The sequence below is a fragment of the Knoellia flava TL1 genome, from assembly GCF_000768675.1.
In the GTDB taxonomy this organism is placed as follows: Bacteria; Actinomycetota; Actinomycetes; order Actinomycetales; family Dermatophilaceae; genus Knoellia; species Knoellia flava.
In genome coordinates, this window is record NZ_AVPI01000014.1 from 1 (window position 1) to 82,576 (window position 82,576).

At 71.7% G+C, this 82,576-nt stretch carries 81 protein-coding genes, 2 pseudogenes and 1 riboswitch; of the genes and pseudogenes, 45 read left to right on the forward strand and 38 right to left on the reverse strand.

Features of this window, described 5'->3' with window-relative positions; genetic code table 11:
* Positions 1-137: 137 nt before the first annotated feature.
* Positions 138-878: a GntR family transcriptional regulator gene (locus N798_RS06765; protein ID WP_035947317.1), complete on the reverse strand. Its 741-nt coding sequence runs from the start codon at positions 876-878 to the stop codon at positions 138-140.
* Between the two features lie 89 nt (positions 879-967).
* On the opposite strand from N798_RS06765, the gene N798_RS06770 reads away from it, so the two are divergent.
* From N798_RS06770 to N798_RS18055, 9 genes are all read left to right on the forward strand, one after another.
* Positions 968-1,996, forward strand: a complete 1,029-nt coding sequence (locus N798_RS06770; RefSeq protein ID WP_035947319.1) for a Gfo/Idh/MocA family protein — start codon at positions 968-970, stop codon at positions 1,994-1,996.
* Between the two features lie 58 nt (positions 1,997-2,054).
* Positions 2,055-3,026: a TIM barrel protein gene (locus N798_RS06775; RefSeq protein ID WP_052117002.1), complete on the forward strand. Its 972-nt coding sequence runs from the start codon at positions 2,055-2,057 to the stop codon at positions 3,024-3,026.
* Positions 3,019-3,993 carry a 5-dehydro-2-deoxygluconokinase gene (iolC, locus tag N798_RS06780; RefSeq protein WP_035947320.1) on the forward strand — a complete coding sequence of 325 codons (975 nt, stop codon included), beginning with the start codon at positions 3,019-3,021 and terminating at the stop codon, positions 3,991-3,993. Before N798_RS06775 ends, iolC begins: the two co-directional genes overlap by 8 nt.
* Positions 3,993-4,871, forward strand: coding sequence for a Cgl0159 family (beta/alpha)8-fold protein (locus N798_RS06785; protein WP_035947321.1), 879 nt, complete (start codon positions 3,993-3,995; stop codon positions 4,869-4,871). Before iolC ends, N798_RS06785 begins: the two co-directional genes overlap by 1 nt.
* Positions 4,868-5,776, forward strand: a complete 909-nt coding sequence (iolB, locus tag N798_RS06790; RefSeq protein ID WP_084100201.1) for a 5-deoxy-glucuronate isomerase — start codon at positions 4,868-4,870, stop codon at positions 5,774-5,776. The genes N798_RS06785 and iolB overlap by 4 nt, the downstream gene beginning before the upstream one ends.
* On the forward strand, positions 5,769-7,712 hold the full coding sequence (iolD, locus tag N798_RS06795) for a 3D-(3,5/4)-trihydroxycyclohexane-1,2-dione acylhydrolase (decyclizing) (protein WP_052117003.1): 1,944 nt from the start codon (positions 5,769-5,771) through the stop codon (positions 7,710-7,712). Before iolB ends, iolD begins: the two co-directional genes overlap by 8 nt.
* Positions 7,709-8,800, forward strand: a complete 1,092-nt coding sequence (locus N798_RS06800; RefSeq protein ID WP_035947322.1) for a Gfo/Idh/MocA family protein — start codon at positions 7,709-7,711, stop codon at positions 8,798-8,800. The genes iolD and N798_RS06800 overlap by 4 nt, the downstream gene beginning before the upstream one ends.
* On the forward strand, positions 8,797-10,299 hold the full coding sequence (locus tag N798_RS06805; RefSeq protein WP_035947323.1) for a CoA-acylating methylmalonate-semialdehyde dehydrogenase: 1,503 nt from the start codon (positions 8,797-8,799) through the stop codon (positions 10,297-10,299). Before N798_RS06800 ends, N798_RS06805 begins: the two co-directional genes overlap by 4 nt.
* A gap of 172 nt (positions 10,300-10,471) precedes the next feature.
* A complete protein-coding gene (locus N798_RS18055) occupies positions 10,472-10,861 on the forward strand; it encodes a hypothetical protein (protein WP_156971645.1) in 390 nt (129 codons plus the stop codon).
* A gap of 135 nt (positions 10,862-10,996) precedes the next feature.
* Here N798_RS18055 and N798_RS06815 read toward each other — a convergent pair whose 3' ends face one another.
* The 9 genes from N798_RS06815 to N798_RS06855 form a co-directional block, all read right to left on the reverse strand.
* Complete coding sequence (locus N798_RS06815) at positions 10,997-11,491, reverse strand: DUF427 domain-containing protein (RefSeq protein WP_229708787.1); 495 nt, start codon at positions 11,489-11,491, stop codon at positions 10,997-10,999.
* Positions 11,488-11,814 carry a monovalent cation/H(+) antiporter subunit G gene (gene mnhG, locus N798_RS06820; protein WP_035947325.1) on the reverse strand — a complete coding sequence of 109 codons (327 nt, stop codon included), beginning with the start codon at positions 11,812-11,814 and terminating at the stop codon, positions 11,488-11,490. Before mnhG ends, N798_RS06815 begins: the two co-directional genes overlap by 4 nt.
* Complete coding sequence (locus N798_RS06825; RefSeq protein ID WP_052117004.1) at positions 11,811-12,104, reverse strand: monovalent cation/H+ antiporter complex subunit F; 294 nt, start codon at positions 12,102-12,104, stop codon at positions 11,811-11,813. Before N798_RS06825 ends, mnhG begins: the two co-directional genes overlap by 4 nt.
* Positions 12,101-12,628, reverse strand: coding sequence for a Na+/H+ antiporter subunit E (locus N798_RS06830; protein ID WP_035947326.1), 528 nt, complete (start codon positions 12,626-12,628; stop codon positions 12,101-12,103). Before N798_RS06830 ends, N798_RS06825 begins: the two co-directional genes overlap by 4 nt.
* Positions 12,625-14,229 (reverse strand): Na+/H+ antiporter subunit D, encoded by a 1,605-nt coding sequence (locus tag N798_RS06835; protein ID WP_035947327.1) that lies wholly within the window; start codon positions 14,227-14,229, stop codon positions 12,625-12,627. Before N798_RS06835 ends, N798_RS06830 begins: the two co-directional genes overlap by 4 nt.
* On the reverse strand, positions 14,226-14,816 hold the full coding sequence (locus N798_RS18660) for a Na(+)/H(+) antiporter subunit C (RefSeq protein ID WP_229708790.1): 591 nt from the start codon (positions 14,814-14,816) through the stop codon (positions 14,226-14,228). The genes N798_RS06835 and N798_RS18660 overlap by 4 nt, the downstream gene beginning before the upstream one ends.
* Complete coding sequence (locus N798_RS18665; protein WP_035947390.1) at positions 14,816-17,677, reverse strand: Na+/H+ antiporter subunit A; 2,862 nt, start codon at positions 17,675-17,677, stop codon at positions 14,816-14,818. Before N798_RS18665 ends, N798_RS18660 begins: the two co-directional genes overlap by 1 nt.
* Positions 17,678-17,921: 244 nt before the next feature.
* Positions 17,922-18,968, reverse strand: a complete 1,047-nt coding sequence (locus N798_RS06850) for a ribonucleotide-diphosphate reductase subunit beta (protein ID WP_198030719.1) — start codon at positions 18,966-18,968, stop codon at positions 17,922-17,924.
* Positions 18,965-21,385 (reverse strand): ribonucleoside-diphosphate reductase subunit alpha, encoded by a 2,421-nt coding sequence (locus tag N798_RS06855; RefSeq protein WP_035947329.1) that lies wholly within the window; start codon positions 21,383-21,385, stop codon positions 18,965-18,967. Before N798_RS06855 ends, N798_RS06850 begins: the two co-directional genes overlap by 4 nt.
* A gap of 156 nt (positions 21,386-21,541) precedes the next feature.
* Positions 21,542-21,741: riboswitch (cobalamin riboswitch) on the reverse strand.
* A gap of 196 nt (positions 21,742-21,937) precedes the next feature.
* Between N798_RS06855 and N798_RS18060 the strand changes: the two genes are divergently transcribed.
* Positions 21,938-22,912 (forward strand): type IV toxin-antitoxin system AbiEi family antitoxin domain-containing protein, encoded by a 975-nt coding sequence (locus tag N798_RS18060; RefSeq protein WP_052117006.1) that lies wholly within the window; start codon positions 21,938-21,940, stop codon positions 22,910-22,912.
* A gap of 78 nt (positions 22,913-22,990) precedes the next feature.
* Here the strand turns inward: N798_RS18060 and N798_RS06865 are convergent, their stop codons facing one another.
* Genes N798_RS06865 through N798_RS06875 form a run of 3 tightly spaced genes read right to left on the reverse strand, consistent with a single transcriptional unit; the run spans position 22,991 to position 26,374 of the window.
* Positions 22,991-24,295, reverse strand: a complete 1,305-nt coding sequence (locus N798_RS06865) for a fatty acid desaturase family protein (RefSeq protein WP_035947330.1) — start codon at positions 24,293-24,295, stop codon at positions 22,991-22,993.
* Between the two features lie 28 nt (positions 24,296-24,323).
* Entirely contained in the window at positions 24,324-25,445 is a 1,122-nt protein-coding gene (locus N798_RS06870) for a ferredoxin reductase (RefSeq protein WP_084100207.1), read from the reverse strand.
* 56 nt (positions 25,446-25,501) lie between these two features.
* Entirely contained in the window at positions 25,502-26,374 is an 873-nt protein-coding gene (locus N798_RS06875; RefSeq protein WP_035947333.1) for an alpha/beta fold hydrolase, read from the reverse strand.
* Between the two features lie 135 nt (positions 26,375-26,509).
* Here N798_RS06875 and N798_RS06880 point away from each other — a divergent pair, with 135 nt between their 5' ends.
* A complete protein-coding gene (locus N798_RS06880) occupies positions 26,510-26,839 on the forward strand; it encodes a hypothetical protein (protein ID WP_052117007.1) in 330 nt (109 codons plus the stop codon).
* A gap of 190 nt (positions 26,840-27,029) precedes the next feature.
* Here the strand turns inward: N798_RS06880 and N798_RS06885 are convergent, their stop codons facing one another.
* The 7 genes from N798_RS06885 to N798_RS06915 all read right to left on the reverse strand — a co-directional run bounded on the left by N798_RS06885 (position 27,030) and on the right by N798_RS06915 (position 34,782).
* Positions 27,030-28,586, reverse strand: coding sequence for an ABC transporter ATP-binding protein (locus tag N798_RS06885; RefSeq protein ID WP_035947334.1), 1,557 nt, complete (start codon positions 28,584-28,586; stop codon positions 27,030-27,032).
* 1 nt (position 28,587) lies between these two features.
* Complete coding sequence (locus N798_RS06890) at positions 28,588-29,565, reverse strand: ABC transporter permease (RefSeq protein ID WP_229708792.1); 978 nt, start codon at positions 29,563-29,565, stop codon at positions 28,588-28,590.
* A 13-nt stretch (positions 29,566-29,578) separates the two neighbouring features.
* Positions 29,579-30,775, reverse strand: a complete 1,197-nt coding sequence (locus tag N798_RS06895; protein WP_052117008.1) for an ABC transporter permease — start codon at positions 30,773-30,775, stop codon at positions 29,579-29,581.
* A gap of 170 nt (positions 30,776-30,945) precedes the next feature.
* Positions 30,946-31,995 (reverse strand): BMP family lipoprotein, encoded by a 1,050-nt coding sequence (locus tag N798_RS06900; RefSeq protein WP_035947336.1) that lies wholly within the window; start codon positions 31,993-31,995, stop codon positions 30,946-30,948.
* Positions 31,996-32,113: 118 nt separating this feature from the next.
* Positions 32,114-32,629 (reverse strand): cupin domain-containing protein, encoded by a 516-nt coding sequence (locus N798_RS06905; protein WP_084100209.1) that lies wholly within the window; start codon positions 32,627-32,629, stop codon positions 32,114-32,116.
* 3 nt (positions 32,630-32,632) lie between these two features.
* Positions 32,633-34,003, reverse strand: coding sequence for an amidohydrolase family protein (locus N798_RS06910; RefSeq protein WP_052117009.1), 1,371 nt, complete (start codon positions 34,001-34,003; stop codon positions 32,633-32,635).
* Positions 34,000-34,782: an S-methyl-5'-thioinosine phosphorylase gene (locus N798_RS06915; protein ID WP_035947398.1), complete on the reverse strand. Its 783-nt coding sequence runs from the start codon at positions 34,780-34,782 to the stop codon at positions 34,000-34,002. The genes N798_RS06910 and N798_RS06915 overlap by 4 nt, the downstream gene beginning before the upstream one ends.
* Before the next feature lie 83 nt (positions 34,783-34,865).
* On the opposite strand from N798_RS06915, the gene N798_RS06920 reads away from it, so the two are divergent.
* Entirely contained in the window at positions 34,866-36,398 is a 1,533-nt protein-coding gene (locus N798_RS06920) for a gamma-glutamyltransferase (RefSeq protein ID WP_035947399.1), read from the forward strand.
* Between the two features lie 16 nt (positions 36,399-36,414).
* Here N798_RS06920 and N798_RS06925 read toward each other — a convergent pair whose 3' ends face one another.
* Genes N798_RS06925 through N798_RS06935 form a run of 3 tightly spaced genes read right to left on the reverse strand, consistent with a single transcriptional unit; the run spans position 36,415 to position 38,531 of the window.
* Positions 36,415-37,791 (reverse strand): MATE family efflux transporter, encoded by a 1,377-nt coding sequence (locus tag N798_RS06925; RefSeq protein ID WP_035947337.1) that lies wholly within the window; start codon positions 37,789-37,791, stop codon positions 36,415-36,417.
* A gap of 54 nt (positions 37,792-37,845) precedes the next feature.
* Positions 37,846-38,175 (reverse strand): DUF202 domain-containing protein, encoded by a 330-nt coding sequence (locus N798_RS17240; protein WP_052117010.1) that lies wholly within the window; start codon positions 38,173-38,175, stop codon positions 37,846-37,848.
* Positions 38,176-38,183: 8 nt separating this feature from the next.
* Positions 38,184-38,531, reverse strand: a complete 348-nt coding sequence (locus N798_RS06935) for a YidH family protein (RefSeq protein ID WP_052117011.1) — start codon at positions 38,529-38,531, stop codon at positions 38,184-38,186.
* A 70-nt stretch (positions 38,532-38,601) separates the two neighbouring features.
* Here N798_RS06935 and N798_RS06940 point away from each other — a divergent pair, with 70 nt between their 5' ends.
* The 5 genes from N798_RS06940 to N798_RS06960 all read left to right on the forward strand — a co-directional run bounded on the left by N798_RS06940 (position 38,602) and on the right by N798_RS06960 (position 43,740).
* Positions 38,602-38,877: a DUF2277 domain-containing protein gene (locus tag N798_RS06940; protein ID WP_035947339.1), complete on the forward strand. Its 276-nt coding sequence runs from the start codon at positions 38,602-38,604 to the stop codon at positions 38,875-38,877.
* A 478-nt stretch (positions 38,878-39,355) separates the two neighbouring features.
* Complete coding sequence (locus N798_RS06945) at positions 39,356-42,397, forward strand: replicative DNA helicase (protein WP_035947340.1); 3,042 nt, start codon at positions 39,356-39,358, stop codon at positions 42,395-42,397.
* Positions 42,398-42,465: 68 nt separating this feature from the next.
* The gene (locus N798_RS06950; RefSeq protein ID WP_156971647.1) at positions 42,466-42,930 is read left to right on the forward strand and encodes a hypothetical protein; all 465 of its coding nucleotides are present in this window, start codon (positions 42,466-42,468) and stop codon (positions 42,928-42,930) included.
* On the forward strand, positions 42,918-43,253 hold the full coding sequence (locus N798_RS06955; protein WP_035947341.1) for a YnfA family protein: 336 nt from the start codon (positions 42,918-42,920) through the stop codon (positions 43,251-43,253). Before N798_RS06950 ends, N798_RS06955 begins: the two co-directional genes overlap by 13 nt.
* 106 nt (positions 43,254-43,359) lie before the next feature.
* A complete protein-coding gene (locus tag N798_RS06960; protein WP_035947402.1) occupies positions 43,360-43,740 on the forward strand; it encodes a RidA family protein in 381 nt (126 codons plus the stop codon).
* A gap of 36 nt (positions 43,741-43,776) precedes the next feature.
* On the opposite strand, the gene N798_RS06965 is transcribed toward N798_RS06960, so the two are convergent.
* From N798_RS06965 to N798_RS06975, 3 genes are read right to left on the reverse strand one after another with little or no spacing between them, the layout of a single operon-like run.
* A complete protein-coding gene (locus N798_RS06965; RefSeq protein WP_035947342.1) occupies positions 43,777-44,490 on the reverse strand; it encodes a 4a-hydroxytetrahydrobiopterin dehydratase in 714 nt (237 codons plus the stop codon).
* 55 nt (positions 44,491-44,545) lie between these two features.
* Positions 44,546-45,868 carry a DUF2252 domain-containing protein gene (locus N798_RS06970; protein WP_035947343.1) on the reverse strand — a complete coding sequence of 441 codons (1,323 nt, stop codon included), beginning with the start codon at positions 45,866-45,868 and terminating at the stop codon, positions 44,546-44,548.
* Positions 45,869-45,920: 52 nt separating this feature from the next.
* Positions 45,921-46,742 (reverse strand): SDR family NAD(P)-dependent oxidoreductase, encoded by an 822-nt coding sequence (locus N798_RS06975; protein ID WP_035947344.1) that lies wholly within the window; start codon positions 46,740-46,742, stop codon positions 45,921-45,923.
* Between the two features lie 121 nt (positions 46,743-46,863).
* On the opposite strand from N798_RS06975, the gene N798_RS06980 reads away from it, so the two are divergent.
* The 7 genes from N798_RS06980 (at position 46,864) to N798_RS07010 (ending at position 52,240) form a co-directional block, all read left to right on the forward strand.
* Positions 46,864-47,334 carry an META domain-containing protein gene (locus N798_RS06980; RefSeq protein ID WP_084100215.1) on the forward strand — a complete coding sequence of 157 codons (471 nt, stop codon included), beginning with the start codon at positions 46,864-46,866 and terminating at the stop codon, positions 47,332-47,334.
* 123 nt (positions 47,335-47,457) lie between these two features.
* Positions 47,458-47,679, forward strand: a complete 222-nt coding sequence (locus N798_RS06985; RefSeq protein WP_035947348.1) for a hypervirulence associated TUDOR domain-containing protein — start codon at positions 47,458-47,460, stop codon at positions 47,677-47,679.
* 3 nt (positions 47,680-47,682) lie between these two features.
* A complete protein-coding gene (locus N798_RS06990; RefSeq protein ID WP_035947350.1) occupies positions 47,683-48,522 on the forward strand; it encodes an Fpg/Nei family DNA glycosylase in 840 nt (279 codons plus the stop codon).
* 25 nt (positions 48,523-48,547) lie between these two features.
* Entirely contained in the window at positions 48,548-49,069 is a 522-nt protein-coding gene (locus N798_RS06995) for a 2'-5' RNA ligase family protein (protein ID WP_035947351.1), read from the forward strand.
* Positions 49,066-50,574, forward strand: coding sequence for a fused MFS/spermidine synthase (locus tag N798_RS07000; protein WP_035947352.1), 1,509 nt, complete (start codon positions 49,066-49,068; stop codon positions 50,572-50,574). The genes N798_RS06995 and N798_RS07000 overlap by 4 nt, the downstream gene beginning before the upstream one ends.
* Before the next feature lie 71 nt (positions 50,575-50,645).
* Positions 50,646-51,914: an AAA family ATPase gene (locus N798_RS07005; RefSeq protein ID WP_035947354.1), complete on the forward strand. Its 1,269-nt coding sequence runs from the start codon at positions 50,646-50,648 to the stop codon at positions 51,912-51,914.
* A gap of 17 nt (positions 51,915-51,931) precedes the next feature.
* On the forward strand, positions 51,932-52,240 hold the full coding sequence (locus tag N798_RS07010) for a DUF1905 domain-containing protein (protein WP_035947404.1): 309 nt from the start codon (positions 51,932-51,934) through the stop codon (positions 52,238-52,240).
* A 108-nt stretch (positions 52,241-52,348) separates the two neighbouring features.
* Here N798_RS07010 and N798_RS07015 read toward each other — a convergent pair whose 3' ends face one another.
* From N798_RS07015 to gntA, 5 genes are all read right to left on the reverse strand, one after another.
* Complete coding sequence (locus N798_RS07015; protein WP_035947356.1) at positions 52,349-52,777, reverse strand: hypothetical protein; 429 nt, start codon at positions 52,775-52,777, stop codon at positions 52,349-52,351.
* Positions 52,778-52,922: 145 nt separating this feature from the next.
* Positions 52,923-53,411: a DUF421 domain-containing protein gene (locus N798_RS07020; protein ID WP_198030720.1), complete on the reverse strand. Its 489-nt coding sequence runs from the start codon at positions 53,409-53,411 to the stop codon at positions 52,923-52,925.
* Positions 53,396-53,917 carry a hypothetical protein gene (locus N798_RS07025; protein ID WP_035947357.1) on the reverse strand — a complete coding sequence of 174 codons (522 nt, stop codon included), beginning with the start codon at positions 53,915-53,917 and terminating at the stop codon, positions 53,396-53,398. The genes N798_RS07020 and N798_RS07025 overlap by 16 nt, the downstream gene beginning before the upstream one ends.
* 9 nt (positions 53,918-53,926) lie before the next feature.
* Positions 53,927-54,568, reverse strand: coding sequence for a DUF1989 domain-containing protein (locus N798_RS07030; protein ID WP_035947358.1), 642 nt, complete (start codon positions 54,566-54,568; stop codon positions 53,927-53,929).
* Positions 54,565-55,245 carry a guanitoxin biosynthesis heme-dependent pre-guanitoxin N-hydroxylase GntA gene (gntA, locus tag N798_RS07035; protein WP_035947359.1) on the reverse strand — a complete coding sequence of 227 codons (681 nt, stop codon included), beginning with the start codon at positions 55,243-55,245 and terminating at the stop codon, positions 54,565-54,567. Before gntA ends, N798_RS07030 begins: the two co-directional genes overlap by 4 nt.
* Positions 55,246-55,371: 126 nt before the next feature.
* Between gntA and N798_RS07040 the strand changes: the two are divergent.
* Together N798_RS07040 and N798_RS18980 are read left to right on the forward strand one after the other, a co-directional pair.
* A pseudogene (locus N798_RS07040) lies at positions 55,372-56,103 on the forward strand ((Fe-S)-binding protein); the annotation flags it as partial.
* Between the two features lie 225 nt (positions 56,104-56,328).
* Positions 56,329-56,667 (forward strand): annotated as a pseudogene (locus tag N798_RS18980) (LutC/YkgG family protein); the annotation flags it as partial.
* A gap of 24 nt (positions 56,668-56,691) precedes the next feature.
* On the opposite strand, the gene N798_RS07045 reads toward N798_RS18980, so the two are convergent.
* Both N798_RS07045 and N798_RS07050 read right to left on the reverse strand, forming a co-directional pair.
* Complete coding sequence (locus tag N798_RS07045; protein WP_035947360.1) at positions 56,692-57,735, reverse strand: pirin family protein; 1,044 nt, start codon at positions 57,733-57,735, stop codon at positions 56,692-56,694.
* 50 nt (positions 57,736-57,785) lie between these two features.
* A complete protein-coding gene (locus tag N798_RS07050; RefSeq protein ID WP_229708794.1) occupies positions 57,786-58,538 on the reverse strand; it encodes a FadR/GntR family transcriptional regulator in 753 nt (250 codons plus the stop codon).
* Between the two features lie 161 nt (positions 58,539-58,699).
* On the opposite strand from N798_RS07050, the gene N798_RS07055 reads away from it, so the two are divergent.
* From N798_RS07055 to N798_RS07085, 7 genes are all read left to right on the forward strand, one after another.
* A complete protein-coding gene (locus N798_RS07055) occupies positions 58,700-60,478 on the forward strand; it encodes an L-lactate permease (RefSeq protein ID WP_035947361.1) in 1,779 nt (592 codons plus the stop codon).
* Positions 60,475-61,245: a (Fe-S)-binding protein gene (locus N798_RS07060; protein ID WP_035947362.1), complete on the forward strand. Its 771-nt coding sequence runs from the start codon at positions 60,475-60,477 to the stop codon at positions 61,243-61,245. Before N798_RS07055 ends, N798_RS07060 begins: the two co-directional genes overlap by 4 nt.
* Entirely contained in the window at positions 61,239-62,771 is a 1,533-nt protein-coding gene (locus N798_RS07065) for a LutB/LldF family L-lactate oxidation iron-sulfur protein (protein ID WP_035947364.1), read from the forward strand. Before N798_RS07060 ends, N798_RS07065 begins: the two co-directional genes overlap by 7 nt.
* Before the next feature lie 137 nt (positions 62,772-62,908).
* On the forward strand, positions 62,909-63,433 hold the full coding sequence (locus N798_RS07070) for a LutC/YkgG family protein (protein ID WP_308738195.1): 525 nt from the start codon (positions 62,909-62,911) through the stop codon (positions 63,431-63,433).
* Between the two features lie 17 nt (positions 63,434-63,450).
* The gene (locus N798_RS07075) at positions 63,451-64,263 is read left to right on the forward strand and encodes a pyruvate, water dikinase regulatory protein (RefSeq protein ID WP_229708797.1); all 813 of its coding nucleotides are present in this window, start codon (positions 63,451-63,453) and stop codon (positions 64,261-64,263) included.
* Between the two features lie 38 nt (positions 64,264-64,301).
* The gene (gene ppsA / locus N798_RS07080; protein ID WP_035947367.1) at positions 64,302-66,710 is read left to right on the forward strand and encodes a phosphoenolpyruvate synthase; all 2,409 of its coding nucleotides are present in this window, start codon (positions 64,302-64,304) and stop codon (positions 66,708-66,710) included.
* Positions 66,711-66,726: 16 nt separating this feature from the next.
* A complete protein-coding gene (locus tag N798_RS07085) occupies positions 66,727-67,290 on the forward strand; it encodes a glycine cleavage system transcriptional repressor (protein WP_035947368.1) in 564 nt (187 codons plus the stop codon).
* A 110-nt stretch (positions 67,291-67,400) separates the two neighbouring features.
* Here the strand turns inward: N798_RS07085 and N798_RS07090 are convergent, their stop codons facing one another.
* Positions 67,401-67,748 (reverse strand): hypothetical protein, encoded by a 348-nt coding sequence (locus N798_RS07090; RefSeq protein WP_035947369.1) that lies wholly within the window; start codon positions 67,746-67,748, stop codon positions 67,401-67,403.
* A 245-nt stretch (positions 67,749-67,993) separates the two neighbouring features.
* Positions 67,994-68,245 carry a DUF6582 domain-containing protein gene (locus tag N798_RS07095; protein ID WP_035947370.1) on the reverse strand — a complete coding sequence of 84 codons (252 nt, stop codon included), beginning with the start codon at positions 68,243-68,245 and terminating at the stop codon, positions 67,994-67,996.
* Between the two features lie 86 nt (positions 68,246-68,331).
* Between N798_RS07095 and N798_RS07100 the strand changes: the two genes are divergently transcribed.
* The 9 genes from N798_RS07100 (at position 68,332) to N798_RS07140 (ending at position 76,708) form a co-directional block, all read left to right on the forward strand.
* Positions 68,332-68,877: a hypothetical protein gene (locus N798_RS07100; RefSeq protein ID WP_035947371.1), complete on the forward strand. Its 546-nt coding sequence runs from the start codon at positions 68,332-68,334 to the stop codon at positions 68,875-68,877.
* Between the two features lie 161 nt (positions 68,878-69,038).
* The gene (locus tag N798_RS07105) at positions 69,039-70,139 is read left to right on the forward strand and encodes an acyl-CoA dehydrogenase family protein (protein ID WP_052117014.1); all 1,101 of its coding nucleotides are present in this window, start codon (positions 69,039-69,041) and stop codon (positions 70,137-70,139) included.
* Positions 70,136-71,590: a bifunctional PIG-L family deacetylase/class I SAM-dependent methyltransferase gene (locus N798_RS07110; RefSeq protein WP_084100219.1), complete on the forward strand. Its 1,455-nt coding sequence runs from the start codon at positions 70,136-70,138 to the stop codon at positions 71,588-71,590. Before N798_RS07105 ends, N798_RS07110 begins: the two co-directional genes overlap by 4 nt.
* Entirely contained in the window at positions 71,587-72,285 is a 699-nt protein-coding gene (locus tag N798_RS07115) for a glycosyltransferase family 2 protein (protein ID WP_035947372.1), read from the forward strand. The genes N798_RS07110 and N798_RS07115 overlap by 4 nt, the downstream gene beginning before the upstream one ends.
* A 2-nt stretch (positions 72,286-72,287) precedes the next feature.
* The gene (locus N798_RS07120) at positions 72,288-73,379 is read left to right on the forward strand and encodes a glycosyltransferase (protein WP_035947373.1); all 1,092 of its coding nucleotides are present in this window, start codon (positions 72,288-72,290) and stop codon (positions 73,377-73,379) included.
* An 89-nt stretch (positions 73,380-73,468) separates the two neighbouring features.
* Positions 73,469-74,419 (forward strand): glycosyltransferase, encoded by a 951-nt coding sequence (locus tag N798_RS07125; RefSeq protein WP_229708800.1) that lies wholly within the window; start codon positions 73,469-73,471, stop codon positions 74,417-74,419.
* Entirely contained in the window at positions 74,412-75,242 is an 831-nt protein-coding gene (locus tag N798_RS07130; RefSeq protein WP_035947375.1) for a glycosyltransferase family 2 protein, read from the forward strand. The genes N798_RS07125 and N798_RS07130 overlap by 8 nt, the downstream gene beginning before the upstream one ends.
* 37 nt (positions 75,243-75,279) lie before the next feature.
* Positions 75,280-75,930 carry a helix-turn-helix transcriptional regulator gene (locus N798_RS07135; RefSeq protein ID WP_035947376.1) on the forward strand — a complete coding sequence of 217 codons (651 nt, stop codon included), beginning with the start codon at positions 75,280-75,282 and terminating at the stop codon, positions 75,928-75,930.
* Between the two features lie 61 nt (positions 75,931-75,991).
* Entirely contained in the window at positions 75,992-76,708 is a 717-nt protein-coding gene (locus N798_RS07140; RefSeq protein WP_084100221.1) for a response regulator transcription factor, read from the forward strand.
* Positions 76,709-76,747: 39 nt separating this feature from the next.
* On the opposite strand, the gene N798_RS07145 is transcribed toward N798_RS07140, so the two are convergent.
* Both N798_RS07145 and N798_RS07150 read right to left on the reverse strand, forming a co-directional pair.
* Positions 76,748-77,923: a zinc-dependent alcohol dehydrogenase gene (locus N798_RS07145; RefSeq protein WP_035947377.1), complete on the reverse strand. Its 1,176-nt coding sequence runs from the start codon at positions 77,921-77,923 to the stop codon at positions 76,748-76,750.
* Positions 77,924-77,993: 70 nt separating this feature from the next.
* Positions 77,994-79,988, reverse strand: a complete 1,995-nt coding sequence (locus N798_RS07150; RefSeq protein ID WP_229708821.1) for a catalase — start codon at positions 79,986-79,988, stop codon at positions 77,994-77,996.
* Positions 79,989-80,389: 401 nt separating this feature from the next.
* Between N798_RS07150 and N798_RS07155 the strand changes: the two genes are divergently transcribed.
* From N798_RS07155 to N798_RS07165, 3 genes are read left to right on the forward strand one after another with little or no spacing between them, the layout of a single operon-like run.
* Entirely contained in the window at positions 80,390-80,845 is a 456-nt protein-coding gene (locus N798_RS07155) for an SRPBCC family protein (RefSeq protein ID WP_035947378.1), read from the forward strand.
* Positions 80,842-81,291, forward strand: coding sequence for a PPOX class F420-dependent oxidoreductase (locus N798_RS07160; protein WP_035947379.1), 450 nt, complete (start codon positions 80,842-80,844; stop codon positions 81,289-81,291). Before N798_RS07155 ends, N798_RS07160 begins: the two co-directional genes overlap by 4 nt.
* On the forward strand, positions 81,284-81,772 hold the full coding sequence (locus tag N798_RS07165) for a pyridoxamine 5'-phosphate oxidase family protein (protein WP_035947380.1): 489 nt from the start codon (positions 81,284-81,286) through the stop codon (positions 81,770-81,772). The genes N798_RS07160 and N798_RS07165 overlap by 8 nt, the downstream gene beginning before the upstream one ends.
* Before the next feature lie 73 nt (positions 81,773-81,845).
* Here the strand turns inward: N798_RS07165 and N798_RS07170 are convergent.
* Positions 81,846-82,576 (reverse strand): ADP-dependent NAD(P)H-hydrate dehydratase (locus tag N798_RS07170; protein ID WP_035947381.1); only part of this gene is annotated, 731 nt, incomplete at its 5' end.

Below are 82,576 nucleotides of genomic sequence, written 5' to 3' on the forward strand. Positions count from 1 at the left end.
CGACACCTCCGCCACCGCCAGGGGCGTCGGCCCCGCCACCCCCACCGGGCCAGCCGTCGTCGACAGGTCCCGACGGGGGCACCCCGCCGCCCCCGCCCCCGCCCAGCTGGACCTGAGCCGGCCGCGGCCGCGAGAGGTCAGCGCTCGTCGACCATGAGGTCGATCGTGTAGTCCTCGGCGCGGTAGATGTGGTCGCCGTACTCGACCGCCGCACCCGAGCCGTCGAAGGCCATCCGCGTCATCGTGAGCACGGGCGCTGTGCCGCGGATCCGCAGGTGCCGGCGTTCGGCGGGGTTGGGCATCCGCGCCGAGATCGACTGGTGCGCGACGACCGCGTGCACGCCGCGAGCGCGCAACGCGGCATACAGGCCGGTCGCCTCGAGCTCGTCGCGCGAGATGTCGCCGTATGCCGGCGGCAGCCAGTTCCGCATGACCGCGAGCGGTGCGTCCCCCGCGAGTCTCAGGCGGACGATGGCGAGGAGTGGCGTGTCGGCCGGAAGGTCGAGGGCTGCGGCTGCGGACTCGTCGACGACGGTGTCGTGCTCGAGGAGCTTCGTCCGAGGCGCCCGGCCCTCGCGGGAGAGGTCGTCGTAGAGGCTGCTGAGCGCCACCCGGCGGTGGACCTTGCGGTTGGCGACCGTCGTGCCGAGGCCGCGACGACGCACGAGCAGGCCCTTGTCGACCATCTCCTGGATGGCTCGCCGCACCGTCGGCCGCGACAGCGAGAGGCGCTGTGCGAGGGCGACCTCGTTCTCGAACGGGTCGCCGGGCTGGAGGCGGCCGTCGGTGATCGCGGCGCAGAGCTGCTCGGACAGCTGGTGGTAGAGCGGGACCGGCGAGGTCCGGTCGATGCTCACGTCCACGAGCTGTGCCGTCATGCGTGGAAGGCTAGCGAAGCGGAGGGCAAATGACCATATGTCCGGACAAAGGTTGACAGGAGGGCGAGCGGAGCGGAACAGTTCTCGGCATGAGGATCGGACTGGCCGGTGTGGGCCGCATCGGCGCCTTCCACGCGAGCACCCTCTCCGGGCTCGACGCCGTCGACGAGGTGGTCGTCGCCGACCTCGACTCCTCGCTCGCCGAGCGCGTCGCCACCGAGCAGGGCCTGCGCCACGCGCCTGACATCGACACCCTCCTCGGCTCCGGTCTCGACGCCTTCGTCGTCACGACGGCGACCACGGCGCACGCCGCGCTGCTGCGGCAGGCGCTCGCGGCCGGCATACCGACGTTCTGCGAGAAGCCGGTCGCTGCCACGCTCGACGAGACGATCGCGCTCACCGAGCTGAGCGAGGCGACCGACACCCCCGTGCACATCGGCTTCCAGCGGCGGTTCGACGCCGGCTACCGGCGCGCGCAGGCCGCCGTCGCGTCGGGCGAGCTCGGCACGGTCCACGCCCTGCGCGCGCTCACCCACGACCAGGAGCCGCCGCACGCGGCCTACATCCCGACCAGCGGCGGCATCTTCCGCGACTGCTCGGTGCACGACTTCGACATCGTCCGGTTCGTCACCGGCCACGAGGTGGCGACCGTCTATGCCACCGGCGAGAACAAGGGTGCCGACTTCTTCGGCGCGGCCGGCGACGTCGACACCGCAGCCGCGGTCCTCACCCTCGACGACGGCACCCTCGTCACCGCGACGTCGACCCGCTACAGCGGCGGCGGCCACGACGTCCGCCTCGAGGTCATGGGGTCGGCGGGCAGCATCGCCGTCGGTCTCGACGACTCGCTCGCGCTGCGCTCGGCCGAGGAGGGCGTGACCTTCCCGGCCGGGCCGCCGCACCGCTCGTTCATGGAGCGCTTCCTCGCGGCCTACCGCGCCGAGCTCACGGCGTTCTGCGACGTCGCCGCGGGCCGCACCCCCAGCCCCTGCACGGTCCGGGACGCGCTCCAGGCTTTCCGCACCGCCGAGGCGTGCGAGCTGTCGCGCGCCGAGCGCCGCGTCGTCGCCATGTCCGAGATCCCCGATGCACCCGTCCGAGCGAAGGCCACCGCATGAGCACCCCACGAAGTTCCTCCCCCGCTTCGCTCCTCCAGATACTTCGTGGGGACCCCGCATGAGCACCCCGACCCCGACCGCCACCGACCGCGCCCCGCTCGCCGAGCGCATCGCCGGCGCCCCCATCTCGTGGGGCGTGTGCGAGGTCCCGAACTGGGGCCACCAGCTCGACCCCGACACCGTGCTGCGCGAGATGCGCGAGGTGGGGATCGTCGCGACCGAGTTCGGGCCCGACGGGTTCCTGCCCGACGAGCCGGTCGCCAAGGCCGAGGTCCTCGACGGCGCGGGGCTCAGGGCCGTCGGCCAGTTCGTGCCCGTCGTCCTGCACGACCCCGGCCACGACCCGCTGCCCGAGGTCGAGACCGCGATGGAGGCACTCACCGTCGCCGGTGCGACCACCGTCGTCATCGCTGCCGCGACCGGCGTCGAGGGCTACGACGCCCGCCCGCAGCTCGACGACGCCCAGTGGGACACGCTCCTGCAGAACCTCGACCTCATCACCGCGGGCGCCGAGGCGCGCGGGCTCACCGCGACCCTTCACCCGCACGTCGGCACCCTCGTCGAGTCCGGCGAGGAGACAGAGCGAGTCCTCGCCGGCTCCCGGATCGGGCTCTGCCTCGACACCGGCCACCTCCTCATCGGCGGCGGCGATCCCGTGGCCATCGCGCGCAGCCACCCCGACCGCATCGGCCACGTCCACCTCAAGGACGTCCGGCTCGACGTCGCCGACCGCGTGCGCTCCGGCGACCTCGCCTACACCGAGGGGGTCGCCGAAGGCATGTACGTCCCGCTGGGGGAGGGTGACGTCAACGTCGCCGCGATCGTCGGCTCGCTCGAGGACGCGGGGTATGCCGGGTGGTACGTCCTCGAGCAGGACACCATCCTCACCGGCCCGCCGTCGCAGACCGGGGTCGACCCGCTGGCGGACGTGCGGACCTCTCTCGACTTCGTCCGCAGCGTCCGCAACTCTGGGGGCCAGGGCGTCACCTCGCCGGACGCAAGCGGGACCACGGGGCGCAGCGATGGGTGAGCGCACGGCATACGACCTCGTGGCGATCGGGCGCACCGGCGTCGACATCTATCCGCTCCAGCACGGCGTCGGGCTCGAGGACGTCTCGACCTTCCAGAAGTTCCTCGGTGGCAGCGCGACCAACGTCGCCGTCGCCGCCGCCCGGCACGGCCGCCGGGTGAGCCTGGTGACGAAGGTGGGGCCGGACGCGTTCGGGCGCTACGTGCGCGCGGAGGCGGAGCGGCTCGGGATCGACCCGGTCCACATCACCGCGATCGACGGTGCGCCCGGGCGGGTACCGCCGACGCCGGTGACGCTGTGCGAGGTGCACCCGCCGGACGACTTTCCCCTGACCTTCTATCGCTACCCGACCGCGCCGGACCTGCTCGTCGAGCCCACCGACGCGATCCTCGACGACGTCCGCGACGCCCGCGTGCACTGGTCGACGGTGACCGGACTCTCCCAGGAGCCCTCTCGCGCAACGCACTTCACGCTGTGGGAGGAGCGCGGGCGGCGCGAGCACACGATCCTCGACCTCGACTACCGGCCGATGTTCTGGGACTCCGCCGCCGAGGCCACGGCCCAGGTCGAGCGCGCCCTGGAGCACGTGACAATCGCCATCGGCAACCGCGAGGAGTGCGAGGTCGCCGTCGGCGAGACCGACCCGCAGCGCGCCGCCGACGCCCTGCTCGACCGTGGGCTCGAGCTCGCCGTCGTCAAGCAGGGGCCGCGCGGCGTGCTCGCCGCCACCCGCGACGAGCGGGTCGAGGTCGCGCCCTTCCCCGTCGAGGTCGTCAACGGCCTCGGCGCCGGCGACGCCTTCGGTGGCGCCTTCGTCCACGGGCTGCTCTCGGGCTGGGACCTGCGCCGGGTCGTCGAGTTCGCCAACGTCGCCGGGGCCATCGTCGCCGGACGGCTCGAGTGCTCGACCGCCATGCCGACGACCGACGAGGTCGAGGACGCCCTGCGACCGGTGGGGAGCGTCTGATGGACGTCGCCGAGCTGACCCGCGTCCGCGCCACCGACCCCGGCCGCATCGCCAAGGCCTGGGGCGAGCGCCGTCGCCGCCCGCTCGTCGCCGACGACGGCCGGATGCTCCTCGTCGCCGCCGACCACCCGGCGCGAGGCGCCCTCGGCGTGCGCGGCGACGCCACCGCCATGGCCAGCCGCAGCGACCTGCTCGACCGGCTCGTCACCGCCCTCGCGCGCCCCGGCGTCGACGGCGTGCTCGGCACCCCCGACGTCCTCGACGACCTCATGCTGTTGGGCGCGCTCGACGACAAGGTGGCCATCGGGTCGATGAACCGCGGCGGACTCCAGGGCGCGGTCTTCGAGCTCGACGACCGGTTCACCGCCTACACGGCGGGCGAGCTCGCCGCCCGCGGCATCGACGGCGGCAAGATGCTCACCCGCATCTGCCTCGGGGACCCCGGGACGGCCGCGACCCTCGAGGCCAGCGCCGCCGCGGTGACCGACCTCGCCGCCCACGGTCTCATGGCGATGGTCGAGCCCTTCCTCTCCGTCGTCGAGGACGGACGGGTGCGCAACCTCCTCGACCCCGACTCGACGATCGCCTCGATCGCCATCGCGAGCGGGCTCGGCGCGAGCAGCGCCCACACCTGGCTCAAGCTCCCCGTCGTCGACGACCTCGCCCGGGTCATGGACGCGACGACGCTGCCGACCCTGCTCCTCGGCGGCGACCCGCAGGGGGACCCGCACGACACGTATGCCGCGTGGTCCGACGCGCTGTCGCTCCCGTCGGTCTCCGGTCTCGTCGTGGGGCGCGCCCTGCTCTACCCGCCCGACGGCGACGTCGCCGCGGCCGTCGACATCGCTTCTGGCCTCGTGCACGGAGGTGGGTCGTGAGCCCCTCGGGCTATGGCGCCGACAACGATCGCTGGTTCCGCCCCTTCGGGACGCTCGACGACGGCGAGTTCCAGGTGGCCGTCACGCCGACCGCGACCAACCCGGTCGAGGGCTGGCGGCACACGACCCTGCGGGTGGCTTGGCTCGGGGAGAACGGGCACGTCGAACACGACACCGGGGACGAGGAGCTCGTGGTCGTGCCGTTGTCGGGCTCGGTGACTATCGAGGTGTCGGGCGGCGACCCGATCTCGCTCGACGGTCGGGCGAGCGTCTTCGAGGGGCCGAGCGACACGGCATACCTGCCGCGGCAGCGCACGATCACGGTGCGCAACAGCGGAACCGGCCCGGCCCGGGTCGCGCTCTGCGGCGCCCGCGCGAGCACGGACCGCGAACCCCGTCGCATCGCTCCCGACGAGGCGGTCCCCGAGGCGCGCGGCGCGGGCAACGCGAGTCGCGAGGTGCGGGCGTTCGGCCTCCCGCCGGTGCTCGACGCCGACGCGATCCTTGTCTGCGAGGTCATCACGCCGGCCGGCAACTGGAGCTCGTGGCCGCCGCACAAGCACGACGAGGACCGGCCCGGGGTGGAGTCCGAGCTCGAGGAGATCTACTACTTCGAGACGCGCTCGACCGATGCCCGCGGCACCGACCCGGTGGGCTACCAGCGCGTCTACGGCACCGGCGAGCGGCCCATCGACGTGCTCGCCGAGGTGCGCTCCGGCGATGTCGTGCTCGTCCCCCACGGGTGGCACGGACCGGCGATGGCCGCGCCCGACGCCGACCTCTACTACCTCAACGTCATGGCCGGGCCCGGCACCGAACGGGCTTGGCTCATCACCGACGACCCGGCGCACGCATGGGTGCGCGAGACGTGGACCGAGACGACGCACGGGAGTGCAGATGACTGAGACCGTGCGGCTCACGGTGGCGCAGGCGACGATCCGGTTCCTCGGCCAGCAGTGGTCCGAGCGCGACGGCGAGCGGCAGCGGCTCTTCGCCGGGTGCCTCGGCATCTTCGGGCACGGCAACGTCGCCGGGATCGGGCAGGCGCTGCTGCAGGAGGAGCTGGCGGCGACGGATGCCGGCCGCAGCGCTGACCTGCCCTACGTCCTCGTCCGCAACGAGCAGGCGATGGTGCACACGGCCGTCGGCTACGCCCGCCAGCAGGACCGACTGAGCACGTGGGCGTGCACGGCGTCGGTCGGACCGGGCTCGACGAACATGCTCACCGGGGCGGCGCTCGCGACGATCAACCGGATCCCGGTCCTGCTGCTCCCGTCGGGCACCTTCGCGACGCGCGTCTCGGCCCCGGTGCTTCAGGAGCTCGAAGCACCGTATGCCGGTGACGTCACCGTCAACGACGCCTTCCGCCCGCTGTCGCGCTTCTTCGACGAAGTGGTGCGGCCGGAGCAGCTGCCGTCGGCGCTGCTGTCGGCGATGCGCGTCCTCACCGACCCGGCGGAGACCGGCGCGGTGACCATCTCGCTGCCGCAGGACGTGCAGGCCGAGGCGTTCGACTGGCCCGTCGAGCTCTTCGCCGAGCGGGTGTGGCACGTGGCGCGGCCGGTGCCCGAGCCGTCGCGGGTCGTGGCCGCGGCCGACGTCATCCGGTCGGCGCGCAAGCCGCTGGTCGTCGCTGGTGGTGGCGTGCACTACTCGGGTGCCGAGGACGCGCTCGCCGAGTTCGCCTCTGCCACAGGGATTCCCGTCGCCGAGACGCAGGCGGGCAAGGGGTCGCTGCTCCACGGGCACGCGCAGCTCGTCGGCGCGGTTGGCTCGACCGGCACGACGGCGGCCAATGCGCTCGCCGCCGACGCCGACGTCGTCATCGGCGTCGGAACCCGCTGGTCCGACTTCACGACGGCCTCGCGGACTGCCTTCGCGCGCAACGGAGTTCGCTTCGTCAACGTCAACGTCGCCGCTTTCGACGCGGGCAAGCAGTCGGGTCTCTCGGTCGTCGCCGACGCCCGTGAGGCGCTCACCGCGCTCACCGCGGAGCTGGCCGGCTGGTCGGTGTCCGACACCTACCGCAAGCGGCAGGGCACCCTGTGGCGCCGGTGGGACAAGGCCGTGGCGACGGCATACGAGCCGCCTGCGTCGGTCACCGACGCGCTCGCGGAGGGTCTGCTCACCCAGGCGTCCGTCATCGGCGCCGTCAACGAGCTGAGCGACCCGCGCGACGTCGTCCTCTGCGCGGCCGGGTCGATGCCCGGTGACCTGCACAAGCTGTGGCGGGTGCGCGACCGGAAGGGCTACCACGTCGAGTACGGCTACTCCTGCATGGGCTACGAGGTGCCCGCGTCGATCGGGATCAGGCTCGCCGACCCGACGCGCGACGTCTTCGCGATGGTCGGCGACGGCGGCTACCTCATGATGCCGACCGAGCTCGTCACCGCCGTCCAGGAGCGGGTCAAGGTCGTCGTCGTCCTCGTCCAGAACCACGGCTTCCACTCCATCGGGTCGCTGTCGGAGGGGTTGGGGTCGCAGCGTTTCGGCACGGCCTACCGGATGCGCGGCGAAGGCTCGCACCGGCTCGACGGGGACGTCCTGCCCGTGGACCTCGCGGCCAACGCCCGCAGCCTCGGCGCGCACGTCATCGAGGTCCACTCCCGCGATGAGCTGGCCGACGCGATCGCTGCCGCCAAGGCGTGGCCGAGCGACGGCGGACCGGTCGTCATCCACGTCGAGACCGACCCGCGGGTCTTCGCGCCCGACAGCGAGAGCTGGTGGGACGTGCCGGTCGCCGAGGTGAGCGAGCTCGCCTCGACGCAGTCGGCTCGCGCTGGGTACGACAAGAACAAACAGGACCAACGCTCGTTCCTGGCACCGGGGGAGCGGTCGTGAGCCCCGCCCTGCGGGTCGGCGTCGTCGGCGTCGGGATCATGGGCGCCGACCACGCCGAGCGGCTCGCCCGGCGCACCGCCCGGGCCGAGCTCGTCGCCGTCGCGGACCCCGACGAGGTGCGTGCCAAGGAGCTCGCCTCGCGCCACGACGGCGTGTGGTCGACCGGTGACGCCCTCGAGCTCATCACCTCCGACGAGGTCGATGCGGTCGTCCTCGCCTCGCCCGGGTTCGTCCACGAGGAGCAGGTGCTCGCCTGCCTCGCCGCCGGCAAGCCGGTGCTCTGCGAGAAGCCGCTGACGATGGACTCGGAGTCGTCGCTGCGCGTCGTCCGGGCGGAGCGCGAGGCGACCGAGCGGTTCGGTCGGTCGCTCGTGCAGGTCGGGTTCATGCGCCGCTTCGACCCTGAGTACGCGCGGCTGCGTGCGGTGCTCACCGACGGCTCGCTCGGCCGGACACTCCTGCTGCACAACGTCCACCGCAACGCCTCGGTCCCCAACGCCGACTTCCGCTCCGAGATGATCGTGCGCGACAGCCTCGTCCACGAGGTCGACGTCGCCCGCTTCCTCTTCGGCGAGGAGGTCGTCGCCATCCAGGTCCTCTCACCGGCGCCGACGTCGCTCGCCGCCGAGGGCGTCATCGACCCGCAGGTCGCGATCTTCACGATGGCCGGCGGCGGCATCGTCACCAACGAGGTGTTCGTCAACAGCCAGGTCGGCTACGAGGTCCGGTGCGAGGCCGTCGCCGAGCGCGGCTCCGTCGTCATCGGCCGGCCCTCGTCTGGCGCATACTCCACCTCGCTCGGGACCTCCGGCGCCGGGCAGTGGGGCGGCAGCGTCCCGGCGGACTACCGCGAGAGGTTCGCCACGGCATACGACCTCGAGGTCCAGGCCTGGGTCGACTCGGTCCACGCGGGCACCTCGGTCGGCCCAACGGCGTGGGACGGCTACGCCGCGACCGCCGTCTCGACCGCGGGCATGGCCTCGCTCGCCTCGGGTGAGCGCGTCACCGTCGACCTCGTCGACCCCAGCACCCTCGCCGGACCGACAACGCAGACCCACCACGCATCCAGCACGAAGGAACCGTCATGAGCACTGCCACCCGCATCACCCACCACGTCGCCGGCCGGACCTGGGACGGCCCGGTCGGGCGCACGAGCCCGGTCTACAACCCGGCGACGGGCGAGCAGACCGGCGTCCTCGACCTGGCCACGACCGACGAGGTCGGGCAGGTCGTCGCGACCGCGAAGGAGGCGTGGGCGTCCGGTTGGGGCAGCTCGTCGCTGTCGAAGCGGACGCAGGTGCTCTTCCGCTTCCGCGAGCTGCTCAACGAGCGCAAGGAGGACATCGCAGCCCTCATCACCGCCGAGCACGGCAAGGTCCTCTCCGACGCGCTCGGCGAGGTCACCCGCGGGCTCGAGGTCGTCGAGTTCGCCTGCGGCATCCCGCACCTGCTCAAGGGCGGGTTCACCGAGAACGCTTCGACCAAGGTCGACGTCTACTCGATCCGTCAGTCGCTCGGCGTCGTCGCGGTCATCTCGCCGTTCAACTTCCCGGCGATGGTGCCGCTGTGGTTCGTGCCGGTGGCGATCGCGTGCGGCAACAGCGTCGTCCTCAAGCCGAGCGAGAAGGACCCGTCGGCCGCGGTCGCCGTCGCGGACCTGTGGCGCGAGGCCGGCCTCCCCGACGGCGTGATGAACGTCGTCCACGGCGACAAGGAGGCGGTTGACGCCCTCCTCACCCACCCCGACGTCAAGGCCGTGTCCTTCGTCGGCTCGACGCCGATCGCGCGCTACGTCTACGAGACCGGCACGTCGCACGGCAAGCGGGTCCAGGCCCTGGGCGGTGCGAAGAACCACATGCTCGTGCTGCCGGACGCCGACCTCGACCTCGCCGCCGACGCCGCCGTCAACGCCGGGTTCGGGTCGGCCGGCGAGCGCTGCATGGCCATCTCCGCGCTGCTCGCCGTCGAGCCGGTCGCCGACGACCTCATCGAGAAGATCAAGGACCGCGTCGGCAAGCTCGTCACCGGCGACGGCACCCGCGGCACCGACATGGGCCCGCTCGTCACGCAGCAGCACCGCGACAAGGTGGCGTCCTACCTCGACGCCGGGGTCGAGGCCGGTGCCGAGCTCGTCGTCGACGGTCGCGAGGCCGACTTCGACGCCGACGGCGAGGGCTTCTTCCTCGCGCCGACGCTCTTCGACAAGGTCTCCCCGGAGATGTCGGTCTACCAGGACGAGATCTTCGGGCCGGTGCTCTCGGTGCTGCGCGTGCAGTCGTATGACGAGGGTCTCGAGCTCATCAACTCCAACCCCTATGGCAACGGCACCGCGATCTTCACCAACGACGGCGGCGCCGCCCGACGCTTCCAGAACGAGGTCGAGGTCGGCATGGTCGGCATCAACGTGCCGATCCCCGTGCCGATGGCCTACTACTCGTTCGGCGGCTGGAAGAACTCGCTCTTCGGCGACAGCCACGCGCACGGCATGGAGGGCGTGCACTTCTTCACCCGCGGCAAGGTCGTCACCTCGCGCTGGCTCGATCCGAGCCACGGCGGCCTCAACCTCGGCTTCCCCCAGAACACCTGACACCCGCGCGTATGCCGTCCGCTCGCCTCGCGCTCCCAGGCTGCACCTTCACCCACGCACCGACGACTTCTTGCGAGTAGCGGACGTCCTGGGAGCTTCGAGGCGACCGAAAGCGTCCGCTATCCGCAAGAAGTCGCAAGTGGCGGAGACGTCCGGCGGTGATACTGCGTCCATGAGGCGTCGCCGCTCCACCCCGCCGAGGGGCGCTGCAGTGTCCCGGGGCGGCGGTCCGCGCAAGGGGCGCTACCTCTGGGCAGCGGGCGGTGCGCGCCTCTTCGATCCCACCGGGCAGGAGCACACCCGAGAGTTCACCAAACTCACGACCAGTGAAGTGGAGGAGTGCCTGGCCGAGCTTCCAGCGATGCAGGTGGGCGTCATCGAGTGCGGAGCGGGCGTGACCTTCTTCGAGGGTCGGGCTCGCCTCGAGGTGTGGCGGGACCGCATCCGCGCCCAGCTCCACGACCCCAAGCGCGATGCACCCGACGTCGAGTGGGGCTATGTGGCTGAGCTGTGGCGCGACGACACCAGCGGCAGGCAGGCGCTCATCTTCAACGGCGAGTAGCCGGGCCGGAGCCGACGCGCACGGCCTGGGGCGGGCGGCATACGGAGGGAAGGTTGCGGGTCCGGAGGGGAATGTTCCCTCCGGACCCGCAACGTTCCCTCATGGGGAGCAAAAAGTTCGGCCGGAAGGTGGGGGTCACCAGCCCCAGGTGCCGGGCCCGCCCTTGAAGGGGCCGACGACCCGGCTCGTCACCCACCCGCCGTAGAACCCACCCTCCTGCGGCACGACGACCTCGCCGTCCACTCGGCACTCGTCCATCGCGCCCGGCATGACGGCGACGTGGCCGGCGAGGGCCTCGAAGCCGGGCCACGGGTCGGGGTAGGTCCAGGCCGCCGAGCGCGCGACCGAGCCCCCGGCGACGACGTCTAAGTAGGCCGCGTCGCCCTTGAACTCGCACCGGGTCGAGCCGGCCGCAGGGTGCAGCACTCCGGCCGCGACGTCCTCGACCGGCAGGTAGTAGGTCGGTGGGTGGCTCGTCTCGAGGACCCTGAGGGTGCGGGTCGACCGCGCCACGAGGACACCTCCGAGCCGGACCTCGACGAGCTCGTTGCTCGGCTCGACGCGGGGCGGCCGCGGGTAGTCCCAGACCGACTCCTGCCCGGGCCCGGGGACCTCCGGCACGGCCCTCACGACGACTCGTCGGCGAGGTCGTCGTGGGTGAGGCGGCTGCGGTCGATGTGACCCGCGCGCAACGCCGCCCGGCCGAGCATGTGCGCCGACACGGGCGCGGTGACGAGCTGGAAGACGGCGGCCAGCGCGATGACGGTGAGGGCGCTGCGGTCCTCGACGCGCAGGGCCAGCCCGAGGAGCACGAGGAGGACTCCGAGGGTCTGTGGCTTCGTCGCCGCGTGCATGCGGGTGAGGACGTCGGGGAAGCGGACGAGCCCGATGCCGGCGATGAGGGCGAGGAGCGAGCCGACGACGAGGCAGGCGCCGGCGAGGACGTCGATCATCGGTGCTTCCCCTCCTCGAGGTGCGGCCCGCCGTCGCCGTCGCGGGCGGCGAACCGGGCGATGCTCACCGAGCCGAGGAACCCGACGAGCGAGAGCGCGAGGAGCACCGACACCGTGCTCGAGTAGCGCCCGACCGCCGCATGGACCCCGACCGCGCCGACGATCGCCGCGACGAAGACGTCGGTGGCGAGCGTCCGGTCGAGCATGGAGGGACCGCGCACGACCCGGACGAGGCAGAGGATCCCGCTCGCGGCGAGCAGGACCGCGCAGACGATGCCGACGGCGATCACGTGCGCACCTCCTGGCCGCAGACGGCGTCGCGCTCCTCGCGCGGTGCGAAGGCCTTGACGACCCGCTTCTCCTGCTCGAGGACCGACTGGTGGAAGGCGGCGAGGCGCTCGGGCGTGTGGGCGTCCATGACGTGGAGGTAGATCGCGCCCTCCTCGGGCTCGAGCTCGACGAGCAGCGAGCCCGGCACGAGGCACACGAGCTCGGAGGTGATGGTCATGATGAGCTCGGAACGGGTGCGCAGCTGGACCCGCAGGAGCGCGCTCGGCGGCGCGCCCGCAGGGCGGAGCGAGAACCATGACACCTCGACGCTCGCGCGCACGAGGTCCCAGAGGAAGCGCAGGGCGAGCACGAGGGTCGGCCACGGCCGGATGACCCACGTCCACGGTGCCCGCGGGAACGGGAAGACCGTGATGACGAGGACCGACGCGAGGACCCCGCCGACGACGATCGTCGGGGAGACCGCGCCCCAGAGCAGGACCCAGATGAGGGTGAGGCCGACGACCATCGGCAGCGGTCCGCTCACGGCTGCCCCCCGAGGACGGCCGAGATGTAGGGCGTGCGCTCGAGCAGCTCGGTGGCGGCGCGGTCGGTGATGCCGAAGAGGGGCCCGGCGAGCACCGTGAGTCCGACGCTGAAGATGACGAGCATGACCGTCGGCAGGCCCATCGCCATGGGGAGCCGCTGGGTCTGCTCGACCTTCTGCCACATCGTCGTCATGAGGGTGCCCGCCGAGCTCGAGACGCGGCCCCCGCCGTGCAGCGGCCCGTGCGACCAGTCGTCCTCGTCGTCGTGCTCGTGGTCCGCGTCGGGGGCAGGCTGCCAGAACGCGCGGTTCCAGACCTTGGCGATGGCATAGAGAGTGAGCAGGCTCGTGAGGATCGACGCGGCCACGGTCGTCACGGCGAGCCAGTCGCCGTCGGCGATGCCGGCCTGGCCGAGCGCCACCTTGCCGAGGAACCCGGAGAACGGCGGGATGCCTGCGAGGTTCATCGCGGGGACGAAGAAGACGACCGACAGCACCGGTGCCGACCTCGCCAGACCGCCCAGCCGGCTGAGGTTCGTCGTGCCGGCGCGGTACTCGATGAGGCCGGCGACGAGGAAGAGAACGGTCTGCACGGTGATGTGGTGGGCGATGTAGAAGATCGCGCCGGACAGCCCGAGCTGGGTCGCGAAGGCGATGCCGAAGAGCATGTAGCCGATGTGGCTCACGAGCGTGAAGGACAGGATTCGTTTGATGTCCGACTGCGCGACCGCACCGAGGATCCCGATGACCATCGTGAGGATCGAGGCCCACAGCAGCAGCCCGCGCAGGCCGTCGCCGGGGAAGACGAGCGTCTGGATGCGCACGATGGCATAGATGCCGACCTTGGTGAGGAGGCCGGCGAAGACGGCGGTGACGGGCGCGGGGGCCGTCGGGTAGGAGTCCGGCAGCCACGCCGACAGCGGGAAGACCGCCGCCTTGATGCAGAAGGTCGTGAGCAGGAGCAGCTGGAGCATCTGCGCGATCCCGGGCGGCAGGTCGCCGACCCGCCCGGCGAGCTCGGCGAAGCTCACGGTGCCGGTCGCGGCATACACGCAGGAGATGGCGACGAGGAAGATCGCCGACGAGATGAGGCTGACGACGACATAGATCGTGCCCGCGCGGATCCGGGCCTCGGTGCCGCCGAGGGTGATGAGGACGAAGCTCGCGGCGAGCAGCACCTCGAACCCGACGAAGAGGTTGAAGAGGTCGGCCGACAGGAAGGCGTTGGAGACCCCGGCGCTGAGCACGAGGAACGTCGGGTGGAAGACCGACAGCGGTGTCTCGCGGCCGTACTCGACGATGCCCTGGCCGAAGGAGTAGAGCAGGACGCAGAGCGTGACGAACGTCGACACGAGCAGCATGAGCGCCGAGAGCCGGTCGGCGATGAGCGAGATGCCGATGTCCGGCCCCCACCCGCCGATCTGCACCGCCTGCGGTCCGAACCGGTCGGCGCGCACGAGCAGCGTGGCCGCGGTGACGACGACGGTCGTGAGGACGACGACGGAGATGAGCCGCTGGGCGCGGGCCGAGCGCCCGAAGACGAGGCAGAGCCCGGCGCCGAGCAGCGGGAGCAGGACCGGCAGGACGACGATCTGGGTCATCGCCCCTCCTCGGTGGTCGTGTCGTCAGGCGGCGTATGCCGTGTGGTGTCGCGGTCGCGCGGGTCCACCCATTGCGAGCGGGTCGCGGCCGCCTCCTCGTGGGCGTCCTCGGCCTCGATCTCGGCGGCGAGCTCGTCGTCGCTGACGCCGGTCGGCTCCGACGGCTGGTCCTCGCCCTCCTCGTCGGGGATGCCGGCGGCGATGTCGTCGAACGACGCGGACGGGTGGTCGAGGTCGGCCCTCCGGCGCACGAGGTCGTCCTCGAGGTCGTCCTGCACGTCGTCGTGGCCGGTGAGCTGCCACGCGCGGTAGGCGAGCGCGAGGCCGAAGGCGGTGACGCCGAGGGTGATGACGATGGCGGTGAGGACCATCGCCTGGGGCAGCGGGTCGGTCATCTCGCCGCTGCCCATGCCGATGATCGGGGCGTCGCCGGACGGGCCCGAGGCGACGAGGTAGGTGAGGTTGACGCCGTTGCCGAGCATGACGAACCCGATGAGGATCCGGCTGAGGCTGCGCTCGAGCACGAGGACGGTGCCGCAGGCGACGAGGACGACGATCGCGATGACGAGGACGTAGTTGGTGGCCACTATGCGATCGCCACCTCTCCGGTGTCGGTCTCGATCTCGCCCTTCTCCTCGCCCTGCTTGTCGATGCCGCCGCCGAGGCTGCGCAGCACGTCGAGGGCGAGTCCGACGACGACGAGGTAGACGCCGAGGTCGAAGAAGAGCGAGGTGACGAGGTGGACCTCGTAGCCGAAGAGCCCGGTCGGGATGTCGAAGATGCCGCTCTGGAAGGCGTTGTAGCCGAGCAGCGCCGGGACGACTCCCGACAGGGCGGCGATGACGAGCCCGGACCCGAGGACGACACCGGCGTCGACCGGTGCCGCGGAGTCGAGCTCGGCGCGGCCACCCGCGAGGTAGCGGACCATGAGCGCCAGCCCGGCGATGAGCCCGCCCGCGAACCCGCCGCCCGGCAGGTTGTGACCGGCGAAGGTGAGGTAGATCGAGAAGATCATGAGCACCGGGAAGACGATGCGGGCGACGATCTCGAAGACGACCGAACGGCGGCGGTCGGCGATGAGCCCGGCTCCGCGCAGCCACCCGGAGTCCTTGTCGTCGGCCCGGCTTCGTCGGCTCTCGCGGTGGGAGGTCGCGCGGTCGGTGAGCAGGAAGATGAGGCTGGCGACGCCGGTCGCGGCGACGACGAGCACGGCGATCTCGCCGAAGGTGTCCCAGACGCGGATGTCGACGAGGGTGACGTTGACGATGTTGTTGCCGCCGCCGTAGTCGTATGCCGGCTCGGCGAAGTCGAGCCCGACCGGCCGGGCGGTGCGGGCGTTGGCCGCGAGCAGGGCGTAGCCGCCGACGGCGAGTCCCACGAGACAGCCCACTGCGACCCGGATCCGCCGGGCCGAGGTGAACGGCCGGTCGGAGAAGAACGGGGGCAGGCGCCGCATGACGAGGACGAACGTCACGACCGAGAAGGTCTCGACGAGCACCTGGGTGAGGGCGAGGTCGGGTGCGCCGTGGGCGACGAAGAGCAGCGCCGTGCCGTAGCCCGTGACCCCGACGAGGAGCACGGCCCGGAGCCGGCGGCGCGAGCGCACGGTGAGGACCGCGGCGAGGACGACGACGATGACGATGGCGACCTGGAGCAGGTTGTCGGGCCCGCGCAGCCGCACCCCGTCCCATGCCTGCGCGAGCGCGATGCCGGGGATGACGACGAGGACGAGGAGGACGATGCCGACGTAGACGGGCAGCGAACCGCGCTGGGTGCGGCCGGTGACCTCGATCGAGAGACGGTCGACCCCGCGGATGACCCCGTGGTAGACGAGCTCGGCGTCGGGGACGTGCAGCCCCTCGACGACCCGCCGCTGCAGCGCGGCCACCCGGCGTCGCGCCACCCAGAGGAGCAGGCCGGCCGTGATGGCGAGCACGGACAGGCCGAGCGCCGGGCTGAACCCGTGCCACAGCGTGAGCACCGGCTCGTGGGCCCCGGGAGGTGCGTCTCCGGCATACGCGAGAAGACGTGGCGTGAGGAAGCCACCCGCGAAGCCGCCGACGAGCGACAACGCGGCCAGGAGCACCGGTGCGATGACGAAGCCCACGCGCTGCGGGGTCACCGTCGGCGGGGTCACCGACCGGACGCCGAACGCGCCCCAGACGAAGCGCGCGGTGTAGGCGACGGTGAGGGTCGACCCGACGACGAGCCCGACGAGGGCAACCGGCCCCCACACGCCGAGGTCGGCGTCGGGCCCGAGGTCGATGAACGCCGCGAGCGCGGCCTCCTTCGCGGTGAAGCCGAGCAGCGGCGGGATGCCGGCCATCGACGCGGCGGCGACGACGGTGGCGGCGAAGACGACGGGCAGCGAGCGGTGCAGCCCGGTGAGCTCGCGCAGGTCGCGGGTGCCGGTGCTGCGGTCGATGACGCCGACGACGAGGAAGAGCGCCGACTTGAAGAGCGCGTGGCCGAGGACGAGCGCGAGCCCGGCGAACATCGCCGCCCGGGTGCCGGCACCGACGACGGCGATGAGGAAGCCGAGCTGGCTCACGGTGCCATAGGCGAGCAGCAGCTTGATGTCGTGCTGGCGCAGCGCCCGGAGCCCGCCGATGACCATGGTGAGGATGCCGGTGCCGAGCAGGAGGGGCCGCCAGCCGGGGATGTCCGAGAACGCGGGCGCGAGCAGCGCGACGAGGAAGACACCGGCTTTGACCATCGCCGCGGCGTGGAGGTAGGCGCTCACGGGAGTGGGGGCGGCCATCGCGCCGGGCAGCCAGAAGTGGAACGGCACGAGCGCCGACTTGCTGATCGCCCCGACGAGGATGAGCAGGACCGCGATCGTCGTCGCCGTGCCCTCCGGCGGCGAGGCGAGGATGTCGGAGATGCGCGCCGTCCCGGCCTCGTGCCCGAGCACGAAGAGGCCGAGCAGCATGACGAGGCCGCCGAAGGTCGTGACGATGAGGGCGTTCATCGCTGCGCGACGGTTGGCCTTGCGCTCGGGGTTGTGCCCGATGAGCAGGAACGACAGGACCGTCGTCAGCTCCCAGAAGACGAAGAGCACGTAGAGGTTGTCCGAGACGACGAGGCCGAGCATCGACCCGGCGAAGGCCGTGAGCACCGCCGAGAAGCGCCACATCTCGCGGTCACCCTCGCGGAAGTACCAGCGGCAGTAGAAGAGGACGAGCGCGCCGACACCGGTGACGACGAGCGCCATCACCGCGTTGAGGGGCGTGAGCGCGAGGTCGATCCGGACGTCGATAGTCGGGATCCACCGCATCCGCTCGGTGCGCACGTCGCCGTCGAAGGCCGCCTCGGCCTGCCCGAGCAGCCACAGGAACGACCCGAGCGGCACGAGCGCGAGGAGCAGGAAGGTCCGTCGCTCGAGCCTGCGCACGAGGGCCGGCGCCACGGCAGCCGCGAGGAAGTGCAGCGTCACGATCGTGATCATGAGTGCCTCCATCCGCGCAGTGGGCCTGTGGGGTGGGGGTTGACGTGAGGTCACCCGTCGCAACGAGCAGCTCCCGGGACAACATCCCTGGTGACGTCAATTATGACGGTTCAACCTGTATGCCGGTGACCCCGGTCCGGCGCGGCCGTTCCCGCACCGATCCCGAGACGCACGTATGCCGTGTGGTTCCCCCTGCGGGACCACACGGCATACGCGCCCGATCGATGGCTCCAGGTGGCCCGGGTCAGAAGTCCTCGTCGAACCCGACCGAGCCGCTCACCCCCACCTGGTAGGCGGAGACGCGGCGCTCGAAGAAGTTCGACAGCTCCTGCACGTCCTGCAGCTCCATGAAGGCCAGCGGGTTCGGGGAGCCGAAGATCGGGTCGAGCCCGAGCCGCAGCATCCGCCGGTCGGCGACGTGCTCGAGGTAGGAGCGCATGTCGGCGGTCGAGAGGCCCGCGACGCCCTGCCCGAGGAGGTCCTCGGCGAACTGCGCCTCGGCCTCGACGCCCTCGACGAGCATCTGCCGGACCTGCGCGGCCATCTCGTCGTCGAAGAGCTCGGGCTCCTCCTCGCGCACGGTGTCGACGACATCGAACGCGAACGCCATGTGCATCGACTCGTCGCGGAAGACCCAGTTCGTCCCCGACGCGAGCCCGTTGAGCAGCCCGCGCGAGCGCAGGAAGTAGACGTAGGCGAACGCGCCGTAGAAGAACAGCCCCTCGATGACGGCCGCGAAGCAGATGAGGTTGAGCAGGAAGGCCCGGCGGTGCTCCCTGGTCTCGAGCGCGTCGAGGTCGAAGACGGAGTCGATCCAGCGGAAGCAGAAGTCGGCCTTGTGCTTGATCGACGGGATGGTGTCGACGGCCGCGAACGCCTCGTGCCGCTCGGCCTCGTCGGGCACGTAGGTGTCGAGCAGCGTGAGGTAGAACTGCACGTGCACGGCCTCCTCGAAGAGCTGTCGGCTGAGGTAGAGCCGCCCCTCCGGCGAGTTGATGTGCTGGTAGAGGTTGAGCACGAGGTTGTTGGCGACGATCGTGTCGCCGGTCGCGAAGAACGCCACGAGCCGCGACACGAGGTGCCGCTCCGCCGCCGTGAGCCTGCGCAGGTCCGCGAGGTCGGAGTGCAGGTCGACCTCCTCGACGGTCCACGTGTTCTTGATGGCGTCGCGGTAGCGGTCGTAGAAGTGCGGGTAGCGCATCGGCCGCAGCGTGAGGTTCATGCCGGGATCGAGGAGCATCCGGGTCTCGGTGTGGGACAGGGTCTCGGAGAGGGTGTCGGACGGGGTCATTCGCAGGCCTCGCAGGTCTCGGGGTTCTCGAGGGAGCAGGCCACTGCCGCCTCGTCGGTGATGGTGAGCGCGGCGTCGGGTGACGCGGTCGCGGTGGTGGGCTGGCCGGCATACGCGGTCGTGCCCACGCTCGTCGTCGCCTGCTGAATCCGGGTCGCCGGACGCGAGCGCAGGTAGTAGGTCGTCTTGAGGCCGGACTTCCACGCGAAGAGGTACATCGAGCTGAGCTTGCCGATCGTCGGCGAGGCCTGGAAGAGGTTGAGGCTCTGGCTCTGGTCGATGAACGGCTGGCGCGCGGCGGCGAGCTCGATGAGCGCCCGCTGCGGCAGCTCCCACGCGGTGCGGAAGAGGTGGCGCACGTCCTCGGGCAGCGCGGAGACGCCCTGCACCGACCCCTCCGCGCGCTTGATCTGCTCGCGGATCTCGGGGTTCCACAGGTCGCGCGCCTTGAGCTCGCGCACGAGGGCGTTGTTGACCTGGAGGAACTCACCGCTCAGGGTCTCGCGCTTGAAGAGGTTGGAGACCTGCGGCTCGATGCACTCGTAGCACCCGGCGATCGACGCGATGGTTGCCGTCGGTGCGATGGCGATGAGCAGGCTGTTGCGCAGGCCGTGCTCGGCGATGCGCTCGCGGAGTGCGGCCCACCGTTCGGTCTGGGTGCCGGTGACGTCCCAGAGGTCGGGCTGGAGCTGTCCTCGGCTCGCCCGCGTCGTGTCGTATGCCGGGTGCGGCCCCTCGCGCTCGGCGAGCTCGCACGAGACCTCGAGCGCGGTGAGGTAGATCTCCTCGGAGATGCGCGTCGACAGCTCCTTGGCCTCGGGGGAGTCGAAGGGCAGGCGCAGGGCGAAGAAGACGTCCTGCAGGCCCATGAGCCCGAGCCCCACCGGGCGCCAGCGCGGGTTGGACGCGGCCGACTCCGGCGACGGGTAGTAGTTGATGTCGATGACCCGGTCGAGGAACGGCACCGCGGTGCGGACGGTCTCGCGCAGCCGCTCCCAGTCGACCTCGGTGCGGTCGGTCGTGAGGTGTGCCGCGACGTTGACCGAGCCGAGGTTGCAGACGGCCGTCTCACCGTCGGAGGACACCTCGATGATTTCCGTGCAGAGGTTGGAGAGGTGGACCATCGGCGCGCCGACCTCGCCGGCGTCGGAGGTCTGGTTGCACGTGCGGTTGGACGCGTCCTTGAAGGTCATCCAGCCCTGACCGGTCTGGGCGAGGGTGCGCATCATCTTTGCGAAGAGGTCGCGGGCCTTGACCTGCCGGACGTAGCGGCCTTCGGACTCGGCGCGGCGGTAGGCCTCGTCGAACGCGGGACCCCAGAGGTCGACGAGCTCGGGCGCCTGGTCGGGGTCGATGAGCGACCACTGCTCGTCGGCCTCGACCCGCCGCATGAACTCGTCGGGCACCCAGTGGGCGAGGTTGAGGTTGTGGGTGCGGCGGGCGTCCTCGCCGGTGTTGTCGCGCAGCTCGAGGAACTCCTCGACGTCGGGGTGCCACGGCTCGAGGTAGACGCAGGCCGCGCCCTTGCGACGGCCGCCCTGGTTGACCGCGGCGACCGACGAGTCGAGGGTGCGCAGGAACGGGACGATGCCGTTGGACTGCCCGTTGGTGCCGCGGATGAGCGCACCGCGGGAGCGGATGCGGGAGAAGCCGATGCCGATGCCGCCGGCGAACTTCGAGAGCCGCGCCACCTGCTGGTAGCGCGAGTAGATCGAGTCGAGGTCGTCGCGCGGGCTGTCGACGAGGTAGCACGAGCTCATCTGCGGGTGCCGCGTGCCGGAGTTGAAGAGGGTCGGGCTCGACGGCAGGTAGGCCAGGCTCGACATGAGCCGGTAGAACCCGATGGCCTCCTTGGCGGAGGTGGCGAGGCCGCAGGCCACACGCAGCAGGAAGTACTGCGGCGTCTCGATGACGAGCCTCGTCGTGGGGTGACGCAGGAGGTAGCGGTCGCCGACGGTGCGGATGCCGAAGTACTCGAACCGGTTGTCGCCGTGCGGGTCGATGGCGGTGTCGAGCTTGCGGGCGTGGTCCTTGACGAACCGCGCGGTGTCGTCGCCGATGAGGCCCTCGGCGTGACCGAGCGCGACCGACTGGCTGAACGACGCCACGCCCTGGCCGCGGACCTCCTTGTCGAGGTAGGCCGAGAGCAGCCGGGCGGCGAGCCGCGAGTACTGCGGCTCCTCGCCGATCATCTGCGCCGCCGTCTGGATCGACAGCTGGTCGAGCTCCTGGGTGGTGGCGCCGTCGTAGAGTCCGCTGATCGTGCGGGTGGCGACCCGCAGGGGGTCGACCTCGAGCAGGTCACCGCTCACCCGTTCGACGGCGCGCACGATCTTGCCGACGTCGACGACCTCCTGGTCGCCGTTGCGCTTGCGGACGTGCATCTGTGGACGTGTGGAGGCTTCCACCACTGTCATGACTCTCTCCTCGCGAGACCAGACCTGGGGGTCCGGGTCGTGCGGGGAGGACGACGAGGGGAGCGGACGGCATACCGAAGGATGGTGCGACGTCCGAAAGCCTGCCGTCGGCCGTCCCGCGCGGCGTCGGACCACCGCACCCGGCGGGCACGGTGCGCTGGCAGGTCTTCGGACTCATGGGCCTGGCCGGAGCCACCTACTGGCCATCGCTTCCCACACCCATCAGGTGCAGTGCTGCCGACACGGCGTATGCCGTGAGGGATGGCGGTCGTTCCCACTCACCGCTGCGGGGCAGTCCCGGACTTGCACCGGGTTCCCTCTTGCCTCGACGCGCCTGGGTTGGGCGCCGAACCAGCTGCGGTCGCCACCATATATGGACCCGGTGTCGGCTTTGGGACCCACATCTGGTGCCGCGTGTCGGGCTGGTGTGGCCGTGGACGTCCGGGTGGAGGATCACCGAGGTCATGGTCCCTGCGATCCTCCCATCGAGTTGCGGACCGGGCCTGTGGACGACGCGACCGCCCCGCGCCCGCCGTCGGACACGCTGGTTCCATGGCCGACTGGGGAGTCCTGCGTCGCGCTGCCGACGGGCAGCGCGGGCTGCTGACGCGCGCTCAGTGCCTCGCCGCCGGACTGACGGACGACATGCTGCGCTGGCGAGTGGACTCGCGGCGCTGGCGGCGGCTTCACGAGGGTGTCTTCCTCACCGTGCCCGGGCGCGACGACTGGCGGACGACGTCACTGGCGGCGCTGCTGTGCGTCGACCTGCCCGGCGTCGAGTGCGGCGCGGCGTTCGCCGACGAGAGCGCGGCCTTCTGGTGGGGACTCACGTCGCGTCCTCCCGGGGTGGTGACGGTCGTCGTGCCAGCCCGACGCCGGGTCGTCGCGCCGCCCGGCGTCGTCGTGCGGCGCTCCACGCGCTGGGTGGGATACCTCGACGAGTTCGAGGACCCGGCTCGCACGACGGTCGCGGCCACGGTGCTCGACTGCGCCGCTGCGGGAGGCGCCGACGCGGCACTGGCCCGGGTGGCGAGCGCGGTGCAGGGGCGCCGGGTCAACGTCGGTCAGCTCCGCGCCGAGCTCGGCCGCCGGCGCGGGCACCCTCACGGTCCACTGCTGCGCGAGGTCCTGGGTGACGTCGACGCCGGTGCCGAGAGCCCGGCCGAGATCCGCTGGATCCGCGACGTCGAACGGGCGCACGGGCTGCCCGCCGGTCGGCGGCAGGGCGCGACCGACTCGGGGAGGCGACGTCACCACGACAGCCGCTGGACGGCATACCGGCTCGTGGTCGAGGTGGACGGACGCCTTGGTCACGAGGGCTGGTTGGACCGCGTCCGTGACGGCCAGCGTGACCGTGAGGTGGCCGTGGGTGGCGACCTCACGATCAGGGTCTTCTGGCCGGACGTGACGTCCGGCGCCTGTCGCACGGCGGCCGAGGTAGCGGCGCTGCTGCAGGCCCGGGGCTGGACCGGCAGGCCGCACCCGTGCCGCGCGCCCGGGTGCGCGGTGCGTCGCGTGGCTGCCTGAACGCGAGTGGAGGATCGCAGGGACCATGACCCCTGCGATCCTCCACTCGGATACGTCCGCCCGCTGAGCAGCAGGGCGTCAGTAGCGGCGGCCCTGGCCGCCCTTGCCCTTGATGGCCTTCTTGGCGGCCTTGAGGATGACGTCGCGACGCCGCTTGCCCTCGACCTTGTTGGGCAGCGAGAGCTCGACGACCTTCCAGTAGACGCCGCCGACCTGCTTGGCGAGCGAGCCGGTGACGTACTTGAGGTCGTGGCGCTCCATGAGGTCGCGGATCTTCGGCGCGATCTCGGCGTAGCGGTTGCTCGGCATGTCCGGGAAGAGGTGGTGCTCGATCTGGTGGCTGAGGTTGCCCGTCATGACGTGCATGGCCTTCGAGCCGGCGATGTTGCCGGAGCCGAGCATCTGCCGGAGGTACCACTCGCCGCGGGTCTCGCCCTCGATCGAGGTCTTCTCGAAGGTCTCGATGCCGGGCGGGAAGTGGCCGCAGATGATGACGGTGTTGGTCCACACGTTGCGGACGAGGTTGGCGACGAGGTTGGCCGTGAGCGTGTGCCGGGCCGAGCCGGTGAAGGTGGCGGCGGCCATCGCCGGGTGCACGACGTAGTCCTTGGTGGCCTGCCGCTTGATCTTCTCGACGACCTCCTGCGCGTTCTTGCGGAACTCGGCCTTCTCCTTATCGCTGAGCCGCTTGCGCTTGGCGAGGTAGCCGCCGAGCTCGAGGTCGTAGGCGGCGATGGAGTACTCGAACATCAGCGCGTTGGCGACGTGCCAGATCGGCTGGAAGAGGTAGAACAGCGTCCACTTCTGGTCCTCGTCGACCCGCAGGATGCCGTAGCCGAGGTCGTTGTCGCGGCCGAGGACGTTGGTGAAGGTGTGGTGGATCTCGTTGTGGCTGTGCTTCCACTGGCTCGACGGGGACGCGTTGTCCCACTCCCACGCGGTCGAGTGGATCTTCGGGTCACGCATCCAGTCCCACTGGCCGTGCATGACGTTGTGGCCGATCTCCATGTTCTCGAGGATCTTCGAGACCGAGAGGCCGGCCGTGCCGATCCACCAGAACGGGCGCACGCCCTTGACCTTGACGCCGGAGAAGAGGAGCGCGGCGCGGCTGCCCATCTCCAGGTAGCGCTGGGTCTTGATGACCTTCCTGATGTATGCCGCGTCCTTGGCTCCGCGGGAGTCCATCACCTCCGCGCGGATCGCGTCGAGCTCGCGCCCGATCTCCTCGATCTGCTCCGGGGTGAGGTGGGCGGCGGGGTTGGGCCGGCCGGACTTCTTGAGCTCGGGGCGCTGCGGGCGCGGCTCGGCGCTCGTCACGGACAGGCGCGAGTTGACGCCGGTGCGGGTGGCAGCGGTGGTGGGGCGTTCGGGGGCGAGGGTCATGGGGTGTCTCCTTGGGTCTCTCGCTGGATCAGAGGTCGATGGCGCAGGCGCCGGCGGCGGCGCTCACGCAGGTCTGGATCGGCACGGTGCCGGAGTTCTCGTCGGTCGAGGTGATCTCGCCGGTGCGCAGGTCGCGGACGGCTCCCTCGCGCAGCGGCACGACGCAGCCGAAGCAGATGCCCATCCGGCAGCCACTCGGCATGAGGACACCGGCGTCCTCCCCGGCGTCGAGGATCGGGGTGCCGCCGTCCGCGTCGACGGTGACGGCGCTGCGGTCGAAGGTGACGACGCCACCCTCGCCCGGCTCGACGACGCTGGGGCGGAACCGCTCGACGTGGAGGCGGTCGGCGAGGCCGGCGGCCTCCCAGTGCGCCTCCGCGGCGTCGAGCAGTCCAGTCGGGCCGCAGACCCAGGCCTCGCGCTCGCGCCAGTCGGGGACGAGGTCGTCGAGGTCGGCGAGGTCGAGGACGCCGGCCACGTCGTCGTGGTTCTCGTGGAGCCTGATCCGGCCCGCGACGGAGTGCGCGAGAAGCTCGTCGCGGAACATCGCGTCGCGCTCGGACGGCGCGCAGTGGATCTGCACGACGTCATCGAGGTCGTCGAGCGAGCTCCGGAGCATGCCGATGACGGGCGTGACGCCCGACCCGGCGGTGATGAAGAGGACCTTGTCGGGCAGGGTCGCCGGGAGGGTGAAGTCGCCGGTGGCCTGGTCGAGCATGACGAGGGTGCCGGGCTTCGTCGAGCGGACGAGGTGGTTGCTCACCTTGCCGTCCGGGATGGCCTTGGGCGTGATCGTGATGAGGCCGTCGGCCGTGTCGGCGCGATGCGTGAGCGAGTAGGCGCGCCAGTGGCGGACGCCGTCGATGTCGATGCCGATGCGGATGTACTGGCCCGGGACGTGCCCGGCCCAGCCACGTCCGGGCTGGATCGTGATCGTCGCGGAGTCGGCGGTCTCGGGGGTCACCGCGACGATGCGGCCGCGAAGGTCGGCGCCGGACCGCAGCGGGTCGATGAGGTCGAGGTAGTCCGAGGGCACGAGCGGGGTCGCGAGGGCCTGGGCGACCTTGCGCGCACCGTCGAGCACGCCCGCGAGGGGCGCGGAACGGCCCGTGCCTCGGGTCCGGTCGGTGGGGTTCAGCGTTGCAGTCACGTACGCCAGCGTAACCTACGATCGCGTAACTTACGATTCCGTAGGTATGGGTCTCGTCACAGGTCTCCGGCGAGGACCTCGCGCAGGCGGGCGCCGAACTCGACCGATTTCCCGGGCCACGGGCCGTCGGCGGCGGCGAAGCCACCGTGGTGGCTGGGGAAGACGACGAGCGGCAGGCCCGTGGCCTCGGCGACTCCACGCGCGGTCCGTGCCGTCACTGCGTTTCCGGTCTCCTCACCCACGCCGATGACGATCCGGACCGGCGTCCCGCGGAGGGCGTCGACGTCCGGGCGCGACGCCGTGACCGCGTCCGACCGAGCGGACAGCAGCGGGTCGTCGCGGGAGCCGTCGTCCTCGGTCGGCAGCCCGAACTGGGCGGGGTCGGCCGGCGGTTGCGCGAAGTAGTCGTCGGTGTACTCGCCCTGCCACCCGCTCATCCGGATGAACTCGGCCATGCCGTGGCCGAACCCCTTCTCGGCATAGGTCGTTGTCACCCGGTCGGTCGCCCGCCCGGCCGCGTCGGCGTCGGGCAGCGCCCACAGCGACGGAGGTTCGTGCGCGACGACGGTCGCGAGGTCCGCGGGGTGGGCGAGCGCCCACTCGAGCCCGGTCACGGCGCCGCCGCTGCTCGCGAAGACGTCGACCGGCCCGGCGCCGAGGTGCTCGACGAGGGCGTGGAGGTCGGCCGCCTGGTCCTTCGGGTCCTGGTCGGTGCGACCGTCGCGGCGGGTCGTGCTGCGACCGAGCCCGCGCGGGTCGTAGGTGAGGACGGTCCGGTCGGGGAACTCGCGAGCCAGCGCCGCGAAACCGTCGGCGCACATCGGCTGCCCGATCATGAAGAGCGGCGGGCGACCGTCGACGGTCGGGATGGGCCCACGGACGTCGTGGACGAGGTCCACGTCGGGGAGCTCGAGGGTGGACGTCGTCATCTCCGGCTGTGTCGTGGCATGGGTCCACCCTGTCAGCGCCACCTGGTCGTTGTCAGCCACAGCAGTGTCAGCCACAACGCCGTAAGCCAGGGCCCTGTCAGGCACGGCTCAGGAACCGTTGCGACACTGCGGCGCATGACCCGTCACCTCGCCCTCACCGTCCTCGCCGGCGCAGCCCTGCTCGGCGGGTGCTCCGCCGCCGAGGACGTCGCCTCCGACGCGGCGTCCGCGGCCACCTCGCAGGCCAAGGAGTCCGCCCTGCGCGAGCTGCGCGGCTCGATCTGCCCGCTCGTGGCCGACAACGACCTCAGCGAGGCCGACCGCGCCACCCTCGGCTCGGCCATCGACCTCGCGCAGGGTCTGGGCGTCGAGTCCGAGCTGCTCACCGCGGCCGAGGACATCGCCGACTCCGACGGCACCCCGCCCGAGTCCGCCGTGGCCCAGCTCGCCGCCGAGTGCCGCTGAGCCCTCGGCTCGGAGCCCCCTGACCACTGCGGGTGGGTTCGGTGCACTGGGTGCGCAGACAGTTCCGCGCCGCAGTGCACGCTTCCCACTTCAGGCGGCGGGTCCCACGCTCTGCGTGGGCAAGGTGTGGCGACGGGGACATGACGAACCCCCGTATGCCGGGCGGCCGGCATACGGGGGTTCGTCGCGTTCAGTGGTCGGTGTCGCCCGCCATGAGGCGGCCGATCTCGGTGCGGTCGGCGTCCTTGCCGTCGACCTCGGCGACGACCTTGCCGCCGTGGATGACGGCGATGCGGTCGGCCAGGCCGAGGATCTCGTCGAGCTCGGCGGAGACGAGGAGGACGGCCGCTCCTGCGTCGCGGGCCTCGACGATCCGGCGGTGGATGAACTCGATCGAGCCGACGTCGACGCCACGCGTGGGCTGCGCCGCCATGAGCAGGCGTGGCCGCGCCGACATCTCGCGGGCGACGACGACCTTCTGCTTGTTGCCACCCGACAGCGAGCCCGCGGGCACGTCGACGTTGGGGGAGCGGATGTCGAACTCCTCGCGGAGCTTGACGCCGTTCTCACGAACAGCACCGAAGTCACGCACGAAGCCCTTGGCGTAGGGCGGCTCGTCGTAGCGGTTGAGGACGAGGTTGTCGGCGATCGACCAGCCGCCGACGAGCCCGTGCTTCTCGCGGTCCTCGGGGATGTGGCCCACACCCGCGTTGTTGGTGTCGTGCGCGTTGGACCGCGTGATGTCGTCCTTGCCGAGGTGGACCGACCCACCGACCGACGGGCGCATGCCCGCGATGCTCTCGACGAGCTCGCGCTGGCCGTTGCCCTCGACGCCCGCGAGGCCGACGATCTCGCCGGCCCGGACCTCGAGGTCGAAGCCGTCGACGGCGGGCAGCCCGCGGTCGTCCTTGACCTGGAGACCCTTGATGGACAGGACCGTCTCGCCGGGGGTGGCCTCGGCCTTGTCGACGCGCAGGACGACGTCGCGCCCGACCATCATCGAGGCGAGGTCGCTCGTCGTCGTGTTCGACAGGTCGTCGACGCCGCCGACGACCTTGCCCTGGCGCAGGACGTAGCAGCGGTCCGCCACGGCGAGCACCTCGCGCAGCTTGTGCGTGATGAACACGATCGACGTGCCGGCGGCAGCGAGCTCCTTCATGACACCGAGCAGCTCGTCGGTCTCCTGGGGAGTGAGCACCGCGGTCGGCTCGTCGAGGATGAGCAGGTCGGCCTTGCGGGAGAGCGCCTTGAGGATCTCGACGCGCTGCTGGGTGCCGACGGGGAGGTCCTCGATCTCGGCGTCGGGGTCGACGGCGAGGTTGTGCTTCGCGGAGAGCTCCTTGACCATGCGGCGGGCGCCGTCGAGGTCGAGGATGCCGCCCTTGGCGCTCTCGTGCCCGAGCATCATGTTCTCGGCCACGGTCATGACGGGCACGAGCTGGAAGTGCTGGTGCACCATGCCGATGCCCCGGCGGATCGCGTCCTTGGGGTCCTTGATCCGGGTGGCGTCACCCTTGATCGAGATCGTGCCGGCGTCCGGCGTCATGAGACCGAAGATCTGCTTGACGAGGGTGGACTTGCCGGCGCCGTTCTCGCCCAGGAGGGCGACGATCTCGCCGCGGTCGACCCGCAGGGAGATGTCCTGGTTGGCGTGGACCGTGCCGAAGGACTTCGACAGGCCCTCGATCTCGAGGAGGGTCTCGCGCGACGAGGGCGACTCGCGGACCTCGGACGTGGTCTGGGTCATGTCAGTCGCCCTTCACGAACGGCTGCCCCACGGCGCCCGGGGCCCGGACGCGACCGGCGGCCGCGGCGAGGACCACCAGGGTGAGGACGTAGGGCAGCAGGTTGATGAACTGCTGGGGGATGTTGACGACGTCGCTCGCCTGGAGCTGCGAGGCCGAGGCCGACATGAAGCCGAAGAAGAGCGCGGCGGCGAGGGCGCGAAGCGGACGCCAGGCACCGAAGATGAGGATGGCCAGGGCGAGGAAGCCTCGGCCCGAGCTCATCCCGCGCTCGAAGGTGCTCGTGGCCTCCATGGAGAGGTAGGTGCCCGCGAGGCCCGCGAGCGTGCCCGCCATGGTGACGTTGAACAGCCGCAGTGCCACGACGTTGATGCCGGCCGTGTCGGCCGCCGACGGGTACTCGCCGACGGCGCGCGTGCGCAGGCCCCACCGCGTCTTGAAGAGCAGGAAGTGCAGGACGAGGGCGATGACGAGCGCGAAGAGCGCGATCGGTCCGTCGGAGAAGAAGACCGGGCCGATGAGCGGGATCTTCGAGAGCAGTGGCACGTCGAAGTTGGGCAGACCGCGGGGGATCGTCTTGCCCGACTCGTAGTAGAAGGACGTGATGCCCGTGGCGACGATGTTGATGACGACACCGGCGATGATCTGGTCGAGCTGGCCCTTGACCGTCGTGAACGCGAGGAACGCGCCCATGGCGATGCCCGACAGGGCTCCCGCCACGACGCCGACGACGACGGACTGCGTCGCCGCCGCCGCGAAGAAGCCGGCGAAGGCGCCGACGAGCATCTGCCCCTCGATGCCGATGTTGACGACGCCGGAGCGCTCGCCGATGACGCCGACCATGGCACCGAGGACGAGCGGCACCGCGAGGAACCAGGCGTTCGAGAACATCGAGACCGCGATGTTGGGGTTCGCGAAGTAGAACGCGTAGGCGGCGACGAGGACGAGCACGGCGGTGCCCAGCCACACCTTGTTGCGCATGACCCACTCCATGTCAGGCACCCCAGCTTCCGGCGAGCTGGGTCTGCTTCACGGTGTGCCGGCGGAAGATCCACTTGGCGATGACCGGGAGCGAGACCATGAGCAGGGTGATGGCGAGGAGGACGTCGACGACCTCGGGCCGGATGCCCACCTGGAACTGGAGCGTCGGCGCGCCGGCGCGCATGGCGCCGACGAGCACCGCGGCGGGAATGGTCCCGAGCGGGTTGCCCCTGGCGAGCAGGGCGATGGTGATGCCGTCGAAGCCGAGCGAGCCGGCGATGCCGTTCTGGTAGCGGTAGGGCTCGATCTGAAGCAGCTCGAAGGCGCCAGCGAGACCGGCGAGCGCCCCGGACATCGCCATGGCGATGAGCGTGGTCTTCGTCGCCGAGATGCCGGCATACCCGGCAGCGAACTTGTTGCGGCCGACGGTCTGGAGCTCGAAGCCGAGGGTGGTCCGGTTGAGCATCCAGGCGACGACGACGGCAAGGAGGAGCGCGACTGGGAGGCCCCACGGCAGGACGCCCAGCGGCGTCAGCCGGGCACCCTCGGGCACGGCGTGCGAGGCGGGGAACGGCTGGGCCGGGTCGGAGAGCGGACCGTTGTTGATGAGCCAGTCGATGATGCCCACGGCGATCGAGTTGAGCATGATCGTCGAGATGACCTCGTGGACACCGCGGGTCGTCTTGAGGAGGGCGGCGATCGAGGCCCACATCGCACCGAAGAGGACGGCGACGGCGATGGCCACGACGACGAGCAGCGCCGCGGGCAGGTCGCGCAGGGCGTAGCCGACCCAGGCGGCGCCGATGCCGCCGGCCATGAGCTGGCCCTGGCCACCGATGTTGAAGAGGCCGACCTTGAGCGGGATGGCAACGGCGAGGCCGACGAGCACGAGGGGCGTCGTCTTCTGCAGCGTCGCGAGCAGGCCCGACTCCGTGAAGAACGAGTGGGTGAAGAGCAGCTGGTAGGCGTAGGTGGGGTTGAACCCTTGGGCCCGGATGAGGATGGCCCCGATGGCGAACGCCAGCACGACGGCGACGAGCGGGACGATGATCGCCTGGTGCCGGACGAGGAAGCCGAGCACCCCGGTCGGGGGCGGTGGTGCGCCACGCTCGGCGACGACGGGAACCGCCGGCGGGGCGGTCTCCGGCGCGGGGGCGGCGTCCGGAGCGGGGGACGCGTCCTTCGCCGGCGGGCGGTCGGGGTCAGCCATGACTCTCCGTGGGTGTGTGAACGGGGGGCGGAACGGAGGAACGGGTGCCCTCCGGGGAGGGCACCCGTTCCGTCGAGATCATGCTCGGACTGTAGCGGACCGGGCTCCGGCCTCCCGAGGCTTCGGGAGGCCCGCGGAGCACCGCGACGGTGCCGAGCGGGTGCTGCGGGTCAGGCGACCTTGAGGCTGCCGTCCTCGAGCTGCTTGACGATGTCGGCGACCTTGGTCTTGACGTCGGCCGGGATCTTCGAGTCGAAGTCGTGGTACGGCGCGAGTCCGGTCTTGCCCTCGAAGTTGCCGCCCTTGATCGAGCCGTCCTTGGCCTGGTTCAGCAGGTCGGTCGTGCCCTGGGTGAGCTTCTTCTCGGCCGAGGTGATGAGGCACGGGTGCGCCTCGGGGACGGTCTCCCACTGGTCGACGTCGACGCCGATGCAGAAGATCGAGGAGCCCGCGCCGGAGGTCTTCGCGGCCTCGCCGAGGGCGCCGTTGCCGGTGCCGCCACCGGCGCCGAAGATGAAGTCTGCACCCTGCGCGAGCATCTTCTTGGCCTCGCCGGCACCCCACGGGGAGTCGGAGAAGGCGTTGTCACCAGCGGGGTGGTAGACCTTCGCGACCGTCGACTTCGGGTTCGCGGCCTTGGAGCCCTGCTCGTAGCCCTTGGCGTAGTTCTGGGTGGGAGGGATCTCCTGGCCGAGGACGATGCCGAGCTTGTTGGTCTTGGTCATGAGGCCCGCGAGGTAGCCGGCGGCGTAGCCCGCGTTGGCCTCGGGGAAGATGAGGCCGGTGACGTTCGGGGCGGTCGCGGCCGGGTCCTGGAACTGGTCGACACCGATGAACTTGACGTTCGGGTTCGCCTTGGCCGCGGTCACCGTGGCCTCGGCCATGAGGAAGCCGACCGTGACGATGGCGTCGTACTTCTGGTCGGTGAACTGCTTGAGGTTGTTCGCGTAGTCCTTCGCGTCCTTGGTCTCGATGTACTTCGTCTGGACGCCGTCACCCTCGAGGGCCTTGACGCCCTCCCAGGCGGCCTGGTTGAAGTTCTTGTCGTCCACCGAACCGGTGTCGGTGACGAGACCGACGCAGAACACGTCCGCCGAGGAGCAGTCCTTGGGCGCGGCCGAGCTGCCGTCGGAGCTGCTGTCACCGGTGCTGCCGCCACAGCCAGCGAGGACGAGGGCGAGGGCGGCGGGTGCCGCAACGAGGAAAGGCTTGGCCTTCATAGGGGTTACTCCTTGGGGGTGTGCAGGATGCCCCCGAATGTTAGCCGTCGGGGGCGCGGCCCGAGAGCGCCTCGGGATTCCGTTGCCGTGTCGTTACTGGCGGGTCGGAAAGCGCAGGTCAGGAGCCTGCGCGCCGAGCCCGCGAGCGGGTCTCGAGGGCCACGGGCTCGGTGACCGACCCGGTGTCCGGACGGGTGAGCGCGGCGATCTCCGCGGCATACGTCGGGAACTTCGACGTGAGCTCGTCACGGTCGCCGAGGGTGAAGTGCCGCGGGCGGAACGCCGGGCTGCACCAGCACGACAGCAGCGTCCACTCGCCCATCGTCGCCGCGCCCTGCCACCACCCGGACCGCACGAGCATCTGCCGGCGCTGCTCGTTGAGGAGAGCGAGGGTCCCGTGGTTGCGCTTGGGTCCCTCCTTGAGGCGGAGCAGCGCCGCCGGTGCGCCCTCGAGCCACTGCCAGCCCTCGTCGACCCCGAGCCTGTGCATCGCCGAGAACCCGTCGTCGGCGGAGGTGAGCAGGACGAGGATCGAGGACAGCCCCTGCGTGCGCGGGCCCTCGACGAACCACGCCCCCTCGTCGGGGATGGGCTGCATGTTGAGCTCGGCGACGATCTGCTCGGCGGTGCGCATCGGTCAGGCTTCCTCGACCTCGTGGGCGGCGGTGGCGGCCTCGCGGGCACGGGCACGGCACCGGTGGAGCAGCTCGGGAGTGTCGACCTGGGTGCTGCGGCGCTCGCGAACCACGATGATCCCATCCACGAGGACGTCGGTGACGTCGCCCCTCCCCGCGGCGTGCACGAGCAGCGCCGGGACGTCGTGCACCGGGGTGAGGTGCGGCTGGTCGAGGTCGAGCAGGGCGAGGTCGGCCCGCTTGCCGACCTCGAGGCTGCCGACGAGTGAGTCGAGGCCGAGCGCGGCGGCTCCCTCGATCGTCGCGGCACGCAGCACCTGCGTCGCGTCGACCTCGGGGTGCCCGCTCGTGAGCGCGGCGAGGTGTGCGGCCTGTCGCATCGCCTGCCACATGTCGAGGTCGTTCGAGCTCGCGCACCCGTCGGTCCCGATACCGAGGCGTATGCCGTCCGCCCGCCACCGCTGCCAGTCCAGCGCCCCGGAGGCCAGCTTGAGGTTGGAGGCGGGGCAGTGCGCGACGGCCGCGCCGGCCGCAGCGGCGGTGGCCCGGTCGTCGTCGGTGAGGTGGACGCCGTGCCCGAGGACGACCCGGGGAGCGCCGCCGTCGGTGTCCCGCGAGTCGCCGGCCTCGCGCGGACGCATCCAGCCGGCGCGCGCGAGCAGCTCGGTCGGCGTCGCGCCCACCCGGTCGAGGAGGTCGGCGTTCTCGGCGGCGTTCTCGGACGCGTGGGTGTGCAGGACTCCCGACGGTGTCAGCTCGGCGAGGACCGAGGCCACCTCGGCGAGGTGCTCGACCGAGTTCGTGTAGGTCGCGTGCGGCATGGCCGCCACGGGCACCTCGGGGCCGCCGACCTCGCGCAGCACGTCCGGCCATGCCCGCAGACCCGCCATCCGCTCGTCCCACGAGAGGCCGTCCGGACCCGGCCCGGAGAAGAACGTGGGCCCGCCGACGTGCCGGGCACCCGCCGCAACCGCACCACGGTGCGCCGCCTCGTGGTGGAAGTACATGTCGAGCTGGGTCGTGCACCCGCCGAGCAGGGACTCCAGCGCCCCGAGGGTGGCGCCGAGCTCGACCGTGGCTGGGTCCATGACCGCGCCCTCGGCGGCCCAGACCCGCTGGAGGAAGCCCTGGAGGTCCACGGCCTCGGCGATGCCGCGCAGGAGGGTCATCGGCAGATGGGTGTGGAGGTTGACGAGCCCGGGCAGCGCGAGCCGCCCGCGGCCGTCGAGGATCTCGTCGCCGTCGCGCACCTCGACCTCGCCGATCTCGGTGATGACGCCACCCTCGACGACGACGGAGACGTCGCGCAGGACGGAGTCGGTGGGGTCGACGGTGACGACGACGGCGAGGTCGCGCAGGACGAGCCGGCTCATCCCCCCGCCTCCTCGCCGTCGACGGACCTGAAGACCGACCTCGTGTGCACGAGCTCGTCGACGACCGCGAGCACCTTGGGCGCAGCCGACGTGAGCACCGTGTTGATGTCGTCCATCGTGATCGCCTCACCCGGCCGGACGCCGGCGGCAGCGTTGACGACGAGGCTGAGTGCGGCATACCGGAGCCCTGCCTCGGCGGCGAGGGTCACCTCCGGGACGCCGGTCATGCCCGCGACCGTGCCACCGGCGAGCGCGGCGAGCCGGATCTCCGCGGGTGACTCGAAGCGTGGCCCGTCGAAGCAGACGTAGGTGCCGCCGTCGATGACCGGCTGGCCGATGGCGCTCGCGGCGTCGAGCAGCTCCCGCCGCAGGACGGGGTCGTAGGCGTGGGTCATGTCGGTGTGCACGACGCCGCCGAGCCCGTCGCCGTGGAAGGTCGACTCGCGCCGCCGGGTGAGGTCGAGGAAGTCGTCGATGCAGACGATCTCGCCGGCCTCGAGGTCCGGGTCGATCCCGCCGGTGACGTTGATGGCGACGACGTCGTGGACGCCGAGCTCGTCGAGGGCGCGCACGATCGCGCGGTAGTTGATGCGGTGCGGTGGCACGTCGTGCCCCGCCCCGTGCCGGGTCACGAAGACGACCGACTGCCCGTGCCACGAGCCGCGCGTCACCGCTGCCGTCCCGTATGCCGTGTGCACCGTCTCGTGCTGGGCGTCGTCGAGCGCGTCGAGGTCGTAGAAGCCGGTGCCGGCGATGATGCCGAGGGGGTGGGGGCTCACGTCGGTCACGCTACTGGTGGGGAGCCGACGTGGCCCCCGGCGCGCTCGCGTCCGCGACGCGGCTCGGGTGCGAGGATCGCGGCATGGGCGAACGAAGGCAGGTGGCGGTCGCGGCGACCGGGCCGGCGTCGCTCGGTGCGGGCCACGCGGTGGTCGCCGAGGGCGGCAACGCCGTCGACGCCGCCATCGCGGCCGCCCTCACCTCGATGAGCACCGAGCCGGGCATCGTCAGCCTCGCCGGCGGCGCCTTCGTCACCGTGTGGCCGCCGTCGGGACCTCCGGTCGTCCTCGACGGCAACGTCGGCATGCCCGGTCGAGGTGTGCCGCGCGAGGCCTTCGGTGCCGGCGTCCGTGAGGTCGTCACCGACTACGGCGGCGGAGTGACGATGCACGCCGGTCACGGCTCGGTCGCGGTGCCCGGCGCCGTCTCCGCGTGCGAGGCCGCCGTGACGCGCTTCGGCTCCCGTCCGTGGGAAGCGGTCGTGGCGCCCGCCGCGGCGGCGTGCCGGGAGGGTTATCCGATCGGCGGGGCCGCCGCGCGCTACCTGGGCTTCGTCGCCGACGGCCTCTTCGGCCACGACGACGGTGCTCGCCGGCTCACCCGTCGTGAGGACGGATCGCACTTCTTGGCAGGCGATCTGGCGCGCAACCCGCAGCTCGCGGAGGTGCTCGACGCGGTGGGCCGCGAGGGCGCTGCGCTGCTCCTCACCGGAGACCTCGGACGCGCGCTCGCGGCCGAGATGGCCGCCCACGGTGGGCTCGTCACGGAGGCCGACCTCACGGCATACGAGGTGGTGGAGCGAAGCCCGGTGAGGCGCACCGTCGGTGACTGGGACGTCGCCGTCAACCCGCCGCCGTCGGTGGGTGGGCCGATGCTCGCGGTGATGCTCGGTGAGCTCCAGCGCGCGCACGACTACTCGTGGGACGACGTGCTGAGGATCCAGCGGGCGGTGCTGGCCTACCGGCTCACCGTCCACGACGTCTCGCGCGACCTCGACGCCGACGGGCACGCGCTGCTCGCCGCGGTGGAGCGGCACGGCCTCGCCGGCCTGCCGACCTCGGCGTCGACGGCGCACATCTCGGCGGTGGACTCCGACGGGCTCGCGTGCGCGGTGACGATGTCGAGCGGCTACGGGTCCGGGGTGACCGTGCCGGGGACCGGGATCCTCCTCAACAACGCGCTCGGTGAGCCCGAGCTCAACCGGCTCGGCCTGCACGCCCTTGCCCCGGGGACCCGGCTGGCGTCGAACATGGCACCGACCGTGGCCCGGGCCGCGGACGGCCGCGTGCTCGCGGTGGGCTCCCCCGGCGCCGACCGGATCACGACCGCGCTCATGCAGGTTCTCGGCCAGCTCTGCCTCCACGGCGCCGACCTCGACACCGCGATCGCGGCGCCGCGGGTGCACGTCCGGTTCGACGGTGACGGCGAACCCGTCGTCGAGCACGAGGCCAGCCCCGAGATCGAGGAGGCGGTCCGTGCCGCCGGGCTGCGTGGCCTCGACCACGGCGAGCTGTCGATGTACTTCGGTGGCGTCGGCGCGGCCCACCTCGGCGCCGACGGGGAGCTGCGAGCGGCCGGCGACCCGCGGCGCGAGGCGGCCGTCGGGGTCGCCTGAGGCCCGGCCGCCGACGTCACCGGGTGGCGCCGGTGACCATCCAGCCGTCGGTGCGCACCCGCGCCCACATGAGGACGCCGCGGATCGCCATGAAGCCGGTGAACGCCAGCCACAGCCACATGACCGCGTTGCCGGTCGCGCGGGCGCTGCCGTCCTCGAGGAGCCAGTCGCCCATGAGGTGCACGCCGAGGATGAGCGGCAGGTAGAGCACGAGGTTGGCGAGCATCGCCCGGGCAAGCCAGCGGCCGTCGCCGGCGCCGATGAGGACGCCGTCGATGACGAAGACGTAGCCGCTCAGCGGTTGCGACAGGGCGACGATGACGAGGGCGGCCGCGATCGCCGCCTGCACCGCCGGGTCGCTCGTGAAGAGATGCGGCAGGACGGTGCGCAGCAGCAGCAGGATGATGCCGAGGGCGAAGCCGGCGATGATGCCCCACCGCACCATGAGCGTCGTCGCGGACCGCGTGCGGACGACGTCGCCCTCGCCGAGGGTGCGGCCGGTGATGGCCTGCGCGGCGATGGCGATGGCGTCGAGGGCGAAGACGAGGAAGCTCCAGATCGTCGCCGACACCTGGTAGGCCGCGAGCGGCACGTCGCCGAGGCCGGCCGCGACCCACGTCGTCACGAGGAGGACGGCGCGCAGCGCCAGCGTGCGCACGAGCAGCGGTATGCCGGTGCGTGCCGCCCCGAGGATCCGTCCCGGATGTGCCCTGAGGGTGACTTGGTGACGGCCGGCCTCACGCATGAGGACGACGACGAGCGCGGCCGCCATGCCGGACTGGGCGAGGACGGTGCCGAGCGCCGAGCCGGCGATGCCCCAGCCGAACCCGTAGACGAAGAGGATGTTGAGCGCGATGTTGCTCGTGAAGCCGAGCACGCTCGCCGCCAGCGGGGTCCGGGTGTCCTGAAGCCCGCGCAGGACACCGGTGGTCGCGAGGACGACGAGCATCGCCGGGATGCTGATGGCGCTGATCCGCAGGTAGGTCACGGCATGGCCGAGGGCCTCGGGACTCGCCCCGAAGAGCCGGCAGATCGGGCCGGCGGCGGCCGCGACGACGGCGGCGGTCACTGCTCCGAGCCCGACGGCGAGCCAGGTGCCGTCGATGCCCGCGGCGATCGCCCCGGCCCGGTTGCCGGCGCCGAGCTGCCGCGCGACGACGGAGGTCGTGCCGTAGGCGAGGAAGACGAAGACGTTGGCGGCGGTGAGCAGCATGGCGCTCGCGACACCGAGGCCGGCGAGCTGGGGGGTGCCGAGGTGCCCGACGATCGCCGAGTCGGTGAGGAGGAAGAGCGGCTCGGCGACCAGGGCGAGGAAGGCGGGGAGGGCGAGCCGCAGGACCTCGCGGTGCTGGCTCGGGGTCTCGTCGCGCCCCCCGGCGGTGTCGTCACGCACACCGGAAACCTAGTCCGCTGCGCCGGGCCGTGCGGCAGGCGGCCGCGGGACGGCTCAGCTCGCGAGGGTGACCCAGACGGCGGCGAGGCCGAGGACGGCCGTCGCCGTGGTGACGACGAGGACCTCGCCGGCCGCCGGCTCGAGCCCCGGCATGGGGAAGTGGTGGGCGACCCGGCGCAGCCGCGTGCGGGTGTGGAAGAACGTCCACGTCGCCGTGGCGAGGGCGCCAGCGACGAGGACGACGACGAGCCGGCCGTGCTGCGTGGCCCAGCGCAGGAAGAGGAGTGAGGCCGCCACGAAGGAGATCGCCGTCCGCTGCCAGGCGAGGGCGGTCCGCTCGGGCTGGAGGCCGGCGTCGGTGCGTGGGGTGGGCGTGCCGTTCACGGCGGGCCTCAGCGGGTCGTGACGAGGACGAGGAGGGTGGCCGCGGCGACGACGGTCGCGACGACGAGGAAGGGGATGAGCGTCGGGAACGGCAGCGGCCGCCCGTGCCGCATCGCGGCCTCGACGCGCAGCCACCTGATCCCGGCGCCGACGGCCACGGCGACGCCGAGAGTGGTGAGCCCGATGGCGAGGACCGTGCGGACCCCCTCGTCGAGGTCGATGCCGAAGCCCTCGACGGCCACCGCTCCCGCGACGAGTGCCAGACCCGTCCGGATCCAGGCGAGGAAGGTGCGCTCGTTGGCGAGCGTGAAGCGAGGGTCGGGCTCGGTGCCGTCTCGCAGGACCTCGGGGCGCATGCCACCGACCCTAGCCACGGCGGCGCGCGAGGGCTGTCGGGAGGCGCGTGACCGGCATACATTGAAGGACATGTGCCGAAACATCCGTCAGCTGCACAACTTCGAGCCGCCCGCGACCGACTCGGAGGTGTATGCCGCCGCGCTCCAGTACGTGCGCAAGGTGAGCGGGTCGACCAAGCCGTCGCAGGCGAACCAGGCGGCGTTCGACGAGGCCGTGCGCGAGGTCGCGCACGCCACCCAGCACCTCCTCGACCACCTCGTGACGACGGCGCCGCCCAAGGACCGCGAGGTCGAGGCGGCCAAGGCCCGTGCGCGGTCGGCGGAGAGGTACGGTCGCGCCGGCTGACGCGGTCACCCTGCGGTCGTCGCAACTCGCGGGTAGCGAGGACGGCGGCGAGGTCCGCGTGCCGCCGACGGGCGGTCTGGCATGGACAACGTTGCACAGAGACTCCACAGGTTCGTCCACCGACCTGTGGCCGGGGTCATGTGGACAGACACGCCCGGAAGTTTCTTCTGCGCACACGTGGTGGACAGCAAACCTGCAGGTCAGCGCCGTGTGACTAGCCCGTCCACGAGTTCCTCCACAGAGGTTTCCACCGGCTGTGCACAACATCGAGCGGCGTTTTGCACCCGCCGTCCACAGGTTGTCCACACGGGGTCGTGGCGCGGAGCCGGGAGGATTGGGACAGTGCCACTCGGACGACCTAGGTTGGGCGCGGCCGGGTCGGATCGGGCCTCCTCCGCACCCCCGGCGACCGGTGTCAGAGCGAGGTGCTCAACTGGTCGGACGGCAGCAGACGACAACGAAGGGAAGGGGCGCGCGGGTGTCGATCGCGGAGCTCAGCAGCAGCTACACCGGCTCGAGCGACGGTCCCCCCGACGACCGGCTTCCTCCTCAGGACCTCGGCGCCGAGCAGTCCGTCCTCGGCTCGATGCTCCTCAACAAGGACGCGATCGCCGACTGCCTCGAGGTGACGAAGTCGGCCGACTTCTACCGCCCGGCGCACGAGCTCATCTACGACGCGATCCTCGACCTCTACGGGCGCGGTGAGCCGGCCGACGCGATCACCGTCGCCGACGAGCTCGGCAAGCGGGGTGACCTCACCCGTGTCGGTGGCCAGGCCTACCTACACCAGCTCATCCAGTCTGTCCCCACCGCCGCCAACGCCGGCTACTACGCCGAGATCGTCCACGAGCGCGCCGTCCTGCGCCGCCTCGTCGAGGCCGGGACCCGCATCGTGCAGATGGGCTACGGCCAGGGCGAGGGCGACGTCGACGAGATCGTCAACCGCGCCCAGGCCGAGGTCTACTCCGTCGCGGAGAAGCGCGGCGGCGAGGACTACCACCAGCTCGGCGAGATCCTCAACGCGACGATGGAGGAGATCGAGGCCGCGGCCGGGCGCACCGACGAGATGACGGGTGTGCCGACCGGCTTCCTCGAGCTCGACCAGCTGACCAACGGCCTCCACCCCGGGCAGATGATCGTCGTCGCGGCGAGACCGGCCGTCGGCAAGGCTCTAGCGCTCGACACGCCGCTTCCGACGCCTTCTGGGTGGACGACGATGGGCGATGTCGCCGTCGGCGACCACCTGCTCGACGCGCACGGGCGCCCGACTCGTGTCGTCGCGGCGACCGAGGTCATGGAAGGTCGGCCCTGTTTCGAGGTCGAGTTCTCCGATGGCACGGTGATCGTCGCCGACGCCCAGCACCAGTGGGCGATCGAGGCCGGTGATGTGGTCACCACACAGCACCTGGTCGACCTGGGTTTGCGTCCGAAGGTCGCGCACGACACGCGATACATCCAGCGAATTGTGCCTACGCCGTCGGTGCCGGTGCGGTGCGTCGAGGTCGACAACGATGCGCACCTATACTTAGCCGGCCGTTCGATGATCCCGACGCACAACTCGACGCTGGGGATCGACATCGCCCGGGCCGCCTCAATCAAGCACAACATGGCGACCGCCGTCTTCTCGCTCGAGATGAGCCGCACCGAGATCACGATGCGCATCCTTTCGGCCGAGGCGACGATCCAGCTGCAGGACCTCCGCAAGGGCCTCAAGGGTCAAGAGCAGTGGAACAAGCTCGCCCGCATCATGGGCAAGATCTCCGACGCCCCGCTCTTCATCGACGACTCGCCCAACATGTCGCTCATGGAGATCCGCTCCAAGTGCCGTCGGCTCAAGCAGCAGCACAACCTGCGGATGGTCATCATCGACTACCTCCAGCTCATGAGCTCGGGCAAGAAGGTCGAATCGCGCCAGCAGGAGGTCGCAGAGTTCTCGCGTGCGCTCAAGCTGCTCGCCAAGGAGCTCGAGGTCCCGGTCATCGCCATCTCGCAGCTCAACCGTGGACCCGAGCAGCGCACCGACAAGCGGCCGCAGATGTCCGACCTGCGCGAGTCGGGTTGCCTCCCGGCCGAGACCCGCATCCTGCGCGCGGACACAGGCGCTGAGACCACCATCGGTGAGATCGCGCGCTCGGGCCAGAGGGACCTGACCGTGTGGGCGCTCGATGACGGTCTGCGCTACACGAAGCGCACGATGACCCACGCCTTCACGACGGGCACGGCACCCGTGTTCCGACTCACTCTGGCGTCCGGCAAGACGGTGCGGGCGACGGAGAACCATCCCTTCCTGACCTACGAGGGGTGGGCGCCGCTGGCTTCGCTCCGGTCCGGGGACCGTGTCGCCGTGCCGCGACACGTGCCCTCACCCCTGCTTGTGAGCGACTGGTCCGACGGTGAGGTCGTCATGCTGGCCCATCTCATCGGTGACGGGTCCTTCGTCAAGAGGCAACCGATCCGCTACGCCAGCATCGACGAGGCCAACCTCGAAGCCGTGACGAAGGCGGCGCTGGTCTTCGGGATCACGGCCGTCCGCGATGAGTACGCGGCGGCGCGCTGCACGACGTTGCGGCTCCCGGCCCCGTTCCGACTGGCTCGCGGCACCCGCAACCCGATCGCCCAGTGGCTGGACGGCTTGGGGCTTTTCGGGGCCCGCTCACACGAGAAGTTCGTCCCTCATGACGTGTTCTGCCTTCCCAAGGAGCAGATCGCGCTCTTCGTTCGCCACCTGTGGGCGACCGACGGGTCCGTGACCGTGAACAGGAACGGCCGTGGCGGTCGCATCTACTATGCCTCGACCTCGCGCCGGCTGGTCGATGACGTGTCACGCCTCCTGCTTCGCTTCGGCATCCAGACCCGGATGCGAACGACTCGGAAGCTCGGCTACCGTGACGGCTACACGGTCGACATCTCGGGCGTGGACAGCCAGCGTCGTTTCCTGCAAGAGATCGGGGTGCACGGTGCTCGCGGCGCGGCCGCCGAGCGGCTCCTCGAGATCGTGCGCGCACTGTCGGGCAACACGAACGTCGACACCGTCCCCAAGCAGGTGTGGGACGACGTCCGTGAGTCGATGAGCGCACGGGGCATGACGACCCGTGAGTTCCAGTCCGCGATGGGCACGCAGTACTGCGGGTCGGCCATGTATGCCAGCGCTCCTTCGCGGCAACGGCTCGCGAGGGTGGCCGACGTGCTGGGCGATGCCGAACTGGAGCTCATGGCCGTCAACGACGTCTTCTGGGACTCTGTCGTGTCCGTGGAACCCGACGGTATCGAGGAGGTGTTCGACGCCACGGTGCTCGACTGCCACAACTTCATCGCCGACGGAATCGCCGTGCACAACTCGATCGAGCAGGACGCCGACATGGTCATCCTGCTCCACCGCGACCGCTCCGACCCCGAGCGCGACGGCGAGGCGGACGTCATCGTGGCCAAGCATCGCAACGGCCCCACCGCCGACATCGTGCTCGCGTTCCAGGGCCACTACAGCCGGTTCAGCAACATGGCCCGCGACGGCGGCTTCTAGCTACGGCCGCGCGTTCCCAGGCCGGGTCCCGAGGCATCGGCTCCGGGACCGTGGGCCATCCTGTGGTCATGACCTCGTCCGCGATCACGCTCACCGGGACCTGCGCCTTTCGGCTCATGCCCCACGACCCCCTCGAGGAGGGACCGTCGTCCGCGGTGGTGACCCTCGTGGGGGCCCCCGGCTTCACGCTGCACTACACGTGGGTGCACCCGACCGACGGTGAGCAGAGCGGTGTCGTGCTCGTCGGTGGCCCCGATGACGCAGGAGCCGTCGAGGGTGCGCTCTTCGACACCTGGCACCAGCAGCCGGGGCTGATGTCGTTGCGGGGCGCGCGCGCTGGCGACCGCGTCGACCTGGCCGGGACCTACCTCGAGGAGTGGGGCTGGACTATCGCGATCGAGCTCGGTGGCGAGACCGTGACGATGACGATGTGCAACGTCGTCCCCGAGTCCGCCCTCGCCATGGCGCCACCGGACGGCCCGTCGATGAGTGCCGGGCCCTACGACGTCATGGTCGCGTCGTGGACACGCTGAGGTCGGTCGCCCTCTTCGTCGCGGCCGCCGTCGCCGAGATCGGTGGCGCCTGGCTCGTCTGGCAGGGCGTCCGCGAGCACCGCGGTTGGGCCTGGATCGGCGCGGGGCTCGTCGCCCTCGGGATCTACGGCTTCGTCGCCACGCTCCAGCCCGACGCGCACTTCGGAAGGATCCTCGCGGCATACGGAGGGGTGTTCGTCGCGGGCTCGCTCGCGTGGGGGATGGCACTCGACGGCTTCCGGCCCGATCGTTACGACGTGGCCGGCGCGCTGCTCTGCCTCGCCGGGGTCGCCGTCATCATGTATGCGCCTCGCTCGTCCTGAGCAGTCCCGACCACAGGGCCGACCCCCCGATCGAGGCCTGTTGCGTGGCGTGAGCTCCGAGGATCATCGAAGACGCACACAGGAGTCGCGCCCGAGGAGGCCGATGATGGCTCGCCGTATCGTCACCACGCCCGGGGCGCCGCAGTCGCCGCTCTTCGCCCAGGGCGTCCGGGTGGGGTCCCACGTCTGGGTCTCGGGGATGACCGGGCTGGACCCCGAGACGGGCGTGATGGCCGGCCCCACCATCCAGGAGCAGACCCGTCAGGCCCTCGTCAACGCGGAGCGCGTCGTCGAGGCGGCGGGTGGGTCGCGCGGAGACATCGTCGAGGTGGGCGTGCTGCTCGCGCAGCCCGAGGACTTCGCCGGCCTCAACGAGGCGTATGCCGTGCACTTCCCTGACAGCCCTCCTGCGCGCTACGTGGCCCGGCTCGGCCCCGAGCTCCCGGGGGTGCTGGTCTCGATCCGCATGACCGCGGTCATCGAGTAGCCCACGTCGCACCGGTGCAGGCCGAACACGGCCCGATCAACCGGACGCGGCTGCTGAGGTGTCGGTGCAGAGGACTCCGCGGTTGCCCTCCTGGTCGGCGAGCACGGTGAGGCCGGGCGACGCGCTGTCGTCGACGACCTTCGCCCCGGCGGCGACGGCCGCCTCGATGCGCTCCGCCACGACCTCGGGGGCGACGTAGACCTCGACGTGGAACCGCTGCCCGGCTGGCTCGTCCCCGTCGGCGTCCACGTCGCCGAACCAGAGGTTGGGCACGCGCACCGTCGCGTCGCGGACCTCGTCGCTCGGCGTCCCGCGCCCCTGCGCCGAGGCGTCCCCGGTGAGCAGGGCCGCCCACACCGGCGCGACCGTCGCCGACTTCGCGACATCCAGGCCGAGCTCGACCTCGCTCACGGCGGTGGGGTCGGCCCGAAGACCCTGAGCGGCCGCGACGTCGCTGACCCGCCGCGCGAGGTCGACGTCCTGCTGGGTCACCCACTCGACGACGTGCTCGGTGCCCTCGTCGTCGCGGTAGACCGCGTCGACGGTGACGAGCTCGAGGTCGACGTGCCCGGAACCGATGCGCACTCGCGGATGGTGGCCGACCTCGTCACCCTCCTGGCCCACCGCGGCGACCAACCGCGCGGCCGCCCCGAAGTCGTCGACGAGGAAGCGGGCGTGCAGCCCCTGCGCGAGCTTGCGCCAGTCGGCCAGCCCGGCCTCGGCGATCTGGGGTCCCCTCAGCATGTCCATGCCTCGCGAACCTACTCGTTCTACGGCCCTGCCGACGGTGACTCGGGCGACCGCCTCAGACGGCGTCGAGGCCGAACCCCCCTGCTCGGAATGCCTCGACGAAGAGGGCGTGGTCGGTGCGGACCTGCGCGGCGTACTCCATCCCTCTGGCGGCCACCCACTCGCAGAACTCGGTCCGCCCGCCCTCGACCGACGCCGCCACCGCCTCCTCGACCTGGAAGTCGACGAGGTCCTGGTGGCTGTCCTCGTCGGAGGCGCAGTGGATCTTGGCCGTCGCCTGCCCGAGCTGCCTCACGACGACGCCGATCTCGTCGGGCTCGGTGAGGTCGGCCCACGGCAGGTCGACCTCGTAGGGGGAGATCTCGGACACGACGTACCCGACCCCGTCGATCGTCGTGTGCCCGAGCAGCGAGTCGGTGTGCGCCTGCAGCGCCCGCTGGCTCACGACGGTCCGGTGGGCCTCGTGCTCGAACGCCGCCTCGATCGCCTCGCTGTCGACGAACCGGCTCAGTGCGGGGACGCTCGCCTGCTTCATCTGCACGACGGCGTCGTTCTCGAGGGCCTGGCTGTGTCCCTCGAGCAGCAGGACGTAGCTGGTCTGGCCGGCGCTCCCGATGCCGTGTGTCCGCGTCGACGCGACGTCGCGCACGTCGTAGAAGACCGGGATGTGGCTGCGCTTGTCCTCGGGGACCGTGGGCAGGTAGCGCTCGAACGCATCGAGGACCTTCGCCCGGTCCGCCTTCGAGAGGCGGCGTCGGCCGTCGCCCTCTGTGAAGACACGCTGGTGGTCCTCGACGACGGTCATCGAGTCGAGCAGGTCGACGCGGCGTGTCTCGCGCGCCCGGTGCAGGACGTCGAGGACCGGGCCCTTGGCGTTGTCGAGAAGCAGTGCGAACTCGGTGTCGTCCGGGGTGTCGAGGTAGTGGTTGACCTGGCGGAGGTAGGCCCGCACGTAGGCCTCCACCAGGCCGCGCACCTTTTCGTCAGGCAGCGCCTTCTGCCATGCGACCAGCGCCAGCGACGCCGCGAACCGCAGCAGGTCCCACGTGTAGTGACCGACATAGGCCTCGTCGAAGTCGTTGACGTCGAAGACGAGGCGCCCGGCCGAGTCGAGGTAGGTCCCGAAGTTCTCGACGTGCAGGTCACCGTGCACCCAGATCCGCGACGACCGCTCGTCGACCCACGGCGCCTCGAGCCGGGTGACGTCGCGGTAGAAGAGCGGAGCCGAGCCGCGGTAGAAGGAGTGCGGGTCGTGAGCCATGCTGCGGAACTTCGTCCGGTATGCCGTCGGCACCCGCTCCATCCCCTCGGCGAAGGCGTCTCGCAGCACGTCCACGACGACACGGGTGCGCGCGCTGTCCGACCGGCTCGGCGACATGGCTGGACCCTAGACCCGCGCGACCCCTCGGGTGCGGGTCACGCGGGACCAGTCAGAGCCCGAGGAGCTCCTCGCTGCGCTCCCAGAGCCGTGTCGCCGCGGACGCGTCGTGGACGATGGGGTTGACCGGCGCCTCACGGTTGTCGACGTAGTAGGACCCCGACCGCCACGTCCGGCCGGCCGTCCCGTCGGCGAGCCAGGTGAGGCGGCCACCGCCGGTCTCGACGCTCGTGAGCAGCCGCGAGAGCGGCGTCCGCCAGACCACGCGCATCATGCTGGTCGTGTCGCTCGCGAAGTTCGTGCGGATGACGCCGGGGTGGAACGCCGCGGCCCGCAGGCCCTGACGGTGGAAGCGACGGTGCAGTTCGACCGTGAAGAGCGCATTGGCCAGCTTGGCGGCGCCGTAGGCCTTCGTGGCGGTCCACGTCCCGGTGGGACCCAGGTCGTCCTGGCCGAGCCTGCCCGAGAGCAGGTGTGCCCGGCTCGACGTCTGGATCACCGATGCGCCGCTCTCGAGCAGCCGGTCGCGCAGGAGGGCGGTAAGCAGGAAGGGTGCCAGGTGGTTGACCTGGAGCGTCTTGTCGAAGCCGTCCGTCGTCGTCTCGCGCCCGAACGTCCCGCCGGCGTTGTTGGCGAGCACGTCGATCCGCGGGTGGTTCGCGAGCAGCTTCTCGGCTAGCCCGCGCACCTGGTCGAGGTCGGCGAAGTCCGCGACGTGGCCCGGGACGCCGAGGTCGTCCGCGACCCGTCGGGTCTTCTCCGGCGACCGCCCGACGATGACGACGTCGTGTCCCCTGGCACGCAGCTGCCGGGCCGAGGCCGCGCCGATGCCGTCGCTCGCGCCCGTGAGGACGATGGTGCGCTTGTCGCTCATGCCGGCTCCTGCGCTGCGGTGGTCGGACCGTGACCCGTCGGACCCCCCGACTCTGTCACGAGCGAGGACGGGTGCCTCACCCCGCGTGGAACCTTCCTTCGCGACGACGCGTCGAAGCAGCATGAGAAGCCGTGTCGTGCTGCTCGTCGTCGCGACGGTCGTCGCGCTCGTGGGCCTTGGATCCGCGTATGCCGTGTCGCGCGCCCTCGACCGTGCCCCCACCGAGGATGCCGGTTGGGTCGACTCTCTGGACGAGGTTCAGGGGGAGTGGGTGTCGAGCACTGGCTTCGCGCGGGACGGCTCGACGCCGTGGGCCCTTCCGATCCGCCTGAGCATCGTCGGTGAGAGGGTGAGCCTCAACGCCGGCTGCAACACGATGGCCGTGCATGCGTCGGTGGACGACCACCGGCTCCGTCCCTCCGGGCAGCATTCCATGACGGCCATGGACTGCGCTCCCGCGGCCGAGGCGAGGGACCGCTGGGTGGCAGGCCTCGTCTTCGGGGGTCCACAGGTGTCGCTCAAGGGCTCGACGGAGGGCCGGATGCTCGCCCTCGACTCCGACGAGGGCTGGATCGGCTTCGTCCCTCGCTGACCGGCCCCCGCCGACCGGTTGGCGCTGAGCCGATGCTGCCACCCGGGCTGCGCGGGCCCATGCCTGCGGGAAGGCCGAGGGCGAACCCACCGCACTGTCCCCGCCGTGGGACATGCTGGGCCCATGGCGATCCGCAGCGGGAGCAAGGTCAAGTGGAAGTGGGGCTCGTCGTGGGCGGAGGGGACGGTCTCGGAGGTCCACCACGACTCGGTGACGCGCACGACCCAGGGCGAAGAGGTCACGCGCAACGGCAGCGATGACGACCCGGCATACGTCATCCGCCAGGACGACGACACGGTCGTCCTCAAGCTGGCGAGCGAGGTGCAGCGGGCGGACGGCGACTGACCCGTGGCCGAGGGTCACGCCGTCCACGGCATGGCGCGGCGCCTGCGGCAGCTCGTGGGTGCGCCGGTCCGGTCGCGCTCCCCGAACGGCCAGCTCGACGCCGGCCTCTTCGACGAGCGGGTCGTCGCCGACGCGCAGGCGGTCGGCAAGCACCTGCTCGTCAGTGCCGTCGACGTGCCGCTCAGCGTGCACCTCCACCTCGCGATGGACGGCGGCGTCTCGGTGCGTCGTCACCAGCGGGTCCTCGAGGGCGACTACCCACGCACCGAGCCGCCGGTCCACGGCAACGTCGCCTGGCGTCTGCTGTCGGCGACCCACCTCGCCGAGGTCACCGACCCCGCGGTCTGTGAGCTGCTCGACGAGGACGGCGTCCTCGCGCTGCGCGCCCGGCTCGGGCCCGACCCGCTGCGCGACGACGCCGAGCCCGACCTCGCCCGGCGACGGGTCCAGAGCTCCCGCAGGCCGATCGGCGCGCTCATCATCGACCAGAAGGTCATTGCGGGCATCGGCAACGTCTATCGCGCCGAGCTCCTGCACCGCGCCCGGCTCAACCCCTTCACGCCCGGGCGCGACGTCGACGACGAGACCTTCGAGGCGATCTGGCAGGACGCCGTCGACCTCATGACGATCGGGCTCGGCGCCGGCTGGATCGTCACCGACCCGCGGCAGGTCGCCGCGGTGCGCGAGGCCCTCGTCCGCGGCGAGACCGTGCCCCGCGGCCCGAAGCGGTATGCCGTCTACGGCCGAGCGGGCAAGCCGTGCCACGTGTGCGGCACGACCGTCCGCGCCGAGCGGATGGGCCTCCAACGACTCTTCTGGTGCCCGGGCTGCCAGCACTCCTGAGCCCGGAGCAGGCACGATGGGCCGCATGCAGTCCCTCGAGCTGCTCCTCGACGACGACACCGACGCGACCGTGCGCGCCGAGTGGACGGTCCTGCGCGACGCCGGGTTGCCGAGCCAGGCCGACCACACCGGTGTCTCGAACGCGCCGCACGTCACCCTCCTCGTCACCGAGCACCTGCCCACGGCCGACGACGACCTCGCGTCGGAGCTCGGGCCGATGCTCCCGCTGCGGGTGCGGCTCGGCCCGGTCGTCGCGTTCCCCGGGCGGCGGCTCGTCCTCGCCCGGCTCGTCCTCGTCGACGAGCCGCTGCTGCGGATGCACGCCGCGGCGCTCGGTCGCAGCGGCGCCTCGGCCACCCCGCTCACCGCGAACGGCAGGTGGGTGCCGCACGTGACGCTCGCACGCGGCATACCGGAGGAGGACGCGGCGCGCGCGCTCGCGCTGCGGTGGGCGCCCGACCTCGCAGGAACCGTGACGCAAGTGCGCCGGTGGGACAGCACCGCACGACAGACGTTCGCCGTCGCGGCCGCGAGGACGCAGGCGTGACCGGCGCACACCCCGCGACAGAAAGGCCCGTCGGTCCGCGCCTCGCCGCTGCCCTCGTCTTCGGGAGCAGCGGCGCCGTCCTCGTCGTCGAGCTCGTGTCCCTCCGGCTGCTCGCGCCCTACCTCGGGCTCACCCTCGAGACGAGCACCCTCGTCATCGGCATCGCGCTCGCGGCGATCGCCCTCGGCTCCTGGCTCGGCGGGCGGGCGGCCGACTCGACCGATCCGCGGCGGCTGCTCGCACCGCTGCTCGCCGTCTCGGGGATCGCCGTCTCGCTCATGCCCGTCCTCGTCCGCGGCGTCGGCGAGGTCGCCGGTGCGGGAGTCTTCCTCTTCGGCGCGCTCGCGATCCTCGTGCCGGGTGCGCTCCTCTCGGGCGTCTCGCCGATCGTCGCCAAGCTCCGGCTCTCCGACCTGTCCGACACCGGCAGCGTCGTCGGCGGGCTCTCGGGCATCGGCACCCTCGGCGCGATCGCGGGCACCGTGCTCACCGGCTTCGTCTTCGTCTCGGCCTTCCCGGTCAGCGCGCTGCTCGTCGGGCTGGGGGTGCTGCTCGTCCTCGCCGCCGTGGCCCTCGAGACCCACCTGCGCCGCGGCGCACGTCGCGCCCTGCCCGCCCTCCTGCTGCTGCCCGGTGGTCTCGGGGCCGCGTGGGGCCCGGGAAGCTGCGACGTCGAGACGGTTTACCACTGCGCCGACGTCGTGGCCGACGAGGCCCGGCCCGGTGGGCGGTTGCTCGTCCTCGACGGCATCCGCCACTCCTACGTCGACCTCGACGACCCGACGCACCTCGAGTTCGACTACGTCGGTGCCCTCGCCGCCGTCGCAGACACGGTCAGGCCCGCGAAGGTGCCGCTCACGGCATACCACCTCGGCGGGGGAGGCCTCACGCTCCCGCGCTACCTCGCGACGACCCGGCCCGGCACGACGAGCGTCGTCTCGGAGATCGACGCGGGGGTGCTCGAGGTGGACGTCGAGCGCCTCGGTCTCGTCACCGGTCCGCGGCTCGACGTGCGGGTCGAGGACGGCCGGCTCGGGCTGCGCCGGATCCGCGACGGGTCGCAGGACCTCGTCGTCGGGGATGCCTTCGGCGGGCTCAGCATCCCGTGGCACCTCACGACCCGCGAGGCGCTCACCGACGTGCGCCGCGTCCTCGCCGACGACGGCACGTATGCCGCCAACCTCATCGACTTCGGGCCGCTCGCCTTCGCGCGGGCCGAGCTCGCGACCCTGCGGTCGGTCTTCGACCACGTCGTCCTCGCGGCCGATCCCGGCACCGTGGCGCGCGACCGTGACGGTGGCGGCAACCTCGTCGCGGTTGCGTCCCAGTCCCCGGTCGACGCCGCCGCACTCGCGTCACGGATGGGAGGGCGCGGGCTCGACTGGCAGGTCCTCGAGGGGGCCGCCCTCGACGCGTGGATCGGGGACGCCCGAGTCCTCACCGACGACCACGCGCCGGTCGACCAGCTGCTGACGCCCTACCCGCCGCAGCCCCGTCTGCCCTGACCGGTCGCGGTCGGTCGCGGCTGGGCGCGGAACGCGGCCGCGGTGTCGGTGGGACGGCATACGGTCGCGTCGTGCTCACGACGGTCGCGGTCTCGGGATACCGCTCGCTGCGGGACGTCGTCGTGCCGCTGCGCGACCTCGACGTCGTCACCGGCGCCAACGGCACCGGCAAGTCGAGCCTCTATCGCAGCCTCCGGCTCCTCGCCGGCTGCGGTCGCGGCGACGTCATCGGGACGCTCGCCCGCGAAGGTGGGCTCCAGTCCGCGCTGTGGGCCGGACCCGTCTCGCTCGACGCCGCGCGCAGACGGGGGTATGCCGTCCAGGGGACCGTGCGCAAGGGTCCGGTGAGCCTGCGGCTCGGCTTCGCGAGCGACGACTGGAGCTACCTCGTCGACCTCGGCCTCCCACAGCAGGGTGCCGACGCGGCGGGCAGCTCGGCGTTCCTGCGCGACCCCGAGATCAAGCGCGAGGTCGTGTGGTCCGGGCCGGTCATGCGACCCGGCTCGGTCGTCGCCCGGCGGCGCTGGGGGACGGTCGAGGTGCGGACCGGGGAGGGAACGGGTGCGGCGGCCCCCGACGAGTGGGAGACCGACCGCCCGGTCGGGTGGGAGTCCGACCCCGAGCCCGAGATCGACGCCGGTGTGCGACCACCGCGGGGGTGGATCCGGCTCACCCAGTCGCTGCGGCCGTGGGAGTCGATGCTCACCGAGCTCGCCGACCCCGAGCGCGCACCCGAGCTGCTCCGGGTGCGACGGCTCATCGCCGGCTGGCGCTTCTATGACGGGTTCCGCGCCGACCCCGACGCGCCCGCCCGCCGACAGCAGGTCGGGACGCGCACCCCGGTGCTTGCCGACGACGGGTCCGACCTGGCGGCGGCACTCCAGACGATCCGCGAGAGCGGACGCGCCGCACTCGACGCGGCGGTGGGGGACGCCTTCGACGGGGCCACCATCGAGGTGCCGGTCGTCGACGGGCGCTTCGACGTGCACCTGCACCAGCCCGGGATGCTGCGTCCGCTCGCGGCGGCGGAGCTGTCCGACGGGACGCTGCGCTACCTCTGCCTCGTGGCGGCACTGCTCACCGTCGACCCGCCACCCCTCCTCGTGCTCAACGAGCCCGAGACCTCGCTCCACCCCGACCTCCTGCCGCCGCTGGCCCGGCTCATCGCCGAGGCGTCGACCCGCAGTCAGGTCATGGTCGTCTCGCACTCGGCGACGCTCGCCCGGGCGCTCGGTGACCGGGCCACGCGAGTGACCCTCGTCAAGGACCTCGGCGAGACTTTCGTCGAGGGTCAGGGCCTGCTCACGACCCCGGCGTGGAACTGGGGCTCGCGGCGGTGACCCAGCACAATGCCCCCATGGACCTCGGTGAGCCCCTCGAGTTCGACGGCCCGGTGATCGAGTGGCGTGGGCCGGCGCCCTACTACTTCGTCGCCATCCCCGAGGAGGAGAGCGGCGACATCAAGCTCGCGGCCAAGGGCCTGGAGTACTGGGGGCAGGTGCCGGTCGAGGCCCGCATCGAGGGGGTGGACTTCAGCACCGCACTCTTCCCCAAGGACGGGGCCTACCTGCTTCCGGTCAAGGACGCGGTCCGGCGGGCGAGTGGTGTCGAGCCCGACGACAGGGTCACGGTGACGCTCTGGGTGGGCCGGGCCGACCGCCGCTGACCGCCGCTGACCGCCGCTGACCGGGCCCGGCACGCGCAGGTCCCACGAACCCCGACCCCCTGTGTCGCGGCCCGTGGGACCCGTGCGGCTCCCTGCCGGGAGCAGGGGTCAGCCGGCGCAGTCCGCCGACTCGGCACCCTCGATGAAGGTCTCGACCATCTGGAACGGCAGCTCGGAGCCGGCGCCGAAGTACTCGAGGCCCTTGCCGTTGGCGCCGTTCGGGTTCATCCGCCCGGTGTGCTTCGGGTCGCCGATCGTCATCTTCTCGAAGATCTTGATGCCGACGGGGAGCCCGGCGGCACGCAGCGCGTCGTAGCCGGCGTCGACGGCTGCGTCGCAGGCGGGCTCGTAGCCGGCCTCGAACATGGCGCCGTCGGCGGCCGACATGACGAACCAGTTGGCCGAGGACGGGGCGCCGTCGAGGGAGTACATCGGGACGAAGCAGTGGTGTGCCATCGCCGGGGCGGCGGCGAGGACGGCAGCGGTCCCGGTGGCGGCGATCGCGAGTCCGGCCCGGCGCAGGGTCGTGCGGTGCATGTTTTCCTCCTGTGTGGTGTCGGCGGGCCGTGTCGGTCCGCCATGGGTACCCCCACACGGTGTCGCGCCCGGTGTCCCGGAGGACAGGGGCAGGTGTCCCGCGCCGCCGGGAGGTCTGAGGGGCCCGTCCGGTGCCCCGCGAGGACTAGGAGGACTGGGCGCCGTCGTCGGCGGAGGACCGCTCCTTGGTGAAGAAGGAGAAGCCCCCGTCGACCTCGAGGACGCACAGCTCGATGTCGCGCAGGCTGCGAATTCCCTTCTCGCGAGCCGCTTCGTGCACGTCCTCGATCGTCACGCGCTCGGAGGAGAGCACGTCGAGCACGGGCTCGCCGTCGCGGACGACGACCCGGGCCCGGCCGGACAGCAGCGGGCGCGACCGGGGGAACCGGTAGTGCATCCAGGCGAGCAGCAGGCTGAGCAGGCAGAACGTCGAGACGGCCAGCGTGGCCGCGCTAAGCGAGTAGTCCTCCTGCACGACGCCCTGTGCGACGAGGTCACCGAGCGTGACGACCATGATCATGTCGAAGGCCGAGAGCTGGGCGACCTCGCGCTTGCCGGAGACGCGGATGGCGAGCCACAGCACGAGGAAGACGACGGCCGCGCGGACGACGATGTCCATCAGGGCGCCACCCACGTCGTGAAGTCCACGCTGACGACCGGCTGCTCGGCGTCGAGCACCTCGGCCCGGCACTGCTCGCGCCCACCCCACTGGCCGGGTGCCGCCCGGGCGTCGAGGCTCACCTCGAGGACGTTGCCCTCGGGCGGGTCGAACTCGTACAGCAGGCGCGTGGGCGAGCTCGTCTCGGCGGACGGGTTCGGGTACCAGTTCTGGAAGTCGAGGTGGTCGAAGAGGTCGTCGCAGAGGGCCACCTGCACCGGCCCGGTGAAGCCGTCGCTGCTCTCGATGCGCAGGTGCAGCGGCGCCGGCTGGCCTGAGCGGGTGATGGAGGCGTGCTCCACGGACAGCCGCCAGCCGTCGGCCGCCTCGGTGTGGGTGCTCGTGCGCGGCCCGAGGAGGCCCAGAAGTCCGGCGGCGGCGACGAGGAGCACGAGACCGACGCCGGTGCGGTGCGCCAGCTGTCCCCGGAAGGTGCGGGGTGCCTCGACCAGGTCCTCGGTCGTCGAGTCCGTGCGGGCCACGACCCGACGCTAGGACGTCTGATCGGGCAGGGCACCTCGCCACGCGGGGGAGACCAGGTAGTCGATCGGTTTGCACGTCCCGCCGTTGGACTTCTCGGCCGAGCACGCGGTGATGCCGACGTGGAGGTCCATCTCGGCGCGCACCGAGAACCGGTCGCCGGCGACGCTCGGCGGCGGGTCGATGTGGAGGTCGCCGGTGTCGTCCGCCCAGACGTTCATGAAGACGTTGAGGGTCGTCCCGATGTCGTCGGGGCGCACGCCGTGCGGCTCGAGCGCGTCGACGAGGTTGGCGAAGCAGCTGGGGTGCTCGGCACCGCCGAGGTCGGGGTAGAGGATGTCGAACGTCTGCTGGCTGCAGGGTGTGAGGAGGAAGTCGTGCGTGCCGCACGAGTCCTCGACGACGGTGAGCATCGGGCGGCTGCGGTTGCTCCACAGCGTCGAGCCCGTGGTGAACCGGATGCCGTTCTCGAAGTCGATCGACCGCCCTGACGAGAGCCTCTCGTCTACGTCGTCGGCCGCGACGCAGTAGAGGTCGCTCACCTGCACCCCGGTCGGGTCGAGCAGGGTGAGCACCTCGCCCGCGGCGAGCCGGACGTGCGTGCCGGTCTGCGGGGCGAGGCGGGTGAAACCGTCGGCGAGGGGTTGGGTCACGAACCCACCCTGTCGTGCTCCAGCGGCGCCTGCCACGTCGGCTCCACCCGGCGCCCGGAGTACTGCAGGGCCTCGGAGACCTCACCGTGGTCGGCGACCATCGGGTTGAGCGAGCCCTGGAGCTCGAGGTCGCGGCTGCGGATGAGGTCGCGCATGTGCTCGTAGCGGCCACTCGCCTTGAGCTCCACGAACTGCGAGTGCAGGTTGAACACGAGCACCGGCCACGGGGTGCGGCGGGCGTCGCGGGAGGCGTGCGGGTGGAGGCCGACGACGAAGTAGGCCGAGCCGCCGATGCTGAACGAGAAGTCCGGGTCGGCGGGGTCGCTCGACACGTCCGGGTCCCACGGGCTGTCGTCGAAGTCGTGCAGGTGCTGCAGCGTCGTCCACAGCCGCTGCTCGAAGGCCTGCTCGGTCGGCGGCACCGCGCCACCGAACGCGGCGACGAGCGAGGTGAAGCCCTCGTCGGGGTCCGCGTCCTCACCGAACGAGCGCAGCGCCTGGTAGACGTCGAGGCTGCTGCTCGCGCTGCCGAGCCGGCCCGTCGTGACGATGTGGTCGCGCTCGCGGTTGAAGACGGCGCGGGCACCGAGGCAGGGGTAGTCGGGGTCGAGGACCCACGCGGCGAGGTGGTCGTGGACGGACTCGGGTGTCGGGACGGGCGGCTGGGTCGAGCTCATGATGTGGCCTCCTGGCAGGGTTTTCGACGCGACCGTAGGCAGGTCGCTCGACGGGTCACTACCTCCCTACGGGTGCCACGGGCGCCGAACCGGGTGCGGAGCGGCCGTGGCTGGTTGGATGGGGCGATGACGACGGCGCAGCTCCCCGTCGCGGGCCTCCGCGTGGCGCTCTTCGCCACGTGCTTCAACGACACGATGTGGCCCGAGACGCCCAAGGCCGTCGTGCGCCTGCTCGAGCGGCTCGGGTGCCGCGTCGAGTTCCCTGCCGCGCAGACCTGCTGCGGTCAGATGCTCACCAACACCGGGTATGCCGGTGACGCCCTGCCGCTCGTGCGTCGCTTCGTCGACGTCTTCGGCTCCTACGACGCGGTCGTCGCGCCGTCGGGGTCGTGCGTCGGCTCGGTCCGCCACCAGCACGCGACGGTCGCCCGCGACGCCGGGGACACCGGGCTCGCCGCCGAGGTGGAGCAGGTCTCGACGCGCGTCCACGAGCTGTCCGAGCTCCTCGTCGACGTCCTCGGCGTCACCGACGTCGGCGCGTACTTCCCGCACCGCGTCACCTACCACCCGACCTGCCACTCGCTGCGCATGCTGCGGGTCGGCGACCGTCCGCTGCGGCTCCTGCGGGCCGTCGAGGGCATCGACCTCATCGAGCTGCCCGGCGCCGAGGAGTGCTGCGGCTTCGGCGGCACCTTCGCGGTGAAGAACCCCGACGTGTCCGTCGCCATGGGCGTCGACAAGGCCGACCGGGTCACCGGCACCGGCGCCGAGGTGCTCGTCGCCGGCGACAACTCGTGCCTCGCGCACATCGGCGGCATCCTCGGGAGGCGACGGGCCGGCATACGGACGATGCACCTGCCGCCTGCCGGGCCGGCGCAGGTGGCTGCCGGCTCGGTCGAGGTCTTCGCCGAGAACATCGCCGACTACCGCGCCGAGGTCGTGCGGGCGCCATCCGACGACGTGCCCGAGGCGGTCTGCGCGGTGCTCTCCGGCCTGGGGCTGCGGAGTGTCGTCGTGCCGTCCGGGCTCGACCCCGCGTGGGTGGCCGCCCTCGAAGCCGGGTTCGACGTCGTGCCGGAGGACGCCGCGGGGTCTGCCACCGACCTCGACGGCGTCGACGCCGTCGTCACGGGCGCGGCGGTCGGGATCGCGACGACCGGGACGGTCGTCCTCGACCACGGTCCCGACCAGGGGCGACGCGCGCTCACCCTCGTGCCGGACACCCACGTCTGCGTCGTCCGTGAGGACCAGGTCGTCGACGACGTGCCCGACGCCGTGCGGATCCTCGGTGGCGAGGCCCACCGGGGCCGGCCGCTCACGTGGGTGAGTGGGCCGAGCGCGACGAGCGACATCGAGCTCCAGCGGGTCGAGGGCGTCCACGGTCCGCGCACCCTCGTCGTCGTGCTGGTCCCGGTCGGTTGAGCGGGTCCTCGGGCGGCTGAGGGCTCAGGCCTCGTCGGGCGTGCGCGCGTGCACGTCCCCGTGGGCCATCCCGGCGACGGCCGCGCGCAGCTCCTCGTCGGTCGGCCGGTAGGGCCGCAGCCCGTCTGCGGGCACCCGGCCGAGCCGTCCGGCCTGGAAGTCCTCGAACGCCTGCACCACCTCGCGCTTGGTGTTCATGACGAACGGGCCGTACTGCACCACCGGCTCACGGATGGGCTGCCCGCCGAGGAGCAGCACCTCGAGTGCGGGGGTCTCGACGTCCTGGCGCTCGTCGGCGGTGATGGTCAGCAGGTCGCCGGGGCCCGTGACGATCGTCTGTCCCGGGCGGATGGGTCGCCGGTCGGGGCCGATTGACCCGCGGCCGGAGAAGACGAAGACGAGCCCGTTGTATGCCGGGTTCCACGGGATCTCGGCCCGCGCACCGGGGGAGATGGTCGCGTGGGCCATCGTGATCGGGGTGTGGGTGTCGCCGGGTCCGCTCCGGCCGCCGATGGACCCGGCGATGATGCGGAGCAGCGTGCCGCCGTCGTGGGTCGTGACGAGGGTCGAGTCGGTGCCCTCGAGGTTCTGGTAGCGGGGGTCGGACCACTTCTTGGCCGCCGGCAGGTTGACCCACAGCTGCACGCCGTGGAAGAGGCCGCCGGAGACGACGAGCTCAGCGGGCGGGGTCTCGATGTGCAGCACCCCGGACCCGGCGGTCATCCACTGGGTGGCGCCGTCCTCGATCATCCCGCCACCGCCGTGCGAGTCCTGGTGCCGGAAGCGGCCGTCCATGATGTAGGTGACGGTCTCGAAACCGCGATGGGGGTGCCAGTCCGTCCCGCGCGGCTCGCCGGGCGCATAGTTCACGGCGCCCATCTCGTCCATGTGGACGAAGGGGTCGAGCTCCTGCACCGGGATCCCGGCGAACGCACGGGTCACCGGAAAGCCCTCGCCCTCGAAGCCCTTGGGCCCCGAGACCTGGCGGCGAACCTCGCGGTGGCGTGCGCCCTCGCTGGGCCGCGCGAGGCGGGGGAGGGTCAGGGTGTCGGCAGTGACAGCAGGCATGGTCGGCCTCCTTCTCGGGACCTCGGACAAGGTCGTTGAGCATTCAACCACTAAGGCCGGTCGGCGCATTCCCGAGTGTGCTCCGCCCCGCCGCCGTCGGCTAGGGTGATCGCCTGCCAGGCGGACCGGATGTGGGCCTCGACGAGGCGTTCGGCCACATCGGCATCACGGCCCACGATCGCGGCGAAGATCGCCTCGTGGTCCGAGCGCAGGTCCGCGACGACCTCGTCCCAGTCACGCAGGTGGCGGAACCGGTCGAGGATCGGCAGCCGCATCGACTCCCGGATCGCAGCGGTGAGGTCGCTGGCGAGCCGGTTGCCTGCGGCCGTGGCGAGGGCCACGTGGAACTCGGTGTCCGCGTCGTTGAAGGCCTGACGGTCGATCGAGGGGTCGCGCATCACCTCGAGCGCTCGGCGCGCGTCGGCCAAGTCCTCGTCCAAGGCGTTGACCGTGGCGAGGCGGGCGCTCAGCCGTTCGAGGGCGATGCGCACCTCGATGACGTCGGGGAGGGGGAAGTTGGCCAGGGCGACGTGCAGGCGCAGCAGCCGACTCAGGGCGCGCGACGGCACCGACGTGAGAACCGTACCCCCGCCGGGCCCGGCCCCGACGAACGAGTGCACGACGCCTTGTGCCTGGAGGGTCCGGACGGCCTCGCGCACGGCGGCCCGACTCACGTCGAGGGTGGCTGCAAGCTCACGCTCGGCAGGGAGGTGGTCGCCGACGCGGAGCCGTCCCTCGAGGATCTGCGCATCCACCCACGCGAGGACGAGCTCAAAAGCCTGGGGCTGTCCGGAGCGGGGCATGGCGTGAAGCATGCCACCTCCACTGGCCCAGGGGCGGGAAATGGTCAGACCTCTTGACGCGGCCATTGCGACGGCTCTATCTTGGACCGACTCGCTAATGGTCTGACCATTTAGTGAGAAGGCAGACCCACCGTCGTGTCCCGCCCTACCCGGAGGTCAGGATGACCGCACTTCCCGCGCTCACCGGCTCGTACCAGCCCGAGATCGCACCCGTCCTCGACAGCCTCGCGCTGTCCGCGCTCGTCGCGGCCCTGCCGCTCCTCACCGTCTTCGTGACGCTCGGTGTGCTCCGCTGGAAGGCCCACTGGGCCGGCCTCGCAGCCGTCGCCGTCGCGCTGCTGGTCGCCGTCCTCGCCTTCGGTATGCCGGTCGGCCTCGCCGCGCTGTCCGCGACCCAGGGCGCGGTGTTCGGTCTCTTCCCGATCATGTGGATCGTCTTCACGGCGATCGTGCTCTACCAGGTGACGGTCCGATCCGGTCACTTCGAGGACTTGCGCGCGACCTTCCACCTCATCTCGGACGACCCCCGTGTCCAGGCGATCATCATCGCGTTCTGCTTCGGCGGACTGCTCGAGGCGCTTGCCGGCTTCGGCGCCCCCGTTGCCATCACCGGCGTCATGCTCATGGCTGTCGGCTTCTCCCCGCTGCGCGCCGCCACGGTCGTGCTTCTCGCCAACACCGCACCTGTCGCGTTCGGCGCCATCGGCATCCCGATCATCACGGCCGGCAACCTCACCAAGATCCCCTACACCGAGATCGGCGCCTACGTCGGACACCAGACACCTGTCATCGCGCTCTTCGTCCCGCTCCTCCTCGTCCTCATGGCCGACGGTCGCCGCGGCATCCGCCAGACCTGGCCCATCGCTCTCGTCGTCGGCGTGGCTTTCGCTGTCGCGCAATGGATTTCGGCAACGTGGATCTCTGTGGAGCTCACCGACATCGTCGCGTCCCTCGCCGGCCTCGCCGCCGCTGTCCTCTTCCTGCGCGTGTGGCAGCCCAGCGGTCGTGAGGCCGCCCTCGAGACCCTGAGCGCCGAGCGCGAGCGCGACCTGGTGACGGTCGCGGGAGGCGAGCGGACGGCATACGCCGCCGGTGGATCCGGTGACGAAACGGAACCGCCGCGCGCCCTCGACAAGGCAGGGGACGACCACAGCGTCTCCATTGCGGAACTCGACGCCCGCGCCCGTGCGCTCACGCCGCGACGGATCAGCATGGCGCTCTTCCCGTACGTCCTCGTCATCGCGATCTTCTCGGTGGCCAAGCTCGTGCCCGCGGTCAAGGACTGGCTGGCCGGCACCGACGTCAAGATCCCGTGGCCCGGCACGTCCGGCGAGATCCTCACCCACGGCGGCGAGGCCAGTGCCGCCACGACCTACACCTTCCAGTGGCTCAGCTCGCCCGGCACGCTGCTGCTCCTCAGCGCGCTCATCGTCGCCCTCGTCTACGGCGTCGGTGTCAGCGGGCTCGGCGCCGAGCTGGCGGCGACGGCGCACAAGATGCGCTTCGCGTTCCTCACCGTTGCCTCGGTGCTCGCCCTGGCCTACGTCATGAACCTCTCCGGCCAGACGATCACCATCGGGACCTGGATCGCGGGAGCCGGAGCCGCCTTCGCCTTCCTGTCACCGCTACTCGGATGGATCGGGACCGCTGTGACCGGGTCCGACACGAGCGCCAACGCCCTGTTCGCGACCCTCCAGCAGACGGCGGCGACGAGGGCCGGGATCGACCCGACGCTGCTCGTCGCGGCCAACACCTCCGGTGGCGTCGTCGGCAAGATGATCAGCCCGCAGAACCTCACGATCGCTGCGACGGCGGTCGGGATGGTCGGCCGCGAGTCCGAGATCCTGCGCAAGGTCCTGCCGTGGAGCGTCGGTCTCATCATCGCGGTGTGTGTCCTTGTCGGACTTCAGTCCACAGTTCTTGGTTGGATGTTGCCGTGACGGCAGGGCAGCCTCGGACCGACCTTCGGGTCGCGCTCTTCGCGACGTGCTTCAACGACACGATGTGGCCGGAGACGCCCAAGGCCGTCGTGCGACTGCTCGAGCGCCTCGGCTGCCGGGTCGAGTTCCCGGCCGAGCAGACCTGTTGCGGACAGATGATGACCAACACCGGGTATGCCGGTGAGGCCGTCCCGCTCGTCCGTCACTTCGTCGACGTGTTCGAGGGCTACGACGCCGTGGTCGCGCCGTCGGGGTCGTGCGTCGGGTCGGTGCGTGACCAGCACCCGATGATTGCCCGCCTCGCCGGCGACCCCGGTCTCGCATCCGAGGTGGAGGGCGTGCGGCCGAAGGTGTACGAACTCTCCGAGTTCCTCGTCGACGTCCTCGGCGTGACCGATGTCGGCGCCTGGTTCCCGCACAGGGTGACCTATCACCCGACGTGCCACTCCCTGCGGATGCTCCGGGTTGGTGACCGGCCGTTGCAGTTGCTGCGCGCGGTGGAGGGCATCGACCTCGTCGAGCTGCCCGGCGCGGAGGAGTGCTGCGGCTTCGGTGGCACCTTCGCGATGAAGAACTCGGACGTGTCCGTGGCGATGGGGACCGACAAGGCGGCGCACGTGGAGGAGACGGGGGCCGAGGTGCTCGTCGCCGGCGACAACTCGTGCCTGGCACACATCGGCGGGATCCTCGGAAGGCAACGGACCGGCATACGGACCATGCATCTGGCCGAGATCCTCGCGTCGACGAAGGAGCAACCGACATGGTGACCCCGCCGGTCCAGCAGACGTCGCCGACCTTCGTCGGGATGCCGGCGTTCCCCGAAGCGGCACAGCGTGAGCTCGCGAACACGCAGCAGCGGCAGAACCTCCACAGGGCCACCCACACGATCCGGGCCAAGCGGGCCGCGGTCGTCGGCGAGGTCGCGGACTGGGAGGCGATTCGGGTTGCCGGTGCGGCGGCGAAGGACGAGGCCCTGCACCACCTCGGCGACTACCTCGAGCAGTTGGAGCAGTCGCTCACCGCGCGCGGCGCGACGGTGCACTGGGCGCGCGACGCCGCCGAGGCCAACCGCATCGTCGTCGACGTCGCCAGGGCCAAGGGTGTCGACGAGGTCGTCAAGGTCAAGTCGATGGCGACCCAGGAGATCGAGCTCAACGAGGCCCTCGAGGCGGCCGGGATCCACGCGTGGGAGACCGACCTCGCCGAGCTCATCGTCCAGCTGTTCGGCGACCTGCCCAGCCACATCCTCGTGCCGGCGATCCACCGCAACCGCACGGAGATCCGCGACGTGTTCCTGCGCGAGATGGGCAACGTCGGTCGGCCGGCGCCGGCCGACCTCACCGACGAGCCGGCCCGCCTGGCCGAGGCGGCCCGACTGCACCTGCGCGAGAAGTTCCTCCGCGCCAGGGTCGCGGTGTCGGGCGCGAACTTCGCCATCGCTGACACGGGGACACTCGTCGTCGTCGAGTCCGAGGGCAACGGGCGGATGTGCCTCACGCTGCCCGAGACCCTCATCTCGGTCGTCGGCATCGAGAAGGTCCTGCCGACGTGGGACGACCTCGGGCCGATGCTCCAACTGCTGCCGCGGTCGAGCACGGGGGAGCGGATGAACCCCTACACGACCATGTGGACCGGGGTGCACGAGGGCGATGGGCCGCAGGAGGTCCACGTCGTCCTGCTCGACAACGGACGCAGCCACGTGTTGGCGGATTCCGTGGGGAGACAGGCACTTCGGTGCATTCGGTGCTCCGCGTGCCTCAACGTCTGCCCGGTCTACGAGCGCACGGGCGGGCACGCCTACGGGTCGGTCTATCCCGGTCCGATCGGTGCGGTGCTCAACCCGCAGCTTCGCGGGACCACGAGTGAGGTCGACGCGTCCCTGCCCTATGCGTCGTCGCTGTGCGGAGCCTGTTTCGACGCCTGCCCCGTGCGGATCAACATCCCCGAGCTGCTCGTCGAGCTGCGTGGCACGGTCGCCGAGCAGGGCGGGCACCGGGCCGAGTCGGCGGCCATGAAAGCGGCGGCATGGGTGCTGTCCGACCCGCGACGCCTGGCGGTGGCCCAGCGCGGCGCGACGACCGCGGGCAAGCTCATCGGCAAGCGGACCATCACGAGGGTCCCTGGCCTCGGCGCCTGGACCGATGCCCGCAACGTGCCGACGCCGCCCAAGGAGACGTTCCGCCAGTGGTGGGCGCGAGAGCGCGACACGTCGGGAGGCGAGGCCGGGCCGAGAGGGCGAGCGGACGGCATACCGAAGCCCGGTGACGGGACCGACGCGGGAGGCGAGGCGTGATGGGTGCGCGCGAGGAGATCCTGGCCCGGGTGCGCTCGGCGACCGCTGACGTCACGACCGAGTCCCGACTGGATGCGACGTCCCGTCGTTCCGAGGGACGAGTCCCGGCGGGGCGTCGCAATCCGTCGGAGGAGACCGTGGAGTTGTTCGCGGAGAACGTCGCCGACTACGAGGCCACCGTGGTGCGGGTGCCGGCCGATGCCGTGGCCGAGGCGATCGTGGAGCAGCTGCGCTCCCTCGGCCGACGGTCAGTCGTCACGCCGAGCGGTCTGGACGCGGGCTGGGTCGACGCGCTGCGCGGCGAGTTCGAGGTCGTGGCCGAGACGGACGCGACCTCCGCGCAGGCACTCGACGTCATCGACGCGGTCGTCACGGCCGCGGCGGTCGGCATCGCGACGACGGGCACGATCGTCCTCGACCATGCGCCCGACCAGGGGCGCCGGGCCCTCACCCTCGTCCCCGACACCCATGTCTGCGTGATCCGCGAGGACCAGATCGAGCACGACGTGCCCGAGTCGGTGACGCGGCTGCACGCCGAGGCCGCGCACGCTCGACCGCTCACGTGGATCAGTGGCCCGAGTGCGACGAGCGACATCGAGTTGCAGCGCGTGGAAGGCGTCCACGGCCCGCGGACCCTCGTCGTCGTCATCGCCGGGGCATGACCGTGGCCGAGGAGAGCATGCGCACCCCCGTGTTCTTCGTCGCCGGCGGCACGGGCATCTCGGCCGAGACCCTCGGCAACCTCCTGCTCGCGCAGTTCCCCGGGCTGACCTTCACCCGCCGCAAGATCCCCTTCGTCACGACGGTCGACCAGGCGAGGTCGGTCCTCGACCAGGTCGACGCGGCAATGACCGACGCCGTGACCCCGCTGCTCTTTTCGACCGTCTCGGACGAGGAGATCCGCCAGGAGCTGCAGCGCACGAGGGCGGCCTTCATCGACCTCTTCGGTTCGCACCTCGACACCGTCGAGCGGGTCCTGCACGTCAACGCCACCCACAACACGACGGCGCTCCACGGCGTCGGCGACACCGTCCGCTACGACCAGCGGATGCGCGCCATCGAGTTCGCCATGGAGCACGACGACGGGGCGAGCCTGCGCAACCTCGAGCAGTCCGACCTCATCCTCGTCGCGCCGTCGCGGTGCGGGAAGACGCCGACCTCGATGTACCTCGCGCTCCAGCACGGGCTCAAGGTCGCGAACTACCCGCTCGTGCCCGAGGACTTCGACTCCGCCGACCTGCCGCGCCCGATCCGGCCCCTCGCCGAGAAGTGCTTCGGGCTGCTCTCGACACCTGCCCGGCTCAGCCAGGTGAGAGGCGAACGCAGGCCCGGGTCGACCTATGCCACGCTCGCCCAGTGCAGCTACGAGCTGCGCCGGGCCGAGGCGATGTACAGGGCGCATCGGATCCCGTCGATCAACTCCGCCAAGATGTCCGTCGAGGAGATGGCCGCCGTGATCATGCAGAGCAGCCGGCTCCCCGACCTCGGTTGAGCACAAGAGGGCGACGACGCCCCGACGAAAGGACCGCCATGACCGCCACCCAGCAGGGAGCCGGCAGCACCAACATCGCCTGGTTCGCCGAGCTCGGTCTCGACGACGTCGAGCACGTCGGCGGCAAGAACGCCTCCCTCGGCGAGATGGTGCAGCACCTGTCGAAGGCCGGCGTGCGGGTGCCCGACGGCTTCGCGACGACGGCCGACGCCTACCGCCGCTTCCTCGCCCACGAGGGCCTCGCCGACCGGATCAACGGCATCCTGCGCGAGCTCGACGTCGAGGACACCCGGGCCCTGGCCGCGGCCGGCGCGGAGATCCGCGACACCGTCGAGAAGCAGCCGTTCCCGGCCGACCTCGAGGACGAGATCCGCACGGCATACGAGCGTCTCGTCTCCGAGGCGGGAGCGGCGGCCGACGAGGTGAGCTGGGCGGTGCGCTCGAGCGCCACCGCCGAGGACCTGCCCGACGCGAGCTTCGCGGGGCAGCAGGAGACCTTCCTCAACGTGCGCGGCATCGACAACATGCTGCTCGCGATCAAGCGGGTCTTCGCCTCGCTCTACAACGACCGGGCGATCGCCTACCGCGTACACAGCAACTTCGACCACGAGGCCGTGGCGCTCTCGGCCGGCATCCAGCGGATGGTCCGCTCCGACATCGGCAGCTCGGGCGTGATGTTCACGATCGACACCGAGTCCGGCTTCCCCGACGCCGTCTTCGTCACGAGCAGCTACGGGCTCGGCGAGGCCGTCGTTCAGGGCGCGGTCAACCCCGACGAGTTCTATGTCCACAAGCCCGCACTGCGCGCCGGCCGGCCGGCGATCCTCAAGCGCGGCGTCGGCAGCAAGGCCACGAAGATGGTCTACACCGACGACTACGAGGTCGGCCGCTCGATCGAGTTCGTCGACGTCGACGAGGCCGACCGCGCCCGGCTCAGCCTCACCGACGAGGAGGTCACCGAGCTCGCGGAGCACGCGCTCAGGATCGAGGAGCACTACGGCCGCCCCATGGACATCGAGTGGGGCAAGGACGGCGTCGACGGCAGGCTCTACATCCTCCAGGCCCGCCCCGAGACGGTGAAGTCGCGCCAGTCCGGCTCGACCCTTCAGCGGTTCCGGATGGACGAGCGCGGCGAGGTCGTCGCCGAGGGCCGCGCCATCGGCCAGAAGATCGGCGCCGGCGCGGTGCGCGTCCTCACCTCCGCCGAGCACATGCACGACTTCGAGCCGGGCGAGGTGCTCGTCGCCGACATGACGGACCCCGACTGGGAGCCGGTGATGAAGCGCGCCAGCGCCATCGTCACCAACCGCGGCGGTCGCACCTGCCACGCCGCGATCATCGCGCGTGAGCTCGGCATCCCCGCCGTCGTCGGCACCGGCTCGGCGACCCGCGACCTCACTGACGGCCGCGAGGTCACCGTCTCGTGCGCCGAGGGCGACACCGGGTTCGTCTACGACGGCCTGCGCGAGTTCTCGGTCAGCGAGACCGAGCTCGACGACATGCCCGAGGTCCCCGTGCGGATCATGATGAACGTCGGCACGCCCGAGCAGGCCTTCGAGTTCTCGCGCCTGCCGCACAGGGGGATCGGGCTCGCCCGCCTCGAGTTCATCATCAACCGCCAGATCGGAATCCACCCGCGCGCGCTGCTCGAGCTCGACGACCAGGAGCCGGAGCTCAAGGCCGAGATCGAGAGCCTCATCGCGGCATACGACTCGCCCCGCGACTTCTTCGTCAAGCGCGTCGCGGAGGGTGTCTCGATGCTCGCGGCGGCCTTCGCGCCCGAGCCGGTCATCGTGCGGATGAGCGACTTCAAGTCCAACGAGTATGCCCACATGATCGGCGGCGAGCGCTACGAGCCGACCGAGGAGAACCCGATGATCGGCTACCGGGGAGCGGCCCGCTACCTGTCGGACGACTTTGCGGAGTGCTTCGCCATGGAGGCCGAGGCGCTCAAGCTCGTCCGCGACGACATGGGCCTCACCAACGTCAAGATCATGATCCCGTTCGTCCGCACCCTCGCCGAGGCCGAGGGCGTCATCGACCTCCTCGCCTCGCACGGTCTGAAGCGCGGCGAGAACGACCTGCAGGTCGTCATGATGTGCGAGGTCCCGTCGAACGCGGTCAACGCCGACGCCTTCCTCGACCACTTCGACGGGTTCTCGATCGGGTCCAACGACCTCACCCAGCTCACCCTCGGGCTCGACCGCGACTCGGGGCTCGTCGCCGGCTCGTTCGACGAGCGCGACCCGGCGGTGAAGAAGATGCTGTCGATGGCCATCGAGGCGTGCAAGGCGCGCGGCAAGTACATCGGCATCTGTGGCCAGGGACCCTCGGACCACCCCGACCTCGCCGACTGGCTGCTCGACCAGGGCATCGAGTCGATGTCGCTCAACCCGGACACCGTCGTCGACACCTGGCTGCGGCTCGCCAAGCGCGCCAACGCCTGAGGGCTACGCTGCGAGCGTGACCACGACACTCGTCCTCTCCGTCATCGGTGACGACCGCGCCGGGCTCGTCAAGGCCCTCGCCGACGTCATCGCCGCGAACGACGGCAACTGGGAGCGCAGCCACCTCAGCGAGCTCGCCGGGAAGTTCGCCGGGATCGTCGTCGTCACCGTCCCGGACGACCGCGCCGGCGCGCTCCGTGAGGCGCTCGCGCCGCTCGAGGGCCTGCTCGACGTCACCGTCCACGGTGCGGCGGACGAGGCGACGGCCGCCGACGTGGGCGGCCAAGGCACCGACGAGGCGCCGGTGCGCGTGCGGGTGGAGCTGCTCGGCAACGACCACCCGGGCATCGTCGGGGCCGTCTCGGGCGTCCTCGCCGACCACGGCCTCAGCGTCTCCGAGCTCGTGACCGGGACCCGGCCGACGCCCGAGGCGGGTGGCCAGCTCTTCGACGCCGTCGCCACCGCGACCGCACCCGCCGGCACCGACCTCCCGGCGCTCCAGTCCGCGCTCGAGGAGCTCGCGACCGAGATCATGGTCGACCTCACCCTCGACGCCCCGGAGCCCGGCGAACCGGCCTGAGCCCGACCGGGCACCCCCACCGCCTCGACGAGGGGCGAAGCCGGTATGCCGTGCCGCACGACGGCACACCGGCTCGCCCCCATGGGCCGGCGTCAGGGTCGCCGGCCGGGTCAGATGCTGTTGAGCCAGCAGAGCCAGATGTTGGGGGCCCAGTGGTCGCCGATGCGCCCGTCGACCTTCTTGCAGGCGTAGTCACGGTCGGGGTTGGACGGGTTCGCACCGCCGACGTGGATGTCGTAGGAGCCGTACCAGTCGCCGTGGGTGCGGATGGCGCCGGCGTACTGCGAGTAGTCGCCGCGGTCGTAGAGGCTGCCGATCGACACCATCGTCCACATGGTCCTGCCGACCGTGCCGCCGACGTGGACGTTCTTCACGCACACCTCGGACTCGCGGTAGCGGCTGTACTCCCAGATCTGGACGCGGCTGAGGACCGTGCCACCGGCGTTCGTGATCGGCACCGACCGGCTGAGGTCGCCGCGGCAGCCGGCGTAGGTGGCGGTGTTGCTCTCGGCGCTGGCTGCCGGGGCGGAGGCGACGACGGCGCAGACGGCGGCGGCGCCGGCCAGGGCGGTGGTGAGGGAGCGCTTCGTCTCGGGTCCTCTCGACGGGGGTGGTCGTCGAGAACCTTGGGGCCGGGCGCTGCGGATCTGCTGCGGAACCGCTGCGCCCGGGGTGAGCCCCCCCGCCGCGAGGGGCCGCGACGTCAGTCGTCGTCGATCTCGATGCCGTGCTTGCCGGCGGCGCGCTTGATGCGGCCCTTGATCGCGTCGACCTCCTCGGCGTCGTACTTCGCGGCGTTGGACTTCTTGTTGATGTAGGACCACGCCGCGCGGACGTGCTCCTCGGTGTCGATCGGGTACTTCTTGTTCGTCGGGTCGGCGAACGTCACGTCGCCGTACTCGCGCTCGCCCTCGGAGGGGTTGACGTCGTCGCGCCTGGAGATGTGGGTTCCCATCCCTCCACCGTATGCCGATCGCCCACCGCGTGGTTCCGCCCTTTGGGGTGGAGCGTGGGCACCGACTCGTCCCTAGCGTCAGGAGCATGACGCTCTCCAGCACCGCGATCCGGGCCACCCACCTCGTGACGAACGCCGCGTGGTTCGGAGGCTCGCTCATGGGTGCGGTCGGCCTCAACCCGGCGGCCCGCGAGGGCGACGACGAGCGCGAGCGAGCGCAGATCTCCGACCGCGGCTGGAACGAGTGGGGCCCGGTCCAGGGGGCCGCCATCGGCCTGCACCTGCTGAGCGGGCTCGCGATCGTCGCGGACAACCGGCGGCGCACGGTGCTGCACCCGCCGACGACGGTCGCCGTCGTGCTCAAGACGGCGCTCACGGGGGCCGCGCTCGCGGCCAGCGGCGCCGCCTACGTCAACGGGGCCCACCTCGGCCAGGCTCAGGAGAGGGCGGACCGCGACCCCGCCGCGCGGCGCCGCACGAAGGAGCTCGCCGCCCGGATGCGCTGGTTGCAGTGGGCGACGCCGGCGGCGACCGGCGGCCTCCTCGTCCTCGACGCCTGGCTCGGCGAGCAGCAGCGCGGGGCAGCGGGGCTGCTCGACCGCCCCACCTCCTGGCTCGGGCGCCGCCGGTGAGGCCCCGCTCCGAGTTCGCCATCGCTCCGTCCCGCCGGCTACCGGCGCTGCCGTTCGGCATCCGCGCGACGACGGCTGGCCCCCAACACCTCTTCCGCGAGGCGCTCCTCGGCACCCTCGGCCGGTCCCGGTCGGACCGGCCGAGCGGCTGAGGAGTGGGCATGGCGCACCAGCGCGACGTCGTCCGGACCCGGTCCGGCTCGCACGTCCCACCCTCCCGGGCCGCCGACCCGGCGGGGTTCCTCTCGTGGTCGGACGCCTCCATGGTCGCTGCGGCGCGGTCGGCGGGGGCCGACGTCGACGCGGCCCTCCGGCTCGCCCGCGAGCTGAGCCCCGTCGCGTCGGCGCTCGGGCGGTCGTCGTGGACCTGGCTGCGGGCTCTCGCCTCGCTCGGCGCCGGCGACCTCACGGTGGCGCGAGTCGTCGAGCCGCACCTCGACGCGCTGACGATCCTGTCGCAGGCCGCTGCCCGGGACTCCGAGAACGACAGGAGCTGGCCGGCCTTCGTCGCGCCGGCCACGAGCACGTGGGGCGTCTATGCCGCGCACGCGCCGGGCCACCACCTCGAGGCCCGGGCCTCGGGCGGCGAGTGGACCCTCAATGGGAGCAAGCCGTGGTGCTCGCTCGCCGACCACCTGAGCCATGCGGTCATCACCGCCCACGTCGACGACGACCGGAGGCAGGCCTTCGCGGTCGACCTCGGGCACCCCGGCGTGCGCGTCGGCACCGAGCCCTGGGTGTCCCGCGGGCTCGCCGCGATCAGGAGCACCTCGGTCAGCCTCAGCAACGTGCCGGCCGTCCCCGTCGGGCCGCCGCAGTGGTACCTCGACCGGCCCGGCTTCGCCTGGGGCGGCATCGGCGTCGCCGGAGTGTGGTTCGGCGCGGCCTGCGCCCTGGGCACCTCGGTGCTCGAGGCGGCCCGCCGTCGCGAGCCGGACCAGCTGGCCCTCACCCACCTCGGCCGCATCGACTCCGCTCTCCACGCGACGTTGCTCACCCTGCGGGACGCCGCGGCGGCCATCGACGACGGACGGGCCACCGGCACTGCCGGTCGACTGCTCGCGTCGCGGGTACGCGCGTCGGCGGACCGCACCGCCGAGCTCGTCCTGCGCGAGGTCGGCCGCGCTCTCGGTCCCGGCCCGCTCACCGGCGACGAGGAGCACGCACGCCGCGTCGCGGACCTCACGGTCTATGTCCGCCAGCACCACGGCGACCGCGACCTCGCCGCGCTCGGCGGCCTCCTGCTCGAAGGCCCGGGGTGAGCGCGGCGGACACGCCGGCCCGTCTCGACCACCCCGACGGCGAGGAGCGCTGGCTGCGTGACGACAGGTGGGCCACGGTGGCGCACGCGGACGCCCGAGACGTGCTCACGGCATACGAACGGCTTCTCGTCGTGGCCGCGCACCCCGACGACGAGTGCCTCGGCGCCGGTCCGCTCGTGGCGGACGCCGCCGACCTGGGGCTCGACGTCGTCCTCCTCGTGCTCACCGACGGCGAGGGCTCCCACCCGCGGTCGCCGACCGTCGGCCGCAGTGCGATGGCGACGCGCCGGCGGACCGAGGCGCAGCGCTCGCTCGCCGTCCTCGCTCCCGGTGCCCGACTGCTCCACGCCGCGCTGCCCGACGGCGGGCTGGCCCCACGCCACGACGACGTCGTGAGGGCCGTCCGCGACCTGCTCGACGACCGGACCCTCGTCCTCGCACCCTGGACCGCCGACGGCCATCCCGACCACGACGCCGCCGGGCGCGCTGCGGCCGACGCCGTGGCGGTCGCGGTCGCTGAGGCACCACCGGGCGGGCCGGGTCCGGGGCTGGCGCACTACCTCGTCTGGTTCTGGCACTGGAGCGAGCCCGACGACCTGCCGTGGGAGGCCGTACTCGTCGTCGACGGCTCCCTCGCGGGCGTCCAGCGCGCGAGCCGTGCCGTCGAGGCGCACCACACCCAGGTGGCCGCCCTCTCGCCGCGCCCCGGGGACGAGCGGCTCCTCACCGACGAGGTGCTCGCACCGTCGCGTCGTGGCTTCACCACGCTGCTGCTCGCCGGGGGCACGCCCCGGCCGTCCGGCAGGACCCGCGCCGACGAGCGCGAGGCGGCCTTCGACGCGATGTTCGACGGTGGCGACGACCCGTGGTCGAGCGACAGCTGGTACGAGCGGCGCAAGCGCGACCTCACCCTCGCCGTGCTCCGGCGCGAGCGCTACGACCGGGTCGTCGACGTGGGCTGCTCGACGGGTGCCCTCACCCGCGGGCTCGCCGCCCGGTCCGACCGCGTCGTGGGCATCGACGCGAGCAGCCGTGCCCTCGACGTCGCGCGACGCGACACCCCGGAGGGTGTGCGGTGGGTGCACGGCCGCGCGCCCGAGGTGCTCGAGCGGATCGGCGACGAGAACGACGCCGTCGACCTCGTCGTGCTCTCGGAGGTCCTCTACTTCCTCACGCCGTTCGAGGTGTGGCTGACCCTGGCCGCAACGCTGCTCAGGCTCGCTCCCGGCGGCGAGGTCGTGCTCGTCGACTGGCGGCACCCGACCGAGGACATCCCCCTCGACGGCCCCGCGGTCCACGCGCAGGTGCGGGCGGCCCTGGCCCGGTGGGCGTGCGTCGAGCACGCGGAGCGGGACGTGCTCATCGCCTCCTACGTGGTCGGCGAGCCCGGTGGTTCCGACGTCGACGACCTTCGGCCGGCGGCGGCCGGGTCGGGTGCGGTGACGCGATGATCCGCGCCGTCCACGTCGTCGTCCCCGCCCGTGACGAGGCCGAGCTGCTCCCGCGCTGCCTCGAGAGCGTCGAGCGTGCGCGGTGCCTGCTGCGCACCTGCCGTCCCGACCTCTTCATCGACGTCACCGTCGTGCTCGACGGCTGCCTCGACGACACCCCGCTCGTCGTCGAGGCGGCCCGCGTGGGCAGCCTCGAGGTGGACCTCGGCGTCGTCGGCGCAACCCGGGACGCGGGTGTCCGCCGGGCCGTCGAGGTCGCCGCCGAGGAGGGCGTCACGCCCGACGAGCTGTGGGTCGCGTGCACGGACGCCGACTCGGCGGTCCCGGCCCACTGGCTCGTGAGCCAGGTCGGCCTCGCCGACAGCGTCGACCTCGTGGTCGGGACGGTCGAGCCCGTGGGCTGCGCCGACCCCGGGCTCCTCGCCCACTGGCGCGAACGACACGAGCTCGTCGAGGGGCACACCCACGTGCACGGCGCCAACCTCGGCTTCCGGGCCAGCACCTTCCTCGACGTGGGCGGCTTCGCCCCGCTCCCGCTCCACGAGGACGTCGACCTCGTGCGCCGACTCCGCGCACACACCGACCGCTGGGTCGCCACCGACTCGGCGCGGGTCGCGACGTCGGCCCGTTCCCACGGCCGCAGCCCACACGGGTTCGCCGGCTACCTCTCCGACCTTGCCGAGGAGGTGAGCTGACGATGAGGATCGCCATGCTCGCGACGTCCCGACACCCCATCGCCGAGCCGTATGCCGGCGGGCAGGAGTCCCACACCGCGCTCATCGCCCGCGAACTGCGCCGCCAGGGCCACTTCGTGCGCCTCTACGGCGTCGAGGGAACCGATGAGAAGCTCGTCGACGAGGTCGTCCCGTATGCCGGCCGCCCGCCGCTGAGCCACCTCGGCGACCGCGACCCGGAGCGTCCCGAGCTGGGCTTCCTGGCCGACCTCGCCGCCTTCACCGGCGCCATGGTCGACGTCCTCGCCCGGGACGACGTCGACATCGTCCACAACCAGAGCCTGCACTTCCTGCCGCTCGCGCTCACGCCGGCGATGCGCGCGCCGGTCGTCACGACCCTGCACACCCCGCCCTTCCCGTGGATGGAGCTGGGGATCGCGCTCGCGGACCCGTCGGCCTTCTACGTGTGCGTCAGCGAGGCCAACGCCCGCGGGTGGACGACCCTCCCGACTCCGCCGCGGGTCATCCTCAACGGAGTCGAGGACGACGGGCTCGGGGAGGGCGCAGGCGGTGACGACCTCGTGTGGATGGGGCGGCTCACCCCGGAGAAGGGCACCGACCTGGCCATCCGCGCCGCACGCAGAGCCGGACGGCGACTCCGCATCGTCGGGCCCGTGAGCAACCCCGGCTGGTTCGAGGAGGTCGTCGCGCCGGAGCTCGGCGACGACGTCGTCCACGTCGGCCACCTGGCGCACACCGACCTCATGGGTGTCGTCCGCGAGTGCGCCGCGGCCCTCGTCACCCCACGGTGGGACGAGCCGTTCGGCCTCGTCGCGGCCGAGGCCGCGGCGTCGGGGACCCCGGTGGTCGCCCTCGACCGTGGAGGTCTGCGCGAGTTCCTGACCGCGCAAATGGGCGTCCTCGTCGACCCGGAGGGCGACGACGACGTCGTGGCCGGCCGCATGGCCGAGGCCGTCGACCGGGCGGTCGGCCTGTCCCGCCGGGAGGTCCGGGCACAGGCGCTCGCCGACCTCGGCAGCGAGCAGATGACGGCCCGCTACGTCGAGCTCTACGAGGACCTCGTCCACGAGCGGAGTGCGGGCCGGGATCGATGAGGGTCGGCTGGTACGTCCATCACCACGGGGCCGGGCACCGGACCCGGGCCTTGGTCGTCGGTCGTGAGCTGGTCGCCAGGGGTGCGAGCGTGACGCTCCTCGGCAGCGACCTCGACCACGCGGCAGCCCATCGCGCCTCGATGTCGGCCGTGCGCCTCGCGATGGATGCGCCCCTCGACGAGTCGGCGACGCACTCCGAGCTCGACGTGGTCATGCACGGGTCGATGCACTGGGCGCCCCTGTGGCACAGCGGCTTTCGCGAACGCATGACGACGCTCGCCCGGTGGGTCCAGGTCGAGGAGCCCGACGTCGTCGTCGTCGACGTGTCGTGCGAGGTCGCGGTGCTCCTGCGGCTCCTGGGCGTGCCCGTCGTCGTCGTCGCGCAACCGGGTGAGCGGACCGACACGGCCCACACGACGGCATACGCCGCGGCGACAGCCGTGCTGGCCCCCTGGCCCGATTGGGCGACGGGCGACCTGTGGCGCACGACCGGCGCGACGAGCGGCTCCGACGGCTCCGACCACCGGGTCGTCGCCGTCGGGGGCATCTCGCGCGAGACCGGCGACGGCCCGCGTCGCAGGGACGAGCAGCCGGCCGGTCGGCGCCGTGGGCTCGTGCTGTCCGGGTCGGACGGGTTCGACGACCCGACCCTCGTCGACGCGGTGACCGGGACCGTGACCGACGTCGACTGGACCGTCGTCGGCGGGGCCGCCTGGGTGCCGGACGTGCGCGAGCGGCTCGCCACCTCCGACGTCGTCGTGACGCACGCCGGTCAGAACGCGATCGCCGACGTGGCCGCCTGGCGGTTGCCGGCGGTCGTCGTGCCGCAGCGTCGGCCCTTCGACGAGCAGGTGCACATGGGCGCGGTCCTCGCCGGCGCGGGGATGGCCACCGTGGTCCGCGAGAACGAGACCGAGGTCTGCTGGGCCGACCGCGTGGGCGCCGCCCTCGAGCATGGCGGCGAGGGCTGGGAGCGCTGGGGCTCGCACGGCGCGGTCGCGCGGGCGGCCTCGCTCGTCGAGGTGGTCGCCGGTGGGTGAGCGCACGACGGTCGTCACGGTCGTCCACGGCCGCCACGACCACCTGCGTGAGCAGGTCCGCGTGCTGCGGAGGGTCGCCCCGGCCGTCCACCACGTCGTCGTCGCCATCGACGACGCCGAGGTGCCGGTCATCCTCGAGCAGGTGGCGCGCACCACGGTGCTCGAGATCGCGACGGACCCGTTGGGCCTGCCGGTCGCGGCAGCTCGCAACGCGGGGGTGGAGCGCGCTCTCTCCGACGGGGCGGCGCGGGTCGTCCTCCTCGACGTCGACTGCGTGCCCGGCCGCCACCTCGTCACGCGCTACGTCGACGCCTTCATGCGGGCCGGCGACGCCCTGCTGTGCGGCCCGGTGACCTACCTGCGCGCGGACCAGGGGGTGCCGGACGACCCGGACGACCTCACGAGCATGCGCGCGCCGCACCCGGCTCGGCCCGACCCGCCCGAAGGGAAGCTGCTCAGGCACGGCGACCCCGACCTCTTCTGGTCGCTGAGCTGCGCGCTGTCGGCTCCGACGTGGCGGAGGATCGGCGGGTTCCACGAGGGCTACGTCGGCTATGGGGCCGAGGACACGGACTTCGGACGACTGGCCCGCTCGCGCGGTGTCGACCTCGTCTGGGTGGGCGGCGCCGACGCCTTCCACCAGTTCCACCCCGTGTCGACGCCGCCGGTCGAGCACGTCGTCGACATCGTCCGCAACGCCACCCTCTTCCACCGCCGCTGGGGCGCGTGGCCGATGCAGGGCTGGCTCGAGGACCTCGCCCGGATGGGCCTCGTGACGTGGGAGCCCGACCGGCTCCTCCTGCGCGGCCCGTCGCCGGCCTGAGCCGTTTCGGGGGGCCGTCGCCGGGTAGGGGCACGGCATGACGCCGGACTCACCACAGCTCGTCAGGGTCGCGGTGGTCGACCACGAGGTCGTCCGCCTCGGCGTGGAGGCGATGCTGCGGCCCCACGCCGACCGCGTGCGCACGGTGCGGCTCGCGCGCGGCAGACCGCCCAACCGCCACGTCGACGTCGTCCTCGTGGACCCGGTGCTGGAGCCGCCCGCAGCAGGCCCGGACCTCGAGGCACTGTGCGCGAGCCCTCGCGTCGGCAGCGTCGTGGCCTACACGTGGTCACCCGATGACGCCAAGGTCGCCGACGCTCGCAGGCGCGGTGTGCCCACCCTCCCCAAGTCCCTCGACGGGGAACAGTTGGCGGAGGCGCTGTGCCGGGTCCGCGACGGGGGCGTCGTCGACGACGTCGCCGGTGGCGACCACCGCCGCGACGACTGGCCCGGCAGGTCGGTCGGGCTCACCCCACGCGAGTCCGAGGTCATCACACTCGTGACGAACGGGCTGAGCAACGGCGAGATCGCCGCGCGGACCTTCCTCAGCATCAACTCGGTGAAGTCCTACATCCGCTCCGCCTACCGTGCGATGGGTGTCTCGACGCGCAGCCAGGCCGTGCTGTGGGGCATCGACAACGGCATGGCGCCGACCCGGATGCGCATCGTCCTGCCACCGGCGAGCTGAGCGCCGGGACGGTCCGCAGACTCCCACCCGGGCGGTCGGTGGCGCCGGGTAGCGTGCACCCATGACCCCCTCCACGCGACGGCCCGTCACGGTCGCAGTGGTCAACGACCACGAGCTCATCGTGCGTGGCGTCGCGGCCCTGCTCGAGCCCTTTGCCGACCGTGTCCGGGTCGTCGAGCTCGACACCGAGACCACCCCGAAGCAGCCCGTCGACGTCGTCCTCTACGACACCTTCGCCCGCGCCGACCTCTCCCAGGACGACCTCGACGACCTCGCCGGCAGCGGTCTCATCGGGCGCCTCGTCCTCTACACGTGGACCCTCACCGAGGACCTCGTCGCGGCCGCGCGAGCCAGGGGGGTGCACGCCGCCCTGCCCAAGTCGCTCGACGGGGCCAGCCTCGCCGACGCGCTCGTGCGCGTGCGCGACGGCCATCTCGACCTCGTCACGGTGTCCGAGGAGCCGGTCATCCCGTCGGGATCGTGGCCCGGGCGCGACGAGGGGCTGACCCCGCGAGAGGCCGAGATCGTCGCGCTCGTCACGAGCGGCCTGAGCAACAACGAGATCGCCGACCGCACCTACCTCAGCATCAACTCGGTGAAGTCCTACATCCGCTCGGCCTACCGCACGATGGGCGTGACGAGCCGGAGCCAGGCGGTGCTGTGGGGCATCGACCACGGCATGGCGCCGACCCGCATGCGGATCACCCTGGCTCCCGACGGTGCCACCGAGTCCGACGACGACCTGCCCGACCCGGCAGCCGCCACCTCGTCCCGCTGAGCCCGGAGGAGGTGGCGGCCAGCCGACCGCGCCGAGGGCTCAGGGCGTGAGGACCACCTTGATGCAGCCGTCCTCCTTGGCGCGGAACATCGCGTAGGCGTCGGGCGCCGCGTCGAGGGGCAGTCGGTGGGTCGCGAGCGACTCGAGGCCGAGCGGGTCACCGTCCTCCATGACGACGGGGACGATGTCGTCGACCCAGCGCTTGACGTTGCACTGCCCGAAGCGCAGCGACAGCTGCTTGTCGAAGATCTCCATCATCGGCATCGGGTCGGTCATGCCGCCGTAGACACCGCTCACCGAGACCGTGCCGCCGCGACGGGCGGCGCCGATCGAGGCGCGCAGGGCGGCGAGCCGGTCGATCCCGGCCCGCTCCATGAGCGGCTTGGCGAGCGCGTCCGGCACGAAGCCGACTCCCTTGATCGCTGCCTCCGCGACGGGGCTGCCGTGCGCCTCCATGCCGACCGCGTCGAGCACGCCGTCGACCCCGCGTCCCGCAGTGAGCTGGACGATCGCCGCCACCGGGTCGTCGTCGGAGCTGACGACGGTCGCGCCGTAGGCCTCCGCCTTCGCCATCCGCTCGGGCACGTTGTCGACGCCGATGACCCGCAGGCCGCGGTGGACGCCGATAGCGACGGCGAGCAGCCCCACCGGGCCGAGCCCGAAGACCGCGAGGCTGCCACCCTCGGGCACCTCGGCGTACTCCACCCCCTGCCACGCCGTCGGCAGGATGTCGGACAGGTAGAGGAAGCGCTCGTCCGGCACCCCGTCGGGCACCGGGATCGGCCCGAACTGCGCCTGCGGCACCCGCAGGTACTCCGCCTGCCCGCCGGGGACCGACCCGTAGAGCTCGGTGTAGCCGAAGAGCGCCGCGCCCTTGCCCTGCGAGCGGACCTGCGTGGTCTCGCACTGCGACATGAGCCCGTGCTCGCACATCCAGCAGTGGCCGCACGAGATGTTGAACGGGACGACGACCCGGTCGCCGGGCTTGACGTGCGTGACCTCGGGACCGACCTCCTCGACGATCCCCATCGTCTCGTGCCCGAGGACGTCACCCTTGGCGAGGAACGGTCCGAGCGGGTCGTAGAGGTGCAGGTCGGACCCGCAGATCGCGGTCGATGTGACCTTGATGACCGCGTCGGTCGGCTCCTGGATCGTGGGGTCGGGGACCTCCTCGACGCGGACGTCCTTGCGCCCCTGCCAGGTGAGTGCCTTCATGTGCTGTCTCCTTCGGTCGTGCGGACGGTCGTGCGGACGGTCGTGCGGTCGTGCCGGTGACGGGTGCCGGTCAGGCGCTGACGTCGCGGTCCCACTTCCGTGTACCCGCGATCCGGGTGACGTATGCCGTGACCTCGCCGGCCCTGCCCACGGGCAAGCAGGCGTCGTCGAGCTTCCCGGTGAGCCCGGCCGCGGCCACGAGGGCGTCGGTGTCGCCGCCGAGCCCGATGACCTTGAAGTGGGTGAACGCGTCGGTGACGAAGTCGCGCGCCGTCGGCTCGTCGGCCAGGGCAGCCCCGCCCTCCGGACCCGTGACGACCGCCACGGTGTCGTAGAGCACCGACGGCGCTCCGGCCACTGCCTGCTTCGCGGCGAGCGTCGAGCCGTCCGAGAGCGTGGCGCCGCCGACCTTGGCGGCGATGACCTCGACGGTCCCGCCGGCCTTCTCGACGGCCTTGGTGAGCCGCTTGACGCCGGCGGCGTCGGCCCCGTCGCCGACGAGGAGCCCTAGCTTGCGTCCCTCGAAGGTCTCCTTCTCGTTGGCGAGGATGCTCAGGGCGGGCGACGGCTCGGTCTCGACGACGGGAGCCGCAGGCTCCGCGGCGTCCGGCAACGGCATACCGAGTCCGTCGGCCACACCGGACGCGAGCGCCTCGTCGACGTTGCGCAGGTTGGCGAGCATCCGCGTCCGGATCGCGGGGATCTCGCACTTGCCGAGCTCGAAGGTGTAGGCCGCGACGATGTGCTCCCGCTCGACCGGCGTCTGGCTCAGCCAGAACTGCCGCGCCTGGCTGTAGTGGTCCCTGAACGACTCGGCGCGGATGCGCCGCGTCGTGCCCTCGACCGGGGCCGGGTAGGGCACGTGCCCGTCGTCTCCCGCCTCTCGCGGGCCGCGGTCGTCTCCGGAGAAGGAGTTCGGCTCGTATGCCGCCCGCCCCGGTTGCAGGGACGTCTGCATGTGGCCGTCGCGCTGGAAGTGCGCGACGGGGCAGCGCGGTGCGTTGACCGGCAGCTGGCTGAAGTTCGTGCTGCCGAGCCGCTTGAGCTGGGTGTCGAGGTAGGAGAAGTTGCGGCCCTGGAGGAGTGGGTCGTTGCTGAAGTCGATGCCCGGTGGGACGTTCTGGGTCATGAAGGCGACCTGCTCGACCTCGGCGAAGACGTTGTCGACGACCCGGTTGAGCGTCATCGTGCCGACGGTCCGGACCGGGACGAGCTCCTCGGGGATGATCTTCGTCGCGTCGAGGACGTCGAAGTCGAACTCGTCGGCGAAGGCGTCGTCGAAGACCTGCACGCCGAGCTCCCACTGCGGGAAGTTCCCGGCGGTGATCGCGTCGAAGAGGTCGCGTCGGTGGAAGTCGGGGTCGGCGCCGTTGATCTTGATCGCCTCGTTCCAGACGACCGACTGCATCCCGAGGACCGGCTTCCAGTGGAACTTCACGAACGAGCTCTTGCCTGCGTCGTTGACGAACCGGAACGTGTGGACCCCGAACCCCTCCATCATCCGGAACGAGCGCGGGATGGCGCGGTCCGACATCGTCCACAGGGTCATGTGGGTCGACTCGGGCATGAGCGAGACGAAGTCCCAGAAGGTGTCGTGGGCCGACTGCGCCTGCGGGAAGCCGCGGTCCGGCTCCTCCTTGACCGAGTGCACGAGGTCGGGGAACTTCACCGCGTCCTGGATGAAGAAGACCGGGATGTTGTTGCCGACGAGGTCCCAGTTGCCCTCGTCGGTGTAGAACTTCGTCGCGAAACCGCGCACGTCGCGGGCGAGGTCGAACGAGCCGAGGTTGCCCGCGACCGTCGAGAAGCGCACGAAGGTCTCGGTCTGCTTGCCGGCCTCCGCGAAGACACTGGCGCGGGTGATGTCGGCGAGCGACTCGGTGCACTCGAAGACGCCGTGCGCGCCGTAGCCACGGGCGTGGACGACGCGCTCGGGGATGCGCTCGTGGTCGAAGTGGAAGATCTTCTCGCGGAAGTGCTGGTCGGCCAGGAGCGTGGGGCCGCGGTCGCCGGCGCGCAGCGAGTTGTTGTCGTCCTGGACGGGGGCGCCGTGCGCGGTCGTCATCGCCGGGCTGTCGCCACCCGCGAGCTGGTGCAGCTCACCGCCGTTCCCGACGACCTCGGTGCTGCTCGTGACCCCCGACGCCTCCGCACTCCGCGTGGTCGTGGTCCCGGCCTTGTCGCCGGCCCGGGCCGTGCCGGACGCCTTCGTGGTCGTCGCGGGCTTCTTCCTCGTCGCCATGCTCGTGCTCCCTCTCGCGCGGTGGGTGCCCGGGAGTCGACCGCCCCGCGAGCACGCGGACGTCTTCTCGACGCTAGGTGCGCGCTCGGGGGGGTCACCACCCCCATCGGGGTGTAGCGGTCGACGGCGTGGTCCGCGAGGTCGCCGAAGTCGCCGCGTTCTCGCAGGTCACCCTCACGATTCCGTGACCTAGTGTGAAAGGACCCGACCCGGAGGAGGGCCACGTGGTCCACATCGCTCGAGAGTTCGAGGTGCCCTGTCCCCAGGGCGCCGCCGTCGCCTACCTGGCCGACTTCGCCAACGCCGTCGAGTGGGACCCCGGCACCGTGTCCTGCGTACGCGACGGGGACCCGGCGGCGCCGGTCTCGCCCGGTGCGAGGTGGACCAACGTGAGCAAGGTCCTCGGGCGCGAGACGACCCTCACCTACGAGCTCGTCACCCTCACCGGCGACCACGTCGTCCTCGAGGGCAGCAACAAGACGGCCGACAGCAAGGACGACATCACGGTCACCGCGGTCGACGAGCGGACCAGCCGGATCCGCTACGAGGCCACGATCACCTTCAAGTGGCTGGCCAGGCTGTCCGACCCCGTCATGGCTCTCGTCTTCAAGGGCATCGCCGACGAGACCGTCGACGACATGACCGCGGCGCTCACCCGCGTGGGCAGCGCGACCGCGTGAGAGCCACTGCCGTCGCTGCCACGCTCGGCGCCGAGGACTTCGTGCTGCTCACGACCTTCCGCCGCAACGGCGAGGGCGTGCCGACGCCGGTGTGGATCTCGCCCCTCGACGACGGGAAGCGGATCGGCTTCTACACGACGATGGGCACCGGCAAGACCAAGCGGCTCCGGCACACGCCACGGGTGACGGTGCAGCCGTGCAGCCGCACGGGCACCCCCACGCCCGGCACCGAGCCGGTGGAGGCGAGCGCCGAGATGGTGCGGTCCGGCCGGGAGTTCGACGAGGTGCAGGGCGCCATCCGCGAGAAGTACGGCTGGCAGACCACGCTCTTCGCGCTCGTCGCCGGACTCGCCACGAGGCGCAAGGGCCTCACCTACCGCGACACCGTCGTGCTCATCACCCCCGAACCCCAGCACTCCCACCGAGAGGACACCCACCATGGCTGACAAGGACCCCAAGGAGCTCACCGCCGAGATCATGCGCGAGACGCGGATCGCGACGCTGACCTACGTCGACGACGCCGGCCGTCTCGTGTCGACGCCGATGGGCACGCAGGACTTCGAGGACCCCGGCACGGTCTGGTTCATCACCGAGCTCGACACCGACAAGGTGGCCGCGATCCGCCAGCGGCCCGAGGTCAACGTCGCCTACGCGAGCGACAAGGGCTGGGTCTCGCTCGCCGGCCGCGCGGTCGTGAGCACCGACCGCGCCAAGCTCGAGGAGCTGTGGGATCCGTCGGTGTCCGCATACATGAAGGGTGACGCGCAGGACCCCAACAACGGTCTTCTCGAGGTCACGGCGGACACCGCCGAGTACTGGGAGTCCCCGGGCAAGGCGGCCATGCTCGTCCACCTCGTCAAGGGTCTCGTCACCGACGAGAAGGCCGAGGACGAGGACGACGACTCCAGCGGCGTCGTCACGCTCTGACGGCCCGCCGACCGCGTCATCGGGCGCTTCCGGCAGCGCACGCCCCGACCACACCGGTCGGGGCGTGCGCACGTCAGTTGCCGCGGAGCGAGCGGAGCACCCGTGGCAGCTGGTCGACGAGCTCGCCGGCGAGGTAGCCGACCCGCCCGAACCGCATGACGAGGTCGTCGCCGGCGGCCGCGTGGACGTACTTCGCCCACACGAGCGCCTGCACCGGTGACGCGCCTCGACTGAGCAGTCCCACGGTGGCGCCGGCGACGACGTCGCCGCTGCCCGACGTGCCCAGGCCCGTGTCTCCCGTCGTCATCTCCCAGACCTCGCCGCCGGCCGCGACGACCGTGCTCGCGCCGACGACCGCGTCGAACCTCTCGGCCGCCTCGAGCGCGGCCTCGACGAGGTGGTCCTCGGAGACCTCCTCCTGCCCGAGCAGGTGGGCGAGCTCGTGGGCGTTCGGGGTGAGGACGAGCCGGCCGCGCAGCGCCCTCGCCGTCGCCGGGTCGGCCTGCGGCAGGCTCGTGAGCCCGTAGGCGTCGAGGACGACAGGTGTGTCCTCGGCCAGCCGTCCCACGAGCTCGTCGAGCAGCCTCGCCGTGCCCTCGGCGGAGTCGAGACCGGGACCGACGAGCACGGCGTCGGCACGCTCGAGCTCCTTGGCGAGCGCCTCTCCCGCGCCCTCGCCGGTCACCGAGCCGTCCTCGTCCTCGGCGAGCCCCCGGGCGCCGCACTCGGGCAGGGCGACGGCGACGTGCTGCGCCACGCTCGCCGCGACGGCGACGCTGAGGCGCCCGGCACCGGTGCGCAGGG

Bases quoted from the DNA above. Each gene is read 5' to 3' on its own strand.
- N798_RS06765 (WP_035947317.1), bottom strand. From the start codon at position 878: ATGACGGCACAGCTCGTGGACGTGAGCATCGACCGGACCTCGCCGGTC.
- N798_RS06770 (WP_035947319.1), top strand. From the start codon at position 968: ATGAGGATCGGACTGGCCGGTGTGGGCCGCATCGGCGCCTTCCACGCG.
- N798_RS06775 (WP_052117002.1), top strand. From the start codon at position 2,055: ATGAGCACCCCGACCCCGACCGCCACCGACCGCGCCCCGCTCGCCGAG.
- iolC (WP_035947320.1), top strand. From the start codon at position 3,019: ATGGGTGAGCGCACGGCATACGACCTCGTGGCGATCGGGCGCACCGGC.
- N798_RS06785 (WP_035947321.1), top strand. From the start codon at position 3,993: ATGGACGTCGCCGAGCTGACCCGCGTCCGCGCCACCGACCCCGGCCGC.
- iolD (WP_052117003.1), top strand. From the start codon at position 5,769: ATGACTGAGACCGTGCGGCTCACGGTGGCGCAGGCGACGATCCGGTTC.
- N798_RS06805 (WP_035947323.1), top strand. From the start codon at position 8,797: ATGAGCACTGCCACCCGCATCACCCACCACGTCGCCGGCCGGACCTGG.
- N798_RS18055 (WP_156971645.1), top strand. From the start codon at position 10,472: ATGAGGCGTCGCCGCTCCACCCCGCCGAGGGGCGCTGCAGTGTCCCGG.
- mnhG (WP_035947325.1), bottom strand. From the start codon at position 11,814: ATGATCGACGTCCTCGCCGGCGCCTGCCTCGTCGTCGGCTCGCTCCTC.
- N798_RS06835 (WP_035947327.1), bottom strand. From the start codon at position 14,229: ATGACCCAGATCGTCGTCCTGCCGGTCCTGCTCCCGCTGCTCGGCGCC.
- N798_RS18665 (WP_035947390.1), bottom strand. From the start codon at position 17,677: ATGATCACGATCGTGACGCTGCACTTCCTCGCGGCTGCCGTGGCGCCG.
- N798_RS06850 (WP_198030719.1), bottom strand. From the start codon at position 18,968: ATGACCCCGTCCGACACCCTCTCCGAGACCCTGTCCCACACCGAGACC.
- N798_RS06855 (WP_035947329.1), bottom strand. From the start codon at position 21,385: ATGACAGTGGTGGAAGCCTCCACACGTCCACAGATGCACGTCCGCAAG.
- N798_RS18060 (WP_052117006.1), top strand. From the start codon at position 21,938: ATGGCCGACTGGGGAGTCCTGCGTCGCGCTGCCGACGGGCAGCGCGGG.
- N798_RS06865 (WP_035947330.1), bottom strand. From the start codon at position 24,295: ATGACCCTCGCCCCCGAACGCCCCACCACCGCTGCCACCCGCACCGGC.
- N798_RS06875 (WP_035947333.1), bottom strand. From the start codon at position 26,374: ATGACGACGTCCACCCTCGAGCTCCCCGACGTGGACCTCGTCCACGAC.
- N798_RS06880 (WP_052117007.1), top strand. From the start codon at position 26,510: ATGACCCGTCACCTCGCCCTCACCGTCCTCGCCGGCGCAGCCCTGCTC.
- N798_RS06885 (WP_035947334.1), bottom strand. From the start codon at position 28,586: ATGACCCAGACCACGTCCGAGGTCCGCGAGTCGCCCTCGTCGCGCGAG.
- N798_RS06890 (WP_229708792.1), bottom strand. From the start codon at position 29,565: ATGCGCAACAAGGTGTGGCTGGGCACCGCCGTGCTCGTCCTCGTCGCC.
- N798_RS06895 (WP_052117008.1), bottom strand. From the start codon at position 30,775: ATGGCTGACCCCGACCGCCCGCCGGCGAAGGACGCGTCCCCCGCTCCG.
- N798_RS06900 (WP_035947336.1), bottom strand. From the start codon at position 31,995: ATGAAGGCCAAGCCTTTCCTCGTTGCGGCACCCGCCGCCCTCGCCCTC.
- N798_RS06905 (WP_084100209.1), bottom strand. From the start codon at position 32,629: ATGCGCACCGCCGAGCAGATCGTCGCCGAGCTCAACATGCAGCCCATC.
- N798_RS06910 (WP_052117009.1), bottom strand. From the start codon at position 34,003: ATGAGCCGGCTCGTCCTGCGCGACCTCGCCGTCGTCGTCACCGTCGAC.
- N798_RS06920 (WP_035947399.1), top strand. From the start codon at position 34,866: ATGGGCGAACGAAGGCAGGTGGCGGTCGCGGCGACCGGGCCGGCGTCG.
- N798_RS06935 (WP_052117011.1), bottom strand. From the start codon at position 38,531: ATGCGCCCCGAGGTCCTGCGAGACGGCACCGAGCCCGACCCTCGCTTC.
- N798_RS06940 (WP_035947339.1), top strand. From the start codon at position 38,602: ATGTGCCGAAACATCCGTCAGCTGCACAACTTCGAGCCGCCCGCGACC.
- N798_RS06950 (WP_156971647.1), top strand. From the start codon at position 42,466: ATGACCTCGTCCGCGATCACGCTCACCGGGACCTGCGCCTTTCGGCTC.
- N798_RS06960 (WP_035947402.1), top strand. From the start codon at position 43,360: ATGGCTCGCCGTATCGTCACCACGCCCGGGGCGCCGCAGTCGCCGCTC.
- N798_RS06965 (WP_035947342.1), bottom strand. From the start codon at position 44,490: ATGGACATGCTGAGGGGACCCCAGATCGCCGAGGCCGGGCTGGCCGAC.
- N798_RS06970 (WP_035947343.1), bottom strand. From the start codon at position 45,868: ATGTCGCCGAGCCGGTCGGACAGCGCGCGCACCCGTGTCGTCGTGGAC.
- N798_RS06975 (WP_035947344.1), bottom strand. From the start codon at position 46,742: ATGAGCGACAAGCGCACCATCGTCCTCACGGGCGCGAGCGACGGCATC.
- N798_RS06980 (WP_084100215.1), top strand. From the start codon at position 46,864: ATGAGAAGCCGTGTCGTGCTGCTCGTCGTCGCGACGGTCGTCGCGCTC.
- N798_RS06985 (WP_035947348.1), top strand. From the start codon at position 47,458: ATGGCGATCCGCAGCGGGAGCAAGGTCAAGTGGAAGTGGGGCTCGTCG.
- N798_RS06995 (WP_035947351.1), top strand. From the start codon at position 48,548: ATGCAGTCCCTCGAGCTGCTCCTCGACGACGACACCGACGCGACCGTG.
- N798_RS07010 (WP_035947404.1), top strand. From the start codon at position 51,932: ATGGACCTCGGTGAGCCCCTCGAGTTCGACGGCCCGGTGATCGAGTGG.
- N798_RS07015 (WP_035947356.1), bottom strand. From the start codon at position 52,777: ATGCACCGCACGACCCTGCGCCGGGCCGGACTCGCGATCGCCGCCACC.
- gntA (WP_035947359.1), bottom strand. From the start codon at position 55,245: ATGAGCTCGACCCAGCCGCCCGTCCCGACACCCGAGTCCGTCCACGAC.
- N798_RS07045 (WP_035947360.1), bottom strand. From the start codon at position 57,735: ATGCCTGCTGTCACTGCCGACACCCTGACCCTCCCCCGCCTCGCGCGG.
- N798_RS07050 (WP_229708794.1), bottom strand. From the start codon at position 58,538: ATGCCCCGCTCCGGACAGCCCCAGGCTTTTGAGCTCGTCCTCGCGTGG.
- N798_RS07055 (WP_035947361.1), top strand. From the start codon at position 58,700: ATGACCGCACTTCCCGCGCTCACCGGCTCGTACCAGCCCGAGATCGCA.
- N798_RS07065 (WP_035947364.1), top strand. From the start codon at position 61,239: ATGGTGACCCCGCCGGTCCAGCAGACGTCGCCGACCTTCGTCGGGATG.
- N798_RS07075 (WP_229708797.1), top strand. From the start codon at position 63,451: ATGCGCACCCCCGTGTTCTTCGTCGCCGGCGGCACGGGCATCTCGGCC.
- ppsA (WP_035947367.1), top strand. From the start codon at position 64,302: ATGACCGCCACCCAGCAGGGAGCCGGCAGCACCAACATCGCCTGGTTC.
- N798_RS07095 (WP_035947370.1), bottom strand. From the start codon at position 68,245: ATGGGAACCCACATCTCCAGGCGCGACGACGTCAACCCCTCCGAGGGC.
- N798_RS07100 (WP_035947371.1), top strand. From the start codon at position 68,332: ATGACGCTCTCCAGCACCGCGATCCGGGCCACCCACCTCGTGACGAAC.
- N798_RS07105 (WP_052117014.1), top strand. From the start codon at position 69,039: ATGGCGCACCAGCGCGACGTCGTCCGGACCCGGTCCGGCTCGCACGTC.
- N798_RS07115 (WP_035947372.1), top strand. From the start codon at position 71,587: ATGATCCGCGCCGTCCACGTCGTCGTCCCCGCCCGTGACGAGGCCGAG.
- N798_RS07120 (WP_035947373.1), top strand. From the start codon at position 72,288: ATGAGGATCGCCATGCTCGCGACGTCCCGACACCCCATCGCCGAGCCG.
- N798_RS07135 (WP_035947376.1), top strand. From the start codon at position 75,280: ATGACGCCGGACTCACCACAGCTCGTCAGGGTCGCGGTGGTCGACCAC.
- N798_RS07140 (WP_084100221.1), top strand. From the start codon at position 75,992: ATGACCCCCTCCACGCGACGGCCCGTCACGGTCGCAGTGGTCAACGAC.
- N798_RS07145 (WP_035947377.1), bottom strand. From the start codon at position 77,923: ATGAAGGCACTCACCTGGCAGGGGCGCAAGGACGTCCGCGTCGAGGAG.
- N798_RS07150 (WP_229708821.1), bottom strand. From the start codon at position 79,988: ATGACGACCGCGCACGGCGCCCCCGTCCAGGACGACAACAACTCGCTG.
- N798_RS07165 (WP_035947380.1), top strand. From the start codon at position 81,284: ATGGCTGACAAGGACCCCAAGGAGCTCACCGCCGAGATCATGCGCGAG.